Consider the following 115343-nt stretch of genomic DNA (forward strand, 5'->3'; position numbering starts at 1 on the left):
CGCCGGCGGCCAGTTGGCGGGGCACCCGGTCGGGGACGGCGGCGTCGATGGTCAGCACGTTCCAGTTGAGCGGCCGTCCGGCTGCCGCCGACATCCGGGCGAACAGCTCGATCTCGTCGTCGGAGAACATGTCGAGGCAGCCCGCGACGATGGCCTCGATCTGGGTGCCCTCGTGGTCGGCGACGGCGCGTGAGAGGGCCAGCAGTTCCTCGGGGCGCGCGTGGCGTGAGGCGACCGGCTCGCCGTCCCCGTCGGAGTGGCTGGCCGACTGGGTGGTCGACAGCCCCCACGCCCCGGCGTCCATGGCCTCGTGGAAGAGCCGCAGCATCTCCCCCAGCTGTTCCTCGTCGGGCTGCCCCCCGATGGCGTCCTCGCCCATGACGTGCCGCCGCAGCGCGCAGTGGCCCACCATGAAGCCGGCGTTCACGGCGGTGCGGCCCTCGAGGGCGTCCAGGTAGTCGCCGAAGGTGTGCCAGTTCCAGGGGGCGCCTTCTTCCAGTGCGACGAGGGACATGCCCTCGACCTTGGACATCATGCGGCGCGTGTAGTCGGCGTCCTGGGGGCGTGCGGGGTTCAGCGGGGCGAGCGTGAAGCCGCAGTTGCCGCCGGCGATCGTGGTGACGCCGTGGTTCATGGAGGGGGTGGCGTACGGGTCCCAGAACAGCTGGGCGTCGTAGTGGGTGTGCGGGTCGACGAACCCGGGGGCCAGGACGAGTCCGGTCGCGTCCTGACGGGTGCGGCTCTGCTCACGGACGGTGCCGGGCTCGGCGACCAGGGCGATGCGTCCTGCGCGCAGGCCGACGTCGGCGCGGTAGGCCGGTGCTCCGGTGCCGTCGACGACGGTGGCGCCCGTGATGAGGTGGTCAAGCATGCTGCGCACGTCCTCCCTTGCTCGTCATGGGTGGTCAAGGCCGCGGCGTCGCGGCTCGTGACACGTCCGGCTGCCTGGGCGGCTCGGCTCCCGTTGCGCTCCCGCAGGCGCCGGGCGGCGCTCCCGCCGGCGCCGGGGCTCCCGCCGGCGCCGGGCGCGGGCCGGCTCAGCCGCGTGCCGCGTCGCGGAAGCGGGTGGTGCGGTGCACGGGGTCGGTGTCGATCTGCGGAATGACGTGCTCACCGATGAGCTTGATCGTGTTCATCGTGTCCTCGTAGCTGATCCCGATGGGCAGCCCGAAGGAGAGCTGGTCGGCCCCGGCCTGTTCCCAGCGCTTGCACTGGCGCAGCACTTCTTCCGGGTTGCCGCAGATCATCAGTTCCTCGGCGATGAGCAGGTCGACGATCTCCGCCGTGTATTCGGGGATCAGCTCAGGCCACTGGGGGATGCCTTCGGGGCGGGGGAAGGTGTCGTGGTAGCGGAAGAGGAGGGACTGGAGGTAGTGCAGGCCGCCGTTGACGGCGATCTGCTTGGCTTTTTCGGTGGTCTCGGCGCAGATGGCGGTGGAGGTGACCATGACGTTGTCGTTGACGTAGCCGCCGACGGGTTCCGCGTCTCCCACGGCCCCCTTGTAGGAGTCGACGACCCACTCCATGTCGGACACCTTCTGCACGCTGAAGCCGAGTACCCCCAGCCCCTTCTTCGCGGCCATCGCGTACGACGACGGCGAACCCGCCGCGTACCACATCGCCGGGTGTGAGCCCCCGTACGGCTTGGGAAGGATCTTGCGTGGGGGCAACGACCAGTGCTTCCCCTGAAACCCCTGGTACTCGTCCTGCAGCCACATCCTGGGGAACTCGGCGATCGTCTCTTCCCAGATCTCCTTGGTGTGATTCATGTCGGTGATGCCCGGCAGGAACCCGAGGATCTCGTGGGAGCCGGCCCCCCGGCCCGAGCCGAACTCCATGCGGCCGCCGGAGAGGTGGTCGAGCATGGCGACCTTCTCCGCGACCTTCACCGGGTGGTTGACCTGGGGCAGCGGGTTGAAGATGCCGGAGCCGAGGTGGATGCGCTCGGTGGCGTGGGCCAGGTATCCGAGGAAGACGTCGTTGGCGGACAGGTGGCTGTACTCCTCCAGGAAGTGGTGCTCGGAGGCCCATGCGTACTTGAACCCCGACCTGTCCGCCTGGATGACGTACTCGGTCTCCTCGACCAGTGCCTTGTGCTCGGCCTGCGGATCGGTCCTGGCCCGCGCGGCGGGCACGTACCCCTGAACAAAGAGCCCGAATTCCACGGTGTCATCTCTCCCTCGGTGCGTTTCCGACGGCAGAAACCTGACGGGCCGTCAGATCGTGTCGCGTCCGACTCTGGCACCGCGGGGTGAAGGCGTCAATACGACGGACACCGGCTCGGCCGCACCGCCCGGCGGGAGAGCGCCCGCCGACACCCGCGCCTGTTCAGCCCCCGAAGGCACGCCCGGCACGGGAGGACAATGCGCCACCGAGAGGAGCGAACCGGCACGGAACAGAGCGATCCAGTACGACACGCGACAACCTGCGGCCACACGAGTGGGCCGACGCCACTCCCGTCCGAGCCGAACGCGTGAAGGATTCGTGAAGAATTGGTCACCAAAATCGTCGGCCCTTGCGAAGTCTTCCTGAGGGAAACGGAAACCTGCTCCCGCCGGCCCCTCATTCCGTTTCACAAGCGAAGCAGCAAATCGCCCACCCGGTCCGGACAGCGCACAGAACTCACCGCAGGTGGCCGCGCCTCACAGCACGGAGACTCCAGCCAGCCAGCCGCCGTCGACGACCAGGGGCGCGCCCGTCACGTACGAGGAATCCGCACAGCTGAGGAAGAGTGCCGCGCGCGCCACCTCCTCGGGGTGCCCCATGCGGCCCTGCGGGATGAGCTTCGCGTAGAAGGCGTCCGTGTCACTCCGCGCCGTCGCGGCACCGTCCAGCGGGAGACCGCTGTCCGCGGCCCTGGCGGGGTTCGTCATGGGGGTGTCGATCGCGCCGGGGCACAGCGCGTTGACGCGCACCCCCTTGTCGGCCAGCTCCATGGACGCCACGCGGGTCATGCCCACGATGGCGGCCTTGCTCGCGGCGTACGCGGTCAGGTAGGCCATGCCCGTCAGCGCCGCGTAGGAGGCGGTGTTGACGATGGTGCCGCCTCCCGCGCGGACCAGGCGCGGGGCGAGGGTCTTCATGCCGAGGAAACAGCCGGTCTGATTGACCTCGACCACCTCGCGGAACTCCTCCACCGGGGTGGCGGACAACGTGTTGAAGCGCAGGATGCCGGCGTTGTTGACGAGGCCGTCCACGGCGCCGAACGCCTGCTCGGCGGCGTCTGCGGCCGCCTGCCAGCTGTGCTCGTCGCGCACGTCCAGGTGAACGTGGAGCGCGCGCTCGGGGCCCAGCCCCGCCGCCACCTGTGCGCCCTGCTCGTCCAGTACGTCCCCCAGCACCACCTTGGCACCCTCGGCCGCGAACAACCGCGCCTCCGCGGCTCCCTGGCCCCGCGCGGCCCCGCTGACGAGAAGCACCCGTCCCTCCAGCTTGCCCATCACGACCTCCTCGACCTCCTCGAAGAACGACGCCGGCGCGCCCGGACAGCGCCCTGGGAACGGGCGGCCGCACACGCCGCCCGGCCCGCCCCGGTTCAGTCCAGCAGCGGCGCGACCTGCTGGGCGTAGAGCTCCATTTGGTCGGTCAGCTCGTCCGCCGAGCGGGCGCGGAAACGCAGCTGGACCTGAGTGACGCCGAGGGCCTGGTACGCGCGGAGGGACTCGGCGATCGCGCCGGGCGCCCCCGTCAGGGTGCGGCGGCCGACGTCCCAGGTGGCCCGGCCCACGTACAGCGGCTCCGCGAGGGCACCGACGGTGAAGGGCTGCCCGTCCAGGCGTGCCTCCCCGCGCAGCCTCCTGATGCGCTCGATCTTCGCCGCCAGTGCCTCCCTCGGGTCTCCCTGGGGCAGCCATCCGTCGCCGCGGAGGGCGGCACGGCGCACGGCTGCGGGCGAGGAGCCGCCGACCCACAGCGGCGGTCTGGGGCGCTGTGCGGGGCGGGGCCGCTGTCCGAGCCCGGAGAAGGAGAAGCGGGCGCCTTGCCAGACGGGGAACTCGTCGGGTCCGAGGGCCGCCTTGAGCGCGTCGACCGTCTCGTCGAGCACTGCCCCGCGTGCGGCGAAGTCGGCGCCCAGTGCCTCGAACTCCTCGCGTACGTGTCCGGCGCCCACGCCGAGGATCAGACGCCCGCCGGAGAGGTGGTCGAGGGTGGCGTACTGCTTGGCGGTGGCCAGCGGGTGACGCAGGCCGACGACGGCGACGTGGCTGAGCAGCGCCGCCCGTTCGGTGGCCGCGGCCAGGAAGGAGAGGGTGGCGACAGGGTCGTACCACACGGTGCTCATCGCGCCGGCGAGCCTGCGCGGTATCGCCACGTGGTCGCAGCAGGCGAGGTAGGCGAAGCCGTGCCGGTCGGCGGCGCGGGCCACGGCAAGGAGTTCGGCGGGCCCCGCCGTGGCCTCCCAGGGCTCGGCGTAGAGGGTGCTCTGCGACTGGACCGGCAGCTGTATCCCGTACGACAGCCGCCCTGAGGGATAAGTCAGCACACCTCCATGCTCATACCTGACGGGCCGTCAGGCAAGAGGGGCGAACGGAAGTCCGAAAACAGCTGACGCGCGCTCAATTGGCCGGTCAGCGACCCGCCGTGCGGATTTGCTTCCAGCAACAGGGAGGGTGTATTCCGCATACGGCTGCGCGAAAAGCGCCGCTGAGGGAACATGGCGGCACCGCTGTTCCCTGATCGGTCCCGGCGGGGACGGATCAGATCGCACGACAACCCAATCGCTCAAGGACGCCGATGACCGAGATACCGGTGGCGCTGCTCGTCACCCTGTCCGTGGGGACGGCGGCCGCCGTGGCGCTCGCCCTCCTGCTGGCGCGTTCGATGCGGGAAGCGAGGCGGTTGCGTCAGCGCTCCGCCGTCGCCGAGAAGGACCTCCAGGACGCCATGCGGCACCAGGCGGCCCTCGCCACACGCGCACAGGCCGTCGAAGCCGAGGTACGGCACCTGGCAGCCGCCCGCATCCCGGACCTGGCCGCGGCACTGGCCCACCCGAACGTCCCCGTCCGCGGTGTCGCCGACCCCGCCTTCCGGGGCACCGAGCTGGACCGCTCGCTCGCCTCGGTGCTCGACCAGGTCGGCGACGCGGTCACCAAGGAGCGGCTGCGCGTGGACGGTGCGGCGCAGTCCGCGATGCGCGGCGCGACCACGACCATCCAGGCGCTCCTCTACCAGTTGCAGACCCGCCTGCAGACGATGCAGGAGCGCTACGACGACCCGTTCGTCGCGGAAGACCTGCTGGGCGCCGACTTCCTCAACGAGCAGGCGATCCGCCGCATCCAGGCCACCGCGATCGTCTGCGGCGCCTGGCCCGGACTGACCCGGCAGAACTCCCACATGGGAGACGTCGTCGTCGGCGCCATGTCCCGCCTGGTCGGATACGCGCGCGTCCAGGTCACCAACCAGCTGCGCGACCCGGTGGGCATCGTGGCCCGCGCCGTGGAGCCGGTGGCGGTCGCGCTGACCGAGCTGATGGCCAACGCCCTCCACTACTCGCACCCCGAGCTCCCCGTCGCCGTCACCATCCAGCAGGGCAACCGGGGCGCCTCGATCATCGTCGACGACGCGGGCGTCGGGATGCACGGGGAGGAGATGGAGCGCGCCCAGCGCATGATCACCGGTGAGGAGGTGCTGCTGCTGACCGAGCTGGGCGACCCGCCCAGGACGGGTCTGGCCACGGTGGGCCAGCTCGTCAAGCAGTACGGCTTCACGACCTCCATAGAGACGTCCCCCTACGGCGGTGTGCGCGCCATCGTGCACATCCCGGGCGAGACGCTGCTGACGCTGCTCGACGAGGAGGAGCAGCCGATGTCCCCCATGGCCCCCGTGCCGCGCGGCAGCGCGAGCACCGCGGCCCCCGCCCCGCCACACGGGCAGCCGGCCGCCCGTCCGGAGCCCGCGTACGGCGAGACCGTGCAGCTGGGCGCCGTTCAGGACCCGGCCGCCGACGCCGCCCCGCCGGTACGGCCCGTCGCGGGACCGGCGCCGTCCGCCACCGGCCCTGCCCACGCCGCGCCACGGGTACAGGACCCGGGCGGGCCCGCACACGGGAGCGGACCCGCCGTGCCCGACGGCGGCGACGCGCTGCCGCGCCGCCGGCGGAGGCACCCGGTCCCCGAGGCGTCGCTGGACGCCACGGCCGCCGTCTCCCCCGAGCCCGCTCCGCACGGCGCGACGTCCGCACCACAGGCCCCGCAGCCCACCGCACACCCCCAGGCGTCACCGGAGGAGAGCGCGGAGCGCTGGGCGGCGTTCCAGCGCGGCACCGCCTCGGGCCGCGCGGCCGTCGACGAAGCGGCTGGGCCGGGCCCCTCACACCCCCACGCCGATCCCCGTTCCGCTGAAGGGAATCCGCAGGAATGACAATCCCCGCACGCAGGTCGCTGCGCGACGACACCTCCTGGGTGCTGGCCCCGCTCCTGGACCTGCCACACGTCATCCACGCGGCCGTCATCTCAGGTGACGGCCTGATAGAGGGACGTTCGCCCAATCTGGAGCGGGACGCGGCCGAGGGCGTCGCAGCGATGCTCTCGGCGCTCCAGGGCGCGGCACGGACGACCACGGCGGCCTTCGCCGGCTCCTACGAGGTCCGACTGCGCCAGACGGTCGTCGAGTCGGACCAGGGATGGGTTTTCGCCATCCCCGCGGGCGAGAACACCGTTCTGGCCGTCTTCGCCGGGCCCGACGTGAACATGGGCATCGTGACGCACCAGATGCAGGTGCAGGTGGCGTCGTTGGGCAAGGCCATGGGCAGCCCGGCCAGGAACGACCTCTCGACATGAACCCACCCGCCGACAACAGGCGCCTGGTGCCCGCGTATCTGGCGACGACCGGACGTGCCCGGCCCAGCCGCAACACGCTCGACCGGCTCACCGTGCTGCACGGTGCGTCGGACCCGGCGACGGTCTCCGGGTTGCGCCCGGAGGAGACGCGGCTGCTGGAACTGCTGCGCGGTGGGGCGCTGTCCCTCGCGGAGGCCGCCGCGCACCTGCGGCTTCCGGTCAGTGTGGTCAAGGTCCTGGTGGCCGACCTGGTGGACGCGGGCCGGCTGATGGCCCGCGCCCCGATCCCCGACGCCGAACTGCCGGAGCGGCAGATTCTGGAGAAGGTTCTCAATGGACTCCGCACTCTCAAGTCCTCCTAGCCCTGGCGACCCGGCCGGCGCCTCGGCGGCAGGCGGCTCCATATACCTGGAGGACAAGCCGCAGACGCTGGTCAAGCTGCTGGTCGCCGGGCCGTTCGGGGTGGGCAAGACGACGTTCATCCGCTCGCTGTCGGAGACGGCGCCGCTGCACACCGAGGAGGTGATGACGCAGACCGGCGCACTGGTGGACGATCTGGCCGGGGTACGGGACAAGACCACCACCACGGTGGCCATCGACTTCGGCCGGCTGACGCTGCCCGGGGACCTGGTGCTGTACATGTTCGGCACCCCCGGGCAGCGGCGCTTCCGCCCTCTGTGGCAGGACATCGCGCGCGGCGCGCTGGGCGCCCTGGTGCTGGCCGATACCCGGCGCCTGGCGGACTCCTTCGAGGTGATGGACATGATCGAGGAGGCCGGGCTGCGCTACGCGGTCGCGGTCAACTCCTTCCCCGACTCCCCCTCGCACCATCCCGACACCCTCCGCGACCACCTCGACCTGCACCCCGACACCCCGCTGGTGGTGTGCGACGCGCGCAGCAGGGACCAGTCGGCCGACGCGCTGATCGCCCTCGTCGGCCACGTCCTCGAAGTGCTCGACCAGCAGCAGCAAGACGACAGCACGCCCGGCCGGCGCCACGGCCACCAGCAGCCCCAGGAGACCGCTTGAACGCCGCGCCCCACCCCGGGAACACGCCGTCCGGCACGATGCCGGCGCCACTGTCCCGGCCGAGCCACGAGGTCACCCCGCTGTACGGCGAGGAGTTCGCGGCGGACCCGTACGCGGTCTACGAGCGGCTGCGCCGGTACGGCGCCCTCGCGCCCGTGGAGATCGCACCCGGCGTCGGCGCCATGCTGGTGATCGACTACCGGGCGGCCCTCGACCTGCTGCACGACCCGGTGACCTGGTCGAAGGACTCCACTGTCTGGCAGGACACCGTGCCGCAGGACTCGCCCGTGCTGCCGATGCTGCGGGCCCGCCCCAACGCGCTGTTCAGCGACGGAGAGGCGCACGCCCGCTACCGCCAGGTGATCTCCGACGGCTTCGCCCGGCTGGAGCCGCACCAGGTACGCCAGATCGTGCGGGAGGTCTCCGACCAGCTGATCGCCCGGTTCGCGCAGGACGGCGAGGTCGACCTGATCAGCAAGTTCGCACGACTGCTGCCGCTTTTGTTCTTCAACCGTGCCTTCGGCCTGACAGACGACCGCAGCGAACTGCTGATCCAGGGCATCGCCGGGATGTTCGACAGCAAGACCACCGAGGAGGCGGAGGCGGCCGACGTCGCCTACACCCGCTACATCACGGAACTGACCCAGGCCAAACAGCGCGAGCGGGGCCAGGACCTGACCTCCTGGTTCATGGACCACCCGGCCGGGTTGAGTGCCGAAGAGGTCATCCACCAGATCGTCCTGACGATGGGCGCCAGTTACGAGCCGCTGTCCAACCTCATCGGCAACGCGCTCAGCCGGATGCTCGTCGACGAGCGCTACTACAGCAACCTGTCCGGCGGCGCGCTGACCCCCCGCGACGCCCTGCACGACGTGCTGCGCAACGAGCCTCCGATGGCCAACTACTCCGCGCACTTCCCCAAGCGGGACGTCTACTTCCACGGCGTGTGGCTGCGCGCGGGACAGCTGGTTCTGGTCAGCTACGCGGCGGCCACCACCCAGAGCGGACGCGCCGCCCCCGGTGAGGCCACCGGAGCGGACGGCTCGGGCGGCGGCGCCCACCTGGCGTGGGCGGCCGGCCCGCACGGCTGTCCTGCCCAGCAGCCGGCGCTGCTCATCGCCAGCACCGCGATCGAGCGGCTCACCGCCTGGCTCTCCGACATCCGTCTGACGGTGACGTACGACGAGCTGAAGTGGCGGCCGGGCCCGTTCCAGCGGGGCCTGGTCGCACTGCCCGCACGGTTCAGCCCTGTCTCTCCCGACCACGTAGGAGGCACCCCGTGGAAGAGCCCGTCCATATAGCCGTCCCTTCGGACGTCTCCCCCTCGTCCGGCCTCTCCTCTCCGGACGGCGGCTCCCCTGCGGACGTCCAGCCCGCTGTCCGTGCGGACGTCCGCGTCGATCCGGAGGGCCGCGACATCCACGGGGAGGCACAGCGCATCCGGGCGCGGGGCACCGCCGCGACACTGGTGGAGCTGCCCTCCGGCATCCACGCCTGGTACGTCAGCGAGTACGACGTCCTCAAACAGCTCCTGCGGGATCCGCGCGTCTCCAAGGACCCGCGCAAACACTGGCCCGCCTGGCAGCGCGGCGAGTTCCACGACACGTGGATCCGCACCTGGGTCAGCGTCGAGAACATGCTCAGCTCCTACGGCGAGGACCACAAGCGGCTGCGCAAGCTGGTCGCCCCCGCCTTCACCGCGCGGCGTACGGCCGCCATGCTGCCCCGTGTGGAGCGCATCACCGGCGAACTGCTCGACGCCATGGAAGACGACGCGGCACGTGACGGGACGGTGGACCTGCGCGCCTCCTTCGCGCACCCGCTCCCGATGAACGTCATCTGCGAGCTGTTCGGCGTGCCCGAGGAGCAGCGGCCGGAGATGAAGCGGCTGATGGACATGGTCATGGACACCACCCGCACGCCCGAACAGGCGGGACAGACGGCGGTGGACATGCAGGCGGCCTTCACCGCGCTCGTCGAGTCGAAACGCGCCGAACCGGGCGAGGACCTGACCAGCGTCCTGGTCGACGCACGGGACGAGGAGGGCGCCGCGCTCTCCGAGAAGGAACTCCTCGACACCCTGCTGCTGATGATCGGCGCCGGGCACGAGACGACCGTCAACCTCATCGGCAACGCCGTCCACGCCCTGCTCACCCACCCCGAGCAGCTGCGACTCGTCCTGGACGGCGAGGCCTCCTGGGACGACGTCATCGAGGAGACACTGCGCTGGGCGCCCAGCATCGCCAACCTGCCGCTGCGCTACGCCGTCGAACAGATCACGCTCCCCGACGGCACCATGATCGGGCAGGGCGACGCCCTCCTCTCCACCATCGCCTCGGCGAACCGGGACCCGGCCAAATACGGCGCGGACGCCGCACGGTTCGACATCCGGCGGGCGGGTGGCGGAGAGCACCTGTCCTTCGGGCACGGAGTGCACTTCTGCCTGGGCGCCCCGCTGGCCCGTATGGAGGCCCGCACGGCACTGCCCGCCCTCTTCGACCGCTTCCCGAAACTGCGTCCGGCGGTGCCGCCCGAGGAGATGGCGCAGGTCGCCTCCTGCATCGCCTTCGGGTACGCGGGCATCCCCGTGCGGCCGGGAGGGTGAGCCCTCGCACCACATGAGGCCGGAGGTGGCGGGGAGCGGGCGGCCCGGAGGACAGGGCCGGGCCGCCGCTCCCCGCCACCTTCTTCAGTACCCGGCCTGACCGCGTCTTGAGGCCCGGCCTGCCCGCGTCTTGTCGAGGGCCCGCCTGACTTCTTGAGGGCCCGCCTGCCCGCGTCTTCTGGAGGGCCGGGCCGGCTCACGTTCCGGGGGCGCCAGGACCGGCAGGGCCTCGGCAGTCACGCTCCTGGCCACAGCCCTTCGTCCGTCAGGCCGAGCAGGTCGATGGCGTTGCCCCGCACGATCCGCTCCACCAGATCGGCGGGCAGGTGGCCCATCTGCTGCTCACCGACCTCCCGGGACTTGGGCCAGGTCGAGTCCGAGTGCGGGTAGTCGGTCTCGTACAGGACGTTGGGGACGCCGATGGACTCCACGTTCCGCAACCCGAACGCGTCGTCGAAGAAGCAGCCGTAGACGTGCTCGGCGAACAGCTCGGACGGCGGGCGCAGCACCTTGTCCGCCACGCCGCCCCAGCCGCGGTTCTCCTCCCAGACCACGTCGGCGCGCTCCAGGATGTACGGGATCCAACCGATCTGCCCCTCCGCGTACATGATCTTCAGCCGGGGGAAGCGTTCGAACGCGCCGCTCATCAGCCAGTCCACCATCGAGAAGCAGCAGTTGGCGAACGTGATGGTGGAGCCGACGGCGGGCGGTGCGTCCGCCGACGTCGAGGGCATCTGACTGGAGGAGCCGATGTGCATGGCGATGACGGTGCCCGTCTCGTCGCAGGCCCGCAGGAAGGGGTCCCAGGCGTCCGTGTGGATGGACGGCAGGCCCAGGCGCGGAGGGATCTCCGAGAAGCAGACGGCGCGCACGCCCCGTTCGGCGTTGCGTCGTACCTCCTGTGCGGCCAGTTCCGCGTCCCACAGCGGTACGAGTGCCAGCGGTATGAGGCGCCCTTGCGCGTCGGGCCCGCACCACTCCTCCACCATCCAGTCGTTGTAGGCGCGTACCCCCAGCAGCCCCAGTTCCCGGTCCGTGGCCTCGGTGAAGGTCTGGCCGCAGAACCGCGGGAAGGTGGGGAAACACAGGGCCGACTGCACGTGGTTGACGTCCATGTCGGCCAGGCGCTCGCGCACGTCGTAGGAGCCCGGGCGCATCTGCTCGTAGGTGATGGCCTCCAGCCGCACCTCGTCCCTGTCGTAGCCGACGGCGGTGTCCAGCCTGGTCAGCGGGCGGTGCAGATCCTCGTACACCCACCAGTCGGCGAGCGGCCCCTCGTCGCCCGGGTTGCCCATCGCCGGGGTGAACTTGCCGCCGACGAAGGTCATCTCCTTCAGGGGGGCGCGCACGATGCGGGGCCCGGTGTCGCGGTAGCGGGACGGGAGCCGGTCCCGCCATACGTGCGGGGGTTCGACCGTGTGGTCGTCCACCGAAATGATCCTGGGGAAGGTCTCCATGCCCACCACCGTAGCGTCGAACCTGACGACCCGTCAGCTACCGCGTCGCGCCCGAACGCGCACTCGCGCCCCCGTTCCGACTTCCCCGCCGCCCGCGCGCCTCGCCACGGCGGCTCCCTCAGCGCTTCCGTTCGGGGCGTGGAGTCGCTCCGCGCGAACCGGAGCAGCCTTCCGTGCGGACCGAAGCGTCCCTCCGCGCAGACCGAAGCGTCCCTCCGCACAGAACGGAGCGTCCGTCCGCACAGACCGGCGAGGCCCTCCGCACAGACCGGCGAGGCCCTCCGTACGGATGGCTGGGCCTCCATCCGAAGCGACGCGACCCTCCGTCCGGACCGGGACGACCCTCCGTATGCAGCGATGCGGCCCCCCGTACGGGTCGGCACGCCCCGCCGTTCGGGCTCCCCCACCGCACCGCTCGGAACGGCGCGAGGCCATAACCGGCATCCGCCGAATTCGAAGGCTTCGTAGAGAGGCTGGTACCTGAGCTGACGGAAACGCCGCCGACAAGGCAGACTGACCCGTGCGGGGAACGGAGGAGTGCGGATCAGCAGGGGGCACACCAATGGGCGCCGGGGACGACACGTGTAACGGAGCGGGGCAGCGGGATCGCCAGTTGCGGTTCGCCCTGCTCGGTCCCGTGCGCGCCTGGCGCGGGGACCAGCCACTCGGCATGGGCTCCCCGCAGCAGAAAGCCCTGCTGGCGGCGCTGTTGCTGCGCAGCGGTCACACCGCCACCGCGGAAGAACTCATCGACGCCATCTGGGGCGAGGAGCCGCCCGAGCAGGCCAAGGCCGCGCTGCGCACCTACGCCTCCCGCATCCGCAAAGCACTCGGCCCCGACGCGGACCTGCTGGTCAGTGAATCCGGTGGCTACTCCCTCCACACAGGCCCCGAAGCGCCGCTCGACGTCGAGACCGCCCACGACTGCGCCGTCCGCGCCGACAAGGCAGCTTCCGGCGGCGACCGCACCCAGGCCCGCGAACTGTACGGTGCCGCCCTCGCCCAGTGGGACGGTGAACCCCTCGCCCGGATACCGGGGCCCTACGCCGAACACCAGCGCATCCGCCTGGAGGAGTGGCGCCTCAGCCTGCTGGAGCTGCGGCTCGACCTCGATCTCCAGGTCGGCTGTCACGCCGAAGCCGTCAGCGAACTGACCGCACTGACCGCCGCGCACCCGCTGCGCGAACGGCTGCGGGAACTGCTGATGCTCGCCCTCTACCGCAGCGGCCGCCAGGCCGAAGCCCTCGCCGTCTACGCCGACACCCGGCGTCTGCTCGCGGACGAGCTCGGCGTCGACCCCCGCCCCGAGCTGGCCGAACTCCAGCAGCGCATTCTCGAAGCCGACGACGAGCTCACCTACCAGGCCGACGAGCCCACCGCCGCCGCGCCCACGGTCACCCGCCCCGCGCAGCTGCCCGCCACCGTCGCCGACTTCACGGGGCGCACCTCCTTCGTCGCCGAACTCGGCGACCAGCTCGCCCAGGCCGAAGGTACCGTCATGGCCGTCTCCGCCGTCGCCGGCATCGGCGGCGTCGGCAAGACGACACTCGCCATCCACGTCGCCCACGCCGCCGCCGACCGCTTCCCCGACGGGCAGCTCTACGTCGACCTCCAGGGCGCCGGAGCCGCGCCCGCCGACCCGGAAACCGTCCTCGGCTCGTTCCTGCGTGCACTCGGCGTCGCCGACTCCGCGATTCCCAGCGGCGTCGAAGACCGCTCCGCCCTCTTCCGCTCGCTGCTCGCGGGCCGCCGCGTCCTCGCCCTGCTGGACAACGCCCGCGACGCCGCACAGGTCAGGCCCCTGCTGCCCGGCGCCGCCGGCTGCGCCGCGCTGGTCACCAGCCGCGTCCGCATGGTCGATCTCGCCGGAGCGCACCTCGTCGACCTCGACGTCATGAGCCCCGACGAGGCGCTTGCCCTTTTTACCCGCATTGTGGGCGACGAACGGGTGCTCGCCGAGCGCGAGGCCGCGATGGACGTCGTGGCCGCCTGCGGGTTCCTGCCGCTCGCCATCCGCATCGCGGCGGCCCGGCTCTCGGCCCGCCGCACCTGGACGGTCTCCGTGCTCGCCGCGAAGCTCGGCGACGAGAGGCGCCGTCTCGACGAACTCCAGGCCGGCGACCAGGCCGTCGGTGCCACCTTCGAGCTCGGCTACGGCCAGCTCGAGGGCGAGCAGGCCCGCGCCTTCCGGCTCCTCGGCCTCGCCGAGGGCCCCGACATCTCCCTCGACGCGGCCGCAGCGCTCCTCGACCGGACCCAGGAGGACGCCGAGGACCTCCTGGAGTCCCTGGTCGACACGTCCCTCCTGGAATCGGCCGCCCCACGCCGCTACCGCTTCCACGACCTCGTCCGCCTCTTCGCACGGGCGTGCGCGGAGCGCGACGAACAACCACCGAGCGAGTGCGACGCCGCACTGCGGCGGCTGCTGGACTTCTACCTGGCGACGGCGCGCAACTACTACGTCCTCGAACGGCCCGCCGAATCCCTCGTCCACCACCTGGAGACCACGCACCACCCCGGCCTCGCCTTCGCCGACCATGGCGCGGCGATCGAGTGGCTGTTCGCCGAATCGTCCTGCTTCCTCGCCTGCGCCGCGCAGATGGCATCGGGCTCGACACTCCGCCCGGCGGTCGACCTGCTGATGGCCACCAGTGCGCTGGCGGAGGCCGGGAGTTACGGCCGGCAGTACGAGCAGGGGGCGCACTCCTTGAAACGCGTCGCCCAGGAAGTCGGTGACGCGCACGCCGAAGCCCGGGCGCGCTCCGTACTGACGGGAATGCACCTGGCAACGGGCCGCTTCGACGAGGCCGATGGCGAAGCCGGCGCGGCGGGACCGCTCGGCCAGGAGGCGGGTGATCCCATCTCCGCCTCCTACGCGCTCAACGACCGCGGGCTGGTCGCCAACTATCAGGGCCGCCCACTCGACGCCGCGCACTTTCTCGACGCCGCGCTCCAGGCCTTCCGGTCGTACGGGAACAAGCCCGCCGAGGCGAGCGCCCTGTGCAACCTCTCCCGGGTACACACCGTGCTGGGCAAGACGGACACGGCCATTTCGCTGGCCGAGCAGGCACTGGATATCCACGACCACCTGAGCGTGTCCATGCGCCGCGCCACCACCCTGTACGCGCTCGGTATCGCGCTGACCACAGCGGAGCGACTGCCGGAGGCGGAGACGAACTTCTCGGAGGCGCTCCGCATCTTCCAGCAGAGCAGGCAGCGCCTGTGGGAGGGAATGGCGTACTTCCGGCTCGGTGAGGTCCGGCTGGCAGCCGGACGGCCTGCCCAAGCCGCGGGTCTGGCGGAGCAGGCCATGGCCATTCTCCGCAGTGTCGGTGGCCCCTGGCGCCGGGCGAACGCGTTGACGCTGCTCGGGCAGGCGCTGGACTCGTTGGGCCACCACCGCCGTGCACAGGCCTGTTGGCGCGAGGCGCTGGAGCAGTACGAGAGTCTGGACGCCCCGGAGGCGGAGGACGTGCGGCAGCTGCTGGAACGCGAGGCGGCCGCCTGACCGCCTGTGAAACACGGTCACCAACAAGACGTTCATCGATCGTTTATCGACACGCGGCATGCTCTAGAGCAGTCGATCCGGCGCGTCGGGGGGCAGGCGGATCGGCAGGGGGAGGCGGCCCTCCCCCGATAGGGTGAACGGCCCGACTCGTCCGCCCGGCGACCCACGGGGGAGCCGCTGGGCGGACACCTGCCCACCAGATCCCATGGAGGGAACGCCACCATGAGCGACCACGAAGAGAAGGTCACGCCCGAGAGCGGTGAGGTGACCACCAAGGAGCGCAACCAGACCATCAAGCCGCCGGCCGCCGACAGCGCCTCGGGGGAAATGACCACGAACGAGCGCAACCAGACGATCAATCCGGCCAACTGATACCTGCTCTCCGGGGTCCCGAAAGGATCGGGGGGATCCGATGGGGGGAGGACCCCGGAGAGCACACCAGGCCGACAAGCAGGGCGCCCACCAGGGGGAACGAGTGGTTCGGGGGCCGTCCTACGGGGGACACGAGGGCCGCGACCGACGACACAGAGGGGGAGTCGTCGACCGCGGCCCTCGGCGCGTGACCGACTTCCGCCGTTTCTCAGGCCCGTGCCGCGTCAAAGTACAGAGCAGAACACGTATTCGCTTCCGGAGGTGCCTTCATGTCCCGCTCCACCAAGCTCATCGTCACCTGTGCTGCCGCCCTGGGCGCTCTGGGGGCTGCTTCCGGTCCCGCTGTGGCCGCCGGCATGGCACCCTCCGATCGAGTACAGACCATCTCCGTACTGGAGCGGAACTCCACCATCCTCCCCGACCTGGACAACAACCAGGGGACCGTCGCACCCACCGCGACCCGGGACGCCTGAGCGGCCGGCGCGGCGGCCCGGAGGGCCGAAGGGGCTTTCGCCGGCGGTGACGTGCGTCGTCACCGCCGGCTCCGTAGGCGCGTCTTGACCACCTTGCCGCTCGCGTTGCGCGGCAGTGCCGCGACGAATTCGACGTCCCTCGGAACCTTGTAGTTGGCCATCTCCCGACGGGACCAGGCGATGAGGTCGTCGGCCGTGACGGTGGCGCCCGGGTGGCGGACGGCGAAGGCTTTGCCGACCTCGCCGAGCCGGGAGTCGGGCACGCCGATGACGGCGGCCTCGCTGATGTCGGGGTGCCGACTGAGGAGTTGCTCGATCTCGGCGGGGTAGGCGTTGAAACCGCCGACGATGAACATGTCCTTGATCCGGTCGGTGATGCGCAGGTTGCCCTCGGCGTCCAGGACGCCGATGTCGCCGGTGCGCAGCCAGCCGTCGGGGGTGAAAACCTCGGCCGTCTCATCCGGTTCTTCGAAGTAGCCGGACATGACGTGGTAGCCGCGTACCAGGACCTCGCCCGGTTCGCCGGGAGGCTGCGGAGCGCCCGCGGGGGAGACGACTTTCACCTCCGTACCGGGTATGGCCCGACCCGAGGTGCCGGCGACGGTCTCCGCGGGGTCGCCGCGCCGGCACATGGTGACGGTGCCGGACGCCTCGGTGAGGCCGTAGGCGGTCAGAACGGTGCCCACCCTCAGCTCGGCGCGCAGCCGCTCGACCAGTTCGAGGGGGACGACGGCGGCGCCGGTGACGACCAGGCGGAGCGCGCTCAGATCGTGCTGCCGGCGGGCGGGGTGGTCGAGCAGTGCCTGGTGGAGGGTGGGCGGGCCCGGCAGCACGCTGACGCGCTCGGTGGCGATGTGCGCGAGCGCGGTCTCGACGTTGAAGACGGGCTGCGGGATCATCGTCGCGCCGCGCAACAGGCAGGCGATGATGCCCGCTTTGTAGCCGAAGGTGTGAAAGAACGGGTTGACGATGAGGTAGCGGTCGCCTTCTTCGAGCCCGGCCAGTTCGCTCCATGCGGTGTAGACACGGAGCGTCTGTCCGTGGGTGATCACGGCGCCTTTCGGGTGCCCGGTCGTACCCGAGGTGAAGGTGAGGTCGCAGGGCGCGGAGGGGGTGACGCGAGCGGCGCGGGCGTGGACCGCCTCGCGGGAGACAGCCGCGCCGCCGGCCAGGAAGTCCGTCCAGGTGCGGAAGGAGGCGGGCGCGTCCTGCGCCAGGACCACGACCTCTCGTAGGTGCGGCAGTCCCGGCAGTGGGCCTTCACCCAGTCCCTCAGCGGTGGCGCGGCGCAGTGAGGCGACGTACGAGGTGCCCAGGAACGTGCCGGTGATGAACAGCAGCCTGGCGCGGGTCTTGCCGAGGACGTAGGCGGCTTCGGCGCCCTTGAAGCGGGTGTTGAGGGGGACGAGGACGCCGCCGGCGGTGACCGCGCCGAGGGCCGCGACGATCCAGTCGAGGGTGTTGGGCGCCCAGACGGCCACCCGGTCGCCGGGTTCCAGGCCGGAGGCCAGGCAGGCGGCTGCGGCCCGCTCGACACGCTCGCCCAGAGCGGCGTACGAGATCCGGGTGCGCCCCTCGACGACCGCTTCGCGCTCCCCGTAGCGGTCCGCGGCGGCCCGCACGAGAGCCGGGATGGTCGGGGGAACGTTTTCCGCACCCGTTGGAACGGTTTCCGCGCCCGTTCCGGCAGCGGGGCCGGCGACGGCGGACGCCGCGTCAGTGCGGGCCGTCGGGGCGGAGTCGGCAGGGGACGCCGGGACCACTCCGGGTGGGATGTCCTTACCACTCACTGTGCGCCTCCTTGACCGAGCCGCTGCCGCTGCGCTGCTGCGCCGAGCCGTCGCACCGTCGAGCCGCTGCACCGCACAACTGCACTGCTGCACCGCTGCACCGCTGCAGCAGTGCCCCGCTGCTCCCGGACGGATGCACGGCTTTCGTCGCGCACCAGTACCTGACACGCCGTCAGGTTAGCTGTAGCCTCCCGGACTGTCAGCAGCGGTGCACCAGTCAGGTCGCCCGAGGAGGACGCCATGAAGGACGCCACGGCGATCGTCGGCATAGGGCAGACGCCGTTCGCCAAGCGGCTCGACGAGTCCGAGAAGAGCCTGGCCTGCCGCGCCATCCTGGGCGCGCTCGAGGACGCGGGAATCGCCCCCTCCGAGGTGGACGGTCTCGCCTCGTACACGATGGAGGAGACCGACGAGGTCGAGGTCGCCAAGGCGATCGGCGCCGGTGACGTCACGTTCTTCTCCCAGGTCGGCTACGGCGGTGGCGGCTCGTGCGCGACCGTCGCACACCTGGTGGGCGCGATCGCCACCGGACAGGCCACCGTGGGCGTCGCCTGGCGATCCCGCAAACGGGGTTCGGGCACCCGGCCGTGGGGAAACGCCGCGGCACAACTCCCCACGCCCGCGCAGTGGACGCGTCCCTTCGGACTGCTGCGCCCCGCCGACGAGATCGGCATGCTCGCCCGCCGCTACATGCACGAGTACGGGGCCACCCGCGACCATCTCTTCAACGTCGCGCTGGCCTGCCGCAACCGTGCCAACCAGAACCCCGCCGCGATGATGTACGAGCGCCCGCTGACCCGCGAGATGTACATGACGGCCCGCTGGATCAGTGAGCCGCTGTGCCTGTTCGACAACTGTCTGGAGACCGACGGGGCGCTCGCCTGTGTGCTGGTCTCCGCCGACCGCGCCCGCGACTGCCGCCGCAGACCCGTCTACGTCCACGCCGCGGCGCAGGGCCTGCCCGCCCAGCACCACGGCATGGTCAACTACTGGAACGACGATCCGCTGCGCGGCCCCGCGTGGACGGCGGCCCAGCAGCTGTGGAAGCACGCGGATCTCGGCCCCGCCGACGTGGACGTCGCGCAGATCTACGACGCGTTCACCGTGCTCGTCCCGCTCTCCCTGGAGGGCTACGGCTTCTGCGGACGCGGGGAGGGGGCCGCGTTCACCGAGGGCGGCGCGCTGGAGAGCGGTGGCCGTCTGCCGCTGAACACCGCGGGGGGTGGGCTGAGCGAGGCGTACGTGCACGGTTTCAACCTGATCACCGAGGGGGTGCGGCAGCTGCGCGGCACCTCGACCGCGCAGGTGCCCGACGCCTCGACCTGTCTGGTGACGGCGGGCGAGTGCGTGCCCACCTCCGCCCTGCTGCTGAGGAGCTGAGAGCTGTGACGGCGACCGTGACCGCTTCCGTGACCCCTGTTCCCGCGGACGGGATGCTGCTGCCCGTCCCCGACGACGACGGCGCGCCTTTTTGGGCGTACGCCGCGAAAGGCGAACTGCGCGTGCAGGCCTGCCGCGACTGCGGAGCACGTCGCTTTCCGCCACGGCCGTGCTGTCCGCGCTGCCGGTCCTTCGAGGACGAGTGGCAGAGGGTGAGCGGGCGCGGGCGCGTCTGGTCGTACGTGGTCGCGCACCCGCCGCTGCTGCCGTCGTACGCCGCGCTCGCGCCGTACGACGTGGCGGTGGTGGAGCTCGTCGAGGATCCCGCGATCCGGCTGGTCGGCAATCTGGTCGCCGCGCCGGACGCCCCGCTCGGCTCCGTGGACGCCGCCAGGTTGCGCATCGGCGCACCGGTACGGGCAGTTTTCTGCACGCTGGGCGAGGGCGACGAGCGGGTGACGGTGCCGCGCTGGATGCTGGAGCGGCCGTGACCAACGCGGAGGGGGACGCGACCCGTGCCGAGGTGGCCGTGAACGGCGCAGAGGCGGGCGTGAGGAGCGGGGAGGGAGGGGCGTGAGCATCGGGCTGGAGTGCCGGGACGGTGTGGCGACGGTGACGCTGGACCGGCCGGAGAAGCACAACGCGCTCGGCCTCGACGACGCGCGGGCCCTCTCCCGGACGTGGCGGGAGTTGCGAACCGACCGGGCGGTGCGTGCGGCCGTGGTGACCGGTGCGGGTGGGCGGGCCTTCTGCACGGGTGTCGACAGGTCGGCGGTCGCCGACGCGGAGGCCGTGCCGCAGCCGACGTCACCGTTCGCGATCGAGGACCCGTTGCTTTCGATCGGCCCGAAAAGCAACGACCTGTGGATCCCGGTGCTGGCCGCCGTGGAAGGCATGGCCTGCGGGGGCGCGTTCTACCTGCTGAGCGAGGCGGAGTTCCTCGTGGCGACGGAGGAGTCCGCCTTCTTCGACCCGCACACCACCTACGGCATGGTCAGCGCGTACGAGCCCATGGGGATGGCGCAGCGGATGCCGTTCGGCGAGGTGGCACGGATGGCGCTGATGGGAACGGCCGAACGGATCTCGGGCCGGCGCGCTTACGAGACCGGCCTGGTCTCCGAACTCGCCCCGGTGGGCGGGGCGCTGGATGCCGCGCTGGACTGCGCACGGACCCTGGCCTCGTACCCGCCCGAGGCGGTGCAGGGGACGGTACGTGCGGTGTGGGCCGCGAGGGAGGCGGCCCGCAGCCAGGCGATGGCCCAGGCCGCGCCGCTGATCGCCCTCGGCAACCTGCCACCGGCGCGACAGGCGGAGCTGTTCGCGGGGCGCGGGCGGGGCGGCGGCGCCTTCCGCACCCGGTAGGAACACGAGTGCAGCCGGCATCCGGCAGCCGCACGAGTTTTTCGTGTCCGAGGGAACGCGGTTCCGCGCCTGCCGCGCGGAGAGAGTGCCCCTCCGCCCCGGGGAGGGTGCTCCCTTCGTGCGGAGAGGGTGCGCCCCCGCCCAGGGAGGGCACTCCCTTCGTGCGGAGGGGTGCTCCCTCCGTGCAGCAGAGGGAGCACCCCTCGGGCGAGGGTGTCACCTGACCGAGGAGACCTCGCACTCCGCGACGTCCCGCACCTTCGACGGGGTCTCCATCGGCACCTTCACCGACCGTGAATTGCCGCCCTTGACGGTGGTGTGGGCGGAGCCGGAGTCGATGATCTCACCGGCCGCGTCGAGAAAGTCCACCTCGACGACGAAGGTGCCCGACCTGTCGCCCGAGTTGCGCACCCGCACGGTCGCACCGGGCTTCGTCCCCGGCTTGGCCTGGGCGCACTCGGTCACGTACCCGGACCCGTTCGCGCTGCTGCCACCCGAACTGCTGCTGGAGCTCGAACTTCTGGAGCTGCCGGAGCTGGAGTAGCCGCTGGTGTAGCCACTAGTGGAGCCACTGGTGGAGCCGCTGCCGTAGTCGCTGTCCGAGCTGCCGGTGTGGCTGTGGCTGCTGGACTTCTCGCTGCTGCAGCCGCCTCCGCCGTGGCCACTGCTGCGGCTCTTGCCGCCACCACCGCTGTGACCACCCGACGAGCGGGCCTGGCTGAACCCCGTCAGCGCCAGCAGGACGACCGAGACGGCGGCGATCAGCTTCAGATGCCGCAACCGCTTCATGAGAACCCCCGAAAACACGTGGACACCACAACCGTTGTCGCGTCCAGTTCAACCATTGCCACCGGCTCAAGACGCCCACAGTGGCGAGGGGGTTCCCGGCGGCGTAGCGTCGAGAGCGGATCACGCACCCGTACGGCGTCGGGAGCGGCGCCGGGAAGCGAGGCGAGACCATGATCCGCAACGCGATCGGGTCGCTACTCGCCCTCATCGGGGCAGCGGCCGCCGTCTACAGCCCCTTCCGACCGTGGTACGACGGTCGCCTCGGACGCGACTTCCGCCTCGACTCCCTCTTCCAGTCCGCCGGCATCACCGGAGCGGCCGCGGCCTTGTTCACCGGCCTCTTCGTGCTGATGCTGGTCGCGGCAGTCATCGCTGTACTGGGCGTGCTGGCGCGCTCGCGCACCCTGGTGCTCGTCGCGGGCGTACTGGCACTGGGCTTCACCATCCTGTGGATGGTGCGCCAGGGACAGGCCGCGGGCAGCCTCACGGCCGGCAGCACAGGGGGCCTCGCCTCGGGCGCCTGGCTCGGCCTGGGAGGCGGCGTTCTGCTGCTGCTCGCCGGCGCCATGATGGCCGGGCGCCGAGCCGTGCGCCACCGCGCCGCCGCGCCCTCCCGCACGGAAAGAGGCGAGGACGGGGACACACTGGAGCAGCCGTACGCGGGGCAGTCCCCGCCCCAGCAGCCGTACGCGGGGCCTCCCTCGTCCCAGCAGCCGTACGCCGGTGCACCGCCCTCTCCCCCTCCGGCGGAGCCGTACCCGCAGCCGTATCCGGGACAGCCCGGAATGCGCGAGGCTCCCCCGCAGCAGCAGTACCCGGGCCCCCAGCCCCCCGAGCCCGGCGCGGCACCGTACGAGCAGCCCGCCCCCGGACCGGCCGCCCCGCAGCAGCCGGAACAGCACGGGACGGAGCCTTACCAGTACGAGCCGTACGGGACGCAGCCTTACCAGCAGGAGCCGTACGGAACGGACCCGCACGCGCCGGAGCCGTACGAGTCACGTGCCGGCACCCAGGGCGCTCCGCTGGACGAGCCGTACGAGCCGAGCCCGGCCACGACGGAGACCGGTCCGCAGACGGAAGCCGAGCGGCAAGCGGGTGCCGCCCCGCGGACGGAAGGGGAGACTGACGCGGAGGCGGAGACGGGACGGGGATCCGATCCGATGGACAACACGCGTCCCTTCCCGACGGCTCCCCCGCCGCCTGCCGACCGCCCCGGGGACGAGGACGAGGACACCTGGCGGCACAGAGGACGCGACGCGGCGTGAGGCCGGCCGCACGGTGGCACGGTCGCGCTCCAACGGAGGCCGAAAACCCACGTCCGCCGGGCCGCCCGCGGGGGCCCGGCGGACGCGCCGGTCAGGCGGACTGGCGTGACTGTCCGGTGCCCTTGGTGGCGTCCAGCGCGTACACACAGCGGTCCTTGCTGCACGCGTACACGACACCGCCCACCGCCACCGGCGAGCCGGTGATCTCCCCGCCGGTGGCCAGCTTCCAGCGCAGCTGCCCGCCCACGGCGTCGACGGTGTACAGACAGTGGTCCGCGGAGCCGAAGTGGACCCGGCCGTCGGCGACCACAGGGGCGCCCACCACGTCGGCGCCCGTGGCGAAGCGCCAGCGCGGCGTGCCGCTGACCGCGTCGAGCGTGTAGACGGCGCTGCCGCTGCCCAGGTGGACCAGACCGTCGGCGGTGACGACGGGCTCCGCCGAGTGCCGTGCCTCGGTGGCGATACGCCAGCGGTCGTTGCCGTTGCCGGAGTCGAGCGCGTACACGGTGCCGAGATAGTCGGCGAGGTAGACCCCGCCGCCTGTCACCCCGGGGCCCGGCACGAAAGCGGCCGGGCTCAGGAAGGCCGCGGGCGCGTCGAAGCGCCACCTCTCCTGCCCTGTCGCCGCGTCGAGCGCGAACACCCGCGATCCCGCGCACACGTACGCCACACCGTCCTCGGCGACAGTCACCCGTACGGGCACCCCGCCCGTGGCGGAGGCGTCACCGACGGGGTACGTCCAGCGCTCGGTGCCGGTACGGGCCTCGAAGACGTACAGCCGCCCGTCCGCCCAGGTGTAGACGGCGCCGTCAGCGATGACGGGACCGCCCTCGGGGGTCTCGAAATCCGTCTGGGCGCCCGTCAGGTCCCACAGCTTCTCGCCGGTGGCCGCCTCCCACGCCTGTACTCCGCCCCCGCGGGTGCCGGTGACCACGGTGCCGCGGTCCACCTGGAGGGCGTAGACCCAGCCGTCGGTGGCCAGTCGCCACCGCTCCGACCCGTCGCCGGCGTCGAGCGCGTAGAGGCTGGGGCCGTCGGAGGCGTGCACCCGGCCGCCGGAGACGGCCATGGACCAGGCGACCTCGCGCGTCTTGAACTGCCTGCGCCCGCTGGCCACGTCCAGCGCGTGCACCTCGAAGGAGGTCACGTACACCAGATCGTCGGCGACGGCCGGCGAGCCCCACACGTCGTTCGACATCCGGAACCGCCACGGCCGCCAACGCTGCGGCCCGCCCGACGAGACGCCGGACCCCGCCGGATACCCACCGCCCACCGAGTGCGCGGGCGGCTGGGACGGCGGCTGCGAATGCTGCGGGGACTGCGGCGGAGGTGCCGGCGGCTGGTGCAGCGGATGCACTCCAGGCGGCGGCACGGACCCTGCGGGCGGGCCGCCGCCCTGGTCGGCGCCCCCGGCGGACCGCCCCGGAGCACCGTACGGCGGAGCGGACGGGGGCGCGGGGGGCGGCGAGACGGCCTGCGGAGCCACGGCACCGTGCGCGGCGGAGGGATCCGCCAGCGGGGGCAGCGGCGCCGCGTACGGCTGTGCGTAGGAGGGCGGCGGTGTGCCGTCCCTGGATCCGTCCCTCGACCCGTCGGGGGCCCGCACCCAGCCCGAGGTCGGATCGGTGCCCGTCTCGCGCCCCGTCTCGTCGGAGCGGCGCGGCCCCGGACCGATCGGCACCTGCGTGTTGGGCAGCTGTACGGGGTCCGCCTCCGGGCTGCCGGGCCGGGCGGAGGGGTGGGAGACCACCGGTGCCGAGCCGGGCGCCACCGCGCCGGGGAAGCCGGCGAGGTCACCGGCGGCGGGCACGGAGGGGTCGCCGGAGTGCGGCGCACCCCGAACGGGCGCACCGGATGCACCTGGCGCACGGGACGTCCCTGACGGACCAGACGCGTCGGCGGCGCCGCCGACAGCGGGCGGTCCACCGGGGATCCCCTGGTTCCACTCGGCAGCGGCGGGGCCGCCACCTGCCGCCCCGTGACCGCCCCCGGCTCCGGACGCGTTGCCGGACACTCCCTGCCCGCCACCGGGGACGCCCGGGCCGTTACCCTGCATCCCCGGGCCGTTACCGGCGGCACCGACTCCGCTCATGGCCGACCCCGCGGATCCCGCGGACCCGGCGGAACCCGCGCTTCCGGCCGCTCCCGCGTCCTGGCTCGGCCCCGCGCGCCCCGCGGCGGGCGGTCCGCCGGGGCCGACCGACCCCATGGCCGAACCGTCCGCGCCACTCTCCCCCGCCCCCGCGGGCGGGAACGACGCGGCCGGGGACGGCGCGGACGCGGGCGGGCCGGGAGGCGCAGGCACGAAGGGGGCGGGCGCGGAGCCGGCGGGCGGTCCCGCGGGGGCGCCACCGGCGGCCGGGCCCGCGTCGGCGGACGCCGCGTTCTGGCGCCGCATGGCGCGTCCGCCCCGGCGGCGCTCGATCAGGGACACGGCGGTGATGGGCAGCCAGGCCGACACCGTGCCGCTGTCGTCGCTGCCCGCGCCGAACAGGTGCGGGGCGAGCTGCGCCTGGAGGTCGGCCGGAGTGGGCCGCTCCTCCGCGTTCATCCGCATGCACGAGTCGATCAGCGACCGCAGGTCGTCGGGCAGCCCCTCCAGGTCGGGGCCCTCGCGCAGCAGCATGAAGACGGTCTCCACGGGGTTGGCCCCGTGGAAGGGCGCGTGTCCGGTCGCCGCGAAGACCAGGGTCGAGGCGAGCGAGAACACGTCGCTGGCGCCGGTCACGCTGCGGGAGTCGCGCGCCTGCTCGGGCGACATGTAGGCGGGGGTGCCCACGGCGACGTTCGTCATGGTCAGCCGGGTGTTCGAGACGCCGGAGGCGATACCGAAGTCGATGACACGCGGGCCGTCCTCGACGACCAGCACATTGGAGGGCTTCAGGTCCCGGTGGACCAGTCCGGCACCGTGGATGGACTGGAGCGCCTCGGCGACCCCGGCCGCCAGCCAGCGCACCGCCTGCACCGGCAGCGGACCGCACTCCGTGACTATTTCCTCCAGCGAGGGTGAGGGCACGTACGCGGTGGCCAGCCACGGAATGGCGGCGCGCGGGTCGGCGTCCACCACGGCGGCCGTGTAGAAGCCGCTGACCGCCCGCGCGGCCTCGACCTCACGGGTGAAGCGCACCCGGAAGAGCTGGTCCTCCGCCAGTTCCGTGCGCACCGTCTTGATCGCGACGCGGCGGCCGGACGCCGAACGTGCGAGGTAGACCAGCCCCATGCCGCCGGAACCGAGACGGCCCAGCACCTCGAACGGGCCGATCCGCCGCGGATCGTGCTGCGCAAGCTGCTCCACCACTTGTCCTGCCACCTCCCCGTAGGGGCCGTAAAATCTGCCCGTTCCCGCCCCGTGCAGCCTCTCACTGCCGTGCCGGACCTGGCGGTCCGGACGCCGATTCTTCCTGGCGAACGCGCCGGTTGCGAACCCGGGGGCGGCACGTAAGTGTCTTCCTGCCCCGACAAAGGCGCGTATGACCCGGTCAACCCGTCATGGCGCGGTGGTCACGTATCACCCTGATTGCCCTCATCCGGGCTCGCCGATCGAGCACACCCCGTTTGCCTGCGGACGAATCGCGGTCCGATCGCCCCTCGGTAAGCTGACGGGCATGACAGGACAAGTTCGAACCGTCGACGGCCGGGTGGCCGGACGCCGCGGTCAAGCGACGCGGCAGAAGCTGCTCGACTGCCTCAGCGAGATGCTCAGCTCGTCGCCGTACCGCGATGTCAAGGTCATCGATGTCGCACGGAAAGCGGGCACGTCCCCTGCGACGTTCTACCAGTACTTCCCCGATGTCGAGGGCGCCGTCCTGGAGATCGCCGAGGCCATGGCCAAGGAGGGCGCCTCGCTCACCGAGCTGGTGGCCGGACGCTCCTGGACGGGCAAGGCGGGCTGGCAGACGGCCGAGGAACTGGTCGAGGGCTTTCTGGCCTTCTGGCGCAGGAACGACGCGATCCTGCGCGTGGTCGATTTGGGCGCGGCAGAGGGCGACAAGCGGTTCTACAAGATCCGCATGAAGGTCCTCAACTCGGTGAACAATTCCCTCGCCGACGCCATCAAGGACCTCCAGAACCGCGGCAGGGTCGGCAAGGACGTCAACGCCGCCGCCGTGGCCGGCTCGCTGGTCGCCATGCTGGCCTCCGTCGCAGGCCACCAGAAGGGCTTCCAGAGCTGGGGCGTCAAGCAGGCCGAGCTCAAGCCGAGCCTCGCCCTGCTCGTGCATCTCGGCGTGACCGGCAAGAAGCCCACCAAGTAACGCGCCGCGCCACCTCCCCCCGCGATGCGTCCGCACGCCGCGCCGCCCCCTCGGCACGTGTCATCCTCCGTACGCAGCGTCCCTCGCCCCTCACCGAGAAGCCGTCAGCTCTCCGGCCTGCGCTCCAGGCGGAAGACGCGGATCCGCCGCTCGATCCGGCGCTGGTAGACCGCGTACGGCGGCCAGAACCTCAGCAACTCCCCCCACGCCTCCTCGCGCTCCGCGCCCTCCAACTGCCGCGCCCTCACGGGGATGTCGCGGCCCCGGTAGGTGATACACGCCTCGGGATGACGGCGCAGGTTGGCGGTCCACCCCGGGTGGCCCTGCTTGCCGAAGTTGCTGCCGACCAGCAGCCAGCTCCCCCGCGCCTTCTCCGGCATGCACGCCAGCGGCGTCCGTCGCGTCTCACCGCTCTTGGCGCCCGTCGAACTCAGTACGACACCGGGCAGCATCCGGGTACTGAGCATCGTCCGCCCGCCCGAGAGCCGGTGCACCGCCCGGTCCAGTACGGGGATCACATGCGGGGCGATCCGCGAGAACGCCCGCGTGGACGACACCGCCTGAATCATCTTCCGTCCGCCCGATCCGGCCATCAGAAACCATCCGCCTTCCCTGCGGCCCCCCGCGCCGCGTCTTCTTTTTCTTCGCCCCTTCGCGCTGCTTCCCCTTTTTCCGCGCCCGTTCGCGCTGCTTTCCCCATTTCTGCATCCGTCAGCGCTCCTCCCGCGTTTTCCGCGCCCGTTCGCGCTGTCCCCCCGTTGTCCGCATCCGTTCGCGCTCCTTCCCCGCCTTTCGCTTCCGTTCGCGCCACGGGTGCTCGCTGCGCGTCCGTTCGCGCCACGTCCCCTTCGCGCACGTCTGCGGCTTCTTCGGAGCCCGCTCCCCCGGCGTACAGCACCGCCTCTTCGGCGGCCCGGTGCCGCAGCCGGTGCACCGGTCCGAACAGCAGATCGTCCCCGGCCGCGCGTCTGAAGGAGAGATGCGCCGTCTGCTCCCGGGTCGAACCCGCCTCCCCGTGCAACCGCACCGCCTCGCCCGCGGCGAACCTGAGCGCCTCCAGTCCCGCCGCCAGCGCGCCGCCGGCCACCGCCCGTGCTTCCGCCTCGTCCGTCGCGGCCGTCCACGCCCTGTCCGTCCCCACCGTCCACGCGGCGTAAGAGGCCGTCGCCCGCGCGGTGCGCACTCGGAGGTACGCCTCCGCCAGGAGGGTCCGTATCGCCCGGGGGGAGCCGCACGGCCCTCGCCCGGCGCCCGCGCCCGACGTGACCTGTTCGACCGTCCGCTCAAGCGCACCGTCCGCCGCGCCCACGGCCTCCATCGCGAGGACGGCGGCCACCCGGGGACCGAGGGCGGCCAGTGCGGGCCGCACATCGTGCTCGTCGCGTCCGCCGAGGGGTTCCGCGCGCACGTCGCGCAGTTCGAAGCGGGCCGCAGCGCGCGTCTCGTCCAGCGCGGAGTGCCGTACCCGCACGAGCCCCGCGGCGTCGTCCGGGACGAGGAAGAGCAGCGTACGGCTGCACGTGAAGCCGCCCGCGTGCACCGCGACGAGCAGCAGCCCAGCGCTGTGACCGCCCAGCACCTGTGCCGCTTCCCCGTACAACCGCCATCCGTCCGCCGCACGGTGCGCCTGGATACCACCGGCACGCCCACCGCCGGACCACCCGCCGACCGGCCGTCCGCTGTCGGTCCGCCCGCTCTCGGCCGGCTCCCCGCCGGGCCGGTACTCGCGTCCTGTCCGCTCCCCGGGGCCCGCCGGCGCCGTGAGACCGAGGGCCACGGGCAGCGTTCCCGGTGGTACGGCGAGGGCGCCGGTCAGTTCGCCGGAGGCCAGCCGCGGCAGCACGCGTGTGCGCTGCGCCTCGGTGCCCAGAGCGAGTACCAGCGGGGCGACCAGGCAGGCCGTGGGCACCAGCGGGGACGGCAACAGGGCGCGACCGGTCTCCTCACCGGCGAGCGCGAGTGCGAGGGTGCCACGCCCGGCGCCACCGTAGGCCTGGGGCACCGCGAGGCCGGGCAGGCCGTGGTCCCGGGCGAGTGTGGCCCACAGGGCGGCGTCGTACCCCTGCGGCGACCGCGCCGCGGCCCGCACCTCGTCGGGCCCGCTGTGCCTGTCGAGCACGTGTCGCAACGTACGGCGTATCGCGTTCCGTTCCGCGGTGAACTCCGCGTCCATCGGCAGCGCCCCCTCACGGCGACCTCGTCACCTGACGGGGCGTCATATTAGGCAGCCGCGGCTCAGATGCCCAGGGCACGGACGGCGGCACCTTGCCACCGCTCCCCTCCCGCCGGCACGCATACCTGATGTACCGTCAGTTCATGCCGCCTGCCGACAGCACCCGCCGCATCGGCCGCCGCGTCGCGGTCGCCGGAGTCGCGCTCTCGGACGGAGGGAGGGTCGATGAGGCGACGCCCTACACGCTGCACGCCCAGGCCGCGCGCCGGGCGCTGACGGACGCCGGCATCGACCGCTCCCTGGTGGACGGGCTGGCCTCGGCCGGGCTGGGCACCCTCGCGCCCGTGGAGGTCGCCGAGTACCTGGGACTGCGCCCCACATGGGTCGACTCCACCTCTGTCGGCGGCTCCACCTGGGAGGTCATGGCCTCCCACGCCGCCGACGCCATCGCGCAGGGCCGCGTGAACGCCGTGCTGCTGGTGTACGGCTCCACCGCGCGCGCCGACCTCAAGGCCCGCCGCCGCACAGCCGATCTCTCCTTCGGTACGCGCGGCCCACTGCAGTTCGAGGCGCCCTACGGGCACACCCTCATCGCCAAGTACGCGATGGCGGCCCGCCGCCACATGCACGAGTACGGCACCACGCTGGAACAGCTCGCCCAGGTCGCCGTACAAGCCCGCGCCAACGCGGCCACCAACCCTGACGCCATGTACCGGGAACCGGTCACGGTGGACGACGTCCTGTCCGGCCCGGTGATCGCCGACCCGTTCACCAAGCTGCACTGCTGCATCCGCTCGGACGGCGGCTGCGCGGCGCTGCTGGTCGCCGAGGATCTCGTACCGGACCTGGCCACCCGTCCCGTCTGGATTCTCGGCTCGGGAACGGCCGTCTCCCACACCACGATGTCGGAATGGGAGGACTTCACCGTCTCCCCGGCCGCGGCATCGGGACGCGCCGCCTTCGCACAGGCGGGTGTCACACCCTTCGACATCGACCTCGCCGAGATCTACGACGCCTTCACCTACATGACCCTCGTGACACTCGAAGACCTCGGTTTCTGCGCCAAGGGAGAAGGCGGCTCCTTCGTGGAGAACGGTCGGCTGCTGCGCGACGGCGACCTGCCGGTCAACACCGACGGAGGCGGCCTGTCCGCCTGCCATCCGGGCATGCGGGGCCTCTTCCTGCTCGTGGAAGCGGTACGGCAACTGCGCGGCGAGGCGGGCGACGGGCGGCAGGTACGCAGGCGCGACGGGGCGCTGCCCGAACTGGCCGTCGCATCCGGCACAGGCGGCTGGTTCTGCTCGTCGGGGACTCTGGTGCTGGGCCGTGGTTGAGGACCGCAGGGGGTACGGCACCGGGCACGGCTTCGGACCGCGGGCACCTGGTGCTACGGCGTCAGAACGGCTGGTCCATGCTGTTCGCCGTCAGAACCGCTGGTCCATGCTGTTCGCCGTCAGAACCGCTGGTACATGATGTGCAGCCCCACGAACCCGCGCTCGGGGTGACGGAAACCCTCTGCCAGGGTGGCCACGACCTCGAAACCGAGGGACTTCCACAGCGCGACAGCCCGGGTGTTGGTCTCGACGACCGCGTTGAACTGCATCGCCCGGTAGCCCTCACTCTTGGCCCACTCCAGCACGTGCTCGCCCAGCGCCCGTCCGACACCCTTGACGCCGCATCCGGGATCGACCATGAAGCTGGCTCCCGCGATGTGGGACGCGCCGCCCATGTGGTTGGGCCCCGTCTTCGCCGAACCGAGCACCGTTCCGTCCTCGTCCACGGCGACGAAAGTGATCCCCGGGGGCTCCGGCATCCAGGTCGCTTCGCCTGCGGCCTCGTCCATGCCGCGCGGGTAGGTGTAGGTGTCGCCGGCGGCGACGATGGTACGGAAGAAGGGCCAGATGGCGGCCCAGTCGGCTGCGGTCGCTTCACGGATCTGCACGGACACAGCCTGCGTGATCGGTGGCCTGTGACGCCACCGGAAATCACCGCGCCGGCAGGATGAGCGTGGCGCCACGCCGGAACGACGGGCGCGGCGCGGGGGAGCGTGCGCTCCTCACTGGGGCCAGGCGCCTGTGAAGGCTGCCCAAAAGAGCCCTTACGCGTGTGTGAGAGCGCCTATTCGGGGCGGAAGACGGGAACGGTGATTTCGTCGTCCTCTCCGGACGCCTCCCGGAACGCGACCCGCAGCTCCTTCCCCACCACCAGCGCCTCCTGTGGACAGTCGACCAGTTCGGTCATCATGCGCGGACCCTCCCTGAGTTCCACGACGGCCGCGACATAGGGGACGCGCCCCGAGAAGGGGGGCAGGTCGTTGCGGTGGACGACGGACCAGGTGTAGAGGGTGGCGCGTCCGTCCGCCTCCTCCCAGACGACGTCCTCACTCCAGCAGCGCGGGCAGAACTCGCGTGGGTAGTGGTGCGCTGTACCGCACCCTTCGGCACGGCAGCGGCGTATCAGCAGCCGTCCCCGAGCCGCCGCCTGCCAGTACGGCGCGGTGAACGCGTCCACATCCGGAAGATCGAACCGCTGTTGCGACATCGTGCCCATCCAGCCTCCGCTCACACAGGGCTTGGCTTCCGCCCTCCCGCCACCCGCCCGCGGTGCACAACTGGCGGTGCATCAGGTGGCACGTCGCAGTGAAGCGGCCTCCGCGCTCCTCCGCAAGGGGCCGTACGGACCGACCGGCGACAGCGCACGGGGGCACCTAGAATTGTCGTCATGCTCATGCCCGAGAACGGGACGCCCGTCCACATCCTCGGCGCCGGCCCGGGCGGCCTCGCCACGGCCGCCGCGCTACGGGAGCGCGGCATCAGCGCCGTCGTACTGGAGAGGGCCGACGCCGTCGGCGCCTCCTGGCGCTCCCATTACGACCGCCTGCACCTGCACACCACCCGCGCCGGTTCCGCACTCCCGGGACTGCCCATCCCCCGCGCGTACGGGCGCTGGGTCGCACGCGCCGACGTGGTGCGTTACCTGGAACAGTACGCGGCACACCACCGCACAGAGGTGGCCACAGGGGTGCAGGTGCGCCGGCTCGAGCGCGGCGATGACGACCGGTGGGTGCTGCACGCCAACGGCGGACGGCGGTTGACCAGCCCCGCCGTCGTCGTGGCGACCGGCTGCAACCACACCCCCCACCTGCCGCCCTGGCCAGGACGCGACACCTTCACGGGTGACCTGCTGCACGCCTCCGCCTACCGCTCCGCCGCCCCCTACGTGGGCAAGGACGTCCTGGTGGTGGGCGCGGGCAATACCGGGGCCGAGATCGCCACCGACCTCGCGGAGAGCGGAGCAGGACGGGTACGCCTTGCCGTGCGGACACCGCCGCACATCATGCGCCGCTCCACCCTCGGCTGGCCCTCCCAACGCAGCGCCATCCTGTGCCGACGCCTGCCTGTCGGACTCGTGGACCGCATGGCGGCGCGGCTGACCAAAGCCTCCCTGCCCGACCTGTCTCCCTACGGGCTGCCCCGCCCGGAGGCCGGCTTGTACACGCGCGTGCGCCAAGGGGCGATCCCTGTACTGGACGTCGGACTGGTCAGCGCGGTACGGCAGCGGAGGATCGAGCCGGTTGCCGCCCTCGAGTCGTTCGAGGGGGCGAAGGCCATCCTGGCGGACGGAGAGACCATCAGCCCCGAGGTGGTCGTCGCCGCCACCGGATACCGCACGGGACTCGACGAACTGGTCGGCCACCTGGGCGTGCTCGACGCGCGCGGCCGCCCGCTCGCTCACGGCCGTCGCACCCACCCTTCGGCCCCCGGCCTCCACTTCACCGGCTTCTCCTATCCGATCAGCGGGACGCTGCGGGAACTGCGGCTCGACGCCGGACGGATCGCGAAAGCCATCGCCAGGGCGGCCCGCTGAGGCCACCGACCTCCACGCCCCCCAGCAACGCAAAGCAGCCATAAACGGCCGCTCAGGTGACGTCGGACAGCCCGTGACCGCCAGAGGGGTTCCTGACGCAGCGTCAGTTCCAGTAACCTGACGGGGCGTCAGTTCCAGTCGGCCACCACACGGGAGTGGGCGGGTACACATGCTCGGATCGACTCACGGGACCCTCACCATGACCCCCCGCCAGGGCCGGGTACTGGCCTGCGGCGAACCGACCTCCGGCGGCAGCGTCCACAGCAGGGCCGACGACAGCGACACCGTCGGCATCGATGTCAGCGGCCGGCCGCTGCACGCCCCGGTACCCGATCTCGACCGCTTCTTCCGCCCGGAGGCCGTCGCCGTGGTGGGCGCCTCCGACGCGGAAGGGCGCCCCAACACCGGCATCACGCGGCAGCTGCTGGCCTGGGCCGAACACGTCGGCGCCCGCCTCTATCCGGTGCACCCCAAGCGGCGCGAGGTGTTCGGGCAGGCCTGCGCGCCCGCCGTCGCCGACCTGCCCGAACCCGTGGACGTCGCCGTCCTCCTCGTGGCCGACCCGCTGCCCGTACTGGAACAGCTGGCGGACACCAAGACGCGGTTCGCCGTCGCCTTCGCCTCCGGCTTCGCCGAGACCGGCCAGGACGGCGCCCTCGCCCAACAGCAGCTGGCCGAGGCCGCGGCGCGCTCGGGCGTGCGGCTGCTGGGCCCGAACACCAACCTCAACGCCTTCGAGCGCTTCCGCACCGACCTGGACGGGCCCGCGATCGCCCTCGTCACGCAGTCAGGCCATCAGGGCCGCCCCCTCTTCGCCCTCCAGGAGCTGGGCATCCGGCTCTCGCACTGGGCGCCGACCGGAAACGAGGCCGACCTGGAGACGGCCGACTTCCTCTCCTACTTCGCCGGCCGCCCCGAGGTCGGGGCCGTGGCGGCATATGTGGAAGGGCTCAAGGACGGCAGGCGGTTCCTGCTCGCCGCGGACCGCGCGGCACGCGGCGGTGTCCCCGTCGTCGCGGTCAAGGTGGGCCGCACCGAGACCGGGACGCGCACGGCCGCCTCGCACACGGGGAAGCTCACGGGCTCCGACGCCACGGTGGACGCGGCGATGCGGCAGTACGGCGTCATCCGCGTGGACGGGCTGGACGAGCTCCAGGACACGGCCACGCTGCTGGCCCGGGCCCGGCCGCCACGGGCCGAGGGCGTCGCCGTTCTCGCGATCTCCGGGGGCACCGGAGCGCACCTGGCCGACCTGGCCACCTCGGCAGGGCTGACGCTGCCCACCCTCTCCGACGCCAAGCAGGCGGAGCTGCACCAGTGGATCCCCGACTACCTGTCGGTGGCCAACCCCGTCGACAACGGTGGGCACCCGGTGGGTGACTGGCGCGGCCGCAAGATCATCGACGCGGTCCTGGCCGAGCCGGACGTCGGTGTCCTCATCTGCCCCATCACCGGCCCCTTCCCGCCGATGAGCGACAGGCTGGCGCGGGACCTGGTGGCCGCGGCCGAGGAGACCGACAAGCTGGTCTGCGTCGTGTGGGGCTCTCCGGTCGGCACCGAGGACGCCTACCGGACCACGCTGCTCGGCTCCTCGCGAGTGGCCACGTTCCGCACGTTCGGCAACTGCGTGCGAGCGGTGCGCGCCTACCTCGGCCACCACCGCTTCGCCCGCGCCTACCGGTCCCCCTTCGAGGACGCGCCCCGCACCCCCTCCCCCTCGTACCGCAAGGCACAGGCTCTGCTGCGGCCAGGACAGCAGCTGAGCGAACACGCGGGCAAACAGCTGCTGCGCGCCTACGGCGTCCGCGTCCCCCGTGAGCAGCTGTGCACCAGCGCGGCGGGCGCGGTGCGCGCGGCCGCGCAGGTCGGCTATCCGGTCGTCATGAAGGCGTCGGCGCCGCGGCTCGCGCACAAGAGCGAGTACGGTCTCGTCCGCGTCGGTCTCACCTCCGCGAGCCAGGTCCGCGACACCTACCGCGAGCTGATGGACATCACGCGCACCGAGGAGATCGAACTGGACGGCGTGCTGGTGTGCCAGATGGTCGACCCCGGCGTGGAGATGGTGGTCGGCGTCGGGCAGGACGAGCTGTTCGGACCGACCGTGACGGTGGGGCTCGGTGGCGTCCTGGTGGAGGTGTTGGGCGATGTCACCGTCAGGGTCCCCCCGTTCGGCGAGGAGCAGGCCCGCGCGATGCTCGGGGAACTGCGCGGTGCCGCGCTCCTGGACGGGGTGCGCGGCAGGCCGCCCGCCGACGTCGACGCACTCGTCGAGGTCATCCTCCGGGTGCAGCGGATGGCTCTGGAACTCGGGGCGCCGCCCGGCTCCGAGAGTGCCGGCGGCCTGGCGGAGTTGGACATCAATCCTCTGGTCGTCCTGCCGCGCGGGCAGGGCGCGGTGGCGCTCGACGCCCTCGCGGTGTGCCGGTGAACGGCGCGCGAGGTGCCACGCCTCCCGCATACGGTTCCACGCCGCCACTCGCGACCGCGCCGCCCGCGCGGGAACCCGTGTCGCAGGCGTACGCGACCCAGCCGCCCGCGCGGGCAGGCGCGTCACCCACACGCGGCGCCGTAGCGCCCGCGCGCTGCGCCACGCCGTCGGTGCACAGCGCCGCACCACCCGTGCGCGGCACCAAGCCCCCCGTGGACAGCGCCGCGTCATCCGTGGACAGCGCCGCACCGTCCGCCGTGAAAGGAGCCGCACGTCGATGTCCTCCCCCCGTGATCCGTCGTCCTCCGACCAGCCCGAGCGGGCCGAGCCCGCGGCCTCGCGGGAGGCCGCGGACGAGTCCCTGAAGAAAGTTGTAGCGCGGACCACTGACAACGGCGTGGCGTGGCTGACTCTCGATCGACCGCAAACCCTGGGGGCCCTCACCGTTGACCAGCGAGAACGCCTCATCGGCCTGCTCGCCGACGCCTCCGCGGACGCGGAGGTGAGGGCCGTCGTGCTCACCGGTCGAGGACGCGGCTTCTGCGCGGGCGCGGACCTGAGAGGCGCCCCGGGCAGCGGGGCGGAGCGGGTGGCGGGCGACGTGGCGCGCACTCTGGAGCGGGGAGCGCAGCGGCTGATCACGGCCGTGCTCGACTGCGAGAAGCCGGTGCTCGCCGCCGTCAACGGCGTTGCCGCCGGTCTCGGCTGCCATCTCGCACTCGCCTGCGACCTCGTCCTGGCCGCCGAGGAGGCCACGTTCGTGGAGGCCTTCGTACGGCGCGGTCTTGTGCCGGACGGGGGCGGCGCCTACCTGCTACCGCGGTTGATCGGGCCGCAGCGGGCCAAGGAACTGATGTTCTTCGGGGACGCACTGACCGCCGCAGAGGCCGCACGGCTCGGTCTGGTCAACCGCGTCGTGCCGGGCGGGGAGCTGACGGAGACGGCGCGCGCCTGGGCCGCACGCCTGGCGTCCGGACCGACCCGCGCGCTCGCGCTCACCAAGCGGCTGGTCAACGCCTCCATGGACACCGACCGCTCCGCCGCCCTCGGTGCTGAGGCGTGGGCCCAGGAGATCAACATGACCACACGGGACGCACGCGAGGGCGTGGCGTCCTTCGCCGAACGGCGGTCGCCCGTTTTCGACGGGAGGTAGGACAGCGGTGGTTACGCTGGGCGGGACACCCACAACGGGCCGACCGCTCCGACAGCACCACCACCGATGACCCCACACCCGACGGCACCAGATCCGACGACGCACATCCGACGACGCCACAGGGACGATGAAGCCATGATGGGACACGCGGGAATGGCAGCCGCCGCTGTGCGCTATCTGCGGACGGCCGGCTCACCACCGTCCGGACGGGCCACGGGGCGGGCGCTGCCTCACCAGGAGCGAGAGGAGAAGCGTGCCGACACGCTTCCCCCGCCCGACCTGCGAGCCGTGCGGGCGGACGAGCGCGCACCCGTCGACCCGGCCGTCTTCCGCCGCGTCCTGGGCGGTTTCGCCTCGGGGGTCACCGTCGTGACGGCGCCCGCGCCGACGCCCTCGCAGAAGGGGGCGTCGGAGGCCGGGGACGGCGTGCCAGGGCCTGCGGGGTTCGCCTGCCAGTCCTTCGCCTCCCTGTCGCTGGAGCCGCCGCTGGTCTCGTTCATGGTGGCCCGTACGTCCAAGAGCTGGCCCGGCATCGCCCGCGCCGGGGTCTTCTGCGTGAACGTCCTGTCCGCCGCGCAGGGGGAGCTGTGCAGGGCGTTCTCGGTGAGCGGCGCCGACAAGTTCGCCGGGGTCTCCTACTCCCCCGCACCGGTGACCGGATCGCCCCTGCTGGAGGGCGTGACGGCGTGGATCGACTGCGAGATCCACGCCGTCCACACCGGCGGTGACCACCTGATCGTCGTCGGCAGGGTGCGCGCGCTGGACGAAGGGCGCGGTGATGAGGCGCCGCTGGTCTTTCACCAGGGGAGGCTGGGGACGTTCACCCCGGCCGAGTGAGCAGGCACGCGCTCGCTCCTCCGTTCGTCACGCCGCGTGCATGTCCAGTCCCGTGCGGCCGGGCGCCAGGTGCGCGCGCAGCGCCAGGTCCGCGTCGTAGTCCCCTCCGGCTTCATGCCGGTAGGCCAGGGGGGCGAGCGTCTCCAGTGCCTCCATCCGCGCGCGCAGTTGGTCCTGCCACTCCTTGGCGTCTGCCCCACTCGCCCGGTCGGCTCCGTAGAGGACGAACGGCGACAGCGGGGCCATGCCCGTGTACCAGAACGTGCCGTGGTGCAGAGGGAAGAGGATGTCGTCCACGAAGCCGTGGATGCCGCGCGGGCCGAAACTGGAGGAACGCGCACCGACCGAGGTGACGACCATGGCGCGCTTCCCCGCCAGCCCTCCGTCGCCGTAGCGCCGGGTACGACCGTGTGGGTCCTTCACCCCGAAGGCGAATCCCTGCACCAGCACGCGGTCGAACCATCCCTTGAGGATGGCCGGCGGCCCCAGCCACCACAGGGGGAAGTGGAAGACCAGTGTGTCGGCCCAGGTGATCTTCTCCTGCTCTGTGCGGACATCCGGACTGAGCAGGCCTCTGTGGTGCGCGTGCTCCTGGGCCTCCCCGACCAGCAGCCGGTCCTGTGCGTCCCTGGTGGGGAAGTCCGCCCGGTCGACGACCGGCTTCCATCCCATCGCGTACAGGTCGGACTGGCGCACCTCGTGGCCGCGTTCGCGGAGGGCAGCCACCCCGGTGTCCCGCAGAGTGGCGTTGAGGGAGCGTGCCTCGGGGTGGGCGAAAATCCAGAGCGTCTTCATACGACTGATCGTGCGGGCTGCCCCAACCCGAAACGAGTGACCGTATGGACGACAAGTGCAAGGTTCCGGCCAACCGGCCCACTCTCCCGTTCCTCCGGCGAACCACCTCCTCGGCTCACCTTTTCCCGCTCCCTCCGGATGTTCGGACGGTCCCCTCAACGCCCCTCCGACCGCCGCCGGACCGCGCCGCTCCGCCGTTCGTGGCCAACGGCGCACCCGTCCTCCCCGGCCCTCGCCGTACGACGAGCACCATGAGGGCGGCCAGCGCACACAGGACGCCCGTTCCCGTCCAGGCGAGGTCGTACGTCCCGGTGGCATCCCTTACGAGTCCCGCCACGAAGGCGACCACCGAGGCTCCCGCCTGGTGCGCCGCAAGCACCCAGCCGAAGACGATGGCACCGTCGGCGCCGAAGTGCTCGCGGCACAGCGCCATGGTGGGCGGCACGGTGGCGACCCAGTCGAGCCCGTAGAAGATGATGAAGAACAGCATCGGCGGCTGCACACTGCCGGCGAAGAGCATCGGCAACAGCAGCAGCGACAGCCCGCGCAGTCCGTAGTAGACGGCCAGCAGTCTGCGGGCGTCGAAGCGGTCGGTCAGCCAGCCGGAACAGATCGTGCCGACCAGATCGAGCACACCGATCACAGCCAGCAGGGACGCCGCGACCGGAACGGCCATCCCGTGGTCGTGCGCCGCCGGCACGAAGTGGGTGCTCATCAGGCCGTTGGACGACGCGCCGCAGATCGCGAACGATCCCGCCAACAGCCAGAAGACTCTGGTACGGGCCGCCTGCCACAGTGCCGAGAGGGTGCGCCGCAGCGCCCCGGTCGCCCCGGCCTCGGGGGTCACGTAGTCGGGACCCGCGCCGTAGGGGCGCAGCCCGACGTCCTCGGGTCGGTCCCGCAGCAGCCACACCACCAGTGGCACGACGGCGAGCGCGGACCCGCACACCACCAGTGAGGCGGTGCGCCACCCCGAACCCTCCACCAGGAGCGCCACCAAGGGCAGGAAAACGAGCTGTCCTGTCGCGCTGCCGGCGGTCAGGATGCCGCTGACCAGCCCCGTGCGGGCGACGAACCACCGGTTGGCCACCGTGGCGGCGAAGGCCAGTGCCATGGATCCTGAGCCGACGCCCACCAGCAGCCCCCAGCACACGATCAGCTGCCACTCGGAACGCATGAAGACGGTGAGCCCGCTGCCCGCCGATATCAGCAGCAGCGCGGCGGTGACGACCTGGCGGATGCCGTAGCGCTCCATCAGGGCCGACGCGAACGGTGCGGTGAGTCCGTACAGCAGGACGTTGAGTCCGACGGCGAACGAGATGGTCCCGTGGGACCACCCGAACTCCTGGTGCAGAGGATCGATGAACACGCTGGGTGTCGCCCGGAAGCCGGCGGCACCCACCAGTGCGACGAAGCACACCAGCGCGACCCACCAGGCACGGTGCACGCGCGGTGGCGGTGGGGCCGCGTCCGGGGACTGTCGGCTGTGCGTCGTGCCGCTGCCGCGGTCGTCCCGCTCGGGCGGCCGTGAGGAAAGGGTCTCGGTCACACTGCTCAGCCTGCTGAGCCCACTGGCGCGGAACGAGTGGCCCGAGAGCCACCATGTGCGAGGATCGGGCCATGGCCGTTTTCACCCGTACCGGTCTCCACAGAGTCGCCGTTCTCGTGCGGCACGGACTGCTGCCGATCGAGTTGGGCATCCCGCACTGTCTGATGGGGCGTGCTTGGTCCCCCTCGGGGGAGCCGCTGTACGAGGTCGTCACCTGTGCCGCCGCTCCCGGTGCGATCCGCACGGAAGGCGACTTCACGATCAACGTGGAACACGGTCCCGAGGCGCTCGCGGAAGCGGACACCCTCATCGTCCCCGCGGCGCACGAGCGGGACGAGCCCTACGACCGCGGCGCCATGAGTCCGCAGCTCGCCGAGGCCTTCGCACGCATCCGTCCCGGCACCCGGATCGCCTCCATCTGCACGGGCGCCTTCGTCCTTGCGTCCGCCGGGCTGCTGGACGGCAAGCGGGCGACGACCCACTGGAGCGCCGGTGAGCGCTTCCAGCGCCTCTTTCCCTCCGTCAAGCTCGACTCGGACGTCCTCTACGTGGACGAGGGCTCCGTCCTGACCTCGGCGGGTATCGCCTCCGGGGTCGATCTGTGCCTCCACATGATCCGCGGGGACCACGGCTCGGCGGTGGCGAACGAGGTCGCCCGCCGCACCGTCGTGCCACCCCACCGCGACGGCGGACAAGCACAGTTCATCCGCCGCCCCGTACCCGAACCCCGACTCTCCTCCACCGGAACCGCCCGCACCTGGGCCCTCGACCACCTCCACCACCCCCTCACCCTCAAACAACTCGCCGACCAGGAAGCCATGAGCGTCCGCACCTTCACCCGCCGCTTCCGCGAAGAAGTCGGCATCAGCCCGCAGCAGTGGCTGACCCAACAGCGCGTGGAGCGGGTGCGTCATCTGCTGGAAGAGAGCGACCTGTCCGTCGACCAGGTCGCCGCCCGGACCGGATTCGGCTCCGCTTCGACACTGCGGATGCACTTCCAGGCATCCCTCGGCGTCTCTCCCACCGCGTACCGCAGAACGTTCCGGACGGGGAGTGGCGGACACGTCGCCGCGAGCCCTGTCGCGCCGTGCGAGGGGTGACACGCGTGCGGGAACTGCCGACGACTGCTGCCGAGGGAGAAGGAGACGATCACCATGTCCGACCACGCGCGCGTGTTCCTCCACCCGGGCCGCCACCGGGTCGCCGTCCTGGTCCGGCACGGTGTGGTGCCCATGGAGCTGGGCCTCGTCCACCAGGTGTTCGGCCGTGCGGCCGGACCGAAGGGTGACCCGCTCTACGAAGTGGTCACCTGTGCGCTGACGCCGGGAGCGGTCCGTACGGACGCCGATTTCCCCATCCACGTCACGCACGGGCCGCAGGCGCTGGCGGAGGCCGACACGGTGGTCGTCCCGGCCACCCACGAGCCCGACGCGACGGAGACGGAAGGCACGCTGCCGCAACCGCTCCGCAACGCGCTCTCACACATACGTCCCGACGCCCGGATCGCCTCCATCTGCACGGGTGCCTTCGTCCTGGCCGCCGCCGGGCTGCTGAACGAGAAGCGGGCCACGACGCACTGGATGTCCACGGACGGCTTCCGCGCTCTGTATCCACGCGTACGCCTCGACCCCGACGTCCTCTATGTGGACGAGGGCTCCGTCCTGACCTCCGCAGGGGAGGCGGCGGGTATCGACCTGTGCCTGCACATGGTGCGCGGGGACCACGGCTCGGCGGTGGCGAACGAGGTCGCCCGCCGCACCGTCGTGCCACCCCACCGCGACGGCGGGCAAGCACAGTTCATCCGCCGCTCCGTACCCGAACCCCGACTCTCCTCCACCGGAACCGCCCGCACCTGGGCCCTCGACCACCTCCACCACCCCCTCACCCTCAAACAACTCGCCGACCAGGAAGCCATGAGCGTCCGCACCTTCACCCGCCGCTTCCGCGAAGAAGTCGGCATCACGCCGCTCCGCTGGCTGACGCAACAGCGCATCGCACACGCCCGTCACCTGCTGGAGGAGACGGACCTGCCCGTCGAACGCATCGCCACCGACGCGGGCTTCGGTACCGCGGCCTCCCTTCGCCAGCACTTCCACGCCTCCCTCGGCGTCTCCCCTCGCGCCTACCGCCGCACCTTTCGCGCGGGAACGGCGGACGGGTGTTCCCCGGACGTCGCCGGCCCCCTGGCCGAAGCGGCTCGCGCAGCCGGGACGGCCACCATGGCCGAAGCCCGCTCCTGAGCCGCGGCTGCTGCCGGCGCCGTCGCCCCTGTTCCTTGCCCTCTCCGCCCCGTTCTCGTACCCGTCCCAATAGCCGCTGCCGCCGGCCGTTGCTGTTGCCGTTAGCCGTTAGCCGTTAGCCGTTAGCCGTTAGCCGTGAAGGTGACGGCGCGGCGCACCCCCTCGGGCGGTCTCGCCGGACGAGCGCTCGCTCAGAAGGTCAGCACTGCCCGCGCCACCCGACCCCGGTGTGCATCGTGCGCTGCCCGGTCGAAATCCTCGATCGGGTAGACCTCGGTGACCAGCTCGTCGAGCAGTAGCCGCCCCTGGCGGTAGAGGTCCGCGTAAAGGGCGATGTCGCGGGGCGGACGGGAGGAACCGTAACGGCAGCCGAGCACGGATTTGTCCAGGAACATCGCCGCCGGCAGGAAGGCGGCCTCCGCGTCAGCCGCCGGCATGCCCAACAGCACGGCCTGCCCGTGCCGGTCCAGGAGATCGATGGCCTGCCGCACGAGCGCCGTGCTGCCGACACACTCGAAAGTGTGCGCCGCGCCGTCGGGCAGGATCTTCCTGACGGCGGCTTCCGTGCCGGCGGCCCCGGACGCCGTCGTAACGGACGCATCGGCTCCGCCGCATGCGTCGGCCGCGGCTGCCGCCGCCGGTGACGCGGTCACGAAGTGCGTGGCTCCGAACCGGCGGGCCACGTCCTCCTTGGCCGGATTGGCGTCCACGGCGACGATCGGGGCCGCCCCCGCGATCCGCGCCCCCTGGAGCACGTTGAGCCCGATGCCGCCGACGCCGAGCACCACCACGGACTCGCCCGGGCCGACCTTCGCCCGGTTGAGCACGGCACCGACACCGGTGAGGACGCCGCAGCCGATCAGCGCGGCGGAGGTCAGCGGGATGTCTCGGGGGATCGGCGTGGCCTGCACGGCCTTGACGACCGTGTGCTCGGCGAAAGCGGACGTGGCCGCGAAGTTGTGCAGTGGCCTGCCGCCCCGGAGGAAGGGCTTCTCCGGCCTGCCGATGGCGCTGCGGCACATGGTCGGCCTGCCCCGCGCGCACTCGGGGCACGCGCCGCAGTTGGCGATCGTGGACAGCGCCACATGATCCCCCGGGGCCACATGGCGCACCCCTTCCCCCACCGCCTCGACCACACCCGCGCCCTCGTGCCCGAGGACGACCGGGCGCGGGAACGGAATCGTTCCGTCGATGACGGAAAGGTCGCTGTGGCACAGCCCCGCGGCCCGGATGCCGACGAGTACCTCGCCGGGCCCCGGGGCGCGTACGTCGAGGTCGTCCACCACCTGCGCCTGGCCGGCGCCCCGCTCCCGAGCGACCGCCTGTGGGTGGGCGGCGGCCACCGCCGGGGCGGCCGCGTCGTCGACAATCACGCCTCTCATGTCATGGCCCTCACTTCGCTCGGTCTGTTCTTCGCACTGCGTTCCTGTTCCTCGGCCCGACCGGGTGTCTCAGGCCCCCGCACGCCCGGAGGCGCAGTCACCCGACACCGGCCGGGCGGCCGAACCGCACCGCCACACCCCCGCCACACCTCGCGCCGCAACACCGCCGCACGGCTACACCGCTGCGCCGCCACACCTCGCACCGCCGCACCGGCCCACCGCCGCACCGCCGCACCCCCGCACCGAGCGGCACGCTTCACGACGCCCAGACGACCGACTGGAGTTCGCTGTAGGCGTGGAGGCCGAACACCCCGCCGTCCCGGCCGACTCCGGAGTCCTTGAACCCGCCGAACGGCGTTTCCGGATGGCGCTGAACGGTGTTGATGCCGACGTTTCCGCTGCGCAGCCGGCCGGCGAGCCGCCACGCGCGGCCGGTGTCGCCGCTGAAGACGTAGTCGTACAGCCCGTACGAGGTGCTGTTGGCCAGGCGGACGGCCTCGTCATCGTCTTCGAACGGGAGGACGACGACCACCGGCCCGAACAGCTCTTCGCGGGCGACGGTCATCTCGATCGTGACGTCGGTGATCAGGGTGGGCGCGACGTAGAAACCGGTACCGGGCTCGGCGGGCCGCTCGCCCCCGACCAGCACCGTCGCGCCCTGGTCACGGGCGGCGGCGATGTGCGCCTCGACCCGGTCGCGCTGGGCCGCGGAGATCAGCGGTCCGACCATGATTCGCTCATTCGTGGGATCGCCGAGTGTCAGTGCGGAGGCGTAGCGTGAAAGCGCAGTCACGAACTCGTCGTAGAGCGAGCGGTGTACGAGCGCACGCGTCGGTGCCGTGCAGATCTGGCCGCTGTGAAAGGTCCAGGTCGAGGCGACCGAGCCCAGTGCCGCCTCGCGGGTCCGGCCATCCGCGTCGTCCAGCACCAACGCCGCACCCTTCCCGCCCAGTTCCATGAGGGTGCGCTTCATGCCTCGTCCCGCCTGCTCCGCGATCTTCTTACCTACGGAGGTGGAGCCGGTAAAGCTGATCATGTCGACGTCCGGGTGCGCGACCAAGGCCTCGCCCGGCGTCGCCCCCGAGCCGGTGACGACGTTGTAGAGCCCGTCGGGCAGCCCGGCCTCCTGAAGCAGTGGGCCCAGCTCCAGGCAGGCCAGCGGATCCTGCGGCGCGGGCTTGCAGACGACGGCGTTGCCCATCGCAAGAGCGGGCGCGACCTTGCCCGCGAGGTTGACGACAGGAAAGTTGTAGGAGGTGATGCATCCGACCACACCCATCGGGCGGCGCACGGCGGCCGCCCCGATCAGTCCGCCGGGGGCGAGGGCACTGGCCGGTACGGGCTGCGGGGCGAGCGGCACGGTGTCGGGCTCCGACGCACCGCGGGCGTAGCGGCGGAAGCGGTCGGCGGCGGTGGGCAGTTGCATTCCGCGGGCCACCTTGAGGGTGGCGCCGGTCTCGGCCTGGAGGAGCGGTACGAGCCCGGGGCCGCGTTCGGTGAGGAGAGCACCGATCCTCTCCAGTACCCGAGCGCGTTCACGGGGGTCGGTGTCGGCCCACTCCTCCTGGGCGGCGCGGGCCGCGCGGACGGCGGTGCCCACCTCGTCGGCGCCCCCTTCCGGGGCGTAGCCGACCGGTTGTTCGGTGGCCGGGTCGGTGATCTGGTAGTGGCCGCGCGCGGGCTGCTGCCAGGCGCCGGCGATCCAGTGCCGGTAGGCCCGCGGCGCACCCGCCCGGCCGGGGGCGGGTGCGCCGGTGGCCTTCCCGGTGCCCGGTGTCGCGCTGGTTCCGCTCTTCGGTGTGCTCGCTTTCGTCGTCACGTGCTTGCCTCTCTGGGCGGGCCCAGCACCGTGCTGGGACGAGGATGTTCCCGTCGGCCTCATCGAGCCGCACCGAGCCGACGGGGGGAGCGCGTACGTCGCCACCACCGCGGAGCCACGCGCGTCACTCGACGCCGGACACCGTGCCCGCCGCTCGGCGTCGTGCCCGCCGCTCGGCGACGGACGCCCTGCGCGTTGCTCCGCGCCTGGCACCGTGCACGCCGCTCGCGCGGGAGACCGCATACCGCTCCACTCCGGAAACAGCGCGCCGTCCCGCTCCACTCCGGAGACCGCAAACGGCGCCGCACCGGATACGGCGAATCGCACCGCGCCACTCGCACCGCTCCACTCCGAAGGCCGCATCCGCCACCGCCGCCAACGGCTGCGCCAGCACGGAACCGGCACCCTCCGCGCGCGGAGCCGGGTGCGGCCACTACCCCGTCGCACCCACTCAGGCGTTGGGGCGGTCCTTGCGTGCGGCGGCGTCGGCCATCTCCCTGAGCCGCTCCAGCATGGGCATCGGATCCTGCCCGACACTGCCCGGGAGGGCCTCGGCAAGCTGCTCGGGTGTCCACGCCCCGTCGGCGTAGGCGGCCCGGAGTTCGCGAGGCTGCGCCCAGACGGCGACCTTGGGGCCGGCGACGGTGTAGACCTGTCCGGTGATCTCCTGGGCCTTGGCCGAGTCGCTGAGGAGGTAGACGACGAGCGGTGCGACATCTTCCGGTTCACCGATCTCCGTCAGCTCCGTGGGCACCCCCGCGGACATCCGGGTGCGTGCCACGGGGGCGACGGCGTTGGCCGTGACTCCGTACTTGTGCAGGCCGAGGGCCGCGCTGCGCACCAGGGAGATGACGCCTCCCTTGGCCGCCGCGTAGTTGGCCTGGGAGACGGAGCCTTGGTGGTTGCCGCTGGTGAAGCCGATGAGGGTGCCGCCGCGCTGTTGGCGCATCACGGCGCTCGCGGCGCGGAAGACGGTGAAGGTGCCCTTGAGGTGGGTGGCGACCACGGGGTCCCACTCCTCCTCGCGCATGTTGAAGAGCATGCGTTCGCGCAGGATGCCGGCCACGCAGACGGCCCCGTCGAACCGCCCGTACCGGGCCAGGGCGGTGTCGACGACGCGCCGGCCGCCGTCCATGGTGGAGATGTCGTCGGCGACCGCCACCGCTTCACCGCCCGCCGTGGTGATCTCCTTGACGACGGCTTCAGCTATCTCGCTGTGCGGCTCGCCACCGTCGACGCCGACTCCGTAGTCGTTGACGACGACTCTGGCGCCCTCGCTCGCACACGCCAGCGCCACCGCACGGCCGATACCGCGCCCGGCGCCCGTGACGGCGACGACCTTTCCCGTCAGGAAATTGCCCACGTCCGTCCCCCTCCCGAGTTATCTGACGACCCGTTAGATTCTTGGGCAGGCACCGCCCGAACACAAGAGCCCCGTACCGCCCGCTTCCGACGTCCCGCTCTGGAGGAGAGATGACCGTGCCCGCGGAGTGCCCCGAGTTCGCCGAGATCGCCAGGCGGGTCAACAACTGGGGCCGATGGGGTGCCGACGACGAGGTGGGAACGCTCAACCTGGTGACCGACGAGGTGGTGCGGCGGGCGGCGGCCGGCGTGCGCAGCGGTCGCCGCGTCCCGCTCGCGCTGCCACTCCAGCAGAACGGCGTGCAGACCGGGATGATCCCCGGCCGGGTGAATCCGCTGCACACGATGGTGGCCCTCAACCTGGAGATGTTCGGGCCCGGCACCGTGGCCACCAGCGACGACGTGGTGACCATGGGCCTCCAGGCCGCCACCCACTGGGACGGTCTCGGCCATGTCTCGCACGGCGGACGGATCTACAACGACCGGCCCGCCGGCTCGATCACCGCACACGGGGGAGCCACGTTCAGCGGCATCGAGAAGACGCGGCCCCTGGTCTCACGCGGCGTCCTGCTCGACGTGGCGCGCGCCCGCGGTGAGCAGCAGCTGGCGGGGGACCACGCGGTGGGGCCCGAGGACCTGGAGGCGGCCGAGGAGTTCGCGGGCACACGGGTGCAGGCCGGGGACATCGTCCTCGTCCGCACCGGGCAGTTGCGCCACTTTCTGGCCGGTGACAAGCACGCCTACGCCCATCCGTCCCCGGGGCTGTCGATCCGGGCGCCGGAGTGGTTCCACGCCCGCGATGTGGCCGCTGTCGCCAACGACACCCTCACCTTCGAGATCGTTCCCCCGCAGATCGAGAACCTGTGGCTGCCGGTCCATGCCCTCCACCTCGTCGAGATGGGCATGCTCCAGGGCCAGAACTGGAATCTGGAGGAGTTGTCCGAAGTCTGCGCGGACGAGGCCTGCTACAGCTTCCTGCTCTCGGCGCCGCCCGAACCGTTCACGGGCGGAACGGGGGCTCCGGTGGCACCGGTGGCGGTGCTGTGAAGGGGCAGCAGGGAGGAGCGGGGCCGGCGGGGCTCCGGATACCGGTGGGCGGTGGAACGGTTCGGGTGGCGGTGCGCTGATGCGCGCCCCGAGCACGGCACGGCGTACCGCCACCCGACTCCGGCGCTCGGGGGCCCTGCCTCGCACGGCCCTCGGACAGGCCTGGCACGAAGGTTGGCGCCGGACAGCGACCCGTACTCGCCGAGGAATCCAGGATTCCTCGGCGTCCCCTCACGACGCATCGCTCCACCCAAGGGTGATCAAACCGGCACGAGTCGTCAACACCTGGTCTGGACTTTGGGGTTTTTGCCCCAATCCTCCCGGCGCACGTTCAGCCGAACGCGCCAGCCCCGGCTTCCACGACGTTGACCCGGGTGCGCATCGGCATCGTGGCATCAGAACGCGTCTCCGTCCGCGAGCGGGCACCGCCTTCCAGGCGTGCCGCCTCCGGGTGCGCCCGCGACTCCCCGACCGCTCGCGCGCCTCGCATCTCGCCGTACACCGGCGGCGCGAGGACGCATCCCGGCTCCGGCGGCGCGGCGTCCAGTTCGCACCAGACGCGCTTGCCGCCCGGCTCGTGTTCCCAGCCCCAGCGGTCGGCGAGGCCGGAGACGAGCTCCAGGCCGCGGCCGCCGGTGTCCCCGCCCTCGGCCTGGCGGTGGTGCGGAGCGCGGCTGCTCGTGTCGGCGACCTCGACGCGTACGGATTCCACCGTCTCGCATGGCCCCTCGCCCCCGCACCTTCGGGGCAGCAGCATGCACAGCACGGCCGGACATCCGGTGTGCACCACCGCGTTGGTGACGAGTTCCGAGATCAGCAGAATCAGCGTCTCGGCCAGCGGTTCGTCGGCAGCCACCCCGGCTCCTGCGAGCCGGGCCCTGGCCCACCTACGGGCGCGCCCCACCTCCGTCGGATCGGATCCGATCTCCAACTGCTCCAGAAGCACCTGCACCGCTCACACCATCCGAACTGGCGGACACATCGCCTCGCATCTCCCTGTAGTCACGGATTGTGACTCCAGCGAGACCAGCATGGTTGCTCATAGTGAGGGCAACAAGCGCTTCAGGCATATTCCGGCGCAAAGGAGTATCGGCACGGCATACTGTGCGACGGCCTGTGCGACGCCCTGCGGCACCTTGTCGCTTCGGTGTTGCCCCGCGCGGCGGCAGGTTTGCGCTGTCGGATTCCGTACGGACACGGGTTCCGCCACCGCCGCCGCCTCACGCGTCTCCCGCGCGACACCCTCATGACCCTGAGTGACCGCCATTGTTCAGGTTGTCCCTCACATAGCCGCGGGAGGGGTCGGTAGGCGGGAGGTAAAGGGCAACAACGGGAAACCCGTGGCAAGCGGTCACAGCAGAGCCGTGGCCAGTTTCTCCTCAGCAGCCACCGACGTCACCCACTGCTCGGCACGCAACCAGGCCCGCTTGAGATGCAGATGCACCTCGGCCTCCCAGGTGAAGCCCATGCCGCCGAACACCTGGAGGCAGTCGCGGGCGTTGGAGGTGGCGGCCTCGTCGGCGAGGAGCTTCGCGGCGCACATCTCTTCGTCCTCGCGGGTGGCGGCGGCCGCGTACACCGCGCTGCGCGCCGTCTCCGCCCGCACCAGCATCCCCGCGCACAGGTGTTGCACCGCCTGGAAAGTGCCGATCGGCCGCCCGAACTGTTCGCGTTCCCGGGCGTATCCGACGGCCAGTTCCAGCGTGCGGTGGGCGCTGCCCAGTTGCTGCGCCGCGGTGAGCACACCGGCCTCACGGCGCAGCACGTCGGCGTCCACCGTGGGCAGCCGCTCGCCCAGCCCTTCCCCCACCTCTCTCGCGGCCCCTTCCTCCAGCCCTTTTCGCATTCCCTCCACCCCTCTTCGCCGCCCCTGAAGCCCATTTCGCAGCCCTCCCTGCCGGTTTTCGGCAGCCGTCCGGCTGCCGGGGGACGGCCGATCGGTCACCCGGTGCAGTGGGGAGAGCGGATCGACGGACCGCACGGGTGCGGCGGCGGGGAGGTTGTCGGCTTGCTCGCTGTCCTTCACCGTCTCGTCCAGGTCGCTGCCCGTGGTCTCCAAGAGCCGCACCTCGCCGTCACCCACGACGAGCACGGCGTCCGCCGCCTCCAGGTGTTCCACCAGCGTGTTGTCCGGGACGGCTCCCGCAGGGGGCGACGTGAGGCCCGACGACGGCGGCCCCGCGTCCATCGCCGTCACCACCGCACGCCCCTCCGCCGCTCCGGGTACCAGCCCCCAGCCGCCCGCCAGATGAGTGGCGACCAGGGGGCCCGGCAGCAGGGCGCGGCCCGCTTCCTCGAAGACCAGCACCGCTTCGGGCAGTCCGAGGCCGACGCCGCCCGCGCTCTCGTCCGCCCGCAGCGAGAACAGTCCGGCCTCGCCCAACTGCCTCCACAGCCGCGCCAGGTCCTCGCTTGGGGCGTGGTGCGCGAGAGGGTCGGCCGCCTGGTGCAGCGCCGTCGGCCCGAAGCGCCGGTCGAGGAGTTGCCGCATGCCGCGTCGCAGCGCCTCCTGGTCGTCGGTCAGCCGGAAGTCCATGGGGCGTCACCGTCCCTTCGGCAGGCCGAGGACGCGCTCGGCCAGGATGGTGTGCTGGATCTGGGAGGTGCCGGCGGCGATGGTGTACGAGAGGGAGGAGAGCCGCTCGCGGGTCCACTCCTGTGTCAGGTCCAGCGCGTCGGGGCCCAGGGCCGCGGCCGCCACCTCGTACAGCTCCTGGCGGGCGTGGGAGTAGCGCAGTTTGAAGAGGGAGCCGTTCTCTGCGGGGACGCCCGTGCCGCCGTTGCGCAGTCCGTGTGCGGCCTCGCTGACGTTCCACTGGATGAGCCGCCACAGAGCGGTGAACTCGGCGTTGAGCCGGCCGAGCCTGCGGCGGAGTACGGCGTCGTCCCAGCGGCCCGTCTTCCTGGCGTGCTGCGCGAGCAGCCGCAGCGTACGGCGGCAGGCGACGACCTCGCCGACGAAGGCGGTGCCCCGTTCGAAGGAGAGGGTCACCATGGTGACGCGCCAGCCGTCGTTCTCGTCACCCACCCGGTGGGTGACGGGCACCCGCACCTCGTCGAGGAAGACCTCGGCGAACTCCGTCGAGCCTGCCAGCGTCCGCAGCGGCCTGACGGTGACGCCGGGCGCGTCCATGGGCAGGGCGAGCCAGGTGAGACCCCGGTGGCGTGGTGCGTCGGGGTCGGTGCGGACGAGCAGTTCGCACCAGTCGGCGACCTCGGCGTGCGAGGTCCATATCTTGGAGCCGGTGACGACGTAGTGGTCGCCGTCGCGCACGGCGCGGGTCCGCAGCGAGGCCAGGTCGGAGCCCGCGTCCGGTTCCGAGAAGCCCTGGCACCACACCTGGTCGCCACGCAGGATCGGGGGGAGCCAGCGGGCGCGTTGTTCTGGGGTGCCCTCTGCGGCGATGGTCGGCCCCGCGTGCAGCAGCCCGACGAATCCCGCCCCGACGTAGGGGGCTCCGGCCGCCTCCGTCTCCTCCAGGAAGATCAGGTGCTGGGTGGGGGTCGCGCCCTGGCCGCCCGCGTCCCTGGGCCAGTGCAGGCCCGCGTATCCGGCGCGGTGGAGCCGGTGTTGCCAGTCCATGTCGTAGGCGCGTCGTGCGGGCCAGTCCAGCGGGTCGGGGCGGGGCGGCAGTGTGGGCAGTTCCCGGGCCAGCCAGGTGCGCAGGCGGGCCCGGAAATCCTCCTCCTCGGGCGTGCGGGTCAGGTCCATCAGACGCGGTCACTGCCGCGGACGCTGCCGCTGCCGCCGTCGTGGGTGCTGTGGTTCCCGTTGTGGTTGTCGTCGAGGTCGAGGCCGAGCATGCGGATGGCGTTGCCGCGCATGAGTTTGTGGATGGTGGTCTGGTCGAGTCCGGCGACGTGTTCGAGGGCGACCTGTTTCGTGTGGGGGAAGGTGGAGTCGACGTGGGGGTAGTCGGTCTCGAAGGTGGCGTTGTCGCGGCCGATGGTGTCCAGGGCGGTGACGCCGTGTTTGTCGCGGAAGAAGCAGCAGTAGATCTGCCGGTAGTAGTACGTCGAGGGGGGTTCGGGGATCAGGTCCCGGACGCCGCCCCATGCGCGGTGTTCCTCCCACACGTCGTCGGCGCGTTCCAGCGCGTAGGGGATCCAGCCCATCTGGCCCTCGCTGTAGGCGAGTTTCAGCCGGGGGTACTTGACCAGGACGCCGCTGAAGAGGAAGTCCATCATCGAGGCCATGGCGTTGTTGAAGGACAGGGACGCCTGCACGGCCGGGGGTGCGTCGGGGGATGCGGCGGGCATCTGCGAGGAGGAGCCGATGTGCATGTTGACGACCGTGCCGGTCTCCTCGCAGGCGGCGAAGAAGGGGTCCCAGTAGCCGGTGTGGATGCTGGGCAGCCCGAGGTGGGTGGGGATCTCGCTGAAGGTGACGGCCCGCACCCCGCGCGCGGCGTTGCGGTGGATCTCGGCCACGGCCAGGTCGATGTCCCACAGCGGGATCAGACACAGCGGGATGAGCCGGCCGCCGCTGTCGCCGCACCACTCCTCGACCATCCAGTCGTTGTAGGCCCGCACGCACGCCAGAGCGACGTCCTTGTCGTGGGCCTCGGCGAAGGTCTGGCCGCAGAAGCGGGGGAAGGTCGGGAAGCACAGGGAGGCCTCGACGTGGTTGAGGTCCATGTCCGCCAGCCGCGCGGCCGGGTCCCAGCAGCCGCGCCGCATCTGCTCGCGGGTGATGCCCTCCAGCGTCATCTCGTCCCGGTCGAAGCCGACGGCCGCGATCACCCGCTTGTAGGGGAAGAACAACCCTTCGTACTCCCACCAGTCCGTCAGCTGCCCCTCGGGGTCCGTGGTGAACCGGTACTTGCCGCCCACGTACTCCAGTTCGCCGATCCCGGCCGTCAAAGGCTTGGGCCCGGCCTCCCGGTACTTGCCCGGCAGCCACGTCTCGAACAGGTGCGCCGGCTCGATCACGTGATCATCGACACTCACGATCCGCGGAAGTTCCGTCACGGGTGTACCCCCTCGCCATACCGCACTATCTGATGCCCCGTCAGAAAGAGGCTAGCCCCGCCCCCTCTGGACCGACAAGGCGTCGCCCTCTACGCTTCCCCGAAACCTGACGGCCCGTCAGTAAAAAGGGGAGGCGACATGTCCGCTGTCGCACGCGAACCCGGAGCCTCGGCCCGCGAACCAGGAACCGCACGCCCGCCCGGCGCCTCAACGCCGGAATCAGGAGCCCCGTCCGAACCCGGCGACGCACCGGGAGCGAACGACGCGCACACCCCGGGCACCGTGCCGAAAGCGAGGGCCGCGCACACTGTGAGCGGCGCGCACGCTGTGAGCGGCGCGCCAGGGGCGAGCGGCGCGCACGCGCTCGGTGCCGCCCGGACCCTGTGGGAGCTTCTCGTCCGCCGGGCGCAGCTCACCCCCGAGGCGCCCGTACTGATCCAGGCCGCCGACGACCCGGCCGACGACCGCACCGTCACGTTCGGCCTGCTGCGTAGCCGCGCCGAGCGCACCGCTGCCGGGCTGTACGAGGAGGGCGTGCGCCCCGGCCACACCGTCGCCTGGCAGTTGCCCACCCGTATCGAGACGGTCGTGCTCTCCCTGGCACTCGCCAGGATCGGCGCGGGCCAGACACCGATCATCCCCGTGTACGGGGAGCGGGAGGTGGCTCTCGCGCTGCGCGCGACGGGCGCCGCCTGGTACGTCCACCCCGGCACCTGGCGCGGCACCGACTACGCGTCCCTCGCCGACCGCATCGGCGCGCAGCACGGCCTGACACCGCGCACCCTGACCGCCTACGACACCCTGCCCGACGGTGACCCTGCCCGCCTGCCGAAACCGCCCGACGACGGCACGCGGGTGCGGTGGATCTACTGGACGTCCGGCACCACCTCGGAGCCGCGCGGTGTCCGCCACACCGACCGCAGCCTCATCGCGGGCGGCTCGTGCCTGGCGCACGCGCTGCGGCTGCGCCCCGACGACGTCGGCTCGATCGCCTTCCCCTACGCGCACATCGGCGGCCCCGACTACCTGGTGATGCTCCTGCTGTACGGGTTTCCTGCCGTGCTGTTCGAGAGGTTCGCGCTGCCGGACGCGCTGGCCGGATACCGGCGGCACGGGGTGACCACGGCGGGCGGCTCGACGGCCTTCTACGCCATGTTCCTCGCCGAACAGCGCAAGCAGCCCGGAGAGAAGCTCATCCCGAGCCTGCGGCTGCTCGCGGGGGGCGGGGCCGCCAAGCCGGCCGAGCTGTACCACGAGGTGGTGACCGAGCTGGGGTGCCTGCTCACCCACGGCTACGGCATGACCGAGGCCCCCATGATCACCATGGGGGCACCCGACGACACCTCCACCCACCTGGCCACCACGGAGGGCCGCCCGCCCGCCGCCATGGACATCCGGATCACCACCCCGGACGGCACGCCGCTGCCGCCCGGCAGCGAGGGCGAGGTGCGGCTGCGCGGCGAGGCCGTCTGCCGGGGGTATCTGGACGCGGACCAGACCGCCGAGGCCTTCGACGCCGACGGCTACCTGATCACAGGCGACCTGGGGCGCGTACTGGAGAGCGGGCACCTGGTCCTCACCGGGCGCACCAAGGACATCATCATCCGCAAGGGAGAGAACATCTCGGCCAAAGAGGTCGAGCAGCTGATCTACGAGCATCCCGCCGTCGCCGACGCCGCGGTGATCGGCCTGCCCGACGCGGAGCGCGGGGAGCGGGTGTGCGCCGTGGTCGAACAGCCGCCCGGCGCACCGCCCCTCACCCTCGCCGAGCTGACCACCTGTTTGCGCGAGCGCGGACTGGCCACCTACAAGCTGCCCGAACAGCTCGAAATCCTGGACGCCCTGCCGCGCAACGAGGCGCTGCGCAAAGTGCTCAAGTACCGGCTACGGGAACGGTTCGCCTGACAGGGCCGGAACGGCCGGAGCGACGGGGAGGGCCGGAACGGCCGGAACGAGTCCCACGCGGCGACAGGCGCGCAACGGGTAACGCGCACCGCGTAACGGGATAGCAGGCAGCAGCGGGTAGGGGTGGCGCGGCCGGCCGCCGGCGGATGCTACGCGGTGAGGGGGCCCGTGGCGGCGCGGGCGTCGGTGGCCGCCTCCAGGTCCGGGTAGCAGTCGAAGAGACGGCGCACGCCCAGCGCGGAGAGCACCCGGTTCACGTGCGAGCCCTCCTCGGCGCCCCGTGCGGGCAGGATCAGCCGCAGGCGGCCGGCGCAGGAGCGCATCAGCCGTCGGGAAGCGATCAGCACGCCCACTCCGCTGGAGTCGCAGAAGAGGACGTCGGACAGGTCCAGCACGAGACTCCTGCGTCCCTCGGCCACCGCGTCGTGCACGTGCTGCCGCACCGCGGGCGAGGTGACCAGGTCCAGCTCACCTGAGACCCGGAGCACGGCCCACGCGCCGCGCTCCTCCTCCAGCACCTTCAACGACACTCCCCGCAACCCCTTCGTCGATCGCCTACAGCAGTCGGCTGCCCTGCGCGCCCCCTCCAAAACTGGTCCCAGGGAACGACCCTATGCCGTCCTGAGGTATTACCCCGGGAAACCTGCGGGAACTTGTGGTCACGCCCCCATAACTCTCGGCAGCACGCGTATCTTCCTTCTCTCTACCCCCGTTCGCCCCCACCGTGCACATGCCGTACGTGACGGAAACCGCACTGTCCGCGACGGCCCAGGGGAGCGCGTTGCGGCAAAGGGGCGTGCGCTGTCAGTGGCTCGCACTACATTCGAGGGGTTGACGGGCATCACACGAGTGGAAGCGGAAGCGGAACCGCCGATCGCGGCGGCACCGCGCCACAGGGAGCGGAAGGCGACGCCGAGAGCTGGGGGGCAGCATGGCGCACGACACAGCACCGCGTTGGGACCGGAAGATGCAGCAGCGCCTGGAGCGCGGCGAGGCGGCGGCGCTCGGCGAGCTGTACGACCGCTTCGCCTCGCTCGTCCACAGCCTCGCCCACCGCGTGCTGGACGATGACGAGGCCTCCGACCACGCCACCCGGGACGTCTTCGCCTACATCTGGCAGAACCCGCACTCCTTCGACCCCCGCGAGGGCCCCATGCGCTCATGGATCGCCGCGCTCACCCAGCGCACGGCGACGAGCAGGCTGCGCCGCCTCCAGCGCAGCGACGGGCCCTGCTCGCCCGAGGAGGCCGAACGGATCGAGGAACAGGTACGGGCCGCCGCGACCGCCGCCCGCGCCGACTACATCGTCACCTCCATGCCCTCCTCGCTGCGCGCCGCCCTGGAGCTCGCCTACTTCCAGCGGCGCGACTACCGGCAGGCGGCCGACACCCTCGGTGTCACCGAGGACGAGGCCAGGCGGCGTCTGCGGCTGGGTCTCCAGCTCCTCTCCTCCGCCATGACCCGGCCCGCCATGGCGCCGCCGGGTCCGAGGGGCCGACGATGAGCGGCCCTTCAGACCCCGACGGCCAGGGGCCGCCGCGCGCCCCGCGCGGAACCCGCGAGTCCGCCGCACCCGGCCTGTCCGAGGAGCCGGAGCTGAGCGAGGAACCCGAGGGGGCTGGAAGGCCCGAGGGGGCCGAGAGGCCCGAAGAGCGCGGGACGGCTTCCGAGGCGTATCGCGTGCCGCGCCAGGCCGCCGCGTCCGACCTCTCGCCCCTCTCCGGCCCGCACCCGCCCGAGGTGCCGCGCCAGGCCGACGCGTACGACGCCCCCGACGTCTCCCGTCGTGCGGAGGCGTTCGGGGCCTCCCGCCGGCCGGACGCGCCGTCCGGGCGCCCACGTCCCGGTCCACCTCGCGCGTCGGAGCCGCTCGACCACACCGTGCTCAAGTCGCTGCTCGGCGCCTGGGCGCTGGCGGCCTGCTCGGCCGAGGAGACCGCCGCCGTCGAGGCGCACCTCACCGACTGCGCGCCCTGCGCCGACGAAGCGCTGCGGCTGCGCGACGCCGTCGGTCTGCTGCACTCCGAGGACAGCCTCGACCTGGATCCGGAGCTGCGCGCCCAGGTTCTCGAAGGCTGCCTCGAGAGCCGTCCCGCCCGCATCCCGCTGCCCGTCTGGGCGGCGCCCTTCGACGCGGAGACCGCCCGTCTCGACGCGCTGCTGCGGGACATGGCCGGGGACGAGTGGCGCGCGCCGGTGCGGCTGCGCTGGTTCGACGGGCGCCGGGAGACGGACCGGGAGACCACGGTCGCCGGCATACTCGGCCATCTGCTCGCGGTGGACGGCCTGGTCGCGGCCGGGCTCGGCCTGCCCGACCCGCTGCCCGACGGAGCGCTGCGCGTCGAACACGACGCGGGCCCGCAGGCGCGTACGGAGCTCTACTGGGCGCTCGATCGTGCCGCCCCGCACACGCCGGCCGCGCGGAGGCCGTGGCGGGAGCAGAGCCACGCCATGATCCGGGACGTCTCCTTCCTCACCGCCGCCGAGGCGGAAGGCCCCGAAGCCGCCGGCGGTGCGGCCGATACGGCAGGAGCAGCGGATACGGCGGAGACGAGTGCGCGTACCCGGCTCGTGTCCTACGGCGGCTTCTCCCTGCCGCTGCCCGACGCGTTCCTCGACCGGGCCTTCGAGTGCTGGAAGCACGCCCAGGACATCGCCGAAGCGGTGGACTACCCCTACGGGCCGCCCGTCGCCGCCCATCTGACGCCGCTGGTCGACCTGGCCGCGCGCCAGCTGCCCGGCGCGCTCGCCGCACGCCGCCGGGCCGGGCTGGCTCCGCCACCGCGCGGGCTCGCCCCGGCCGGCGCTCCGGGCCGCACACTCCATCTGGAGGTCGAGGGTGACGGCGGTGGCGACTGGTATCTGCCGCTCGACTCCCCAGGGGCACGCGCGGGGCCCGAGGAGACGGTCGCCCACGTCGCTCTGGACTCCCTGGAGTTCTGCCAGCTCGCCGCGGGGCACGTACCCCCGCTGGAGGCTGCCGCCGGGCAGGACGGCGATCGGGACGCCATCCGCGACGTGCTCTTCGCCGCCGCGTCCCTCTCCCGCATGTGAGCGCCACCGGGGGCGAGGGCGAACGGGTCAGTCGAAGACGACGGTGCGGTGGCCGTTGAGCAGGACGCGGTGCTCGCTGTGCCATTTCACGGCGCGGGCGAGGGCCTGGCACTCGACGTCGCGGCCGACGGCGACGAGCTGTTCCGGGGTGACGTCGTGGCCGACCCGCTCCACCTCCTGCTCGATGATGGGGCCCTCGTCGAGGTCGGCCGTCACGTAGTGCGCGGTGGCGCCGATCAGCTTGACGCCGCGCGCGTGTGCCTGGTGGTACGGCTTGGCGCCCTTGAAGCTCGGCAGGAAGGAGTGGTGGATGTTGATGATCCGCCCCGACAGCTCCTTGCACAGGTGGTCGGACAGCACCTGCATGTAGCGGGCGAGCACCACGAGTTCGACGCGCTCCTGCTCGACGATCTCCAGTAGCCGCTGCTCGGCGTCCTGCTTGGTGGCCTTCGTCACCGGGATGTGGTGGAAGGTGAGGCCGTAGGAGTCGACGAGTTCGGCGAAGTCGGTGTGGTTGGAGACGACGGCCACGATCTCGACGGGGAGCGCGCCGATGCGGGAGCGGAAGAGCAGGTCGTTGAGGCAGTGCCCGAACCTGCTGACCATCAGCACGACGCGCATCCGCTCCTCGGCGCGATGGATCTGCCAGTCCATGCGGAAGGAGTCGCCGACCGCGGAGAAGCTGGCCCGCAGCTTGTCCACCGTGGTGGTGCCGGTGAAGTGGACGCGCATGAAGAAGAGCCCGGTGTCGCGGTCCCCGAACTGCTGGGAGTCCTCGATGTTGCAGCCGGTCATGAACAGGTAGCTGGAGACGGCGTGCACGATGCCCGTGTTGTCGGGGCACGAGAGAGTGAGAACGAACTGACCCGGTTGTCCGCTTTCACGGCGTTCTTCCGGGTTGCCGGTCTCGTCGGGAACGGGGTGCGGCTGGCTCATGGCCTCAAGACTGGCACATCGCGGCGGATGCCCCGGCACACCGCCCGCGGGCGGACCCGCCGTACGCCGCCGTACGCCGCCGTACGCCGCAACGATCACACCGTCCGCAGCGCGCTCACACCACCCGTGGCGCGTTCACACCGCCCGCAGCATGATCGCCAGCACTTCGAGGGAACGCGGCGGCTCGTCCGGGTCGTCACCGTCGGCGGTGGCGAGCCTCACATGGGCCTCGCGCGCCGCCCGCACCGCGTCCGGCCAGCCCTGGTGCTCCAGGTACGAGGCCACGGGGGCGTCGGCGCCCACCTGGTGCATGAGGCGCAGCACCCGCAGGACGGCCGCGTCGACGAGCTCGGCCTCCTGGTCGTCACGGAAGATCGTCCCGACGTACTTCTCCGCCGACCAGTTGTCCAGCCAGGTGTCCTCGACGAGGCGGTAGACGGCGTCGGTCACGTCACCGTATCCGGGGCGACCCGCCAGCCAGCACTCCTGCTGGAACGTCTGGTCGGAGAGCATGTGCAGCGCCGAGCGCACGTTGCTGCGCCAGCGCCACCAGGGCACGTCGTTGACAGGCATACCGCCTATGGTGGTGGAACGACGGCCACGTCGGGAAGACTTCGTGGTAGCTGCTTGCTGCATGGTCACCGACCCTACGTTCCGCGCACACCGGCCACGGCGCGGGCCCTGGCCTGACGGGCCACGGCCCCTCGGGCCCCTCGCGGTGGCCTCACAGCTGGCCGAACTGGCGCTCCTTGAGCCCGTACTTCTTCGCCGTCGGATTCCACAGCCCCGCCGCCTTCTTCTTGGCCGTGGTCGCGGTGCCGCTCGCGGTGTTGCCCTGGGCGGTCTGCTTGGTCGGCTTGGCCTTGCCCTTGTGGCAGCCCTTCTTGCCGCCCGCCTGATCCGCCCAGGCCGCGTAGTGGTTGTCCGCTGACGCCGAGGACTTCCACGCGCTCTTGAGCGCGGCGGTCAGCTGCCCGCTGTCGGGGATCGCGTTCGTCTTCAGCTCCCCGAGGCGCCGCACCAGCCCGGTGCGCTGCCTGGCCGCCGCACGCAGGTCCTTGGCGGCCTTGTCCAGGGCCTTGCACTGCTTGATGTTCTCCACGGAACGGATGACCGTGGCGCGGCTGTTGTTGCTGTTCGCCAGCAGCGCGTCCAGCTTCTTGGCCTGCGCCTCGGCCGGGTCCGGAGCCTTGGAGGACTCCTCCCCCGCCGGTGCGCTGGAGGCCTGCGGCTTGTCGTCACCGCCGCCGCCCCCGCCGCCCGCGAGGAGCAGCCCGCCGACCACCAGGCCGATCACCGCGACACCCGCGAGACCGCCGGCGATCAGCACGCCCGACGGCACCCGGCGCCGGCTGCGGTCGCCGCCCCGCCGGGCCGCGGCGCGGCCGCCCTGCGGCTGCTGCTGCTCCGCACCGGGCTGCGGGTGGCCGTAGCCGCTCCGCTGCCCGCCCACCGGCTGCTGCGGGTAGCCGTAGCCGCCGCGCGGACCGGAGCCCGGCTGCGGATAGCCGTAGCCGCTCCGCGGGCCCGCACCGGGCTGGGGGTAGCCGTAGCCGCCGCGCGGCGGGGCCTGCTGCTCGGCGGCGGGGTCGAAGAGCGGGAGGTTCTGGGTCGAGCCCGGCTCGTCGTCGCCCGTACCGCGTGGCCCCGCGCCGGGCGCGGACGTCGAGGCGGACTGCCCCGGTTCGGCTCTGAAGAGGCTCTCGAACTCCGGCAGCGGGCGCCGCTCACCTGAGCCGGAGGGGCCGGACGCGCCGCCGTCCGCAGGCGGCTCGGGGGTCGGCATCATCTGCGTCGCCTCGCCGCCACCGGGTACGGGCGCGATGAACTGGGTCGCCTCGCTGTCCGGGCCGCCCACCGGGCCCGCGGGCTGCGGCGGAAGGAGCTGCGTGCCGTCCTCGGACCCGGTGGGCGCCGCAAGGTGCCCCTGCGGGTCCCCTGCCGGGAACGGCGGAAAGAGCTGTGTGGACTCGCTGTCCGGGCCCGCCCCCGGCGGCTGCGGCGCGGGCGGAAACTCCGGATGGTTCCCGGCCTGCGCGGGCAGCTGCGGCGCCTCGCCCGTCTGCGGCAGCGCGTGCCGCCCACGGGAGGCGGGAGGTTCTGGCGGAAGGGGGCCTGGACCTGGCACGGGCGCGCCGGGGCCCTGCGCACCGGCCGGCCCCGCGTACGGCGCCCCACCGGGCTGCGGCACGCCCCCGGCCTGCGGCTGTCCCGGGCCGCCCGGTGCGGGCGGGAAGGCATCCGGAGCGGGCGGGCCTCCCGGTGGGGGCGGGTAGCTTCCCGGTGCACCCGGCTGCGGCAGGGGTCCGGCGCCGCCGGCCGGCTGCTGCCCGAACGCCGCCGCGCCTGGCTGCTGCCCGGGAACGGGGGCGTGCGGGGTGCCGGGCGGCTGTGCGTACCCCCCGTGTCCGTGCGGTGCGCCCTGGCGCGAAGGCCCGGCGGGAGCGGACTGCGGCAGCGCGCCAGGATCCGCGCCCTGGGCGGGCGGCACCGAGGGAGGGTGAGGGGGACGGGCAGGCGTGCCCTCGGGCGGCAGCGGCTGCGCCACACCGGCACCGCCGTAGGTACCGCCGGCCGACGGCACCGCGCCGCCGTACGAGCCCGCGTCCGCTGGGCCGCCACCGTAGGCCGTACCGCCTGAGCCGCCGCCGTAGGCCGCGTCACCGGAGCCGCCGTAGGCCGCGTCGCCGTGGGCGCCGTAGGAGTACCCGCCCGGACCGCCACCGTAAGAGCTCGCGTCGGGGCCGCCGGCGTAAGCGTCCGGGCCGCCGCCGTAGACGCCCGCGTCGGGACCGCCACCGTAGGCGCCCCCGCCGCTCGGAAGGGCGCCAGGGCCTGCGGCGTGGGCGCCCGCGTCCAGCTGCCCCGCGCCCGGGTCGGCCTCGCCGCCGGGCGGGCCCCAGTAGCCGGGGCTGTGCGGGGACGGGGAGGCGGGCGCGGAGTCGGGGCCCCAGGGCTGGCCCCACGGCTGGCCGGTCGGGGGGCTCACCCGGTCGCGCTCGGCCTGTGCCTCGCGCTGCTGCTGAGGAGTCCACGGTTCACCGTTGGCGGGCAGCACGACACCCTCGTACGGGGTCGTGGAAGCGGGCAGCGGGTCACCGGCAGAGCCGGAAGTCCCGTCCTGTCCGCGTCCGTTGTGCGTTGTCACCGAGGCTCCTCGTTCGCATGCCGACGGAATCGTCGGCTCACGCTACCGGTTACCCCGAAGGGGGGACCACGCACCCAGATGTGCGGACACCCTTCCTTCCCCTCATATCCGGGTGAATACCCCTAAAGGCCGTCATAGCGCGCATGACGCCACAGGCGCCCGGGACTCATACGGCGGCCCGCGCGTGCTCCAGCCGGTCGGCGAACTCCCGCACGACGGCCTCCCGTGCGAACGGCTCCAGACGCTGCCGGAAGTCGTCCAGATACTCCGCACCCCGGTCCGAGCGCAGCCCGGCGAGCAACTGCGCCGCCTGCGTACCCGTGTGGCAGGCGCGTTCGACCTCCCGCTGCTGGAGTTGCGCGCCCGCCAGCAGGAACAGACCGATGGCGCGCCGCCTGGCCCGGCCCTCCGGGTGCCCCGCGACGGCTTCCTCGGCCCGCGCCGCCGCGCTCCGCGCCTGGCCGAGATCGCGGTGGCAGTGGGCGAGTTCGTCCGCGAGGTAGGCGCGGTCGAAGTGGCCGATCCAGGGCGGGTCGTCCCCCGAACCCTTCGCCGCGTCGGCCGCTTCCATGGCACTCAACGCGAGGTTCACCGCGCTCTGGCAGGCGCGCTCGTCCGCCATCAGCGCGTGCCCCCTGGCCTCCGCCGCGTGGAACATCGCCTCCACACGCGGGGTGACGCGCCCGCGCGCCCCCTCCTGCGCCGCGCGCGCCAGCTGCGCGATCTCCCGCGGGTTGCCCAGGGAGGCGGCCAGATGACTCATGCTCGCGGCGAGCACGTAGCCGCCGTACGCCCGGTCCCCCGCCGCCTGCGCGAGCCGGAGCGACTGGATGTAGTAACGCTGCGCCAGACCGTGCTGCCCGGTGTCCACGGCCATGTAGCCCGCCAGTTCGGTCAGCCGCGCGACGGCGGCGAACAGCGACCTGCCGACCGACTCCCGGTACGAACCCGCCAGCAGGCCCGACACCACGCTGTTGAGGTAGTGCACCACCACGGGCCTGATGTGGCCGCTGCCGTAGCGGTGGTCCAGCTGCGAGAGCGCCTCTGTCATGGACGTCACGGCCGCCACGTCCACAGCGCCCACCCGCGGCCCCGAAGCGCGGGCGACCTGGTGGTCGGGCTGGGTGATCAGCCAGTCCCTGCTGGGCTCGACCAGCGCCGAGGCGGCCACCGTCGAACCGCTCAGGAAATCCCGGCGCCCCACATCGCTGCGCCACAGCTCACACGCCTGCTCGACCGCGCCGACCACCGTCGGCGCGAACTGGAGGCCCACACCCGAGGCCAGGTTCTTGCCGTTGGCCATCCCGATCTCGTCGATCGTCACCGTGCGGCCCAACTTGCGGCCCAACGCCTCGGCGATGATGCCCGGGGCACGCCCGCGCGGCTGCTGGCCGCGCAGCCAGCGCGCCACCGACGTCTTGTCGTACCGCAGATCCAGACCGTGCTCCGCGCCGCACATGTTGACCCTGCGGGCGAGCCCCGCGTTCGAGCACGCGGCCTCCTGGATGAGCGCCTGCAGCCGTTCATTGGGCTGCCTCGCGACGAGCGGCCTGGCGGCCATACGGTCCCCCTCCATCGTGAAGGCCTGCCTGCTCCCCTACTTGCTCAGCTGCGCCGCCGGCACCCGCTCAGCTGTCGACCCCCCGGTGACGCATATGCCACGAGCCTGTGTCTACCCGGCGAAACACTGCCAACCGGCACCCTCTCGGCACAACGCACCACAGAGGGTCTACCCAACCAAGACCGCTCTTTCGTGCACGCGCCCCCACAGATGCCCCCATGCGCTGCCCCGAGCGCGGACTGCCCCACCCGCGCCCCCGCCACCAGGACCAGGCCACCCGGGCTCCCACCGCGCGCCTCGGCACGCCCCGCTCTGCCCCCGTAACCCCCGACCGGACCAAAAGTTGTGATGGTCGTGGAAGAGACCCGCACACGCACCCCAGCAGTGACCACGCAACGGCGCATCCCCGGCCAGCGGACCGCACCGCCCGCCGCATCCCCCCTCGAACACGCCCTGCGCTACACCCGGGAGCGCGCCTGGGACGTCTTCCCCGGCACCTGGCTGGAGACGGTGCACGGCGCACCGCGCTGCACGTGCGCCGACCCCGCCTGCCCCGCGCCCGGAGCCCACCCCGCGCGCCCCCGCTGGACGGACGAGACCACGGGAAGCGCCACCACCGCCCGCCACCTGTGGACAACCGCACCCCGCGCCGCCGTCCTACTGCCGACCGGACGGGCCTTCGACGCCCTGGAGGTCTCCGAAACCGCCGGCTGCCTCGCCCTCGCCCGACTCGAACGCATGGCAGCGCCCCTCGGCCCCGTCACCAGCTCACCCGACGCACGCATGACCTTCTTCGTCCTGCCCGGCGCCGCCGCCACCGTGCCGCACACCCTCCGCCGCCTGGGCTGGTCACCCGCCGGGCTGGACCTGCGGACCAAAGGAGAGGGCGACTGGGTGGCCGCCCCGCCCACGCGCCTGGGGGCGCGCGGACCCGTCCAGTGGGCCCGCGAACCCAACGCGGCCAACCGCTGGCTGCCCGGCGCCGACGACTTGGTGCCCACGCTGGCCTACGCATGCACCCGCGAAGCCGTCGACCGCACCTTGGCGGCCGACGGCACCTGACTTCTCCCCCACCGCGGGGGTGCCGTCCGCCGGGAGGGATTCCCCACCAGGGGAGCACCCCCGCCGGGGGTGCCCCTCCCCCGACTCACGCTCCGCCGGAGAGCTTCACCGACTCACGCCCCCGCAGCGCTCCGGCCCGCGCCGTCAGGCCGCTCCCCCGCCCTCCGCCGGGCGGCACATTCGCACGGGAAACCGCCCGACGGGCCACGATCCCGCCGCCAGGCCACCCCCGCCCGACGGGCCACGACCCCGCCAGCGGGCCATCCTGCCGACGGCCACCCCCACTCGGCGGGCCGCACCGCCGCGGGCCACCCCGCTCGGCGGGCCGCACCGCCGCCAGGCCACACCGCTCGGCAGGCCACCCCACCGGCAGGCCACACCGCCGCCAAGTCCCCGCCGGCGGGCGCACGCCGGCGGTCCGCGGTGAGGGGGCGGGTGGGGAGAGGTCAGGGTTTTGAGGGGAGGGCGGCTTGGAGGAAGGGTTCGACTACTCGGCGCCACTCCTCGGGCTGGTCGTAGTGGATGAGGTGGCCCGCCTCCGTCACCTCGGCGTAGATCCCACGCGGCAGCACCCGGACCATCTCCTGGGCCTCGGCTCTGCCCAACTCTCCGTCCAGTCCCCGGACGACGAGGGTCGGGCAGCGCACCTGGGCGAGCTCGTCCCAGTGCGCGTCGTGGATCCACGTCTCGCGCACCCGCATCATCACGCCGGGGGAGAAGACCGGCCGCCAGCCGTCCTCCCCCTCGGCCATCACCTCGGCGAAGTAGGCGCCGCGGGCGGGCCGGGAGCGCTCCAGCGTCGGATCGTCCTCGCCGAACCACTTGCGGACGTCGGCGAGCGTGGCGAACGGTACGGGCCAGGAGTCGAACCAGTGCTGCCATTCGTGCTGGGACTGCTCGCCGAGCGCGGAGGCCCGCATGTCGCTGATGACCAGCGCCTGCACCAGGTCGGGCCGTTTGGCGGCGAGCTGCCAGGCGGTCAGCGCGCCCATGGCGTGGCCGACGAGCGCGACGGGGCCCAGGGCGAGCTGTTCGAGAACGGCCTCGGCGTCGGCGACGTAGGCCTCACGGTCGTAGCGGGCGTCCTCGGGTTTGTCGCTGCGGCCGTGTCCGCGCTGGTCCAGGGCGACGGGGCGGTAGCGGTCCGCGAGCCAGCGGGCGGTGCCCGCCCAGTGGGAGGCGCGGCCCATCAGGCCGTGCAGTAACAGCACGCCGGGGGTCGCGCGGGCGCTCCGCGCCGGGGTCGAGGGCCCGGCGGGGCGCGGCCTGGCTTCCGGGCCCGTCTTGGGTGGGTCCGCGAATTCCCAGGCGGCCAAGCGGACTGCGTCCGCCCCCGTCACGTCGATCCGTCGCACCATGCGTGTGAGTCCCCCACTCCTGTGACCGCCGTCTCAGCCTATCGAACCTTTATTCGAACAGCCGGTGATCACGGCGAACACCCCACCTTCGAGTGACACGGGCGCGGGGTTGTCCGCCGTTCCCCGGGGGAGACAGGAACCGGGAGGGCGGCAGACCCTGAGGGCTCGGGGCTCCGGGTCGCCGTGGGGGGACATGGGGAGGCGGGGCTCCGGCGACCGAAGGCGCTGGGGCCCCGCCTGCTCGGTGGAGATGCCGTGGTCGGCGTGCGCCGCATCGGTGGCTCCCTTCCGCCCGAGGGGGCTCGGCGCCGTTGTGTTCCGGCAACTCTGGTACGCCGACCAGCGTTTGGGAAGACAGCCGCCTTCTCCCTTTCCTCCCCTTCGTCTCGCGGGGGGCTTCGTTCCGCCGCCCCGCGGGTGGGGCGCTCAGCGTTTGGCGACGAAGACGTGCGCCGCCACATCGTCCCCCAGCTCCGCCACCTCGCCGCTGCTGCCCACCTGGACACCCCCTGCCGCGCCGGCGCTGACGCTGACGACGGCGCCGGGCTGCACCCCTGCCCGCCGCAGCGTGTACATGAGCTGGGCGTCCATCTGGATGGGCTCGCCGATCCGGCGGACGACGACCGTCTTGCCGTCCCCCTCGGCGTCGAGGTCGTTGAGGGAGACGAGCCCGTGGTCGAGGAACGGGTCGACGTCGCCCTTCTCGCCGAGTTCGCCGAGGCCCGGGATGGGGTTGCCGTACGGCGATTCGGTGGGATGGCGCAGCAGGTCGAGCACGCGGCGTTCGACGGCCTCGCTCATGACGTGTTCCCAGCGACAGGCCTCGGCGTGGACCTGTTCCCATTCCAGGCCGATGACGTCGACGAGGAGGCATTCGGCGAGCCGGTGTTTGCGCATGACGCGAGTGGCCAGCCTGCGGCCCTCCTCCGTCAGCTCGAGGTGGCGGTCCCCGGCGACCGTGACGAGTCCGTCCCGTTCCATACGGGCGACGGTCTGGCTGACCGTGGGCCCGCTCTGGTCGAGGCGCTCCGCGATGCGGGCACGCATCGGGACCACACCCTCCTCCTCGAGTTCCAGGATGGTGCGGAGATACATCTCCGTGGTGTCGATGAGTCCTGACATGCGTAGCCCCTAGTCAGCTTGTGCGGTGGCCCTGCTAGCAATTCTGACGCATCCCGCTGACAACCGTCCCGCGGAAGGGCGGAGACGGTATTGACAGCCGGCGCCGACCAGTTGACAGAAGCAGGTCCAGACCTCAACGTGATCGCCGTACTACGGAACGGGACCGGTCAACGAGCGGCGAGGGGCGAGGGGCGACGCGATGGGTGACGGCGGCGGGGCGGGTGCGGGGGCGGGAACGGCGGCGGACACGGGGACGGGCACGGGCACGGGCACAGGCACGGGGACGACGCTTGCCGGGGATTTCCTGGACGCGGCCATCGCGCTGTTGTCCGAGGTCAGGGACGGTGAGGCGGGGAACATCCGTGCTGCGGGCGCCCTGCTCGCGCGCACGGTTGCCGAGGGTGGCCGGGTCTTCGCTTTCGGTGCGGGGCACTCGTCCTTGCCGGCGCAGGACACCGTCTACCGGGCGGGCGGCCTGGCGGTGATGAATCTGCTCAACGTTCCGGGCGCGGTGGGGGTCGACGTGCGGCCCGCCACGCTCGGCAGCGCGCTGGAGCGGGTCTCGGGGCTCGCGGCGGCGGCGCTGGACTCCAGCCCGGCGCGCGCGGGTGACGTGCTGATCGTGATCTCTCTCTCGGGCCGCAACGCGCTGCCCGTGGAGCTGGCGATGAACGCGCGGGCGCTGGGGCTGAAGGTCGTCGGCGTGACGTCGGTGGCGTACGCGCGCGAGACGCGCTCGCGGCACAGCACGGGCACGTTCCTCAAGGACCACTGCGACCTCGTCGTCGACAGCCGTATCGCCCTGGGGGACGCGGAGCTGACCGCCGAGGGGGTGGAGGCGCCGTTCGCTCCGGCGTCCACGGTGGTCACGAGCGCGCTGATGCAGGCGATCGTCGCCGAGGCGACGGGTGAGCTGGTGCGCCGGGGTGTCGAGCCGCCGATGCTGCGCTCGGGGAACGTGGACGGCGGGCACGACTGGAACGCCCAGGTGATGGACGAGTACGCGGACCGGATCTTCTACCGCTGACACCGTCCATCCACGTCCATCCACCGCCCGATACCGGTCCTCCACCGCTGACGCCGGCGCCACCGGCGCCACCGGCTCAGTGCCGGTACCCGTGGTCGGCTCCCCGCCTCTCCAGTACGCCCGCCAGATCGACCGCCACCGCGACGAGCGCGGCGGTCTGCTCGGCGTAGTCGGCGTCCTCCCGGTCGAAGGGGCGGCGGCCCGCCTCCCGCAGGAAGGTGACGACGCCGAGGGAGCGGCCCCGGCAGCGCAGCACCGTGCACAGGCCGTGCACGGTCCCGGCGGGCCAGCTGCGGGCGCGCGCCCACTCGCCCGCCTCGTGTGCGGCGGTGGTGTTGGTGCCGCCGCTGGCACGGACCGAGGTGCAGCGCTGGTAGGCCTGGAGCGCGGGGTGCCCTTCGGTGTAGGCGACGGGGATGCCGCTGGGCGCGTTCGCCTCGATGTACGGTGCACGGCCGCGGTCGGCGACGGGGGTGGAGGCGGCCCGCACGAGCCGGGTGTCGCTGGGCGGCAGCGCGTCCAGCGAGGCGTCCAGCGTCGGGGAGGGTTCGGGGCCCGGGTCGGCGGCGAGGTCGAGCAGCGCGCGGTCGGCGAATCCGGCGAGGGCGAACTCCAGGTGGAGGCGTGCGGCCTCCATGGGGTCGGGGCACTCGGCGGCGGCCCGTGCCGCGCGGTGCAGCTGGCTGTCGCGGAAGTGAAGCCGCGCCGCGTCGCGCTCCGCGCGTTTGTGCGCGGTGACGTCCTGGAAGAGCCAGGCCACGCCGAGCGGTACGGGCTCTTCGGCGAGGGGGGAGGCGAGCCGCAGGAAGCCGCTGCGCCAGCAGCGGCGCCGGGATTCGGCCCCGGCCTCCGACGCGTGCCCGGAGGCGTTCCCGGCGCCTCGGGTGCCCGCGTCGGGCCCGTCGGTGAGGGGGGCGCGCAGCGTCACCCAGATCTCGGCGGGGGCCGGTGGCGAGCCCTCTCCGAGGACGTGCTGGAGGGCGCCTTCGAGCTCTTCCATGCCCTGGTCGAGCAGTTCGCCCAGGGGGCGTCCGAGCATGGCGGCGCGTGCGGGGGCGCGGAAGGCGCGCGCGGCGTGTGCGTTGGCGACGGTGGGGCGCAGGTCGGCGTCGACGAGGACGACGCCCCAGGAGGCGTCCTCCAGCAGCGCCTCGCTCAGCGCGATGGAGCGTTCGAGGTCGATCTGGGCGTGCACCTCGCTGAACGCGCAGTAGACGCCCTTGGCGCGGCCGTCGGCCCCGGTGACGCCGGAGGACTGGATGCGCACGAGCACCCGTCCGCCGTCCTTGGTGAGCAGCGCGAACTCGTGGAGGTGGCGGCCGGGCGAGCGCATCGCGCCCAGCAGCTGGCTCTCGATGTCCTCGGCGTCGGCCGCGCGCACCGCCCACCCCGCGAGCCCCTGGCGGCCGACGGCCTCCTCCTGGGACCAGCCGAGCATGCGTTCGGCCTCGCGGTTCCAGTGGGTGATCACTCCGTCGGCGTCGAAGGCGCACAGGGCGGCGTCCATGCCGTCCAGGAGCGCCGCGAGCAGGAGTTCGTCGTCGGGTCCGCCGTCGTCGCCGTCCGAGGACGACGCGGAGTGTGTCTCGGACCGAGCGGCCACCTCGGCACCCCCCTAGATGCTCTGCCGTCGCGGACAGCGACGGAGTGTTCACGGATCATTCAACTCGAACGTGACGCAGAGCACAGTGAGTTCCCGTAAATCGTTGTCGCCCCGAAACTCATCCGCGCGGGCGAGGCCGGTGACGGACCCGGACCGCCCGGTGCGCGGCGCCCGGGCCGGAGCCCGGCTCCGGACCCAAACCCGTCCTGGAGGCCTCCCGGAAATCCGTCCCGAAAATCGTTTGCCGGTGTCCCGGGGCGGTGCCTACGGTGTGGAGCACACAGGAAAGGAGGTGATCCGGCTGATGATCAATCACCGGACGTGTGAGGTGGCTGCGGCCTAAGGCCGACGCCACTGCGTGACGCCGGCTCGCCGGCCAATCCACAGCAGTCACCCGGCCCGTGGGCTCGTCGGACTCGTCCGACCGACGCCGTTCGCTTCGGCGAAGGGAGTCGCCCACGGGCCGTTCTGCTGCCCTCCTCGTTCCCGGCTCGGCGCTGGACCCGGCCTGGCCAGGCTCAGCGCCGCGAGCCCACCCCTCAGGGGCAGAGCCGCTCGATCCGCCAGCCGTCGACGGGACCCTCCGCGCCGCCGTCCGTACGGCGGCTGTAGCGCAGCCTGTCGTGCAGGCGGTTCTCCCTGCCCTGCCAGAACTCCACCGTCTCGGGGCGCACCCGGTAGCCGCCCCACTGGGCGGGCGCCGGCACGTCCTCGCCCTCCGGGTAGCGCTCCGCGAGCCGGGCGAACATCGCGTCCAGCTCCTCGCGCGAGGCCACCCGGGAGGACTGCTCGCTCGCCCAGGCACCCAGTTGGGAGCCGTGCGGGCGGGTGCGGAAGTAGGCGGCGGTCTCGTCCCGTCCGGTGCGCTCGGCCGTACCCGAGACGATCACCTGGCGGGCGATGCCGTGCCAGGGGAAGAGCAGGGACACCCGCGGGTTGGCGTCCAGTTCGCGGCCCTTGCGGGAGCCGTAGTTGGTGAAGAAGACGAAGCCCCGCTCGTCGTATTTCTTGAGCAGGACGGTTCGGGAGCTGGGCCGGCCGTCCTCGTCGGCGGTCGAGCAGATCATCGCGTTGGGCTCGTGCAGCCCCGCGGCCCGCACCTGTGCGAACCAGTGCGCGAACTGCGTGACGGGGTCGGGCGCGAGGTCGCTCTCGTCGAGCCCCGCGTCGCGGTAGTGGGCCCGCATCACCGCGGGGTCCAAGGTCGTGGAGTCGTCATCGGCCTGGCCGGCGGGGTGTCCGACGGCGGTGTCAGCGGGCTTGCCGGCGGCGTGGCCGGCAGCGTCATCAGCGTGAGGCACGCCGCCATCTTGCAGCATCGGCCCTGGCCGCGGTCCGACAGTCTGCCCGGTGGTCACCCGCTGCACACCTGAGGGCCCCGAATCGGCCCCTGTGCCACTTCTCACCCTCCCCGACGGGGCCGCGAGCCGCCAGAATCCTGCGCGGGGAGCTGTGAGGTCCGCACGTCAGGGGCTATGGTTGCCGCTCCGTCCGGCAGGGCGCTTGGGCCACGGGGCCGCGGAGCGTGACCATCCGCCCAGACGGGCATGACCGAGGGGAGACCCGGTCCGTGAGCCGCGGGACGCGGCAGCGGAACCGCGCGCCGCCCGCACAGCAGACCACGCTGCCCCCGCGCAGCCCATGCCAGCAGGTCGTTCCGCCGCCAGCTGTTCCTGGCGGCGCTCTGAAGAGGGAGCCGCCAGATGTCCGACTTCGTACCCGGGCTCGAGGGAATCGTCGCGTTCGAGACGGAGATCGCCGAACCCGACAAGGAAGGCGGCTCGCTCCGGTACCGGGGCGTGGACATCGAGGACCTCGTCGGGCACACGTCCTTCGGCAACGTGTGGGGGCTGCTGGTCGACGGCGGCTTCAACCCGGGCCTGCCGCCCGCCGAACCGTTCCCCATCCCCGTGCACTCGGGCGACATCCGCGTCGACGTCCAGTCGGCTCTGGCGATGCTGGCGCCCGTGTGGGGCCTCAAACCCCTGCTCGACATCGACACGGCCACCGCACGGGACAACCTGGCGCGGGCCGCCGTGATGGCCCTCTCCTACGTGGCGCAGTCCGCACGCGGCCAGGGCCTGCCCATGGTGCCGCAGAAGGAGATCGACAAGGCCGACACCATCGTCGAACGCTTCATGCGCCGCTGGCGCGGCGAGCCCGACCCCAAGCACGTGGCGGCCGTGGACGCCTACTGGACGTCCGCCGCCGAGCACGGCATGAACGCCTCCACCTTCACCGCCCGCGTCATCGCCTCGACCGGCGCCGACGTGGCCGCGGCGCTGTCCGGCGCCGTCGGCGCCATGTCGGGCCCGCTGCACGGCGGCGCGCCCTCCCGCGTCCTCGGCATGATCGAGGAGATCGAACGCACCGGCGACGCGGACGCCTACGTGAAGCGGCAACTCGACCGCGGCGAGCGGCTGATGGGCTTCGGCCACCGCGTCTACCGCGCCGAAGACCCGCGCGCCCGGGTGCTGCGGCGTACGGCCAAGGAACTGGGCGCTCCGCGGTACGAGGTCGCCCTGGCGCTGGAGAAGGCCGCGCTCGCTCAGCTGCGGGCCCGCAGGCCCGACCGGATCCTGGAGACCAACGTCGAGTTCTGGGCGGCCATCGTCCTCGACTTCGCCGAGGTACCGGCCCACATGTTCACCTCGATGTTCACGTGCGCCCGCACCGCGGGATGGTCGGCCCACATCCTGGAACAGAAGCGGACGGGCCGACTGGTGCGGCCGTCGGCCCGGTACGTGGGGCCCGGCCCCCGCGGCCCCCGCGACGTCGACGGCTACACGAGCTGATCCCGACCCGGGGGTCGGGGTCAGCAACCGGTCGGTCCGGCCGCGCCTCGCCCCAAACGACGCCGGCCGCACCCGCGCTGCGTTGCGTTGCGCGTGGTGCGGCCGTGACGGCGGGCGAGAACCGCGGCGGGCTCAGCGGGCTCAGCGGGCTCAGCCGATGCCGATCGGGTTGACGAACGTGCCGGGGCGGGTGGCACCCGACTGGTCGAGGATGGCACCGCCGTACGGCCAGTCGAGGGTGACGTGCGAGGTCTCGTCGGGCGGGGTGACCAGGACCTTGCTCGGCGCGAAGCGCTTGGGGCCCTCCATGCCCTCGGGCACCGGCAGGATGTTCATGGACACCGCGGCCGTGGACTCGCCCGGCTTCAGCGTCATGGTGCTCGGCGTGTCCGAGGAACGCCGCAGGTCCCACGTGTCGCCGGACTCGCTGACCAGCTGCACGCCCGGGAAACCGCGCAGCGTGCAGGTACGCCCGCCGTCGTTCTCGATCTGGATGCTCGCCACCTGCTGGTAGTCGGCCTCCATGTCCGGACGGCCGCCGTGCGGGCCACCCCACTTGAAGTCCAGCTCACCCGTGTGGCAGCGCTTGCTGGCACTGCCCGAGGAGACGTTGATCGCGTCCGTACGCGACCCCTTCGCGGCCGTCTCCTTCATCTTGACCCCCGACGCCTCCTGCACCTTGCCCTTTCCGCTGTCCTTCTCCGCGGACTGGGATCCGCCCTTGGAGGCCGAGGAGTCGGAGGACGAGTTGCACGCGGTGGCACCCGCGCCCACCGCGACGACGGCCAGCACGGCAGCGGTGCAACGAACAGCGCGGTTGAGCATGGCGGACATGATCCCTCTTTCCCGGCGCGGGCCCTCGCCCCGCGCTCCCCGTCGTGTGGAGTGCGTTACGAGAGATGTGATGCGGCGCCGACGATCAGAGTTCACGAAACTTTGTCCGCGACCTGTAACAGCGGACGTCGGCCCCGCGTGGTGCGGGGCCGACGCGTCGAGCCTGCCTACGCGGGCCGCCCCGCGAAACCGATGAAGCGCACCCACTGGGCGGACGATACGGAGAGGACGGGACCGCGCTGTTCCTTGGAGTCACGAATGTGCACGGCACCTGCGCCGTGGGCGACCTCCACACAGTTGCCGCCATCCGGTCCGCTGTAGCTGCTCTTGTGCCAGGAAAGCTCGCGGAGCCGGATTGCCTCCTGCTCGTTCGTCATCGTTCCCCCTCCGATTAAACGAAGACCGCTGACTCCCCTCGGGCCTGCCTACGCGGACTGCTCCGCAAAGGCAACGAAGTCCGCCCAACCGGCGGACGGCACGGAGAGGACAGCGCCGCGCTGCACCTTGGAGTCACGGACGTGGACGGCACCGACGGTGTGCGCGACCTCCACGCAGTCGCTGGCACCAGACGAGCCGCTGTAGCTGCTCTTGAACCAGGACAGCGCGTGGAGCCCAGCTGTCTCCTGCTCGTTCGTCATCGTTCCCCTGCCAACTGCTCGATGAAAGCTGCTGAATCCTCGACGTTCAGCGCCTGTGATCGCAGCTTGCCATACCGCAGAGCGAATGTACTCACATGTTTGGCATCGCTCACGACGTGGCCGATGTCCTGTGACTCGAAGTAGCCGTACTGCCGGTGCTCAGAGGTCTCCACGAGCACGAACCCCCCGGTAAGCCCCGCGTGGAAACCGCTGCCGATCGGTACCACTTGGATTGCCACATTCCGGAGCTTGCCCATCGCCATCAGGTGTCGGTACTGCCCCCTCATCGTGTCCGGCCCGCCCAGTTCCTGGCGCAACGCGGCCTCTCCGATGACAAAGGAGAAGTCCACCAGCGGACCCCTGGTGAGGATCTTCTGCCTGGTCAGGCGGATGTTCACGTTGTCCTCGACGGCCTCCTCACCGAGGACGGGGACGTGCCCCTCGAAGAGGGCGCGAGCGTACGCCTCCGTCTGCAACAGCCCCGGAACCAGCAACGGGTCGTATCCGAACCGGCTGACGGCCTCCATCTCCAGCAGGACGAAGTCCCGGAAGAACGGGGGCAGCTTCGCCAGGTCCACGTCCTCCTGGAGGGTGGTCAGAACGCCGCCCGCGTTCAACACCCGTTCTGCGGCCTCCGTGAGGGGCGCCTTCGCGGCGCGTCGGCCCTGTTCGACCGAGGCGAGCTGTTCGGGCGAGTAACCCAGCAGTGGGGCCAGGGCCTCCTGCGAATACCCCGCAGCCTTGCGGAACTTCCGCAGCAGCTTGCCGTAGGCGACCCACACGCCTGGGCGGTCGTCCTCGCGTTTGCGCTGGTGGGCTACGTCCACCGTACGCGGTGAGGGGACGGCGCGGCCGTCCTTCCTCCGGTTGGCAACGGTCATACGCTCTCACGTCCTTGTGCGCCCTCAACGGGTCTCAGCGTCAACGCCGTTCGCCGTGCGGTGGTCACGGCGTACGGCCCGTACATCCCCGCGCGGAAGACGTACGCCGCCGTACCCGTGGCCGGGGCACGCGCTTGCGACCTGGTGAACGCTAGTCGCGTAGCGGGACGGTCACGCCATGAATCCGCAAACGCAGAAAATTCGCCAGTCCGCGCCACCACGGCCGGTGGCGGTGTCGTCGACGTTCGCCGTGCAGCTCAGTTCGACCCGGCGGGGCGCCCGCCTCGCGCGGCTGCTGGCCACGCAGTGGCTGGACGAACGCGGTGTGCCGTACCGGAGCGCGGCGTCCCACACGGCCGCGCTCCTCGTCGCGGAGTTGGCGGCCAACGCCGTACGGCACTGCGGCAGCATCGGCCGGGACTTCCGGCTGCGGCTGACACTCGGCGCGGCCGGAACCGCACGGGGCCGGTGCTGCGCGTCGAGGTCACCGACGCCCGCGCGGACAAGCCCCTGCCCTCGGGCCCGTGTCGGCTGCCGGACCCGGAGGAGGAGTCGGGGCGTGGGCTGGTGCTGGTGGACGCGGTGGCCCACCGCTGGGGAGAGCGGGTGAACGATCTGATCACCAAGACGCTGTGGGCGGAACTGGACCTGCCCGAGTGAGCGGGCCCGCGCACGAGGGGTGTTCGCCCGCGGGCTCAGGTGCCGGTCGTGCCCGTGCGTACGGGGAGGCGGTCGGTCTTGCGTTGCAGGGAGGTGAAGTCCTCGAACCAGGGGTGGGTACGGCCGGTCGAGCCGTCTGGGCCCTGCCGGACGGTGCGTGTGGCGTAGAGGCTGTTGAGCATCCAGGGGTGTTTGTCGGGGCCGATGTCGCGGACCATGGCGGCTCCCTGGGCCACGCCGTACGTGGCCACCGCGAGCTTCCCCGTGTCGCGGAAGCGCTGGACCTGGTCGCGCAGGTAGTGCCTGTTCCTGTGGAACCAGGGGCTCATCGACAAGAAGGCGTCCCACTTGTCCTGCGGGAAGGGGCTGTCCGCCGCCTTCCGCAGAAGCTGCCACACTCGGGTGTCCGGGGGGACGCCGTACCGCCGGGCGAACCGGGGCGGGATCCTGTCCCGCATGTGGGCACGCCAGGTGAGAACCAGGGAGAACTCGGTCGCGAGGAACTTCTGGTCGGAGCGCAGGTGCGGGAGCACGTAGTCCAGGTACTGCTGGGCGGCGTCGAGGGACGCCACGTGCGGGTGGATGTCGACGCCTTCGAGCTCCCGCGTGTCGTGGACGAACTCCAGCCACCGCCGGGTGGCCGGTGTCCGCTCGGCAGGGTTGTCGAGATGGTTGAGCGCACCCATGTACAGGCGGGTCCTGCACCCCTTGGGAAAGTGCTTCTCGCGGTACGCGATGAGGTGCTCGGCCACGTGCTCGTAGAACCTGTTGAGGGCGGGACCTTCACGGTCGGACCGCCGCGTCTCCAGGAACGGCTCGTTGCCTACCGCGAGGATGTCGACCTTGCCGAGCACCGCGCGGGCCACCTTCTCCACGCGGGCCAGCTCGGTGTCCATCGCCATGCTGCCCGGGGCGGGAAGCCGACGCTGCTGGTACGGGAACTTCAGCGACAGCACCGTGCCGTAGTGGTGTGCGTGCGCCTCCAGCAGGCTGGTGACCGCCCGCTGCTCCTCCGCCGGGCCCCGGTCGACCTGGAGCGTCGGCAAGAAGCCCCGCACCCAGCTCGCGGAGGCGCCCCGCAGCCTCTCGAAGCTCACCTCCGTGGGGTCCTCGTTGAAATTGACACCCAGGATGCCGCTCGGGGCCCTCGCTGGGCGGTCGGGAGTCCCGTCGCCTTCGTGGTCGCCTCCCTCGTCCTTTCCGACGCTGCACCCCGCCGCCAGCAGTGCGGCAGCGGACGCCCCGAGCACGAGACGGCGCCGTGGCACGCCGGACTTCGGTGCAGGGGGCGGGCCCTGCGCGGGGGGCGGGCCCTGCGCGGGGAACGTGCCCTGCGCGGGGGGCAGGCCGGGCTCCGGCGGCGTTGTGGGAGGCATGACGTTCTCCTTCTCCGTGTGCCGAGGGATACACGCAACGGCTACACGTCCGCGAGGCCGGAAGTGTTCAGCGTCCCGCCGAGGCGGTCAGCCCACGCCGACCGCGTTGACGAAGGGCTCGGGGTTCTTCATGTCCTCGGGGAGCGGTGTGGAGGCGTGGGAGGGGGAGGGCCGCCCGGAGGGGACTCGTCCCGGTAGGCTGCCAAGTTCTGGACAGCTCCGCTCACTTCAGGTAAGGGGCAGGAGCACACCCGATCACGAGCGTCCCCTCTGTCCCTTCCGCATGTCGGCTGGTCGGCGGCTGATCGATGAACAGCACCGCGATGAGCAGCATCGAACGGAGAGAAAATGCCTCCTCACGAGGAAAGCACGGGCCCAGTCGCCCCTGAAGTGCGCCGCGCTGTCCCCGCACCCGGTGTCGCCGGAGACCTGGAGGCGGCCATGCCGCGGTCCGGCCAACCGGTCCGTTTGGACCCGGCCGGGCAGCCGGAAGAGCCGGAAGGGCGGCAGAAACGGGAGGAAGAGAACCAGGAGGCTCCCGGACGCGCCCGCGGTGAAGGTGAGGCGGAGGTCTCCCCCGCTCCCTCCACGGGTGCGGCGGCTCTCGACGCACCCGACGCGGCCACCGCCCCGGGCTCCGCCACCGCCGACACCTCCGCCCCCGCTCCCGCCTCCGCCCGCTCCGGACAGGGACCGGCCGGATCCGGCGACGCTGCGGCCGCGAGCGCGAGTGGCAATCCGCCGGACCGGTCCGGTAGCGCCCAAGTCGGCGGCGGGCAGCCGCCCTCGGGCCGCCCCTCCAAGGCGATACTCGCCGGCGCGGGTATCGCCGGAGCATTCCTGATCGCGGTTCCGTTCCTCGTCATGGGGGCGAACGACGACGACGAAGAAGAGAAGATCTCGAAGACCGCCTCGGGCGTGACGATGCCGAAGGACAGTGAGGACGGCAACCCCGGTCAGTACGTCCCTGCGTCACCCGCGCCGTCTCGCGCCGCCGATGCTTCCGAGAGCCCGGATACGGAGAAGTCCGAGCACGACAAGGAGGACAAGGCCGGCGAGAAGGAGCCCGACGAGAAGGCGAGTGCCGCGGAGGCCGAGCACGAGAAGAAGCCGGGCGCCGTGGTGGCGGGAGGACCGTCGAAAACCAAGCCCATGCTGCTGCGGAACGCGATGACCAACTTCTGCGCCGACGTACCGGGGCGCGGCAAGGGCAAGGTCGGCGGCCCGGTCAACCAGGCCGGCTGCCACTCCACCGGGGACAACCAGAAATGGGAATTCCAAGTGAGCATCAAGGGAGGGGGGCCGGGCGGCTCCCACCTCTTTGTCATACGGAACAAGACGGACGGCCTGTGCATGGACGCGGCCGGCAAGGGAAACGCTCCGGGGGCCTCGCCCCTCACCGAGGGAAAATGCGACATGTCCAGGGCGGACAACCAGCTCTGGTGGCTCGACAGCCGGGGCGGTGGAAAGTACTGGATCCGCAATGTCAAGAGCAGCGACCGGTGCATTGACGTCTGGGGCGAGCACTTCGGCAGCGGTGGCCGCTTCGCACACCTGGGCTTGGCGGACTGCAACCCCAAGGACGACCACGCCTGGAAGCTCGACTGACGGCCGACGACCGTCCTGGAGCACCTGGACCGTCACCGGCCGACCCGGTGACGCCCAGGCATCAGCTCCGCAGGCTCGCCTCCACGAGGCGGGCCCACTGGGCCACGATTCCGCGGCGTCGGGCGCTGTCGTCGGTCAGCAGGTTGGCGAGGCCCAGGCCGCGGGCCGTGTCGAGCAGGCCTTGCACGGTCTCGCGTACGCCGGGGCGGGACTCGTCCGCGCCCAGCAGCGCGACCGCCATCCGGTGCGTCTCCCGGCCGATGCGGGCCTCCAGGGCGGTGACGCGGGGGCCGAGCTGCGGCTCGTTGGAGGCGGCGACCCACAGGTGCAGGGCGGCGCGGAAGAGGGGGCCCGTGTAGAGGCCGACCAGCGTTTCGACGGCGGCGTACACGGAGGCGGGCGTCGGCAGTTCGCGCAGGGCGCGGGAGCGCTCCTCGGCGACGTATTCGACGGCGGCCGTGAACAGGTCCTCGCGGGTGGGGAAGTGGTGCTGGGCCGCGCCCCGCGAGACGCCCGCGTGTTCGGCCACCACCGTGACGGTGCTGCCTGTCCAGCCCCGCTCGGCGAGACAGGTCACGGCCGAGGCGAGCAGCCGCTGCCGGGTGGCGCGGCTGCGGTCCTGTTTCGGCGCGGCCCCGCGGGCTCCCGGCGCGCGCTCGCCGGGGGAGCGTTCACCCGGCGCGCCTGCGCCCGTCGCGCGCCCGCCCCGCGCGCCCTCGCCCGGAACGCTTCCACCCGCCGTACGTCCGCTGCGCGTGCCCTCGCTCGCCGCCGTACGTCCGCTGCGCATCCGTTCGCTCTCCGTCCCCGTGCGTGGGTTCTCGGCGCGGTCCACCGCGCGGCCTGCCGCACGGGAGTCCGTGCGGTTCACCGCGCGGGGGTCTGCCGCACCGTCCACTCGGGCTCCCGTCGTTCCAGGAAGGCCGTCATGCCCTCGCGTGCCTCGTCGGACGCGAACAGCCGCGCCGACAGTTCGGCGAGCGTACCGGTGTCGCGGTCGAACGCGGCCAGTACGTCTCGGGTGACCAGCTGTTTCGACGCGGCGAGGCCCTGGGGGGAGCCGCGCCGGAGTCCGTCGAGGATGGGGGCGAGGGCTTCGTCGGGGTCGTCGGCCGCGCACGTCACGAGGCCGATTCTGGCGGCTTCCGCCGCGTCGAACCGTTCGCCCGTCAGGTAGTACCGGGCCATCGCGCGCGGGTCCGTGCGCGGCAGCACCGGCAGGGAGATCACGGCGGGGGCGACGCCGATGCGGGCCTCTGTGAAGGCGAACGTGGCGCCCGGTCCGGCCACGGAGATGTCGCACGCCGCGAGCAGTCCTGTGCCGCCCGCGCGGACGTGCCCTGTGACCCGGGCGACCACCGGTTTGGGGAACGCGACGAGCGTGCGCAGGAGCCTGGCCAGGCCCAGGGGGGCGTCCGTGGGCGCGTCGTCGGCGCTCGCCTCGCTCAGGTCGGCGCCCGCGCAGAACGTGGTGCCGGTGTGGGTGAGGAGCACCGCGCGGGTGCCGGGGTCGGCCTCGGCGCGGTGCATCTCCTCATGCAGCCGGGCCACCAGGCGGGTGGAGAGCGCGTTGCGGTTGTGGGGCGAGTCGAGGGTGAGGGTGCGGACGGCGTCGCGGGACGCCACCGTGACGACGTCCCCCTCCGGTGTGCCCATCAGTACGACTTCGGGAGGCCGAGGGTCTGGTGGGAGACGTAGTTGAGGATCATCTCCCTGCTGACCGGCGCGATCCGCGCCACCCGGGACGCCGTGATCATCTGTGCCAGGCCGTATTCGCGGGTCAGCCCGTTGCCGCCCAGGGTGTGCACCGACTGGTCGACGGCGCGTACACACGCCTCTCCCGCCGCGTACTTGGCCATGTTCGCCGCTTCTCCCGCGCCGATGTCGTCACCCGCGTCGTACAGCCGTGCGGCTTTCTGCATCATCAGGCGTGCGCACTCCACCTCGATGTGGACCTGCGCGAGGGGGTGGGCGATCGCCTGGTGCGCGCCGATGGGTTCCTTCCACACCTGGCGGGTGCGGGCGTAGTCCAGTGCCTGCTCGAGGCAGTAGCGGGCCATGCCGAGCGCGAAGGCCGCCGTCATGATGCGCTCCGGGTTCAGGCCGGCGAACAGCTGGAGCAGGCCCGCGTCCTCGTCGCCGACCAGCGCGTCGGCGGGCAGCCGCACGTCGTCGAGGACGAGTTCGAACTGTTTCTCGGGGGCACCGAGTTCCATGTCGATCTGGTGGCGGGTGAAGCCGGCCGCGTCGCGCGGGACGATGAACAGGCAGGGCTTCAGCTTGCCCGTGCGGGCGTCCTCCGTGCGGCCGACGACGAGCGTCGCCTCCGCGATGTCGACGCCGGAGATGAAGACCTTCCTGCCGGTCAGCAGCCAGTCGCCGGTCGCCGCGTCGCGGCGGGCCGTGGTGGTGATGCGGTGGGAGTTGGAGCCGGCGTCCGGCTCGGTGATGCCGAACGCCATCTTGCGGGTGCCGTCGGCCAGGCCCGGCAGCCAGGCCCGCTTCTGCTCGTCGGTGCCGAAGCGGGATATCACCGTGCCGCAGATCGCCGGCGAGACCACCATCATGAGCAGGGGGCAGCCGGCCGCGCCGAGTTCCTCCAGGACGAGGGAGAGTTCCTGGATGCCGGCGCCGCCGCCCCCGTACTCCTCGGGCAGGCTGACGCCCAGGTAGCCGAGTTCCGCGGCTTCCAGCCAGAGTGCGTCGGTGTGCTTGCCCTGTGCGACGACGTCGGCGAAGTACGCGCGCCCGTAGCGTTTGCCGAGGGCGGCCACCGAGGCGCGCAGAGCGCTTTGTTCCTCGGTTTCGATCAGACCGTGGGTCATGGTGCGTCCCTTCGTTGTGGTTGCGTGCGGTGTCTGGCCCCTCCCCCGCCCCTTCCCGTTTCCTCCGGGGCTCCGCCCCCGGACCCTGGGTCCTCACACGCCGGACGGGCTTGGAAAGAGCACCCGTGGAAGAGGCGGGGCCGGGGCGCTGTCACTCCGCGACGACGGCCAACAAGGTGCCGACGTCGACCTGCTGGCCCTCGGACACGTGCAGTGCGGTGACTCTTCCGGCCGCGGGGGCGGCCACCCGGTGCTCCATCTTCATCGCCTCCAGCCACAGCAGGGGTTGGCCCGCGGTGACGGTGCTGCCCTCGCGCAGGCCCTCCGCGAGGCGGACGACGGTGCCGGGCATGGCGGCCAGCAGGGAGCCGGGTTCCGTCACGTTCTCCGGCTCGGGGAGGCGGGGGAGCGCGGTGAAGGCGTGGGAGCCGGCGAACACCCGGTCGCCGTACACCGCGACCGGGTACCGGCGCCGCACACCGCCGCTCTCCAGCACGACCGCGTCGGCCCGTGCCGTGACGACCCGCACGTCGGGGGGTGAGACGGGGGCCGGCCGTCCATCGCGCCCCCACACGTACCGCACCTCGTGCTCGGCGCCGTCGCGGTCGGCGTAGCGCCGCAGGTGGGGCGCGGAGGCGAGGTTGCGCCAGCCGCCCGTCCTGGCGGCGACGCGGGGGCGGGCGGGCTCGTCGTGGACGGCCTGGGCGAGCGCGGCGGCGAGCAGCGCGCAGGCGGCGTCGGCGGCGTCCGCGGCGGCGGGGGTGGTCAACTCGGCCAGGTGCCGGGTGTAGAAGCCGGTGTCCATGCCGGCGGCGGCGAAGTCGGGGTGGCGCAGGGAGCGCACGAGCAGGTCGCGGTTGGTGACGGGCCCGTGCACATGGGCCTGCTCCAGCGCCCGCGCCAGCTTCCGTACGGCCGCTGAGCGAGTCGGCGCGCAGGCGATGACCTTCGCGAGCATGGGGTCGTAGTGCACGCCGATCTCGCTGCCGTCCGCGACGCCGGAGTCGACGCGGACGTCTCCCGGCACGTCCAGCCGCCACAGGGTGCCCGTCTGCGGCTGCCAGTCGTGGGCCGGGTCCTCCGCGTACAGGCGCGCCTCGACGGCGTGCCCGCGGGGCGGCGGGGGCCCGTCCGCGGGGAGGGCGGCGCCTTCGGCCACCTGGATCTGCTGGGCGACCAGGTCCAGTCCGTACACGCACTCGGTCACCGGGTGCTCGACCTGGAGGCGGGTGTTCATCTCCAGGAAGTAGGGGCGCCCCTGTCCGGAGACGAGGAACTCGACGGTGCCCGCGCCCCGGTAGTCGACGGCGCGGGCGGCGGCGCGCGCCGCGTCCGCCAGCGTGGCGCGCAGCGCGTCGTCCAGGCCGGGCGCCGGCGCCTCCTCGACGACCTTCTGGTGGCGGCGTTGCAGCGAGCAGTCGCGGGTGCCCAGCGTCCACACGGTGCCGTGGGCGTCGGCGAGCACCTGGACCTCGACGTGGCGGCCGTCCTCGACGTACGGCTCGACGAAGACCTCGCCGTCGCCGAACGCGGAGGCGGCCTCGGCGCGCGCGGCCTCGATCTCCCCGGTGAGCGTGGCGCGTTCCCGTACGACGCGCATACCGCGTCCGCCACCGCCCGCCGCGGCCTTGACCAGCACGGGAAGGTCCGCCTCCGTGACCTCGTCCGCGTCGAGCGGGGCGAGCAGCGGCACCTGAGCCTCGGCCATCAGCTTCTTGGCGCGCGTCTTGGAGGCCATGGCCTCGATCGCGTTCGGCGGCGGGCCGATCCACACCAGCCCCGCTTCCTGTACGGCGCGCGCGAAGCCGGCGTTCTCGGACAGGAAGCCGTAGCCGGGGTGCACGGCGTCGGCGCCGGCGGCGCGTGCGGCGGCGACGAGGAGATCGCCGCGCAGGTAGGTGTCGGCGGGCGCGTTGCCCGGCAGCCGTACGGCGGCGTCGGCCTCCCGCACGTGGGGCGCCTCGGCGTCCGCGTCGGAGTGGACGGCGACCGTGGCGATGCCCAGTTCGCGGCAGGTGCGCAGGACGCGCCGCGCGATCTCGCCCCGGTTGGCGACCAGTACGGAGTGGATCATTCCCTGCTCCCTGTCGTTGCCGGACGTGCCCGTCCGTGCCCTCGATCCGGCCCTCATCCCTGTGCTCACATCCGGAAGACGCCGAAGCCGCCGCGTGCGCCGGTCACCGGCGCGGTGTGCACCGCCGACAGGCAGATGCCGAGGACGGTGCGGGTGTCGCGCGGGTCGATGACCCCGTCGTCGTAGAGCCGTCCCGACAGGAACATCGGCAGGGACTCGCTCTCGATCTGCTGCTCGACCATGGCCCGCATCCCGGCGTCGGCCTCCTCGTCGAACGGCCGGCCCTTCGCGGCGGCCGACTCGCGCATGACGATCGAGAGGACGCCCGCGAGCTGCTGCGGCCCCATCACCGCGGACTTGGCGCTCGGCCACGCGAACAGGAAGCGCGGCTCGTAGGCCCTGCCGCACATCCCGTAGTGGCCCGCCCCGTAGCTGGCTCCCATCAGGACCGACAGGTGCGGCACCTTCGAGTTGGAGACGGCGTTGATCATCATGGAGCCGTGTTTGACGATGCCGCCCTGCTCGTACTCCTTGCCGACCATGTAACCCGTCGTGTTGTGCAGGAACAGCAGCGGAATGTCGCGCTGGTTGGCGAGCTGGATGAACTGGGTGGCCTTCTGCGACTCCTCGCTGAACAGCACCCCCCGCGCGTTGGCGAGGATGCCGACCGGATACCCGTGCAGCCGCGCCCACCCGGTCACCAGGCTCGCCCCGTACAGCGGTTTGAACTCGTCGAAGGCGGAGCCGTCCACGATCCGGGCGATCACCTCACGCGGGTCGAACGGCACCTTGAGGTCGCCGGGCACGATGCCGAGCAGCTCCTCCGGATCGTGCACGGGCTCCGCGACGGTGTCCTGCTCCGGGTCCGGGTGTGCCTTGCGCCAGTTGAGGCGGGCCACGACGCGGCGCGCCTGGCGCAGCGCGTCCGGCTCGTCCACCGCGTAGTGGTCGGCCAGCCCCGAGGTGCGGGCGTGCATGTCCGCACCGCCCAGCTCCTCGTCGTCGGCCTCCTCGCCGGTCGCCATCTTGACCAGCGGCGGACCGCCGAGGAACACCTTGGCGCGCTCCTTCACCATGATCACGTGGTCGGACATCCCGGGGATGTACGCGCCGCCGGCCGTCGAGTTGCCGAACACGACGGCGACCGTCGGAATCCCCGCCTCCGACAGGCGGGTGATGTCGCGGAAGAGCGCGCCCCCGGGGATGAAGATCTCCTTCTGGCTCGGCAGGTCCGCACCGCCGCTCTCCACCAGGCTCACGCACGGCAGCCGGTTCTGGTACGCGATCTCGTTGGCCCGCAGCGCCTTCTTCAACGTCCACGGATTGCTGGCACCGCCGCGGACGGTCGGATCGTTCGCCGTGATCAGGCACTCGACGCCCTCGATGACGCCGATGCCCGCCACCAGGGAGGCACCCGTCGTGTAGTCGCTGCCCCACGCCGCGAGCGGGGACAGCTCCAGGAACGGGGTGTCCGCGTCGAGCAGCAGCTCGATCCGCTCGCGGGCCGGCAGCTTGCCGCGCCCCCGGTGCCGCGCCACGTACTTCTCCCCGCCGCCCGCGAGCGCCTTCGCCTGCTCGGCGTCCAGCTCGGCCAGTTTGCCCAGCATGGTCTCGCGGTGCGCGCCGTACTCCGGCGTGCTGGTGTCCAGCGCGGAGCGGAGGGCCCCGGACCCGAACCCGGCTCCGGCCGCTCCGGCCGCTCCGGCTGCTCCGGCTGCTCCGGCCGCTGCCTGCGTTCCTGCGGTCACGAAAGGAACACCTCCGGTATGTCGAGGTGGCGCGCGCGCAGCCACTCGCCGAGCGCCTTCGCCTGCGGATCGAAGCGGTGCTGTGCGGCCACGCCCGCGCCGAGGATGTCCTCGACCACGAAGTTGAGGGCGTGCAGGTTGGGCAGTTCGTGGCGGGTGACGGGCAGCTCCGCCGCCTCCGGCAGCAGCTCGCGCAGCTTCGCGACGGTCAGCGTCTCCCTCAGCCACCGGTGGATCGCCGGGTCCCCGTCCCGCGCCCACACCCCGATGTTGGCGCTGCCGCCCTTGTCGCCGCTGCGGGTGCCGGCGACGCGGCCGAGGGGCGCGCGTCGGGTGTTGTGCCCCTGCCCCTCCCCTTCCCGTTTCCCGGGGGGCCGGGGGAGCAGCCCCGGGTTCCGGGGAGGGGCGGGGTGGGGGAAGGACACGTCCTGCCGCCTGCCGTCCGGTAGCACCGCGACATGGGGCACCGTCGAGGCGTCGACGTAGGCGGCCTCGAACACCCCGTAGGGCGCTCCTCGCGACGGCGGCGCCGTCACGTGGAAGCCCGGGTAGCTGGCCAGCGCCAGCTCGATCGCGGGGCCCGAGACGGCGCGGCCGACGGCGGCCTCGTCGTCGTCGCGGACGACCAGCCGCAGCAGCGCACTCGCCTCCTCCTGCACGTCGGCGTCCTCGCGCCCCGTCCGCACGAGGCTCCAGGTGACCTCCCTCGGACGCCGGGGCCCCGCCAGCGCGGCCTCCATCTGGCCGCGCACCAAGGCGGCCTTGGCGTCGATGTCGAGTCCGGTCAGCACGAAGGTGACCTCGTTGCGGAAGCCGCCGAGCCGGGTCAGGCCGACCTTGAGGGTGCCGGGGCGGGGCTCGCCGCGCACGCCGCCGACCCGGACCCGGTCGGTGCCCGCCTGGCTGAGCCGCACGGAGTCCAGGCGGGCGGTCACGTCGGGTCCCGGGTAGCGGGGTCCTGCGGTCTCGTAGAGGAGTTGCGCGGTGACGGTACCGACGGTGACCGCGCCCCCGGTGCCGGGATGTTTGGTGATCACCGAGCTGCCGTCCTCGGCGATCTCCGCCAGCGGGAACCCGGGCCGGCGCACGTCGATGCCCTCCTGGGCGAAGAAGGCGTAGTTGCCGCCGGTCGCCTGGGCGCCGCACTCCAGTACGTGCCCGGCGACGACCGCGCCCGCCAGCCGGTCCCAGTCGTCGTCGGCCCAGCCGAAGTGGGCGGTGGCGCAGCCCGACACGAGCGCCGCGTCGCTCACCCGCCCGGTGACGACGACGTCGGCGCCGCCCCGCAGGCACTCCGCGATGCCCGCGCCGCCCAGGTACGCGTTGGCCGTCAGCACCCCCTCGCCCCAGCCACCGCGCCCGGTGAGGTCGTCGCCCTCGACGTGGGCGACCCGCGCCGGCACGCCGACGCGCTCGCTCAGCTCGCGCACGGCGTCCGCCAGGCCCGCCGGGTTGAGACCGCCCGCGTTGGTGACGAGCGTGACGCCGCGCTCCCGCGCGAGCCCGAGCCCGGTCTCCAACTGCCGCAGGAACGTCCTGGCGTAGCCGCGCGCCGGGTCCTTGAGGCGGTCGCGGCCGAGGATGAGCATGGTGAGTTCGGCGAGGTAGTCGCCGGTCACCACGTCGAGGGGGCCGCCGGTCAGCATGTCGGCGAGCGCGTCGAAACGGTCGCCGTAGAAGCCGGACGCGTTCCCGACGCGGAGCGGTGCGCTCCGCCGCGCCGGGCCGCTCACGCCTCCCCCGGAGACCCCGGTGTCCGGCCCGCTCACGCCCGCGCCTCCCCCGCGTGTCCCGGCTCCCGGCCCGCTCCCGGCGGCCCCGCGAACGCCTGGGCGATCTCCAGCCACTGGTCGGCGTCGGCGCCTTCGGCGTGCACGTCCGCGTCGTCGCGGTGCACCCGCTGGGTCACCAGACGGCAGAAGTCGTGCGCGTCCCCGGTCACCTTCTGCCCGGTGTCCGCCGGGCCGTGCGCCCACACCTCGCCGCCGGGCCCCCTCACCTCCACCCGGAACGGCCCCGCCGGCGGCCGCAGCCCGTGCACGGCGTACGCGAAGTCCCGGGCGCGGACGCCGAGGCGCACGATGTGCCGCAACCGCCGCGTGGGCCGCCGCGCGACACCCAGCGCGTCGGCGACGTCCTCGCCGTGCGCCCAGGTCTCCATGAGGCGCGCGGTGGCCATGCTCGCGGGGCTCATGGACGTCCCGTACCAGGGCAGCCGCGGGCCGGGCAGCGCGGCGGTGAGCGCGTCCGCCACCGCGGCGCGCCCGGCCCGCCACCGGTGCAGCAGCTCGGCGTGCGGCAGCCTCGCGCCCTCCTCGGCCGCCTCGTCGATGAAGTGCGCCGCTCCCCCGGTTTCGGAGTCGCCCTGGGATCCGTCCGGGAACCGCTCCGCCTCGCGCCGGAACGCCTCGGGTTCCGCGGCCGCGAGCAGGGCTTGCCCGTCGGTCCAGGCCAGGTGGGCGATCTGGTGGGCGACGGTCCAGCCGGGCGCCGGGGTGGCCGCCGCCCAGCTCGCGGGCGGCAGGTCGGCGACCAGCCGGTCCAGGTCCTCGCTCTCGGCGCGCAGGTCGGCCAGGAGGCCGCTGAGAAGCTCCGCCGGTGTGGCCACAGCCCACCCTCCTCGGGTCGCGGGGGTCGCGGGTCGGGGCGGCGGCGGGCGGGGCGCGCCTCACCGGAGGCGCTCCGGCCGCCGCCGAGCGCGCCCCAACCGCCGTGCGTGGCACCGAGACTGGCAGTCACGGCGAAAACAAGCAAGCGTGCTTGCATGACTTTTCCCCGCGGACCCGTCCGGGTAGCTCCCCTGCGGAACGGGGGCCCCGAAGGGAGGGAAAGCGACAACGTGACCGCGACGCGCAACTCCGCACCCGTCCACCCCGACATGCCGCTGCACCGGCTCGACGTCCCCGCCCCGCGCGCCCTCCCGTTCGCCATCGGGACGTTCGACACCATCGGCCCGCTCTCCCGCGCCGCCTATCCGCACCGGCACACGTTCTACGAGATCGCCTACGTGACGCACGGCAGCGGCTCCCACGTCATCGACCTGCGCCGCTGGACCCTGCGCCCGCCCCACCTGTGCTTCATCACGCCCGGCCGGACGCACCACTGGCAGCAGCACGAGCAGGTCCACGGCAGCGTCGTCCTCTTCGACCCGTCCTTCCTGCTCGCCCACCCCTCGGACCGCGCGTTACTGCGCGCCCTGGGCGAACACCCCTCCCTCCCCCTGACGGGGCAGGCCGCCGCCCGGGTCGAGGACCTGCTCGACGGCATGCGGTCCGAGTACGGTGAAGGACAGCGCGGCATGCCGACGGTCCTCCAGGCGTACCTGCACATCCTCCTGGTCCACGCGAGCCGCCTCCCCGCCGAGACCCGCGCGCACAGCGGCCACGCGGCCCAGACCCGGGACGCCGCACCCGGCGCGGCCGCCTCCCTGGCCGGCCGGTTCGTCCAGCTGCTGGAGCCGCCAGGCGCCGCGGGCGCACACACCGTCGCCTCCTGCGCCGCCGAACTCGGCGTCTCCGTCGGCTACCTGACCGCCGCCGCCCGCTCGGCCACCGGACGCACCCCGGGACAGCTCATCCGGCACGCCCAGGTGCTGGAGGCCAAACGGCTGCTCGCCGGCACCGACATGACGGTGCGGCGCGTCGCCCACGACGTCGGCTTCGCCGACCCCGCCTACTTCTGCCGCTTCTTCCGGCGCGAGACCGGCGCGAGCCCCGGCCAGTTCCGCCGCGAGGCACACGAGGGGCCGGCGACGGAAAGCACCACGCTTTGGTAACTCCGTCCATCGACCCCGCCCCGGCGCCGCCGTAGCGTCGTCCCCACTCGGCCGAACCCCGGCCGGACGCGTCCGTCCCCCGCACTTCCCCCACCGTCGAAAGAGCGAGGAACGAACCAGTGGATGACGACAAGCGCCCCGAGACGAGAAGGCCCCGCGGGATCAGCCGCAAGAGCGTGCTGCGCGCCGCGGTGGCCGCCGCACCGGCCGCCGTGCTGATCGGCACCGGAGCGGGCGGAGCGACCCCCGCACTGGCCCGCGACCAGCGCGAGGCGGGCCGGCGCCTCGAACCGACCCCCACCTGCGACGACGGCGACGACCCCACACCACCGCAGATGGAGGGCCCCTACTTCAAGCCCAACTCCCCCGAGCGCGACGCGATCGTCCCGCCCGGCACCCAGGGAACCGAACTGGCCGTCAGCGGGTTCGTCTTCGGCACCGGATGCGAACCGCTGGCGGACGTGCTGCTCGACTGGTGGCAGGCCGACCCGAACGGCACCTACGACAACGCCGGCTACGACTTCCGCGGCCACCAGTACACCGGCGCCGACGGCTCCTTCCGGCTGGCCACGCTGCACCCGGGCCTGTACCCGGGCCGCACCCGGCACCTGCATGTCAAGGTGCAGGCCCCGCACCAGCCCATCCTCACCACCCAGCTCTACTTCCCCGGCGAACCGCGCAACCAGACCGACCCCCTCTTCGACGCCCGGCTGCTGATGAACGTCCAGCAGAACGGCGCCGGGCTGGTGGGCACGTTCGACTTCGTCGTCAACGCGTAGGGCCGTAAGGCCGCCGCCCGCCCCCTCGCCCGGCGCCGTCACCGGTCGAGGGGGTGACGCGCACACTCACGTGCCGGAGCCGGACGCCGCCCGCCGGTGCAGGTGGGCGGCCAGCACCTCCGCCAGGTGCCTGCTGTGGTGGCCGCCCAGTTGGTCCATCTGGGTGCGGCACGAGTAGCCGTCCGCGAGGACCTCCGTGCCCGGCGCGGCCTCCCGCAGGGAGGGCAGGAGCTGATCCTCGGCGCAGGCCGCGGAAACGGCGTAGTGGCCCTTCTCGAAGCCGAAGTTGCCGGCCAGGCCGCAGCAGCCGCCGGACAGGTCCCCGGTGAGACCGGCGCGCTCGCGCAGGCGCCGGTCGGCGGCGTCGCCGATGACCGCGTGCTGATGGCAGTGGGTCTGGCCGGCCACGGGCCGGTCGACGCGCGGCGGCGCCCAGTCGGGGGCCTGCTCCTGAAGGGTCTGCGCGAAGGTGCGCACCGCCCGTGCCAGCCGCGCGGCGCGCGGGTCGTCGCCCAGCAGCTCGGGGACGTCCGAGCGCAGGGCAGCCGCGCACGGAGGCTCCAGCACGGCGATGGGCAGGCCCGCGTCCAGGGCGGGCTCGATGTGGTCGAGGGTGCGCCGCATGACCGTACGGGCGCGGTCGAGCTGGCCCGTGGAGACGTACGTCAGGCCGCAGCACACCTGCTTCGGCGGCACGACGGGGCGCAGCCCCGCATCCTGGAAGACGCGCACCGCCGCCGTACCCGCCTCGGGCGAGAGGTAATTGGTGAACGTGTCGGGCCACAGGACGACGGGGGTGCCGCTCGCCCGCTCCCTGCCCGGCTGCTTGCGCCACCAGCGGGTGAAAGGGGTGCGGGGCAGCGCGGGGATGTCCCGCTCGGGGGCGAGACCGCCCAGCCGCTTGGCGAGCGCCGCCAGCGGGGGAACCGCGGCTCCGGCGTTCAGCAGCGGCACCGTGCGCGTGGCGTCGGCCAGGCGCAGCCAGCGCGGCAGCCACCCCATCGAGTAGTGCGCCATCGGGCGCGCCTTGCCCGGGTTGCGCGCGTCACCCTCGTGGTAGTGGTGCAGGAACTCGGCCTTGTAGGTGGCCATGTCGACGCCGACCGGGCAGTCGCTCTTGCAGCCCTTGCACGACAGGCACAGGTCGAGCGCGTCGTGCACCTCCTCGGACTGCCACCCCTGGGTGACGACCTCGCCCGCGAGCATCTCGTGCAGCAGCCGGGCCCGGCCGCGGGTGGAGTGCTTCTCCTCGCCGGTGGCCCGGAAGGACGGGCACATCACGCTCGCGCCCGACGCCGTCTCGTTGCGGCACTTGGCGACGCCCACGCAGCGGCGCACGGCGGCCGAGAAGTCTCCCCCGTCGTGCGGGTAGCCGAACTCGACGTCCACGGGGGTGCGCGGCAGCGGGGCGAAGCGCAGGTTGGCGTCGATCGGTTCGGGCCGCACGAGCATGCCGGGGTTGAGGCCGCCCGCCGGGTCCCACAGGTCCTTGAAACGGTTGAACAGCCCGATCATCTCGGGCCCGTACATGCGGGGCAGCAGCGCCGCACGCGCCTGCCCGTCGCCGTGCTCGCCGGAGAGGGAGCCGCCGTGCGCGACGACGGTGTCGGCCAGCGCGGTGGAGAACTCGCGGAACGTGGCGATGCCCGCCTCGTCCATCAGGTCGAAGTCGATGCGCACGTGGATGCAGCCGTCCCCGAAATGCCCGTAGGGCAGGCCGCGCAGCCCGTACTCGCGCAGCAGTTTGCGGAAGTCGCGCAGGTAGGCGCCCAACCGCTCGGGAGGCACGGCGCAGTCCTCCCAGCCGGGCCAGGCCTCCGCGTCCTCCGCCATGCCGGGAAGCCGCAGCCGGGTCGCCGTCCCGGAGGCGTCCTCGCGGATCCGCCACAGCGCGCGCTGCCCGGCCGCGTCCGTGACCAGACTGCGGTCGGTGGTGGACTCGCGGGCGGCGCGGCACAGCGCTTCGGCGTTGGCCCGCGCGTGGGCCGCGTCGTCGCCGCCGACCTCGACGAACAGCCAGGCGCCGCCCCGGGGGAGCAAGGCGCGGGCCGCGTCGCCCACCAGGTCGTTGGCCATGCCCTCGACGGTGAGGGGCCCGTGCGGGAGCAGCCCGGCGGCGGCCTCGGCGGCCGCGCTCTCGTCCGCGTACCCGAGGACGGCCAGCACGCGGGCGCCCGGTGTCGGCACCAGCCCCACGGTGGCGCGGGTCAGCACGCCCAGGGTGCCCTCGCTGCCGGTGAAGGCGCGCGCCCAGTCCTCGCCCTTCTCGGGCAGCAGCTCATCCAGCGCGTAGCCGGAGATCCGCCGCGGCAGCTCGGGGAACCCCGTGCGCAGCCGGGCGAGTTCCCCCTGGACGAGAGAGCGCGCCGCGGTGCGCAGCCGCTCCGGCACCCCGTCGCCGCCGCGCGCGAGGCGGGCCCGCTCACCGCCGAAGGTGAGCACCTCCAGCTCGCGGACGTTGTCCGCGGTGGTGCCCCAGGCCACCGAGTGGGAGCCGCAGGAGTTGTTGCCAATCATCCCGCCGAGGGTGCAGCGGCTGTGCGTCGAGGGGTCGGGCCCGAAGGTGAGCCCGTACGCGCCGGCGGCACCGCGCAGATCGTCCAGGATCACGCCGGGGCGCACCACGGCGGTACGGCTGTCGGGATCCAGGCGCTCGATGGCGCGCAGGTGGCGGGTGAAGTCGAGGACGACGCCGGCCCCGGTGGCCTGCCCCGCGATCGACGTCCCCGCCCCGCGCGCCACCACGGGCACGCCCTGCTCCCGGCAGACCGCCAGCACGGCCGCCACGTCGTCGTCATCCCTGGGCGCCACCACACCGAGCGGAACCCGCCGGTAGTTGGAGGCGTCCATCGTCATCAACGCCCTGTCCTGGACGCCGAACTCCACCTCGCCGCCCCGCACCGCGGCCCGAAGGGCCCGTTCCAGGTCCGCTGCCCGCTCCCGTGCCTCTGCCATGCGCACAGAGTGCACGCTCGGGCCGGGCGAACGCTGCCCCTTCGGTGATCTGAACAACTGTGTCCCCCGTCACGCGCGCGGGCGGGGGCCACTGCCGGCCGGTCAGCCCGTCAGCCCGCGTACGGATCCGGTGCCGTGAACGTGTCCAGCAGGCGCGGCGGCGCCGCCTGCCGGAAGGAATCGACCACGATGTCCCGCAGCTCCGCCATGTCCTCCAGCGCCGCCAGCCGGGCCCGCACCCAGTGGGAGCCCGCCTCGTGCGGCGGCACCCAGAACTTCTCCGGCTCGGCCGCGATCAGCTCGCCCCTCTCCAGGCGGGGGCAGCGCACCGCGAACGAGGACCGGTCGTCCGGCATCGTCAGGAACATCTTTCCCGCGACCCGGAAGGTCGGCATCGCCCACGCCTCGACCTCCTTGGTCTCGGGAAGCACCAGCGCGAGACGGCGCACGTCATCGGGGCCTGGCCGGCCGGCTCTCGGTCCTGTCATGGCCTCAGAGTAGGGGCACCCACCGACAGCGGCCCGCCGCGCGCCCACCGCGGTCCGCGTCCGCCCGCCGTCTCAGGCGCTGGACGTTCCGCCGTGCCCGCGCCCCGGCGGCACTAGGCTTGCCCCGTGGCTGATCTCCAGATTCCCGCTGACATCAAGCCCGCCGACGGTCGCTTCGGCTCGGGCCCCAGCAAGGTGCGCGAGGAGGCACTCACCGCCCTGGCCGCGACCGGCACCTCTCTCATGGGCACCTCCCATCGCCAGGCACCCGTCAAGGACCTGGTCGGAAAGGTGCGCGAGGGCGTGCGGAGCCTCTTCTCGCTTCCCGAGGGATACGAGGTGATCCTGGGCAACGGCGGCTCCACCGCCTTCTGGGACATCGCGACCCACGGCCTGATCACCTCCCGCTCCCAGCACCTGTCCTTCGGCGAGTTCTCCTCCAAGTTCGCCAAGGCCGCCCAGCAGGCGCCGTGGCTCGGCGAGCCCAGCATCATCTCCGCCGACCCCGGCACCCACCCCGAGGCGCGCGGTGAGCAGGGCATCGACGTCTACGCGCTCACCCACAACGAGACCTCCACCGGTGTCGCCATGCCGCTCCAGCGCGTACCCGGAGCGGACGACGGGGCGCTCGTCCTGGTGGACGCCACCTCGGGCGCCGGCGGCCTGCCCGTCGACATCGCCGAGACCGACGTCTACTACTTCGCACCGCAGAAGTCCTTCGCCGCCGACGGCGGGCTGTGGATCGGGGTGTTCTCCCCCGCCGCCATCGAGCGGGCCGAGCGCATCGCCGCCTCCGACCGGCACATCCCGGCGTTCTTCGACCTGAAGACCGCGATCGACAACTCGCGCAAGAACCAGACGTACAACACCCCCGCGCTGGCCACCCTCTTCCTGCTCAACGACCAGTTGGAGTGGATCAACGGCCGCGGCGGACTCGACTGGGCCGTCGAGCGCACCGCGGACTCCTCAGGGCGGCTGTACGGCTGGGCGGAGAAGGCCTCCTTCGCCACCCCGTTCGTGACGGACCCCGCCCAGCGCTCCCAGGTCGTGGGCACCATCGACTTCTCCGACGACGTGGACGCCGCCGCCGTGGCCAAGGTGCTGCGGGCCAACGGCGTCGTGGACACCGACCCGTACCGGAAGCTGGGCCGCAACCAACTTCGGGTCGCCATGTTCCCGGCCGTCGAGCCGGCGGACGTGGAGGCCCTGACCGCCTGCGTCGACTACGTGATCGAGAACCTGTGACCGGTTCCTGAGAGCGTACGGGCGGCCCACCGCCGGGTGGGCCGCCCGCCCTCGTCGGGCGGGCCGTAGCGCCCCCGGCGGCACCCGTCTCCCCGGCGGCGCCGGTACCCGCACACGCGGCCCCGCCCCTCACTCGCGGCGGCGGAAGAGGCGGCGCAGGCCCCACCACACCGCGAGGGCGACAGCGAAGGTGGCGGCGCCGAGACCGAGCGTGCGGTCGTCGTCACCGGACGCGCCGCCCTCGCCGCCGCCGCCCTTGCCGTCGCCCTCGGACGAGGACGCCTCACGCACCGAGTCGGGCACGGCATCGCCCTCGAGCTGTACCGGCTCGACGCCGCTGCCCTCACCCTCGGAGCCGAACATCAACGTCCGCCCGTCAGGAGTGAAGGTCACCGACTCGCCCTGCCGCTGCAACGGCACCGCCACGGAGCCAATCTTGTCCGGCTTGCCGTCCTTCCACCGGTAGGCGTAGCCGCTGAAGTAGCCGCGCAGCACCAGCCGCGTGCCGTCCGGGGAGAACGCCCCGTCGGTGGCCTCGAAGTCGAGGTCGGCGACCCGCGAGAAAGTGTTGGTGCCCGCCGCGTCGAGGCGCCGCGGTCCTGCGTAGACGCCGGCCTCGCCCTTCGCGTTCTTGCTGGCGATGTAGACGCGCCCGGTCTTGGGGTGCACCATCAGCGACTCGGCGTTGCGGGGACCGTCGGCGTAGCGGACGGTGTAGCGCGTCGGCGTCACGGTGATGTCGCCGTGCAGCCGCTTCGGTTCGTGGAAGCGGTAGATCCACACCTCCGACCAGGAGCCGTCGAGGTTGTCGCCGATGTCGCCGACGAACACGTCTCCGTCGGGCCCGACGGAGATGGCCTCCACATCCCGGGGGTCGATGCCGCGCAGGACGACCCGGGCGACGGTCTTGCCCGTGCGGCTGTCGACGGCGTACACGTACGGTCCGTCGTCGGAGTCGTTGTGCGTCCAGTAGACGCCCTCGTGAGCGCGGCTGGCGGCCAGGCCACTGGACTCGGTGATGCGCGAGTCCCGGATCGTGAAGCCCTTGGGTTCGTCCGCCGCCCGGGCGGGAAAGGGGGCGGAGGCGAGCCCCGCGGCCAGGACCGCCGCGGCCAACGCCGCCTTCTGACGGATCCCGACGACGGACCCACGTGTGCGCTCAGAGGACATGGGCTCAAGTGTCCAGCATCACGGTGCGTGTCGGTTGGTGATCCACCAGGATGAGCGCATGCGCATCCTCTTCGTCGGCGACTCCATGACGATCGGAGCCGCGGGCGACCACACCTGGCGCTACCGGATATGGCAGCACCTGACCCGCACACTGCCGGACGGCACCGTCCACGTCGTCGGCCCGCGCACCGCGCTGCACGAGGACTCGCACCACTACGCCGACCCGGACTTCCCCGCACACGCGCGCGCCCACCTCGCCGGCTGGGGCGAGGGCTGGCTGCACATGGCGCCGCTGATAGGCCGGGCGGTGACGGAGCACGACGCCGACACGCTGCTCGTCTCGCTGGGCCTGATCGATCTCGGGTTCTACACGGGGCCCGAGCAGACACTGGCCAACGTCGAGACCTTCCTCGCCCGCGCACGGGCCGCGAACCCGACGTTGCGGGCCGTGCTGCTGCCCGTCATACCCAACGTGCGCGCGGCGAGCGACCCTTCGTTCGCCGCCGTGTGCGCGCACTTCAACACGCTGCTGGCCAAGGCGGTGGCCGAACACGCGCAGCCCCGTTCGCCGCTGCTGCTCGCCTCGGTGCCCGAGGACTGGTCGCCCGAGCGCGACACCTACGACGGCACACACCCCTCGGCCCACGGCGAGCACCGGATCGCCGCCGCGTTCGCCGACGCACTCCACCAGGCGTGGGCCGTGGGTGGGCCGTACCGGTTCACACCGGTCTGTTGACCACAAAAACCGCTCAGCCGTCGATACGGTCACCTTCCGCACTGCGCGCCGGTAGCCGCCCCCGGCCACCGGTCCGGCCCGTGAGGAAAGGACTGCCCGTATGACACCACGTCACCGCGCCCTCCCCCGCCGGGCGGTGTGGCTGCTGTACGCGCTGGCACCCGCGCTGTGCGCGCTCACCGCCGCACCCGGCACCCCCGCGGCCGCGGCAACCGGGCGAAAGGACGCGGGCGTGACGATCCCCGTGCAGCAGCACTCCTCCCCACTGCGGACCGTCTCCACCGCCGCCTACCGGCTCGACGCCGGGGAGAAACTCGCCCTGGACACCCCCGCCATGACCTTCTCCGTGGACTCATGGGGTTCCGGCCGGCCCACCAACATCGGCACCACCCTGCTGCTCACCTGCACGGGCCCGGACGGACGCCCCGCGCTGCGCGCGCACGACGGAGCCAACCTGACCCCCGACGAACAGCACAGGGAACCCGACATCCGCGCCCTGCTCGTCGCCGAGGACAGCGGAACCCACCGCTGCGAGCTGAGCGCCTCCGCCTACAGCACCGCCCGCGCCCCGGGCATGACCGTACGGCTGGCCGGGGAACAGCCGCTCGACGGCGAACGCGGACTGGTGAGCACCCGCGCGAGCCGCGACGCCACCACCTGGACGCGCCCCGCCGCGCAGGGCGACCTGCTGCTGCCACCCGGCACGGTGGCCGAGCCGATGACCACGCGCGAGAACGTGGGAGCCACCGGGCCCCTGCCCCGCACCCGCATGGACCTCGCGATCGACGCCGAGGTCACCGCCTGCAACAGGGCCGACGCCTACGGCCTGTGCGCGCAGCGCCCCGCGCACGCCTCGGGCGCCACGCTCGCCTCCTGGGTGGAGGTCCAGGGACTGGACGAGGCGGGCGAGCCGGTGGGCGCACCGCACAGGTCCCCCACCCAGACTCAGACGGTGAGCGCCGCCAAGCACCACACGATGCTGCACCACACGGTGCGGGTCTCGGTCCCCGGCGAGGTCGAGCAGTTGGACATCGCGCTCAAGACGCAGGTCGTCTCCGGGGATCACATGGTCTTCCACGCGGGCTACGGCTACGCGCGCGGCGTCCTGACCAAACCGCCCTCCGGGCTGCCCGAGATCTGAGCCCGCCGCGTCGCCCCGGGGACCCACGGGGCTCCCGGGCACCCGCGCCGCACGGCGAGGGCGGCAAATCCGGCGATATCCCGCCGACTGCCGCATCTTTCGCGTCGGAACCGACCGGCGCCCGTCGTCCGACGCGACCGGCGCGTCAGACTGTCGATCATGCGTGAGCCCGTCGACCGCACCCGCCGCACTTCTCGTGAACGCCCCGTGCGCAGCGGCCCGAGACCGCGCGCACAGGGCGCTCACCTCCCCCGACTAATGCGCGCTGACGCGCACTAACTGGTATGACAGTAACCGGAACGCTTCCCTCGACGCAACGCGGAACCACAGCCCGAACATGACCGAGCCACGACCGCACGGATCCGCCCGCCCCGGAGGGCGGACCGCCCGCACCCGCACCGCCGTCCTGGCGGCCGCCCGAGAAGAGCTGCGCACCCAGGACTACGCCACCCTCACCGTCGACCTGCTCGCCCAGCGCTCCGGAGTGCACGCCGCCACGATCCGGCGCCGCTGGCGCACGGTGGAGGGCGTCATCACCGACCTGCTCGGCGAGTACGGCACCAGCGCCATCCCCATCCCCGACACCGGCGACCTGCGAGGCGACCTGCACGCCATGGCGGGCAACATCGCCGGCTTCCACGCCGCTCCCGGCAACCGGCGCCTCGTCGAGGGCATCGTCGCCGCGGCCGCCAAGGAGCCGGGCGCCGAACAGGTACTGCGCGAGACGTTCGGAGGCCGGCTGCGCCAGGTCTCGGTACTGCTGGAGCGGGCCGTCGCACGCGGCCAGGTGCCGCCCGACACCGACACCGTGGAGGTCATCGCCGCCCTCAGCGCCCCCTTCTACTACCGGCTGCTGATCAGCCGCCGCCCCCTCGACGCCGAACTCGTCCGCACCAGCGCCGAGTCCGCCTACCTGGCCGCGACGCGCGGCGTCTTCCGCCGCCGCGCAACGGATGCGCCGGACGGCACGCCCCCGGACAGCACGCCCTCGGACGTCCCGCCTTCGGACGAGGCGCCCCCGGACGGCGCCACGCCGGGCGACACGACCAGCGGGTGACACGGGCCACGGGCGGCTAGCCGCCGCAGGCAGCAGGCCGCGGGCCACAAGGCCGCAGGTCCCGGGCGGCGGGCCGCGGGGCCGCCGGCAGCGGGCCGCAGGCCGCAGACCACAAGCGGCAGGCAGCGGACGGCGGGCCACAACCGGCAGGTACGGGCGGCGGGCCGCAAGGCCGCAGACGGCAGGCGACGGGCGGCAGGCAGCAGGCCGCAGACCGCAGGCCGCAGACGGCAGGCAGCAGGCCGCAGGACGCAGGACGAGGGGGGGCTCAGGTCGCGCGCGGGAGGTAATCTGCCGCGCGTCTTGCTTCGAGCGCACTCCAGCCGCCTAGCGTGGCCGCATGAGGTACACGCAGCTCGGACGTACGGGACTCAAGGTCAGCAGGCTCGTTCTCGGCACGATGAACTTCGGGCCGCAGACCGGCGAGGCCGACAGCCACACGATCATGGACGCCGCGCTGGACGCCGGTGTCAACTTCTTCGACACCGCCAACGCCTACGGCTGGGGCGACAACAAGGGCCGCACCGAGGAGATCATCGGCAGCTGGTTCGCCAAGGGCGAGGGGCGGCGCGACAAGACGATTCTGGCGACCAAGGGCTACGCCAACATGGCGGGCGACGGCGTGCCGCCGTGGCCCAACCACGACAAGCTCTCCGCCGTCAACATCCGCAGGTCCGTCGAGGCGAGTCTGCGGCGCCTGGGAACCGACCGCATCGACCTGTACCAGTTCCACCACGTCGACCGGGCCACGCCCTGGGACGAGATCTGGCAGGCCATGGACGTCCTCGTACAGCAGGGCAAGGTCCTCTACGTCGGCTCCAGCAATCACGCGGGCTGGCATCTCGCCCAGGCCAACGAGACGGCCGCGCGGCGCGGCTCGCTCGGGCTGGTCAGCGAGCAGTGCCTGTACAACCTCGCCGAGCGCCGCGCCGAGATGGAGGTCGTCCCGGCCGCGGAGGCCTACGGGCTCGGGGTCATCCCGTGGTCGCCGCTGCACGGCGGGCTGCTGGGCGGTGCGCTGCGCAAGGCACGGGAGGGCGGCGGTGGCCGCACCGCGTCGGGGCGCGCCGCCACCGCGCTGGAGGATCCGGCCGTCAGGGACCGGATCGAGGCTTACGAGAGTCTGGCGGCCGAGCACGGCCTGGAGCCAGGCGAGGTGGCCCTCGCCTGGCTGCTGTCGCGGCCCGGCGTCACCGGGCCGATCGTCGGTCCGCGCACCGCAGACCAGCTCACTTCGGCACTGCGCGCCGTCGAACTCGACCTCGGCGACGCGCTGCTCGCCTCGCTGGATGAGATCTTCCCGGGGCCTGGGCCCTCCCCGGAGGCCTTCGCCTGGTGAGGACCGCGGCTCAGTGACCGCTCAGTGCCGAGGCCAGGACGACCACGACGAAGAGCGCCACCAGCACACCGGTCACGATGCGCATTCTGGTCTTCGCGTTCACGGTCACCACGGTAACCGGCGGCTGCGGCGGGCCCTGGCCCGGCCCCGTCACCCGCCCAGTGGCCAGCACCCGACCGGCTCGTACCGGGGCTGCTCGCCCGGAACGCCGCTGGTGGGCGGCTCGCTGCGGACGAGGAGCAGGTCCTGTGCGCTCCAGCTGGAGCCCGTGAAGGGCTCCAGCTGGGCCACGTAGGGGCGCAGGTCGGGCGTGCCGCGGTTCCTGGCCCGGGCCAGTGTGAGGTGCGCCCTGAACGAGGGGTGCGCGTCGACGGGGAGCACGCCCGCGCGGCGGCCCGCCGCCGTGGTGGCCGCCGCGAGCCGGGTGAGGGCCGCGCGGTCGGTGTCCTGGTGCACGCCGGCCCACAGGGCGCGGTCGCCGAAGCGGCCGCCTGCGGCAAGGCGCATCGGGAGGGGACCGTGTGCCCGGTGCGCCACGCGGGCCAGGCGGGTGCCGAGGTCGTCCGCCTGCTTCTCGGGCACCTCGCCGTAGAAGCTGAGTGTGAAGTGCCAGCTCTCGGGTGTGGTCCAGCGCAGGTCCCCGGCGCCGGGGAGGCGGGTGAGCTGGCGTGTGAAGCGCGCCAGTTCCGCCACCGCCTCAGCCGGGGGCCACAACGCCGCGAACAGTCTCATGGGGCCGGACTCTGCCACAGCCGCCCCAGCGCCACGTACCGGGTGCCGGGATCACCTCGGGGAGCGTCTCCCGGACGGGCTTCCCCCACGCGGCGAGGGGCCCGGACGCGCCCCGGAGGGGCGCGGGGAACTGCTCCCCCTGGGGGCACCTCCCGGCCGGAGGCTGGGGGACTCCGGCCGGGAGGTGCCCCCACCAGCCGCAAACCACCCGCGGACCGCACGCTTCGAACAGTGGCACCCCCTGCCGGTACAAGCCCGCAGGAAGATCCCTACGCGGCCTCCGTCACCGCCTCCCGGCGGACGAACCGGACCGGCGGCTGGCCGCGCCGCAGGCTCACCGCTGGTCGCAGCCCCGCGATGCGCGCCAGTACGAGGGCCACGGCCACCGCCGCCACGGCGGAGATCAGGCCGCCGGCCAGGAAGCCCGTGCGGGCGCCGAAGGTGTCGGTGATCCAGCCCATGATGGGCCCGCCGATGGGGGTGCCGCCGACGAAGACCATCATGAACAGGCTCATCACCCGGCCCCGCATCGCCGGGTCGGAGGCGAGTTGGACGCTGGAGTTCGCGGTCACGTTGAACGTCAGGCCGGCCAGCCCGATCGGCGCCATCAGCGCGGCGAACAGCCAGTACGAGGGCGAGAGCGCGGCGACCATTTCCAGGACGCCGAAGACCAGCGCGGCGCCGGCCATCAGCCGCATCCGCGACTGGCCGCGCCGGGCGGCCAGCAGCGCGCCCGCGACGGAGCCGACGGCCATCAGGAAGTTCAGGGCGCCGTAGGTGCCCGCGCCCTCGTGGAAGACGTCGCTGGTGAAGGCCGTCAGCCAGATGGGGAAGTTGAAGCCGAACGTTCCGATGAAGCCGACCAGCACGATGGGCCACAGCAGTTCGGGGTGGCCGCGTACGTACCGCAGGCCCTCGCGCAGCTGGCCCTTGCCGCGCTGCACGGGTTTGCTGGTGTACAGCTCGCCCGCGCGCATCATCAGCAGCCCGATGAGGGGGGCGGCGAAGGAGAGGCCGTTGATCAGGAAGGCCCAGCCGCCGCCGACGGCGGAGATCAGCACGCCGGCGACGGCGGGTCCGACCAGCCGGGCGCTCTGGAAGTTCGCGGAGTTGAGGGAGACGGCGTTGCGTATCTGGGTGGGTCCGACCATCTCGGAGACGAAGGTCTGCCGGGTCGGGTTGTCGACGACGGTGATGAGGCCGAGGACGAACGCGAGCGCGTAGACGTGGGCGACCTGCACGTTTCCGCTCAGCGTGAGCGCGGCGAGCGCCAGCCCGGTCAGGCCCATGGCGGACTGGGTGGCGAACAGCAGCTTGCGCTTGGAGCAGCGGTCGGCGATGACGCCCCCGTACAGCCCGAACAGGAGCATGGGCAGGAACTGGAGCGCGGTGGTGATGCCGACGGCCGTGGAGGAGCCGGTGAGGCTGTGCACGAGCCAGTCCTGGGCGATGCGCTGCATCCAGGTGCCGGTGTTGGAGACGACCTGACCGAGGGCGAAGAGGCGGTAGTTGCGGATGCGCAGCGAGGCGAACATCGAGGTCTTCGCACCGGGTTGCGGTGCGGCGCCGCGCTTGTGCGGTGTGCCCCGCGGGGCGTCCTGCGCGGCGCCGGGCGGCGCCTCCTGCGGGGCGGAGCTGTGCGGGGCGCCTCGCGGGGCGTTGGGGGGTGGGTTCTGCGGCGCGGCGTGCGCGGCGTCTTGTGACGCGTCCTGCGGCGCCTCGTGCGGGTGGGTTTCGTCGGCTGCGGATGGTGCGGGTGCGGAGTCTGCTCCGTGGCCCGTACTCAAGCGGCTTCGCCTCCTGTTCTCGGTCGTATCTCCTTACAAGTGCGCCAGCTTCTCCAGCACCGGCGCGGCGGCACGCAGCGTCGCCCACTCGTCCTCGTCCAGCTCCTGGACCAGTTCGGCCAGCCAGGCGTTCCGCTTGGTGCGGGCCGCGGCGAGCATCGACACGGCCTGCCCCGTCTGGGTGACCACCTTCTGCCTGCGGTCCTCGGGGTGCGGCTCGAGCCGGACGAGCCCTTTGGACTCCAGCATCGCGACGATCCGCGTCATCGACGGCGGCTGCACGTGTTCCTTGCGGGCCAGCTCGCTGGGGGTGGCCGAGCCGCAGCGGGCGAGGGTGCCGAGCACCGACATCTCGGTGGGGCTGAGGGATTCGTCGACGCGCTGGTGTTTCAGCCGCCTGGAGAGCCGCATCACTCCGGCGCGGAGCGCGTTGACGGCGTCCTCGGCCTCCTGGTCGGCCGTGGGTACCTCCGCGGCCTCGGCGGCTCCGGCGGCTTCTGCCGTCCGGGTGGCCTCCGTGGGGTCCGTGGCATCCATGGCCTCGGCGAGGTGAGCGGCCTCGCGGAGCATGTCCGGCACGCCGGGTGGGGGCCCGTCCGCGAGTCGCGGAGCAGGGAGCTGTTCCGACATAATTCTTAGCCTACCTCATTACTCCGTCTAAAGAACACGGGTCGCAGCCCTCATGGGCTCACACGTACGAGTGAGTCGGGGCACATTCGCCGGACAGCGGCCGGGGTGGGTTCGCGACCGTTGTCGTATGACCAGCCTGACTCCTCCGTGTGACAACGACCACCACGGGCAGCCCGACTCCCAGGTGCTCAGCCTCCGCATAGAGGCCGCCCTGTTGGAGCGGTTGACCGACCACGCGGCCAAGCGCGGGATGAGCGTGCAGGACTACGTGGTCCGCACGCTCGTGCGCGACGACTTCGACGAACGCTTCAAGGCGTCCGTCGAGGAGACCGAACGCTTCTACGGCCGCTCCGCATGAGCCCCCCGATCACTCCGCGCACCGACCACTGCCCGCACCGCCCGCCGCGCGCACCGCCACGGTCCGGACCCGGGCCCGCACACACCTGTGCCCCTCCCGCCGTGGAGAGGGGCACGACGGCGCACCGGAGGGGCAGCGGCGGAGCTACTGCACCCCGAGCAGCTGTTCGATCGGATTGAGGAGGAAGTAGACGAGGAAGCAGAGGCCGACGACGTTGAGCAGCCACGGGATCTCGCGGATCCGCCCCGCGGCGGCCCGCAGGACGATGAAGGCGATGACGCCCATGCCGATGCCGTTGGTGATGCTGTAGGTGAACGGCATCGAGACGATCGTCAGGAACGCGGGGATGGCGACGGTCGCGTCGCCCCAGTCGATGTCCCGCACGTTGGCGGCCATGATCAGGAAGCCGACGACGAGCAGCGCGGGCGTCGCCGCCTGCGAGGGCACCACCTTGGCGAGGGGGGTGAAGACCAGCGCGAGGAGGAAGAGCCCGCCGGTCACCACGTTGGCCAGCCCGGTGCGCGCGCCCTCACCGACGCCCGCCGTGGACTCCACGAAGCAGGTGTTGGCCGAGCAGGAGCCGACTCCGCCCGCGGCGACGCCGACGCCGTCCATGAACAGGATGCGGCCCATGCGCGGCAGCTGCCCCTGCTCGTCGGCGAGCCCCGACTCCTCGCCGACGCCGATGATGGTGCCCATCGCGTCGAAGAAGCCGGACAGCAGCACCGTGAAGACGAACAGGCAGCCGGTCAGCCATCCGACCTCGTGGAAGCCGCCGAGCAGGCTGATGTCGCCGACCAGGGAGAAGTCGGGCGTGCCGACGACGGAGTCGGGCACCGTGGGCACCGACAGGCCCCAGGCCGCGTCGGGGATCTTGGCGACGGCGTTGATGACGATGGCGACGACGGCCATGGCGACGATGCCGATGAGGATGGCGCCCTTCGTCTTCCGCACGGTCAGCACGAACATCAGGACGAGGCCGAGCACGAACACCAGCACGGGCCAGCCCTGGAGCTGTCCGCCGATCCCGAGCCCGAGGGGGACGGTGGTCTTGGCGGCGTCCGGGTTGCGGGTCACGAAGCCGGAGTCCACGAGGCCGATGAGCGAGATGAACAGGCCGATGCCGATGGCGATGGCCCGGCGCAGCCCGTTCGGAATGGCGTCCATGACGCGCTGCCGCAGCCCGGAGGCCACCAGGATCATCAGCACGATGCCGGCCAGCACCACCATGCCCATGGCGTCGGGCCAGGTCATCTTGGGGGCCAGCTGGAGCGCCACCACGGCGTTGATGCCCAGCCCGGTGGCCAGGGCGATGGGGACGTTGCCGATGACGCCCATCAGCACGGTGGTGAGCCCGGCCATCAGCGCGGTGGCGGTGACCAGCTGCCCGTTGTCGAGCTGGTGGCCGTATTTGTCGGTGCCCGCGCCGAGGATGATCGGGTTCAGCACGATAATGTACGCCATCGCGAAGAAGGTGGCGAGCCCGCCGCGCAGCTCCCGGCCGACGGTCGAGCCGCGGTCCGAGATGCTGAAGAAGCGGTCCAGTGCGGAGCGGGGAGCGGGGGGCGGGGTGTCTCGCGGGGAGCCGGGGGAATCGACCGGGCTGGCCGAAGCGGGCATGGGTGACCTCGGGTACGTGCTGACGAAGCGGAACGGAGGGGTCCGACTGGATCAGCTTGGACAATCGCACGAAAGAATCCAGCCATCTCCAGTTGGTTTCAGTATGAACAAACGAACGGCCTGATCGCCAACTCCGCCCCCTGACCCCCCGACGCCCCTCGCTAGGCTGGGGTCCTGACAGGACCGGAAACGAGGGAGCCGTGGCGATGGGTCTGATGGACAAGTGGACCAACGGCGAGCGCGAGGCCCCCGAGCCGCTGGAGGGCAACGTCGTCGGCACGGTCGTGGCCGGCACCCTGATCTGGCTCGTCCTCTTCCTCGGCCAACTCCCCTTCTACGGCTGGTTCGCCGACAAGGGCCACTCCTGGTGGGTGTGGACCTGCGCCGCCGGAGCGGGCCTGGGCTGCGTCGGCATCTGGTACGTGCGCGCCCGGGACAAGGCGATCAGGCGGGCCCGGCAGGACTGAGACGGCGCGACGCGCCACCGTCCTCCTCGCGCCCCGAGTGCCCCGTACCGTCGAAACATGACACTTGCGGGCGAAGGTCTCACCGAGGCGGAAGTCGCCGAGCGCGTCGAGCGCGGGGAGGTCAACGACGTCCCCCCGCGCAACAGCAGGTCGGCCGCCGACATCGTCCGCGCCAACGTCCTCACCCGCTTCAACGCGCTCATCGGCGTCCTCTTCCTGATCATCCTGGTCGTCGGCCCGCTCCAGGACGGCCTCTTCGGCTTCGTCATCGTGGCCAACACGGGCATCGGCATCATCCAGGAGCTGCGCGCCAAGCGGACGCTCGACAACCTCGCCGTCATCGGGGAGGCCCGCCCCCGGGTACGGCGTGACGGGCGCACCACTGAGCTGCCCACCGACCGGATCGTGCTGGGCGACCTGATCGCGCTGCGCCCCGGCGACAAGTGCGTGGTCGACGGCGAGGTGGCGGAGGCGGACGGCCTGGAGGTCGACGAGTCCCTGCTGACCGGCGAGTCAGAACCGGTCGCCAAGCGGCCGGGGGACGCCGTGCTGTCCGGCAGCTTCGTGGTGGCGGGCACCGGCGCCTTCACCGCGACGCGAGTGGGCCGCCAGGCCTACGCGGCGCAGCTCGCCGAGGAGGCCAGCCGCTTCACGCTCGTCCACTCCGAACTGCGCGGCGGCATCAGCCGACTGCTGAAGTACATCACCTGGATGATGGTCCCGGCCGCGCTCGGCCTGATTCTCAGCCAGCTCGTCGTCGAGCACAACGACGTGCACGAGGCCGTGCGGCGCATGGTCGCCGGCATCGTGCCGATGGTGCCCGAGGGGCTGGTGCTGCTGACCTCGGTGGCCTTCGCCATCGGCGTCATCCGGCTGGGCCGCCGACAGTGCCTCGTCCAGGAGCTGCCCGCCATCGAGGGACTGGCGCGGGTCGACGTCGTCTGCCTCGACAAGACGGGCACCCTGACGGAGGGCGGCATGGACGTCGCCGAGGTGCGCGCCCTCGACGGGGCCGACGAGGCCTACCTGGCCCGGGTGCTGGCGGCGTTCGGAGCCTCCGATCCGCACCCCAACGCCAGCCTCCAGGCGATCGGCGCGGCCTACCCGGCGCCCGGGGACGGCCCCGGCGCCTGGCGCCTGACCGCAACCCTGCCCTTCTCCTCCGCCCGCAAGTACAGCGGTGCCGCCTTCGCCGAACCGGACGGCACCCCCAGCGCCTGGCTGCTGGGCGCCCCCGACGTGCTCCTGACGGCGGGCCACCCCGTACTGGCCGAGGTGGACCGGCTGGACCGGGAGGGCCTGCGGGTACTGCTGCTGGCGCACGCGGCGAACGGGCTGCCGCACAGCGGCGACGGCCTCCCGGACCCGGGCCCGCACCCCGGCGCCGGCCCCGACCCCGGCGCCCGCTCGGACGGCGGTCAGGCGCACGGGGAGCCCCTCACGCGTCCCGCGGCGCTCGTCGTCCTCGAACAGCGGCTGCGGCCCGACGCCGGGGACACCCTCGCCTACTTCGCCGAGCAGGACGTCGACACCAAGGTGATCTCGGGTGACAACGCGGTCTCCGTCGGCGCGGTCGCCGCGAAACTCCGGCTGCCCGGCGCCCAGCACCCCGTCGACGCGCGCGAGATGCCCGCCGACCGCACCCGCCTGGCCCGCGCGGTGGAGGGCGGAACGGTCTTCGGGCGGGTCACACCGCAGCAGAAGCGGCAGCTGGTGGGCGCCCTCCAGGCGGAGGGGCACACGGTGGCGATGACCGGCGACGGCGTCAACGACGTCCTCGCGCTCAAGGACGCCGACATCGGGGTCTGCATGGGCTCGGGCTCCGAGGCGACCAAGGCGGTGGCCCAGATCGTGCTGCTGGACGACAGCTTCGCGACGCTGCCCTCGGTCGTCGGCGAGGGCCGCCGGGTCATCGGCAACATCGAACGGGTCGCCAACCTGTTCTTGACCAAGACGGTCTACTCCGTGCTGCTGGCCGTGCTCGTCATCTGCTGGCAGGTCCCCTACCCGTTCCTCCCCCGCCACCTGACGCTGCTGTCCTCGCTGACCATCGGCATCCCGGCCTTCTTCCTCGCCCTGGCACCCAACAGGGAACGGGCCAGGCCGCACTTCGTGCGGCGCGTCCTGCGCTACGCGGTGCCCTGCGGACTGATCGCCGGGGCGGCCACGTTCGCCACGTACCTGCTGGCGCGGCACCACTACAGCGGCGCCGAGGCGCTGGCCGCCGAGACCAGCGCCGCGACGCTGACCCTCTTCCTGATCGCCATGTGGGTGCTGGCCATCGTGGCGCGGCCCTACACGTGGTGGCGGGTGGGGCTGGTGGCGGCGATGGGGGTCGCCTTCCTGGTGGTGCTGGCGACCCCGTGGCTCCAGCGCTTCTTCGCGCTCAAGCTGGTCGGCACCGCCGTGCCGTGGACCGCGGTGGGGGTGGCCGCGGTGGCGGGCGTCCTGCTGGAGGCCGCGTGGCGCCTGGTGGCCAGGCGGCTGCCCGCCTGACCGCGCCGGGAGCACGGCGGCCGACGGCGCCGCCGCGCCGCCGTCCCGGTGCCGTGACCGCTCCAACGGGTGCGCACCGGGTGGCGGAAGGCGGGGTCGCGGGGGCGGGCCCGCGGGGTAACGATGTGCTCGCCCAGCACACCGGAGCCCCACCTGAGCACCGAAGGAGAGCGGCCATGCCCGTCTGCGAGGTCTGCGACAACGACTACCCCCACACCTTCGAGGTCCGCGCCGCCGGACAGGTGCACGTGTTCGACTGCCTGGAGTGCGCGGCCCACAAGATGGCGCCCGTGTGCGAGAACTGCGGGTGCCGCATCCTGGGCCACGGTATGGAGACGAACGGCCAGTACTTCTGCTGCGCCCACTGCGCCCGCACCCAGGGCCGCACCCAGCTGGCCGACAGCGCGCCGTAAGGCCTCAGTCGAACCAGCGGGCCCGCGACAGCTCCACCGCCCGGCCTTGATCCTCCAGCAGGGCCGTCAGCTCGAAGCGGCGCGGCCAGGCGCCGCAGGACCAGGCCAGGGCCGAGGCGAGCCCCTCCAGGGTGGCGGCGTGGAGGGTGCCGTCCGGGGTGCGGCGCCAGTCCAGGTCCACCCCGCCGAGCACCAGCTCCTCGTGCTCGCGGTAGTGGGAGGGCGCGTGGGGCAGCAGTTCCCGCACGGCGGCGGGAACCTCCCGCTCGGTGCCGGGCTCCCGCGGCACCAGCTCCGCCGCCGCCTCGCTCGCCCGCCGCACCTCCAGCAGGCCGGCCAGCTCGGCCGCGTGGGCGGGTGCCACCGGCAGCAGGGCGCGGTCCGCGAGGAGGGGGAGCACGTCGGGCGCGTCGGCCACCAGGGCCTCGGCCGCGTCCACGACGACCGTCTCGCCGCCGCGCACCGCGCGCAGCTCGTCCGGCAGCGTCACCGTCTCCGGGTCCAGACCTGCCGAGGCCAGCAGGGTGTAGAGGCCGTGCAGCTGGGCGGGGTCCCCCTCGTGGGCGGCGTGCGCCGGGGAGGGCAGGTCGGGGTCGGCGAGGCGGGTGAGGAGTTCGGCGGCTCCGCCGGGCTCGGCCAGCAGCGCCGCCGCGGTGGTGCGGACGCCGAGAGCCCGCAGGACGCGGTCGTCGGTGACCTCTCCCGGGTCGGCCTCCTCGTAGAGCCCGCGCAGCAGCGGGTCGGCCCTGGCGGCGCGCAGCCCGGCGGGGCGGCGGCCGTCGAGCACGGGATGGCCGCGCAGCCACCAGGCGGTGTAGGGGCGGACGCCGGTGACGGTGCCGTCGGCGAGGCGTACCCGCACCGGCGCCGTCAGCGCGTCCCGCAGCGGCGGCCTCGCGAGCATGGCCAGCGCCTCGGGCCAGCACGCGTCGTCGACCAGGTCGAGGTCGCGCACGGCCACCAGTTCGACCGCGACCGGCGGGACGGCGTAGCCGGCGTCGGCGTCGGTGTCGTCCGTGTGGCCGTCGGCCGCCAGCTGGTCGAGCACGTCCTCGCACCACACGTCGACGGCGTCCAGCAGCCCCGGGTCGTCGGGTTCGGGGTAGTCGCTCTCGCGCGGCTCGAAGCCGTCCGGGTCGAGCACGACGTCCTCGGCCCGCACCAGCGCGAAGGCCGCCTGCACCCCGACGGCCGTCAGCGGCCCCTCGCCCCAGCGCTCGGCCAGCTCCGCGTCGCAGGCGGCCAGTTCGCCCTCGCGCAGCACGCGCGCGAACGGGGAGCCGGGGTAGACCAGTTCGGCCGCCGGCATCGGCTCGCCGTCCTCGTCGGGCAGCGCGAGAGCGCCCAGCCACGGCTCGTCGCCCGGCGCGAGGTGCGCGTCGCGGACGAGGCCCAGCACCGTCTCCACCAGCTCCTCGGGCGCCAGGCCGCCGTCGTCCTCGTCCCAGGCCTCCTCCGCCTCCAGCGAGGCGGCCACCGCGGCGCGCACCTGCGGGGTCGTCAGCACGGCGTGCGGCGTGGCCGTGGTCGCGCCCAGCCTCTCCAGCAGCGGGTGTACGGCCTCGGCGTGCGCGGCCTTCAGCCCCAGGCGGGCCAGCCTCCCGCCCGTGACGGCACCGTCCGGCAGCGGCAGCAGCACATGGCGGGGCCCCACCGCACGGCGCCCGTCGGCCAGCGGCACGGGCAGCCCCGTCAACCGCTCGGGATCGACCCCGGCGAGCGAGTCGTACAGCCGCCACCACCAGCCGGGCTCCCGCTCCACACCGGTGAGCCGGTCGACGGCCTCGCCCAGCGGCACCCGGGCCACCTCCAGGGCCCGCAGCTCCGGCCTGCGCTCCAGCCCTGCGGGCAACAGGTTGCCGAACACCTCCGCGAGGACGGCGACGGTGGCCGCCCCCGCGCCCTCGATGATCTCGGCGTCGCGGGGGCGCAGCGCGTACCGTTCGCCCGGCTCCGCCGGTTGTTCCCCGTACCCGCGGACCGCCGCGCTCGCCAGGAACGGCACCTCGGGCAGCCGCTCCAGCACCAGCGCGCGCAACCGGCCGTCCAGCTCGCCCAGTCCGAGCGGGCCCGGCACCAGGTCCAGGGTCCCCGGCGCCACCGGGTGCCACCCGCGCAGCAGCTCCGCGTAGGCGTCGGCGGCCCGCCCCAGCAGGAACCGGGTCAGCGGGCCCGGCGCGACGTGGCGGCGGGTCGGCTCCAGCGGGAAGGAGGCCAGCAGCAGCGCGGGGAACCCCAGCGGCTCGTCCGTGGGCGTGGGCGCGTGCACACACGCCGCCGTACCCGGCTTGACCGGAGACCCCTCGCCGTCGACCGGCACCGCCCAGGTCAGGGACCAGCCAGGGCGCGTGCGCTCCTCCACGGGCCGGTCCGCGAGCAGTTCGGCGTCCGCGACCCCGTGCGCGGCCGCGAGGCGCCACCGGGTCGATCCGGTGGCCGAATCCTCGATCCGGACGTGGGCGCCCTCGTCGTGGCGCGTCAGGGTGCGCGCAGGGCCTTCGGGTTCGCTGACGACGACGACCTCGCTCAGCCCCGGCAGCGCCAGCAGCAGCGCGTCGTCCACCGCGTCCAGCAGCCGCCCGACCAGGTCGTGCGCGGCCTCGTCCCGCAGCGGGAGCAGCACGGCCGTGTCGTACCCGGCAGGCACCACCGCCTGGCCGTACGCGGCGGGCAGGGGCAGCCGCAGCAGCGGCACGTGCCCCTCGCGGCGGTCCAGTTCCGCGGCCAGATCCGGGCTGTCGGCGGCGGCCTGCCGCGTCAGCTCCCCGGCCTCGGTCAGCGACCAGCGCACCCCCTGGCCCGACCTGTCCACGACGGCCGGCGCGTCGGTGACGGCCAGCACGGCGGAGAAGCCGACACCGAACCTGCCGACGGCACCCAGATCGGGCTCGTCGCGCTTGGCCGAGGCCCGCAGGGTGGCCAGCGACTCGACACCGGCCGCGTCCAGCGGCTGCCCGGTGTTGGCGGCGCTCAGCGTGCCGTCCGCGCCCAGGCAGAGCCGCAGCCGTCCCGCGACGCCCGCGCGGGCCGCGGCGTCCGAGGCGTTCTGTGCCAGCTCCACCACCAGCCGGTCGCGGTAGCCGCCCAGCGCGAGATCCTGCTCCGCGTTGGCGTCCTCACGGAAGCGGGCCGCGGACGAACGCCACGCCTCCAGCACCCCGTGCCGCAGCCGTCCGGTCCCGAACGTGTCCGCGGACGCGTCCTTCGGCCTCGCCCCGAAGCTGTCCCTCACGCCACCGGCCTCCTCGGCACTCGCATCCCGCCCCGTCGTCCCGCCCGGCGACTTCCGCGGCCGGGCGAGAGGGAAGAGTACGGCACGCCGCGAAGGGCCCGCCCGTTCAGCCGCCCGTGCCCGTGCTCCTAGCACCCCGCCGGGGCGGCCGGTCGTGAGGTGCCGCGGCCGGGGCTGCCGGGTGCCGGGTGCGGAGGGGCGCGGTCAGCCGGAGGTGTCAGGGGCGTTCAGGCCGGAGGCCGGCGCGGGGTTTCCGGGCCCCTCGCGCGCCTCGTCCGTGAGGCCGAAGGGGTCGGCCAGCGTCTCGTCGACGACCGGGGGCGGCGGCTGCGGGGTGCGGGGCATGACCGCCGCCTCGGAGTGACCGCCGCAGCCGAACGCGAGGGAGACGACGTGGCCGTCGGCCGGGCTGTACTCGTTGGCGCAGATCCCGAACGCCTGCCGCAGCGAGCCCGCGACCGGGACGAGGAAGCCGCAGCTCATGCAGGCGGCCGGGGCCGCCTGCGCCATCGGCGTCTTCGGCCCGTACGACTCCTCCCAGCGGTCGGCCGCGGTGTGCAGCCCGTAGCGGGAGAGCACGCGGGACCTGCCCATGCCGGGCTCGGCGGCGACGCCGCCGATGGCCGCGCGCAGCGGCCCCGCCTCCTCGGTGCCCTCGTCGGCGACGGGCGAGTCGGGCAGCGGCTCGTCCTCGCCGGAGAAACCGGGCTCCAGACGCAGGTCGTCCGCGTCGGTGGGCAGCAGATCGCCGGGCCCCAGGTCGCCGGGGCGCAGCCGCTCGCTCCAGGGCACCCACTCGGGGGCGAGCAGCGCGTCGGAGCCGGGGAGCAGCACCGACTCGTCGACCGTGACGTTCTTGGCCCGCGAGGCGCGGGCGACCGTCACCGCCCAGCGCCACCCGCGGTAGCCGGGCTCGTGGGCCTCGAAGAAGTGCGTGACCACGCGTTCGGCGTCGGCGACGGCCTCGATCCACGCGCCGACCACTCCGGGCGCCGCCGCCTCCTCGGCCGCGGCCCTCGCCAGTTCCACGGCCTCGGCACACAGCTTGTCGGGGGCGCGCCGGCTCCGCGCTCCACGGCTCGTACTCCGGGTCGCGGCAGTCATGCAGCACTCACAAGAATCGTCTCTCCTACGCCGTAGCGCCGTTGTCGGCGTGCACTGCCCGGACGGCCACGAGTGGAGGGGCCGGGTCGGGGACGGAGCGGGACCGGGTGGCCGCTGCGACGTCCGCGCCCGCGCTCAAAGGCCATACGGTGCGCACCGTTCACCCACGCTACCCCACGGGGTCACGGAAGAAATCCGCAGCCAGCCCTCGGACGGCTCGTGCTGTCCGCTCAGGGGAGAAACGAACGCCCCGTTCTGGTGCACACTGAACGGCGTGCCGCTCGACAAGCTCGGCAAACCCAGCACAGGCAGCAGGGCGCGCCGTCTCGCACGCGGCCTGCGGCGGCCACCTGCCGCCCTGGCCCGCCGCGTGCGACGCGCCACCCACGCGGGCGGCGCGGGGGAGTCCGGGCTCGGCAAGCTCATCGAGCTGCACGCCGTCAACTCGGCGGGCGACATGCTCATCACGGTGGCGCTCGCCTCCACCGTCTTCTTCTCCGTCCCCACCGGCGAGGCCCGTGGGCGCGTCGCGCTCTACCTGGCCGTGACGATGGCGCCCTTCGCGCTGCTCGCCCCCGTCATCGGTCCGCTCCTCGACCGCGTCCCGCACGGGCGGCGCGCCGCGATGGCCGCCGCGATGCTGGCCCGCGCCCTGCTGGCGCTGACCATGGCGGGCGCCGTGGCCACCGGCGGCCTGGAGCTGTATCCGGCGGCGCTGGGCGTGCTCGTCTCGTCGAAGGCGTACGGGGTGGTGCGCTCGGCCGTGGTGCCCAGGCTGCTGCCGCCACGGGTGTGGCTGGTCAAGGCCAACTCGCGGGTGACGCTCGCGGGGCTGCTGGCCACGGGCGCCGCCGCGCCCGCCGGTGCGGCCCTGCACGCGCTGGGCGCCAAGTGGCCGCTGTACGGGGCGTGCGCGCTGTTCCTGCTGGGTACCTTCCTCTCCTTCTCTCTCGACCCCAAGGTCGACTCGGCGAAGGGGGAAAGCCCGGCCAGGCTGGCGCGGACCGCGCCCAGCGACGGGGCGGGCGAGGAGCGCGGAGCCGGGCGGCCCGGTCTGCGCACGGTCGGCGTCTCGGTGGTCAGCGCGCTGTGCGCCAACTCCGCGCTGCGCGCCCTGTCCGGGTTCCTCACCTTCTTCCTGGCCTTCCTGCTGCGCGAGCACCCTTTCGACGGGCTGTCGGCCGCCGTCTCGCTGGGCCTGGCGGGTGTCGCGGCCGGGGGCGGCAACGCCCTGGGCACCGCGCTCGGCGCCTGGCTGCGCGCCCGCGCCCCCGAAGTGCTCCTCACGGCCGCGCTGCTGACCGCCCTGGCCTCGGCCGTCGTCGCCGCCGTGCTGTACGGAACGGTCGCCGTCACCGCCGTCGCCGCCACCGCGGGCATCGTGCAGGCCCTGGGGAAGCTGTCGCTCGACGCGCTCATCCAGCGCGACGTCCCCGAGCAGGTCCGCACCTCCGCCTTCGCCCGCTCCGAGACCCTGATGCAGATGTCGTGGGTGGCCGGCGGCGCGCTCGCCATGGCGCTGCCGCTGGCGGGGCGGCTCGGCATGGGGGTGGCCGCGGGACTGGTCGCGGTCGGTGTGGGCACTGCCGTACGGCGGCTGCTGGGCGCCGCGCGGCGCGGGACGCCGCATCCGCGGGTGGTGTGAGCCGCGCGCGGGGTGGTGCCGGTGCTCGCGGCGCGGCACGCCGCACCCCCGCGCGGTGGAACCGGGGGCGCCCGATAGCCTGCCCGCATGAGCAAGCTCGCGCGGCAGGGCCGCATGTCGTCACAGTCGCGGCGGGGCGTGCGCACCGCCTCCGCCCTCGGTGCCGCCTCGCTCGGCCTCGTCGCCCTCTCGGCGTGCGAGCAGCCGAGCCCCATGGTGACCGCGACGGTCGGCGGGGACTCCGTCTCCACCGAGGCCGCCTGCTACGACGACGGCAAGGCGATCCCGCAGGACGAGGTGCGCAAGTGCCTCGGCAAGAAGGCCGACGAGACGATCTCCGTCAGCACCGGTGACAAGCTGCGCATCGGCGTCGACCCGAAGACCGCGGACGACGGGTGGCTCGTCCTGGTCGACGGGAAGCCGGCGCTGTCCGAGCCGCTGAACAAGACCTACTACTCCTTCCAGGGCGAGGTCTTCTTCCAGCAGGCCTCCGCCTCGGGGCAGCCCTCGGCGCCGAAGAAGAGCGTCCAGGTCACCGTCGTGCAGACCTCCGGCGGCGACTTCAACGGCATCTGGCACCTGAACCTGAAGAACAGCAAGAAGTAGGGGGCGGAAGCCACCGGCGAGGGGACGGCGAGGTGCTGCGGCGGTTTCGGCGGGTGCTGGTCGTGGCGGCCGTGCCCGCGGAGCGGGAAGCGGTGGCGGCGGCCACCGCGGGGACCGCGCCGCACTGCGACGTCCTCGTCGGCGGGGTCGGCCCGGCCGCCGTGGCGGCCCGCACGACCACAGCCCTGATGACGGCCGCACACGAGGGCCGCCCCTACGACCTGGTCGTCTCGGCGGGCATCGGCGGCGGCTTCGCCGCCAACGGTGTGCACGTCGGCGACACGGTGATCGCCGACCGCCTCGTCGCCGCCGACCTGGGCTCCGAACTGCCCGGGAGCGGGGAGGATCCCCCAGGCTTCGCCTCCGTCGCGGACCTGGGATTCGGCACGAGTGAGCACCGCCCCGCCGCCGCGCTGGTCGGCGCCGTCGCCGAGGCCACCGGCGGCAGGCGGGGCACCGTGCTCAGCGTCTCGACGACCACCGGCACCCGGCGCCACGCCGACCTGCTCCTGACGCGGTATCCGACGGCGGCCGCCGAGGCGATGGAGGGGTTCGGCGTCGCCGAGGCCGCGACGGCGCACGCCGACGGTGTGGACTTCCTGGAGATCCGCACCGTCTCCAACGCCGTCGGCCCCCGGGACCGTGCCGCATGGCGGATTCCGCAGGCG

Annotated in this window: 94 protein-coding genes and 1 pseudogene (2 of these 95 cut by a window edge); 44 read left to right on the forward strand and 51 right to left on the reverse strand. The window is 72.7% G+C overall.

Going from position 1 to position 115343, the window contains the following annotated elements; genetic code table 11:
- The 4 genes from DTL70_RS02710 to DTL70_RS02725 form a co-directional block, all read right to left on the reverse strand.
- Positions 1-871, reverse strand: the 5' portion of a protein-coding gene (locus DTL70_RS02710) for an N-acyl-D-amino-acid deacylase family protein (protein ID WP_114020202.1). Its footprint begins 869 nt before the window's first position; the window shows 871 of its 1740 coding nt (coding positions 1-871); its start codon is at positions 869-871; its stop codon lies off the left edge, out of view.
- 166 nt (positions 872-1037) lie between these two features.
- The gene (locus DTL70_RS02715; RefSeq protein ID WP_114020203.1) at positions 1038-2165 is read right to left on the reverse strand and encodes an LLM class flavin-dependent oxidoreductase; all 1128 of its coding nucleotides are present in this window, start codon (positions 2163-2165) and stop codon (positions 1038-1040) included.
- A gap of 477 nt (positions 2166-2642) precedes the next feature.
- Positions 2643-3440 carry an SDR family NAD(P)-dependent oxidoreductase gene (locus DTL70_RS02720; protein ID WP_114020204.1) on the reverse strand — a complete coding sequence of 266 codons (798 nt, stop codon included), beginning with the start codon at positions 3438-3440 and terminating at the stop codon, positions 2643-2645.
- Between the two features lie 95 nt (positions 3441-3535).
- Entirely contained in the window at positions 3536-4483 is a 948-nt protein-coding gene (locus tag DTL70_RS02725) for a TIGR03619 family F420-dependent LLM class oxidoreductase (protein WP_114020205.1), read from the reverse strand.
- A gap of 251 nt (positions 4484-4734) precedes the next feature.
- Between DTL70_RS02725 and DTL70_RS02730 the strand changes: the two genes are divergently transcribed.
- From DTL70_RS02730 to DTL70_RS02755, 6 genes are all read left to right on the forward strand, one after another.
- The gene (locus DTL70_RS02730) at positions 4735-6360 is read left to right on the forward strand and encodes an ATP-binding protein (protein ID WP_114020206.1); all 1626 of its coding nucleotides are present in this window, start codon (positions 4735-4737) and stop codon (positions 6358-6360) included.
- Positions 6357-6779 (forward strand): roadblock/LC7 domain-containing protein, encoded by a 423-nt coding sequence (locus tag DTL70_RS02735; protein WP_114020207.1) that lies wholly within the window; start codon positions 6357-6359, stop codon positions 6777-6779. The genes DTL70_RS02730 and DTL70_RS02735 overlap by 4 nt, the downstream gene beginning before the upstream one ends.
- Positions 6776-7141 (forward strand): DUF742 domain-containing protein, encoded by a 366-nt coding sequence (locus DTL70_RS02740; RefSeq protein ID WP_114016068.1) that lies wholly within the window; start codon positions 6776-6778, stop codon positions 7139-7141. Before DTL70_RS02735 ends, DTL70_RS02740 begins: the two co-directional genes overlap by 4 nt.
- Positions 7113-7808, forward strand: a complete 696-nt coding sequence (locus tag DTL70_RS02745; protein ID WP_425470303.1) for a GTP-binding protein — start codon at positions 7113-7115, stop codon at positions 7806-7808. Before DTL70_RS02740 ends, DTL70_RS02745 begins: the two co-directional genes overlap by 29 nt.
- The gene (locus DTL70_RS02750; RefSeq protein ID WP_245978938.1) at positions 7805-9109 is read left to right on the forward strand and encodes a cytochrome P450 family protein; all 1305 of its coding nucleotides are present in this window, start codon (positions 7805-7807) and stop codon (positions 9107-9109) included. The genes DTL70_RS02745 and DTL70_RS02750 overlap by 4 nt, the downstream gene beginning before the upstream one ends.
- Positions 9110-9225: 116 nt before the next feature.
- Positions 9226-10413 (forward strand): cytochrome P450 family protein, encoded by a 1188-nt coding sequence (locus tag DTL70_RS02755; protein WP_245978961.1) that lies wholly within the window; start codon positions 9226-9228, stop codon positions 10411-10413.
- 236 nt (positions 10414-10649) lie between these two features.
- Here DTL70_RS02755 and DTL70_RS02760 read toward each other — a convergent pair whose 3' ends face one another.
- Positions 10650-11870 carry an amidohydrolase family protein gene (locus tag DTL70_RS02760; RefSeq protein WP_181860752.1) on the reverse strand — a complete coding sequence of 407 codons (1221 nt, stop codon included), beginning with the start codon at positions 11868-11870 and terminating at the stop codon, positions 10650-10652.
- A 562-nt stretch (positions 11871-12432) separates the two neighbouring features.
- On the opposite strand from DTL70_RS02760, the gene afsR reads away from it, so the two are divergent.
- From afsR to DTL70_RS02770, 3 genes are all read left to right on the forward strand, one after another.
- Positions 12433-15378: an SARP-family global regulator AfsR gene (gene afsR / locus DTL70_RS02765; RefSeq protein ID WP_114020209.1), complete on the forward strand. Its 2946-nt coding sequence runs from the start codon at positions 12433-12435 to the stop codon at positions 15376-15378.
- Positions 15379-15600: 222 nt separating this feature from the next.
- Positions 15601-15750 carry a hypothetical protein gene (locus DTL70_RS33390; protein ID WP_181860753.1) on the forward strand — a complete coding sequence of 50 codons (150 nt, stop codon included), beginning with the start codon at positions 15601-15603 and terminating at the stop codon, positions 15748-15750.
- 269 nt (positions 15751-16019) lie between these two features.
- Complete coding sequence (locus DTL70_RS02770; protein WP_114020210.1) at positions 16020-16223, forward strand: hypothetical protein; 204 nt, start codon at positions 16020-16022, stop codon at positions 16221-16223.
- Between the two features lie 59 nt (positions 16224-16282).
- On the opposite strand, the gene DTL70_RS02775 is transcribed toward DTL70_RS02770, so the two are convergent.
- Positions 16283-17857, reverse strand: a complete 1575-nt coding sequence (locus tag DTL70_RS02775) for a FadD3 family acyl-CoA ligase (protein WP_220183588.1) — start codon at positions 17855-17857, stop codon at positions 16283-16285.
- Positions 17858-18253: 396 nt separating this feature from the next.
- Between DTL70_RS02775 and DTL70_RS02780 the strand changes: the two genes are divergently transcribed.
- The 3 genes from DTL70_RS02780 (at position 18254) to DTL70_RS02790 (ending at position 20755) form a co-directional block, all read left to right on the forward strand.
- The gene (locus DTL70_RS02780; RefSeq protein ID WP_114020212.1) at positions 18254-19393 is read left to right on the forward strand and encodes a lipid-transfer protein; all 1140 of its coding nucleotides are present in this window, start codon (positions 18254-18256) and stop codon (positions 19391-19393) included.
- 53 nt (positions 19394-19446) lie between these two features.
- Positions 19447-19884, forward strand: a complete 438-nt coding sequence (locus DTL70_RS02785; RefSeq protein ID WP_114020306.1) for a Zn-ribbon domain-containing OB-fold protein — start codon at positions 19447-19449, stop codon at positions 19882-19884.
- 82 nt (positions 19885-19966) lie between these two features.
- On the forward strand, positions 19967-20755 hold the full coding sequence (locus DTL70_RS02790) for an enoyl-CoA hydratase/isomerase family protein (RefSeq protein ID WP_114020213.1): 789 nt from the start codon (positions 19967-19969) through the stop codon (positions 20753-20755).
- Between the two features lie 216 nt (positions 20756-20971).
- Here the strand turns inward: DTL70_RS02790 and DTL70_RS33395 are convergent, their stop codons facing one another.
- A complete protein-coding gene (locus DTL70_RS33395) occupies positions 20972-21535 on the reverse strand; it encodes a hypothetical protein (protein ID WP_181860754.1) in 564 nt (187 codons plus the stop codon).
- A 179-nt stretch (positions 21536-21714) separates the two neighbouring features.
- Here DTL70_RS33395 and DTL70_RS34720 point away from each other — a divergent pair, with 179 nt between their 5' ends.
- Positions 21715-22809, forward strand: coding sequence for an MFS transporter (locus DTL70_RS34720; protein WP_114020214.1), 1095 nt, complete (start codon positions 21715-21717; stop codon positions 22807-22809).
- A gap of 91 nt (positions 22810-22900) precedes the next feature.
- Here DTL70_RS34720 and DTL70_RS02805 read toward each other — a convergent pair whose 3' ends face one another.
- Positions 22901-26107: an outer membrane protein assembly factor BamB family protein gene (locus tag DTL70_RS02805; protein ID WP_114020215.1), complete on the reverse strand. Its 3207-nt coding sequence runs from the start codon at positions 26105-26107 to the stop codon at positions 22901-22903.
- 307 nt (positions 26108-26414) lie between these two features.
- Between DTL70_RS02805 and DTL70_RS02810 the strand changes: the two genes are divergently transcribed.
- Positions 26415-27062, forward strand: coding sequence for a TetR family transcriptional regulator (locus DTL70_RS02810; protein ID WP_114020216.1), 648 nt, complete (start codon positions 26415-26417; stop codon positions 27060-27062).
- Positions 27063-27166: 104 nt separating this feature from the next.
- Here the strand turns inward: DTL70_RS02810 and DTL70_RS02815 are convergent, their stop codons facing one another.
- Positions 27167-27655, reverse strand: coding sequence for a nitroreductase/quinone reductase family protein (locus DTL70_RS02815; protein WP_114020217.1), 489 nt, complete (start codon positions 27653-27655; stop codon positions 27167-27169).
- The gene (locus tag DTL70_RS02820) at positions 27655-29235 is read right to left on the reverse strand and encodes an acyl-CoA dehydrogenase family protein (protein WP_114020218.1); all 1581 of its coding nucleotides are present in this window, start codon (positions 29233-29235) and stop codon (positions 27655-27657) included. The genes DTL70_RS02815 and DTL70_RS02820 overlap by 1 nt, the downstream gene beginning before the upstream one ends.
- A gap of 143 nt (positions 29236-29378) precedes the next feature.
- On the opposite strand from DTL70_RS02820, the gene DTL70_RS02825 reads away from it, so the two are divergent.
- The gene (locus DTL70_RS02825) at positions 29379-30569 is read left to right on the forward strand and encodes a thiolase C-terminal domain-containing protein (protein WP_114020307.1); all 1191 of its coding nucleotides are present in this window, start codon (positions 29379-29381) and stop codon (positions 30567-30569) included.
- 119 nt (positions 30570-30688) lie between these two features.
- Here the strand turns inward: DTL70_RS02825 and DTL70_RS02830 are convergent, their stop codons facing one another.
- Entirely contained in the window at positions 30689-31177 is a 489-nt protein-coding gene (locus DTL70_RS02830) for a GNAT family N-acetyltransferase (RefSeq protein WP_181860755.1), read from the reverse strand.
- A 176-nt stretch (positions 31178-31353) separates the two neighbouring features.
- Positions 31354-31776 (reverse strand): Zn-ribbon domain-containing OB-fold protein, encoded by a 423-nt coding sequence (locus DTL70_RS02835; RefSeq protein ID WP_114020308.1) that lies wholly within the window; start codon positions 31774-31776, stop codon positions 31354-31356.
- Positions 31777-31962: 186 nt separating this feature from the next.
- On the opposite strand from DTL70_RS02835, the gene DTL70_RS02840 reads away from it, so the two are divergent.
- From DTL70_RS02840 to DTL70_RS02855, 4 genes are all read left to right on the forward strand, one after another.
- A complete protein-coding gene (locus tag DTL70_RS02840; RefSeq protein WP_114020309.1) occupies positions 31963-33102 on the forward strand; it encodes a flavin-containing monooxygenase in 1140 nt (379 codons plus the stop codon).
- Between the two features lie 169 nt (positions 33103-33271).
- The gene (locus DTL70_RS02845; RefSeq protein WP_114020220.1) at positions 33272-35530 is read left to right on the forward strand and encodes an acetate--CoA ligase family protein; all 2259 of its coding nucleotides are present in this window, start codon (positions 33272-33274) and stop codon (positions 35528-35530) included.
- Positions 35531-35807: 277 nt separating this feature from the next.
- On the forward strand, positions 35808-36683 hold the full coding sequence (locus DTL70_RS02850; RefSeq protein WP_114020221.1) for an enoyl-CoA hydratase/isomerase family protein: 876 nt from the start codon (positions 35808-35810) through the stop codon (positions 36681-36683).
- A gap of 138 nt (positions 36684-36821) precedes the next feature.
- Positions 36822-37520 (forward strand): flavin reductase family protein, encoded by a 699-nt coding sequence (locus tag DTL70_RS02855; RefSeq protein WP_425470308.1) that lies wholly within the window; start codon positions 36822-36824, stop codon positions 37518-37520.
- 27 nt (positions 37521-37547) lie between these two features.
- Here the strand turns inward: DTL70_RS02855 and DTL70_RS02860 are convergent, their stop codons facing one another.
- Entirely contained in the window at positions 37548-38315 is a 768-nt protein-coding gene (locus tag DTL70_RS02860) for an NAD(P)H-dependent oxidoreductase (protein WP_114020222.1), read from the reverse strand.
- A 115-nt stretch (positions 38316-38430) separates the two neighbouring features.
- Complete coding sequence (locus DTL70_RS02865) at positions 38431-39864, reverse strand: MFS transporter (protein ID WP_181860756.1); 1434 nt, start codon at positions 39862-39864, stop codon at positions 38431-38433.
- A 71-nt stretch (positions 39865-39935) separates the two neighbouring features.
- Between DTL70_RS02865 and DTL70_RS02870 the strand changes: the two genes are divergently transcribed.
- Positions 39936-40964, forward strand: coding sequence for a GlxA family transcriptional regulator (locus DTL70_RS02870; protein WP_245978942.1), 1029 nt, complete (start codon positions 39936-39938; stop codon positions 40962-40964).
- A gap of 54 nt (positions 40965-41018) precedes the next feature.
- Positions 41019-42104 carry a GlxA family transcriptional regulator gene (locus tag DTL70_RS02875; protein WP_114020225.1) on the forward strand — a complete coding sequence of 362 codons (1086 nt, stop codon included), beginning with the start codon at positions 41019-41021 and terminating at the stop codon, positions 42102-42104.
- Between the two features lie 191 nt (positions 42105-42295).
- Here DTL70_RS02875 and DTL70_RS02880 read toward each other — a convergent pair whose 3' ends face one another.
- The 3 genes from DTL70_RS02880 to DTL70_RS02890 form a co-directional block, all read right to left on the reverse strand.
- On the reverse strand, positions 42296-43486 hold the full coding sequence (locus tag DTL70_RS02880) for an alcohol dehydrogenase catalytic domain-containing protein (RefSeq protein ID WP_114020226.1): 1191 nt from the start codon (positions 43484-43486) through the stop codon (positions 42296-42298).
- A gap of 256 nt (positions 43487-43742) precedes the next feature.
- Entirely contained in the window at positions 43743-45305 is a 1563-nt protein-coding gene (locus DTL70_RS02885) for an aldehyde dehydrogenase family protein (protein ID WP_425470304.1), read from the reverse strand.
- Positions 45306-45756: 451 nt separating this feature from the next.
- The gene (locus DTL70_RS02890; RefSeq protein WP_114020228.1) at positions 45757-46668 is read right to left on the reverse strand and encodes an SDR family oxidoreductase; all 912 of its coding nucleotides are present in this window, start codon (positions 46666-46668) and stop codon (positions 45757-45759) included.
- A 110-nt stretch (positions 46669-46778) separates the two neighbouring features.
- Between DTL70_RS02890 and DTL70_RS02895 the strand changes: the two genes are divergently transcribed.
- Positions 46779-47714, forward strand: coding sequence for a cyclase family protein (locus tag DTL70_RS02895; RefSeq protein WP_114020229.1), 936 nt, complete (start codon positions 46779-46781; stop codon positions 47712-47714).
- 331 nt (positions 47715-48045) lie between these two features.
- On the opposite strand, the gene DTL70_RS02900 is transcribed toward DTL70_RS02895, so the two are convergent.
- The 4 genes from DTL70_RS02900 to DTL70_RS02915 all read right to left on the reverse strand — a co-directional run bounded on the left by DTL70_RS02900 (position 48046) and on the right by DTL70_RS02915 (position 52685).
- A complete protein-coding gene (locus DTL70_RS02900) occupies positions 48046-48666 on the reverse strand; it encodes an ATP-binding protein (protein WP_114020230.1) in 621 nt (206 codons plus the stop codon).
- A gap of 399 nt (positions 48667-49065) precedes the next feature.
- Complete coding sequence (locus DTL70_RS02905) at positions 49066-50250, reverse strand: acyl-CoA dehydrogenase family protein (protein WP_114020231.1); 1185 nt, start codon at positions 50248-50250, stop codon at positions 49066-49068.
- 6 nt (positions 50251-50256) lie between these two features.
- Positions 50257-51426, reverse strand: coding sequence for an acyl-CoA dehydrogenase (locus DTL70_RS02910; protein ID WP_114020232.1), 1170 nt, complete (start codon positions 51424-51426; stop codon positions 50257-50259).
- Entirely contained in the window at positions 51426-52685 is a 1260-nt protein-coding gene (locus DTL70_RS02915; RefSeq protein WP_114020233.1) for an amidohydrolase family protein, read from the reverse strand. Before DTL70_RS02915 ends, DTL70_RS02910 begins: the two co-directional genes overlap by 1 nt.
- 327 nt (positions 52686-53012) lie before the next feature.
- Here DTL70_RS02915 and DTL70_RS02920 point away from each other — a divergent pair, with 327 nt between their 5' ends.
- Positions 53013-54590: a class I adenylate-forming enzyme family protein gene (locus DTL70_RS02920; RefSeq protein WP_114020234.1), complete on the forward strand. Its 1578-nt coding sequence runs from the start codon at positions 53013-53015 to the stop codon at positions 54588-54590.
- Positions 54591-54739: 149 nt separating this feature from the next.
- Here the strand turns inward: DTL70_RS02920 and DTL70_RS02925 are convergent, their stop codons facing one another.
- Positions 54740-55120 (reverse strand): STAS domain-containing protein, encoded by a 381-nt coding sequence (locus DTL70_RS02925; protein ID WP_181856434.1) that lies wholly within the window; start codon positions 55118-55120, stop codon positions 54740-54742.
- A 401-nt stretch (positions 55121-55521) separates the two neighbouring features.
- Between DTL70_RS02925 and DTL70_RS02930 the strand changes: the two genes are divergently transcribed.
- Both DTL70_RS02930 and DTL70_RS02935 read left to right on the forward strand, forming a co-directional pair.
- Entirely contained in the window at positions 55522-56094 is a 573-nt protein-coding gene (locus tag DTL70_RS02930) for an RNA polymerase sigma factor (RefSeq protein ID WP_114020235.1), read from the forward strand.
- Positions 56091-57644 (forward strand): zf-HC2 domain-containing protein, encoded by a 1554-nt coding sequence (locus DTL70_RS02935; protein WP_114020236.1) that lies wholly within the window; start codon positions 56091-56093, stop codon positions 57642-57644. Before DTL70_RS02930 ends, DTL70_RS02935 begins: the two co-directional genes overlap by 4 nt.
- A gap of 27 nt (positions 57645-57671) precedes the next feature.
- Here the strand turns inward: DTL70_RS02935 and purU are convergent, their stop codons facing one another.
- The 4 genes from purU to DTL70_RS02955 form a co-directional block, all read right to left on the reverse strand.
- Positions 57672-58580 (reverse strand): formyltetrahydrofolate deformylase, encoded by a 909-nt coding sequence (purU, locus tag DTL70_RS02940; RefSeq protein ID WP_114020237.1) that lies wholly within the window; start codon positions 58578-58580, stop codon positions 57672-57674.
- Positions 58581-58715: 135 nt separating this feature from the next.
- Positions 58716-59153: an SCO4402 family protein gene (locus tag DTL70_RS02945; protein WP_425470305.1), complete on the reverse strand. Its 438-nt coding sequence runs from the start codon at positions 59151-59153 to the stop codon at positions 58716-58718.
- Positions 59154-59304: 151 nt separating this feature from the next.
- On the reverse strand, positions 59305-61728 hold the full coding sequence (locus DTL70_RS34725; RefSeq protein WP_114020238.1) for a hypothetical protein: 2424 nt from the start codon (positions 61726-61728) through the stop codon (positions 59305-59307).
- A gap of 166 nt (positions 61729-61894) precedes the next feature.
- Positions 61895-63289 (reverse strand): NsdA family TPR-like regulatory protein, encoded by a 1395-nt coding sequence (locus DTL70_RS02955; RefSeq protein WP_114020239.1) that lies wholly within the window; start codon positions 63287-63289, stop codon positions 61895-61897.
- A gap of 354 nt (positions 63290-63643) precedes the next feature.
- On the opposite strand from DTL70_RS02955, the gene DTL70_RS02960 reads away from it, so the two are divergent.
- Complete coding sequence (locus tag DTL70_RS02960) at positions 63644-64351, forward strand: bifunctional DNA primase/polymerase (protein ID WP_425470306.1); 708 nt, start codon at positions 63644-63646, stop codon at positions 64349-64351.
- Positions 64352-64797: 446 nt separating this feature from the next.
- Here the strand turns inward: DTL70_RS02960 and DTL70_RS02965 are convergent, their stop codons facing one another.
- Together DTL70_RS02965 and DTL70_RS02970 are read right to left on the reverse strand one after the other, a co-directional pair.
- Complete coding sequence (locus DTL70_RS02965; protein ID WP_114020241.1) at positions 64798-65709, reverse strand: alpha/beta fold hydrolase; 912 nt, start codon at positions 65707-65709, stop codon at positions 64798-64800.
- Positions 65710-66135: 426 nt separating this feature from the next.
- A complete protein-coding gene (locus DTL70_RS02970) occupies positions 66136-66831 on the reverse strand; it encodes an iron-dependent transcriptional repressor DtxR (protein WP_114016103.1) in 696 nt (231 codons plus the stop codon).
- A gap of 199 nt (positions 66832-67030) precedes the next feature.
- Between DTL70_RS02970 and DTL70_RS02975 the strand changes: the two genes are divergently transcribed.
- Entirely contained in the window at positions 67031-67858 is an 828-nt protein-coding gene (locus DTL70_RS02975; RefSeq protein ID WP_114020242.1) for an SIS domain-containing protein, read from the forward strand.
- A gap of 76 nt (positions 67859-67934) precedes the next feature.
- On the opposite strand, the gene DTL70_RS02980 is transcribed toward DTL70_RS02975, so the two are convergent.
- Positions 67935-69461, reverse strand: a complete 1527-nt coding sequence (locus DTL70_RS02980) for a PAS domain-containing protein (protein WP_114020243.1) — start codon at positions 69459-69461, stop codon at positions 67935-67937.
- Positions 69462-70000: 539 nt separating this feature from the next.
- Positions 70001-70648 carry a pyridoxamine 5'-phosphate oxidase gene (pdxH, locus tag DTL70_RS02985; RefSeq protein WP_114020312.1) on the reverse strand — a complete coding sequence of 216 codons (648 nt, stop codon included), beginning with the start codon at positions 70646-70648 and terminating at the stop codon, positions 70001-70003.
- 516 nt (positions 70649-71164) lie between these two features.
- On the opposite strand from pdxH, the gene DTL70_RS02990 reads away from it, so the two are divergent.
- Entirely contained in the window at positions 71165-72256 is a 1092-nt protein-coding gene (locus DTL70_RS02990; RefSeq protein WP_114020244.1) for a citrate synthase 2, read from the forward strand.
- Between the two features lie 150 nt (positions 72257-72406).
- Here the strand turns inward: DTL70_RS02990 and DTL70_RS02995 are convergent, their stop codons facing one another.
- The 4 genes from DTL70_RS02995 to DTL70_RS03010 all read right to left on the reverse strand — a co-directional run bounded on the left by DTL70_RS02995 (position 72407) and on the right by DTL70_RS03010 (position 74609).
- The gene (locus tag DTL70_RS02995; RefSeq protein WP_114020245.1) at positions 72407-73090 is read right to left on the reverse strand and encodes a DUF4232 domain-containing protein; all 684 of its coding nucleotides are present in this window, start codon (positions 73088-73090) and stop codon (positions 72407-72409) included.
- Positions 73091-73257: 167 nt separating this feature from the next.
- Entirely contained in the window at positions 73258-73467 is a 210-nt protein-coding gene (locus DTL70_RS03000; protein ID WP_114020246.1) for a DUF397 domain-containing protein, read from the reverse strand.
- A gap of 48 nt (positions 73468-73515) precedes the next feature.
- Positions 73516-73728: a DUF397 domain-containing protein gene (locus DTL70_RS03005; protein WP_114020247.1), complete on the reverse strand. Its 213-nt coding sequence runs from the start codon at positions 73726-73728 to the stop codon at positions 73516-73518.
- Positions 73725-74609 carry a helix-turn-helix domain-containing protein gene (locus tag DTL70_RS03010; RefSeq protein WP_114020248.1) on the reverse strand — a complete coding sequence of 295 codons (885 nt, stop codon included), beginning with the start codon at positions 74607-74609 and terminating at the stop codon, positions 73725-73727. Before DTL70_RS03010 ends, DTL70_RS03005 begins: the two co-directional genes overlap by 4 nt.
- Positions 74610-74787: 178 nt before the next feature.
- Between DTL70_RS03010 and DTL70_RS35060 the strand changes: the two are divergent.
- Positions 74788-75269 (forward strand): annotated as a pseudogene (locus DTL70_RS35060) (ATP-binding protein).
- A 35-nt stretch (positions 75270-75304) separates the two neighbouring features.
- Here the strand turns inward: DTL70_RS35060 and DTL70_RS03020 are convergent.
- Positions 75305-76645, reverse strand: a complete 1341-nt coding sequence (locus tag DTL70_RS03020; protein ID WP_245978945.1) for a hypothetical protein — start codon at positions 76643-76645, stop codon at positions 75305-75307.
- A 441-nt stretch (positions 76646-77086) separates the two neighbouring features.
- On the opposite strand from DTL70_RS03020, the gene DTL70_RS03030 reads away from it, so the two are divergent.
- Positions 77087-78253: an RICIN domain-containing protein gene (locus DTL70_RS03030; protein WP_147266720.1), complete on the forward strand. Its 1167-nt coding sequence runs from the start codon at positions 77087-77089 to the stop codon at positions 78251-78253.
- Between the two features lie 61 nt (positions 78254-78314).
- Here the strand turns inward: DTL70_RS03030 and DTL70_RS03035 are convergent, their stop codons facing one another.
- From DTL70_RS03035 to DTL70_RS03065, 7 genes are all read right to left on the reverse strand, one after another.
- A complete protein-coding gene (locus tag DTL70_RS03035; protein ID WP_114020313.1) occupies positions 78315-79043 on the reverse strand; it encodes a TetR/AcrR family transcriptional regulator in 729 nt (242 codons plus the stop codon).
- A 77-nt stretch (positions 79044-79120) separates the two neighbouring features.
- Positions 79121-79909 carry an enoyl-CoA hydratase family protein gene (locus DTL70_RS03040; protein WP_114020251.1) on the reverse strand — a complete coding sequence of 263 codons (789 nt, stop codon included), beginning with the start codon at positions 79907-79909 and terminating at the stop codon, positions 79121-79123.
- A complete protein-coding gene (locus tag DTL70_RS03045; protein ID WP_114020252.1) occupies positions 79909-81078 on the reverse strand; it encodes an acyl-CoA dehydrogenase family protein in 1170 nt (389 codons plus the stop codon). The genes DTL70_RS03040 and DTL70_RS03045 overlap by 1 nt, the downstream gene beginning before the upstream one ends.
- Before the next feature lie 151 nt (positions 81079-81229).
- Entirely contained in the window at positions 81230-83152 is a 1923-nt protein-coding gene (locus DTL70_RS03050; protein WP_114020253.1) for an acetyl/propionyl/methylcrotonyl-CoA carboxylase subunit alpha, read from the reverse strand.
- Between the two features lie 65 nt (positions 83153-83217).
- Positions 83218-84801: an acyl-CoA carboxylase subunit beta gene (locus DTL70_RS03055; RefSeq protein ID WP_114020314.1), complete on the reverse strand. Its 1584-nt coding sequence runs from the start codon at positions 84799-84801 to the stop codon at positions 83218-83220.
- A gap of 95 nt (positions 84802-84896) precedes the next feature.
- Complete coding sequence (locus DTL70_RS03060; RefSeq protein ID WP_114020315.1) at positions 84897-86633, reverse strand: acyclic terpene utilization AtuA family protein; 1737 nt, start codon at positions 86631-86633, stop codon at positions 84897-84899.
- 32 nt (positions 86634-86665) lie between these two features.
- Positions 86666-87508: a TIGR03084 family metal-binding protein gene (locus DTL70_RS03065; protein ID WP_114020254.1), complete on the reverse strand. Its 843-nt coding sequence runs from the start codon at positions 87506-87508 to the stop codon at positions 86666-86668.
- Positions 87509-87739: 231 nt separating this feature from the next.
- Here DTL70_RS03065 and DTL70_RS03070 point away from each other — a divergent pair, with 231 nt between their 5' ends.
- Together DTL70_RS03070 and DTL70_RS03075 are read left to right on the forward strand one after the other, a co-directional pair.
- Positions 87740-88675, forward strand: a complete 936-nt coding sequence (locus tag DTL70_RS03070) for an AraC family transcriptional regulator (RefSeq protein ID WP_245978948.1) — start codon at positions 87740-87742, stop codon at positions 88673-88675.
- Positions 88676-88794: 119 nt separating this feature from the next.
- The gene (locus DTL70_RS03075) at positions 88795-89454 is read left to right on the forward strand and encodes a dioxygenase family protein (protein WP_114020255.1); all 660 of its coding nucleotides are present in this window, start codon (positions 88795-88797) and stop codon (positions 89452-89454) included.
- A gap of 66 nt (positions 89455-89520) precedes the next feature.
- Here DTL70_RS03075 and DTL70_RS03080 read toward each other — a convergent pair whose 3' ends face one another.
- Positions 89521-92409: an FAD-binding and (Fe-S)-binding domain-containing protein gene (locus DTL70_RS03080; RefSeq protein ID WP_114020317.1), complete on the reverse strand. Its 2889-nt coding sequence runs from the start codon at positions 92407-92409 to the stop codon at positions 89521-89523.
- A gap of 110 nt (positions 92410-92519) precedes the next feature.
- Entirely contained in the window at positions 92520-92897 is a 378-nt protein-coding gene (locus tag DTL70_RS03085; RefSeq protein WP_114020256.1) for an MmcQ/YjbR family DNA-binding protein, read from the reverse strand.
- Positions 92898-93023: 126 nt separating this feature from the next.
- On the opposite strand from DTL70_RS03085, the gene serC reads away from it, so the two are divergent.
- Complete coding sequence (gene serC / locus DTL70_RS03090) at positions 93024-94142, forward strand: phosphoserine transaminase (protein ID WP_114020257.1); 1119 nt, start codon at positions 93024-93026, stop codon at positions 94140-94142.
- Positions 94143-94271: 129 nt separating this feature from the next.
- Here serC and DTL70_RS03095 read toward each other — a convergent pair whose 3' ends face one another.
- Positions 94272-95312 (reverse strand): esterase-like activity of phytase family protein, encoded by a 1041-nt coding sequence (locus DTL70_RS03095; protein WP_114020258.1) that lies wholly within the window; start codon positions 95310-95312, stop codon positions 94272-94274.
- 58 nt (positions 95313-95370) lie between these two features.
- Here DTL70_RS03095 and DTL70_RS03100 point away from each other — a divergent pair, with 58 nt between their 5' ends.
- The 4 genes from DTL70_RS03100 (at position 95371) to DTL70_RS03120 (ending at position 99585) form a co-directional block, all read left to right on the forward strand.
- Entirely contained in the window at positions 95371-96048 is a 678-nt protein-coding gene (locus DTL70_RS03100) for a GDSL-type esterase/lipase family protein (protein WP_114020259.1), read from the forward strand.
- A 100-nt stretch (positions 96049-96148) separates the two neighbouring features.
- Positions 96149-97189 carry a hypothetical protein gene (locus DTL70_RS03105; protein WP_114020260.1) on the forward strand — a complete coding sequence of 347 codons (1041 nt, stop codon included), beginning with the start codon at positions 96149-96151 and terminating at the stop codon, positions 97187-97189.
- 337 nt (positions 97190-97526) lie between these two features.
- Complete coding sequence (locus DTL70_RS03110) at positions 97527-98246, forward strand: TetR-like C-terminal domain-containing protein (RefSeq protein ID WP_114020261.1); 720 nt, start codon at positions 97527-97529, stop codon at positions 98244-98246.
- A 340-nt stretch (positions 98247-98586) separates the two neighbouring features.
- Complete coding sequence (locus DTL70_RS03120; protein ID WP_114020263.1) at positions 98587-99585, forward strand: aldo/keto reductase; 999 nt, start codon at positions 98587-98589, stop codon at positions 99583-99585.
- A 150-nt stretch (positions 99586-99735) separates the two neighbouring features.
- Here the strand turns inward: DTL70_RS03120 and thpR are convergent, their stop codons facing one another.
- The 3 genes from thpR to DTL70_RS03135 all read right to left on the reverse strand — a co-directional run bounded on the left by thpR (position 99736) and on the right by DTL70_RS03135 (position 102515).
- Positions 99736-100317 carry an RNA 2',3'-cyclic phosphodiesterase gene (thpR, locus tag DTL70_RS03125; protein ID WP_114020264.1) on the reverse strand — a complete coding sequence of 194 codons (582 nt, stop codon included), beginning with the start codon at positions 100315-100317 and terminating at the stop codon, positions 99736-99738.
- 269 nt (positions 100318-100586) lie between these two features.
- On the reverse strand, positions 100587-102104 hold the full coding sequence (locus DTL70_RS03130) for an MFS transporter (protein ID WP_114020265.1): 1518 nt from the start codon (positions 102102-102104) through the stop codon (positions 100587-100589).
- Between the two features lie 33 nt (positions 102105-102137).
- Positions 102138-102515, reverse strand: coding sequence for a MarR family winged helix-turn-helix transcriptional regulator (locus tag DTL70_RS03135; protein ID WP_242757573.1), 378 nt, complete (start codon positions 102513-102515; stop codon positions 102138-102140).
- Between the two features lie 346 nt (positions 102516-102861).
- Here DTL70_RS03135 and DTL70_RS03140 point away from each other — a divergent pair, with 346 nt between their 5' ends.
- Positions 102862-103092: a hypothetical protein gene (locus tag DTL70_RS03140; RefSeq protein WP_114020266.1), complete on the forward strand. Its 231-nt coding sequence runs from the start codon at positions 102862-102864 to the stop codon at positions 103090-103092.
- Positions 103093-103236: 144 nt separating this feature from the next.
- Here the strand turns inward: DTL70_RS03140 and DTL70_RS03145 are convergent, their stop codons facing one another.
- Positions 103237-104712, reverse strand: coding sequence for an NCS2 family permease (locus tag DTL70_RS03145; RefSeq protein ID WP_114020267.1), 1476 nt, complete (start codon positions 104710-104712; stop codon positions 103237-103239).
- A gap of 206 nt (positions 104713-104918) precedes the next feature.
- On the opposite strand from DTL70_RS03145, the gene DTL70_RS03150 reads away from it, so the two are divergent.
- From DTL70_RS03150 to DTL70_RS03160, 3 genes are all read left to right on the forward strand, one after another.
- Entirely contained in the window at positions 104919-105179 is a 261-nt protein-coding gene (locus DTL70_RS03150) for a DUF2530 domain-containing protein (RefSeq protein WP_114020268.1), read from the forward strand.
- A 57-nt stretch (positions 105180-105236) separates the two neighbouring features.
- Entirely contained in the window at positions 105237-107675 is a 2439-nt protein-coding gene (locus DTL70_RS03155; RefSeq protein WP_114020269.1) for an HAD-IC family P-type ATPase, read from the forward strand.
- A 176-nt stretch (positions 107676-107851) separates the two neighbouring features.
- Positions 107852-108088, forward strand: coding sequence for a hypothetical protein (locus DTL70_RS03160; RefSeq protein ID WP_114020270.1), 237 nt, complete (start codon positions 107852-107854; stop codon positions 108086-108088).
- 4 nt (positions 108089-108092) lie between these two features.
- Here the strand turns inward: DTL70_RS03160 and DTL70_RS03165 are convergent, their stop codons facing one another.
- Together DTL70_RS03165 and DTL70_RS03170 are read right to left on the reverse strand one after the other, a co-directional pair.
- Positions 108093-111320, reverse strand: a complete 3228-nt coding sequence (locus DTL70_RS03165; RefSeq protein WP_114020271.1) for a sacsin N-terminal ATP-binding-like domain-containing protein — start codon at positions 111318-111320, stop codon at positions 108093-108095.
- A 204-nt stretch (positions 111321-111524) separates the two neighbouring features.
- On the reverse strand, positions 111525-112424 hold the full coding sequence (locus DTL70_RS03170) for a DUF3027 domain-containing protein (protein WP_114020272.1): 900 nt from the start codon (positions 112422-112424) through the stop codon (positions 111525-111527).
- Between the two features lie 274 nt (positions 112425-112698).
- On the opposite strand from DTL70_RS03170, the gene DTL70_RS03175 reads away from it, so the two are divergent.
- From DTL70_RS03175 to DTL70_RS03185, 3 genes are all read left to right on the forward strand, one after another.
- Positions 112699-114069 (forward strand): MFS transporter, encoded by a 1371-nt coding sequence (locus tag DTL70_RS03175; RefSeq protein WP_114020273.1) that lies wholly within the window; start codon positions 112699-112701, stop codon positions 114067-114069.
- A gap of 87 nt (positions 114070-114156) precedes the next feature.
- Complete coding sequence (locus DTL70_RS03180) at positions 114157-114675, forward strand: DUF2771 domain-containing protein (RefSeq protein WP_114020274.1); 519 nt, start codon at positions 114157-114159, stop codon at positions 114673-114675.
- A gap of 32 nt (positions 114676-114707) precedes the next feature.
- Positions 114708-115343 carry the 5' portion of a futalosine hydrolase gene (locus tag DTL70_RS03185; protein WP_114020275.1) on the forward strand. It continues 42 nt past the right edge of the window, so 636 of the gene's 678 nt are visible here — the first part of the coding sequence; it begins with the start codon at positions 114708-114710; the stop codon falls past the right edge of the window.

Source organism: Streptomyces diacarni, assembly GCF_003323715.1.
In the GTDB taxonomy this organism is placed as follows: domain Bacteria; phylum Actinomycetota; class Actinomycetes; order Streptomycetales; family Streptomycetaceae; genus Streptomyces; species Streptomyces diacarni.

Bases quoted from the DNA above. Each gene is read 5' to 3' on its own strand.
- DTL70_RS03010 (WP_114020248.1), bottom strand. From the start codon at position 74,609: ATGACCGTTGCCAACCGGAGGAAGGACGGCCGCGCCGTCCCCTCACCG.
- DTL70_RS02820 (WP_114020218.1), bottom strand. From the start codon at position 29,235: ATGGACGCGGAGTTCACCGCGGAACGGAACGCGATACGCCGTACGTTG.
- DTL70_RS02825 (WP_114020307.1), top strand. From the start codon at position 29,379: ATGCCGCCTGCCGACAGCACCCGCCGCATCGGCCGCCGCGTCGCGGTC.
- DTL70_RS02845 (WP_114020220.1), top strand. From the start codon at position 33,272: ATGCTCGGATCGACTCACGGGACCCTCACCATGACCCCCCGCCAGGGC.
- DTL70_RS03100 (WP_114020259.1), top strand. From the start codon at position 95,371: ATGCGCATCCTCTTCGTCGGCGACTCCATGACGATCGGAGCCGCGGGC.
- DTL70_RS02815 (WP_114020217.1), bottom strand. From the start codon at position 27,655: ATGGCCGGATCGGGCGGACGGAAGATGATTCAGGCGGTGTCGTCCACG.
- DTL70_RS02965 (WP_114020241.1), bottom strand. From the start codon at position 65,709: ATGGTGCGACGGATCGACGTGACGGGGGCGGACGCAGTCCGCTTGGCC.
- DTL70_RS02990 (WP_114020244.1), top strand. From the start codon at position 71,165: ATGTCCGACTTCGTACCCGGGCTCGAGGGAATCGTCGCGTTCGAGACG.
- DTL70_RS02785 (WP_114020306.1), top strand. From the start codon at position 19,447: ATGCTGCTGCCCGTCCCCGACGACGACGGCGCGCCTTTTTGGGCGTAC.
- DTL70_RS02720 (WP_114020204.1), bottom strand. From the start codon at position 3,440: ATGGGCAAGCTGGAGGGACGGGTGCTTCTCGTCAGCGGGGCCGCGCGG.
- DTL70_RS03180 (WP_114020274.1), top strand. From the start codon at position 114,157: ATGAGCAAGCTCGCGCGGCAGGGCCGCATGTCGTCACAGTCGCGGCGG.
- DTL70_RS03155 (WP_114020269.1), top strand. From the start codon at position 105,237: ATGACACTTGCGGGCGAAGGTCTCACCGAGGCGGAAGTCGCCGAGCGC.
- DTL70_RS02760 (WP_181860752.1), bottom strand. From the start codon at position 11,870: ATGGAGACCTTCCCCAGGATCATTTCGGTGGACGACCACACGGTCGAA.
- DTL70_RS03145 (WP_114020267.1), bottom strand. From the start codon at position 104,712: ATGCCCGCTTCGGCCAGCCCGGTCGATTCCCCCGGCTCCCCGCGAGAC.
- DTL70_RS02870 (WP_245978942.1), top strand. From the start codon at position 39,936: ATGGCCGTTTTCACCCGTACCGGTCTCCACAGAGTCGCCGTTCTCGTG.
- DTL70_RS03005 (WP_114020247.1), bottom strand. From the start codon at position 73,728: ATGACGAACGAGCAGGAGACAGCTGGGCTCCACGCGCTGTCCTGGTTC.
- DTL70_RS02850 (WP_114020221.1), top strand. From the start codon at position 35,808: ATGTCCTCCCCCCGTGATCCGTCGTCCTCCGACCAGCCCGAGCGGGCC.
- DTL70_RS03110 (WP_114020261.1), top strand. From the start codon at position 97,527: ATGACCGAGCCACGACCGCACGGATCCGCCCGCCCCGGAGGGCGGACC.
- pdxH (WP_114020312.1), bottom strand. From the start codon at position 70,648: ATGCGGGCCCACTACCGCGACGCGGGGCTCGACGAGAGCGACCTCGCG.
- DTL70_RS03035 (WP_114020313.1), bottom strand. From the start codon at position 79,043: ATGCGCAGCGGACGTACGGCGGCGAGCGAGGGCACGCGCAGCGGACGT.
- DTL70_RS02955 (WP_114020239.1), bottom strand. From the start codon at position 63,289: ATGGCCGCCAGGCCGCTCGTCGCGAGGCAGCCCAATGAACGGCTGCAG.
- DTL70_RS02930 (WP_114020235.1), top strand. From the start codon at position 55,522: ATGGCGCACGACACAGCACCGCGTTGGGACCGGAAGATGCAGCAGCGC.
- DTL70_RS02780 (WP_114020212.1), top strand. From the start codon at position 18,254: ATGAAGGACGCCACGGCGATCGTCGGCATAGGGCAGACGCCGTTCGCC.
- DTL70_RS02730 (WP_114020206.1), top strand. From the start codon at position 4,735: ATGACCGAGATACCGGTGGCGCTGCTCGTCACCCTGTCCGTGGGGACG.
- DTL70_RS02740 (WP_114016068.1), top strand. From the start codon at position 6,776: ATGAACCCACCCGCCGACAACAGGCGCCTGGTGCCCGCGTATCTGGCG.
- DTL70_RS02895 (WP_114020229.1), top strand. From the start codon at position 46,779: ATGACCGTGCCCGCGGAGTGCCCCGAGTTCGCCGAGATCGCCAGGCGG.
- DTL70_RS02770 (WP_114020210.1), top strand. From the start codon at position 16,020: ATGTCCCGCTCCACCAAGCTCATCGTCACCTGTGCTGCCGCCCTGGGC.
- DTL70_RS02855 (WP_425470308.1), top strand. From the start codon at position 36,822: ATGGGACACGCGGGAATGGCAGCCGCCGCTGTGCGCTATCTGCGGACG.
- DTL70_RS02860 (WP_114020222.1), bottom strand. From the start codon at position 38,315: ATGAAGACGCTCTGGATTTTCGCCCACCCCGAGGCACGCTCCCTCAAC.
- DTL70_RS02745 (WP_425470303.1), top strand. From the start codon at position 7,113: ATGGACTCCGCACTCTCAAGTCCTCCTAGCCCTGGCGACCCGGCCGGC.
- DTL70_RS02810 (WP_114020216.1), top strand. From the start codon at position 26,415: ATGACAGGACAAGTTCGAACCGTCGACGGCCGGGTGGCCGGACGCCGC.
- DTL70_RS03160 (WP_114020270.1), top strand. From the start codon at position 107,852: ATGCCCGTCTGCGAGGTCTGCGACAACGACTACCCCCACACCTTCGAG.
- DTL70_RS02735 (WP_114020207.1), top strand. From the start codon at position 6,357: ATGACAATCCCCGCACGCAGGTCGCTGCGCGACGACACCTCCTGGGTG.
- DTL70_RS02945 (WP_425470305.1), bottom strand. From the start codon at position 59,153: ATGCCTGTCAACGACGTGCCCTGGTGGCGCTGGCGCAGCAACGTGCGC.
- DTL70_RS02880 (WP_114020226.1), bottom strand. From the start codon at position 43,486: ATGAGAGGCGTGATTGTCGACGACGCGGCCGCCCCGGCGGTGGCCGCC.
- DTL70_RS03085 (WP_114020256.1), bottom strand. From the start codon at position 92,897: ATGACAGGACCGAGAGCCGGCCGGCCAGGCCCCGATGACGTGCGCCGT.
- DTL70_RS03000 (WP_114020246.1), bottom strand. From the start codon at position 73,467: ATGACGAACGAGCAGGAGGCAATCCGGCTCCGCGAGCTTTCCTGGCAC.
- DTL70_RS02840 (WP_114020309.1), top strand. From the start codon at position 31,963: ATGCCCGAGAACGGGACGCCCGTCCACATCCTCGGCGCCGGCCCGGGC.
- DTL70_RS03135 (WP_242757573.1), bottom strand. From the start codon at position 102,515: ATGCGGCTCTCCAGGCGGCTGAAACACCAGCGCGTCGACGAATCCCTC.
- thpR (WP_114020264.1), bottom strand. From the start codon at position 100,317: ATGAGACTGTTCGCGGCGTTGTGGCCCCCGGCTGAGGCGGTGGCGGAA.
- DTL70_RS02975 (WP_114020242.1), top strand. From the start codon at position 67,031: ATGGGTGACGGCGGCGGGGCGGGTGCGGGGGCGGGAACGGCGGCGGAC.
- DTL70_RS02995 (WP_114020245.1), bottom strand. From the start codon at position 73,090: ATGTCCGCCATGCTCAACCGCGCTGTTCGTTGCACCGCTGCCGTGCTG.
- DTL70_RS03045 (WP_114020252.1), bottom strand. From the start codon at position 81,078: ATGACCCACGGTCTGATCGAAACCGAGGAACAAAGCGCTCTGCGCGCC.
- DTL70_RS03080 (WP_114020317.1), bottom strand. From the start codon at position 92,409: ATGGCAGAGGCACGGGAGCGGGCAGCGGACCTGGAACGGGCCCTTCGG.
- DTL70_RS03050 (WP_114020253.1), bottom strand. From the start codon at position 83,152: ATGATCCACTCCGTACTGGTCGCCAACCGGGGCGAGATCGCGCGGCGC.
- afsR (WP_114020209.1), top strand. From the start codon at position 12,433: ATGGGCGCCGGGGACGACACGTGTAACGGAGCGGGGCAGCGGGATCGC.
- DTL70_RS03170 (WP_114020272.1), bottom strand. From the start codon at position 112,424: ATGACTGCCGCGACCCGGAGTACGAGCCGTGGAGCGCGGAGCCGGCGC.
- DTL70_RS02935 (WP_114020236.1), top strand. From the start codon at position 56,091: ATGAGCGGCCCTTCAGACCCCGACGGCCAGGGGCCGCCGCGCGCCCCG.
- DTL70_RS33390 (WP_181860753.1), top strand. From the start codon at position 15,601: ATGAGCGACCACGAAGAGAAGGTCACGCCCGAGAGCGGTGAGGTGACC.
- DTL70_RS03120 (WP_114020263.1), top strand. From the start codon at position 98,587: ATGAGGTACACGCAGCTCGGACGTACGGGACTCAAGGTCAGCAGGCTC.
- DTL70_RS03140 (WP_114020266.1), top strand. From the start codon at position 102,862: ATGACCAGCCTGACTCCTCCGTGTGACAACGACCACCACGGGCAGCCC.
- DTL70_RS03150 (WP_114020268.1), top strand. From the start codon at position 104,919: ATGGGTCTGATGGACAAGTGGACCAACGGCGAGCGCGAGGCCCCCGAG.
- DTL70_RS02910 (WP_114020232.1), bottom strand. From the start codon at position 51,426: ATGGACCTGACCCGCACGCCCGAGGAGGAGGATTTCCGGGCCCGCCTG.
- DTL70_RS03105 (WP_114020260.1), top strand. From the start codon at position 96,149: ATGACACCACGTCACCGCGCCCTCCCCCGCCGGGCGGTGTGGCTGCTG.
- DTL70_RS34720 (WP_114020214.1), top strand. From the start codon at position 21,715: ATGATCCGCAACGCGATCGGGTCGCTACTCGCCCTCATCGGGGCAGCG.
- DTL70_RS03095 (WP_114020258.1), bottom strand. From the start codon at position 95,312: ATGTCCTCTGAGCGCACACGTGGGTCCGTCGTCGGGATCCGTCAGAAG.
- DTL70_RS03040 (WP_114020251.1), bottom strand. From the start codon at position 79,909: ATGGGCACACCGGAGGGGGACGTCGTCACGGTGGCGTCCCGCGACGCC.
- DTL70_RS03020 (WP_245978945.1), bottom strand. From the start codon at position 76,645: ATGCCTCCCACAACGCCGCCGGAGCCCGGCCTGCCCCCCGCGCAGGGC.
- DTL70_RS02970 (WP_114016103.1), bottom strand. From the start codon at position 66,831: ATGTCAGGACTCATCGACACCACGGAGATGTATCTCCGCACCATCCTG.
- DTL70_RS03030 (WP_147266720.1), top strand. From the start codon at position 77,087: ATGCCGCGGTCCGGCCAACCGGTCCGTTTGGACCCGGCCGGGCAGCCG.
- purU (WP_114020237.1), bottom strand. From the start codon at position 58,580: ATGAGCCAGCCGCACCCCGTTCCCGACGAGACCGGCAACCCGGAAGAA.
- DTL70_RS02835 (WP_114020308.1), bottom strand. From the start codon at position 31,776: ATGTCGCAACAGCGGTTCGATCTTCCGGATGTGGACGCGTTCACCGCG.
- DTL70_RS02875 (WP_114020225.1), top strand. From the start codon at position 41,019: ATGTCCGACCACGCGCGCGTGTTCCTCCACCCGGGCCGCCACCGGGTC.
- DTL70_RS02905 (WP_114020231.1), bottom strand. From the start codon at position 50,250: ATGGACTTCCGGCTGACCGACGACCAGGAGGCGCTGCGACGCGGCATG.